Annotated in this window: 84 protein-coding genes, 1 tRNA gene, 2 rRNA genes, 1 pseudogene and 3 riboswitches (1 of these 91 running past the window's edge); of the genes and pseudogenes, 27 read left to right on the plus strand and 61 right to left on the minus strand. The window is 37.7% G+C overall.

Annotated features, from left to right (window positions below):
* On the plus strand, nt 1-207 hold the end of the coding sequence (locus AC0KUU_RS26595; RefSeq protein ID WP_013081655.1) for an NAD(P)-dependent oxidoreductase. 414 nt of this gene lie to the left of the window's left edge; only the last 207 of its 621 coding nucleotides appear in the window; its start codon lies beyond the left edge, outside the window; it ends in the stop codon at nt 205-207.
* A 38-nt stretch (nt 208-245) separates the two neighbouring features.
* Here AC0KUU_RS26595 and AC0KUU_RS26600 read toward each other — a convergent pair whose 3' ends face one another.
* A complete protein-coding gene (locus AC0KUU_RS26600) occupies nt 246-443 on the minus strand; it encodes a hypothetical protein (RefSeq protein WP_016762958.1) in 198 nt (65 codons plus the stop codon).
* A gap of 180 nt (nt 444-623) precedes the next feature.
* Between AC0KUU_RS26600 and gpmA the strand changes: the two genes are divergently transcribed.
* Nucleotides 624-1,349 (plus strand): 2,3-diphosphoglycerate-dependent phosphoglycerate mutase, encoded by a 726-nt coding sequence (gene gpmA / locus AC0KUU_RS26605; protein WP_013081653.1) that lies wholly within the window; start codon nt 624-626, stop codon nt 1,347-1,349.
* A 30-nt stretch (nt 1,350-1,379) separates the two neighbouring features.
* Here gpmA and thiD read toward each other — a convergent pair whose 3' ends face one another.
* The 9 genes from thiD to AC0KUU_RS26650 all read right to left on the minus strand — a co-directional run bounded on the left by thiD (nt 1,380) and on the right by AC0KUU_RS26650 (nt 7,373).
* Nucleotides 1,380-2,189 (minus strand): bifunctional hydroxymethylpyrimidine kinase/phosphomethylpyrimidine kinase, encoded by an 810-nt coding sequence (thiD, locus tag AC0KUU_RS26610; RefSeq protein ID WP_043981702.1) that lies wholly within the window; start codon nt 2,187-2,189, stop codon nt 1,380-1,382.
* A gap of 22 nt (nt 2,190-2,211) precedes the next feature.
* Nucleotides 2,212-3,231, minus strand: a complete 1,020-nt coding sequence (locus AC0KUU_RS26615) for a thiazole biosynthesis adenylyltransferase ThiF (RefSeq protein WP_043981701.1) — start codon at nt 3,229-3,231, stop codon at nt 2,212-2,214.
* Entirely contained in the window at nt 3,228-3,995 is a 768-nt protein-coding gene (locus AC0KUU_RS26620) for a thiazole synthase (protein ID WP_013055283.1), read from the minus strand. Before AC0KUU_RS26620 ends, AC0KUU_RS26615 begins: the two co-directional genes overlap by 4 nt.
* A gap of 5 nt (nt 3,996-4,000) precedes the next feature.
* A complete protein-coding gene (thiS, locus tag AC0KUU_RS26625; protein WP_013055282.1) occupies nt 4,001-4,204 on the minus strand; it encodes a sulfur carrier protein ThiS in 204 nt (67 codons plus the stop codon).
* The gene (gene thiO / locus AC0KUU_RS26630; protein ID WP_043981700.1) at nt 4,201-5,328 is read right to left on the minus strand and encodes a glycine oxidase ThiO; all 1,128 of its coding nucleotides are present in this window, start codon (nt 5,326-5,328) and stop codon (nt 4,201-4,203) included. The genes thiS and thiO overlap by 4 nt, the downstream gene beginning before the upstream one ends.
* Complete coding sequence (locus tag AC0KUU_RS26635; RefSeq protein ID WP_043981731.1) at nt 5,312-5,935, minus strand: thiamine phosphate synthase; 624 nt, start codon at nt 5,933-5,935, stop codon at nt 5,312-5,314. Before AC0KUU_RS26635 ends, thiO begins: the two co-directional genes overlap by 17 nt.
* Nucleotides 5,936-6,057: 122 nt before the next feature.
* A riboswitch (TPP riboswitch) is annotated at nt 6,058-6,159 on the minus strand.
* 162 nt (nt 6,160-6,321) lie between these two features.
* Entirely contained in the window at nt 6,322-6,537 is a 216-nt protein-coding gene (locus AC0KUU_RS26640; RefSeq protein ID WP_013055279.1) for a hypothetical protein, read from the minus strand.
* Between the two features lie 47 nt (nt 6,538-6,584).
* Nucleotides 6,585-6,974, minus strand: a complete 390-nt coding sequence (gene crcB, locus AC0KUU_RS26645; RefSeq protein ID WP_043981699.1) for a fluoride efflux transporter CrcB — start codon at nt 6,972-6,974, stop codon at nt 6,585-6,587.
* The gene (locus tag AC0KUU_RS26650; protein WP_322552484.1) at nt 6,975-7,373 is read right to left on the minus strand and encodes a fluoride efflux transporter FluC; all 399 of its coding nucleotides are present in this window, start codon (nt 7,371-7,373) and stop codon (nt 6,975-6,977) included.
* 341 nt (nt 7,374-7,714) lie between these two features.
* Between AC0KUU_RS26650 and AC0KUU_RS26655 the strand changes: the two genes are divergently transcribed.
* From AC0KUU_RS26655 to AC0KUU_RS26665, 3 genes are read left to right on the plus strand one after another with little or no spacing between them, the layout of a single operon-like run.
* Nucleotides 7,715-8,536, plus strand: a complete 822-nt coding sequence (locus tag AC0KUU_RS26655; RefSeq protein ID WP_013081647.1) for an amino acid ABC transporter substrate-binding protein — start codon at nt 7,715-7,717, stop codon at nt 8,534-8,536.
* Nucleotides 8,520-9,224 (plus strand): amino acid ABC transporter permease, encoded by a 705-nt coding sequence (locus tag AC0KUU_RS26660; protein WP_043981697.1) that lies wholly within the window; start codon nt 8,520-8,522, stop codon nt 9,222-9,224. Before AC0KUU_RS26655 ends, AC0KUU_RS26660 begins: the two co-directional genes overlap by 17 nt.
* Before the next feature lie 30 nt (nt 9,225-9,254).
* Nucleotides 9,255-9,989 (plus strand): amino acid ABC transporter ATP-binding protein, encoded by a 735-nt coding sequence (locus tag AC0KUU_RS26665; RefSeq protein ID WP_043981696.1) that lies wholly within the window; start codon nt 9,255-9,257, stop codon nt 9,987-9,989.
* Nucleotides 9,990-10,023: 34 nt separating this feature from the next.
* Here AC0KUU_RS26665 and AC0KUU_RS26670 read toward each other — a convergent pair whose 3' ends face one another.
* Nucleotides 10,024-10,968: a nucleoside hydrolase gene (locus AC0KUU_RS26670; protein ID WP_043981695.1), complete on the minus strand. Its 945-nt coding sequence runs from the start codon at nt 10,966-10,968 to the stop codon at nt 10,024-10,026.
* 179 nt (nt 10,969-11,147) lie between these two features.
* On the opposite strand from AC0KUU_RS26670, the gene AC0KUU_RS26675 reads away from it, so the two are divergent.
* On the plus strand, nt 11,148-12,143 hold the full coding sequence (locus tag AC0KUU_RS26675) for an NADPH:quinone oxidoreductase family protein (protein WP_043981694.1): 996 nt from the start codon (nt 11,148-11,150) through the stop codon (nt 12,141-12,143).
* Between the two features lie 52 nt (nt 12,144-12,195).
* On the opposite strand, the gene AC0KUU_RS26680 is transcribed toward AC0KUU_RS26675, so the two are convergent.
* The 3 genes from AC0KUU_RS26680 to AC0KUU_RS26690 all read right to left on the minus strand — a co-directional run bounded on the left by AC0KUU_RS26680 (nt 12,196) and on the right by AC0KUU_RS26690 (nt 14,556).
* Nucleotides 12,196-12,627 carry an Rrf2 family transcriptional regulator gene (locus AC0KUU_RS26680; protein WP_043981693.1) on the minus strand — a complete coding sequence of 144 codons (432 nt, stop codon included), beginning with the start codon at nt 12,625-12,627 and terminating at the stop codon, nt 12,196-12,198.
* A gap of 66 nt (nt 12,628-12,693) precedes the next feature.
* Entirely contained in the window at nt 12,694-13,023 is a 330-nt protein-coding gene (locus AC0KUU_RS26685; RefSeq protein WP_043981692.1) for an antibiotic biosynthesis monooxygenase family protein, read from the minus strand.
* Nucleotides 13,024-13,146: 123 nt separating this feature from the next.
* Nucleotides 13,147-14,556: a SpoVR family protein gene (locus AC0KUU_RS26690; RefSeq protein WP_013055269.1), complete on the minus strand. Its 1,410-nt coding sequence runs from the start codon at nt 14,554-14,556 to the stop codon at nt 13,147-13,149.
* Between the two features lie 321 nt (nt 14,557-14,877).
* Here AC0KUU_RS26690 and AC0KUU_RS26695 point away from each other — a divergent pair, with 321 nt between their 5' ends.
* Together AC0KUU_RS26695 and AC0KUU_RS26700 are read left to right on the plus strand one after the other, a co-directional pair.
* Nucleotides 14,878-15,129, plus strand: a complete 252-nt coding sequence (locus AC0KUU_RS26695; RefSeq protein WP_013055267.1) for a YhdB family protein — start codon at nt 14,878-14,880, stop codon at nt 15,127-15,129.
* 210 nt (nt 15,130-15,339) lie between these two features.
* Complete coding sequence (locus AC0KUU_RS26700) at nt 15,340-15,951, plus strand: biotin transporter BioY (protein ID WP_028410248.1); 612 nt, start codon at nt 15,340-15,342, stop codon at nt 15,949-15,951.
* 34 nt (nt 15,952-15,985) lie between these two features.
* On the opposite strand, the gene AC0KUU_RS26705 is transcribed toward AC0KUU_RS26700, so the two are convergent.
* The 10 genes from AC0KUU_RS26705 to AC0KUU_RS26750 form a co-directional block, all read right to left on the minus strand.
* Nucleotides 15,986-17,740 carry a phospho-sugar mutase gene (locus AC0KUU_RS26705; protein WP_047931542.1) on the minus strand — a complete coding sequence of 585 codons (1,755 nt, stop codon included), beginning with the start codon at nt 17,738-17,740 and terminating at the stop codon, nt 15,986-15,988.
* A 165-nt stretch (nt 17,741-17,905) separates the two neighbouring features.
* Nucleotides 17,906-19,585, minus strand: coding sequence for a glycerol-3-phosphate dehydrogenase/oxidase (locus AC0KUU_RS26710; protein ID WP_043981690.1), 1,680 nt, complete (start codon nt 19,583-19,585; stop codon nt 17,906-17,908).
* Between the two features lie 187 nt (nt 19,586-19,772).
* Nucleotides 19,773-21,263, minus strand: a complete 1,491-nt coding sequence (glpK, locus tag AC0KUU_RS26715; RefSeq protein ID WP_043981689.1) for a glycerol kinase GlpK — start codon at nt 21,261-21,263, stop codon at nt 19,773-19,775.
* Between the two features lie 67 nt (nt 21,264-21,330).
* Complete coding sequence (locus AC0KUU_RS26720; protein WP_025752994.1) at nt 21,331-22,158, minus strand: MIP/aquaporin family protein; 828 nt, start codon at nt 22,156-22,158, stop codon at nt 21,331-21,333.
* A 178-nt stretch (nt 22,159-22,336) separates the two neighbouring features.
* Nucleotides 22,337-22,891 carry a glycerol-3-phosphate responsive antiterminator gene (locus AC0KUU_RS26725; RefSeq protein WP_043981688.1) on the minus strand — a complete coding sequence of 185 codons (555 nt, stop codon included), beginning with the start codon at nt 22,889-22,891 and terminating at the stop codon, nt 22,337-22,339.
* A gap of 113 nt (nt 22,892-23,004) precedes the next feature.
* Nucleotides 23,005-24,543, minus strand: coding sequence for a carbon-nitrogen hydrolase family protein (locus AC0KUU_RS26730; RefSeq protein ID WP_013055260.1), 1,539 nt, complete (start codon nt 24,541-24,543; stop codon nt 23,005-23,007).
* A 316-nt stretch (nt 24,544-24,859) separates the two neighbouring features.
* Entirely contained in the window at nt 24,860-25,630 is a 771-nt protein-coding gene (locus tag AC0KUU_RS26735) for a L,D-transpeptidase (RefSeq protein ID WP_043981687.1), read from the minus strand.
* Between the two features lie 190 nt (nt 25,631-25,820).
* On the minus strand, nt 25,821-26,615 hold the full coding sequence (locus AC0KUU_RS26740; protein ID WP_034654560.1) for a SurA N-terminal domain-containing protein: 795 nt from the start codon (nt 26,613-26,615) through the stop codon (nt 25,821-25,823).
* 259 nt (nt 26,616-26,874) lie between these two features.
* Nucleotides 26,875-27,867: a Gfo/Idh/MocA family protein gene (locus AC0KUU_RS26745; protein WP_165575590.1), complete on the minus strand. Its 993-nt coding sequence runs from the start codon at nt 27,865-27,867 to the stop codon at nt 26,875-26,877.
* Nucleotides 27,868-28,100: 233 nt separating this feature from the next.
* Nucleotides 28,101-28,493, minus strand: a complete 393-nt coding sequence (locus tag AC0KUU_RS26750; protein ID WP_013081630.1) for a YhcU family protein — start codon at nt 28,491-28,493, stop codon at nt 28,101-28,103.
* A gap of 154 nt (nt 28,494-28,647) precedes the next feature.
* Here AC0KUU_RS26750 and AC0KUU_RS26755 point away from each other — a divergent pair, with 154 nt between their 5' ends.
* Nucleotides 28,648-29,559 (plus strand): RluA family pseudouridine synthase, encoded by a 912-nt coding sequence (locus tag AC0KUU_RS26755; protein ID WP_043981685.1) that lies wholly within the window; start codon nt 28,648-28,650, stop codon nt 29,557-29,559.
* Between the two features lie 202 nt (nt 29,560-29,761).
* Here AC0KUU_RS26755 and AC0KUU_RS26760 read toward each other — a convergent pair whose 3' ends face one another.
* Nucleotides 29,762-31,780 (minus strand): methyl-accepting chemotaxis protein, encoded by a 2,019-nt coding sequence (locus tag AC0KUU_RS26760; RefSeq protein WP_162215215.1) that lies wholly within the window; start codon nt 31,778-31,780, stop codon nt 29,762-29,764.
* Nucleotides 31,781-31,920: 140 nt separating this feature from the next.
* Nucleotides 31,921-32,796 (minus strand): cation diffusion facilitator family transporter, encoded by an 876-nt coding sequence (locus tag AC0KUU_RS26765; RefSeq protein WP_043981683.1) that lies wholly within the window; start codon nt 32,794-32,796, stop codon nt 31,921-31,923.
* A gap of 332 nt (nt 32,797-33,128) precedes the next feature.
* On the opposite strand from AC0KUU_RS26765, the gene AC0KUU_RS26770 reads away from it, so the two are divergent.
* Together AC0KUU_RS26770 and AC0KUU_RS26775 are read left to right on the plus strand one after the other, a co-directional pair.
* Nucleotides 33,129-34,085, plus strand: a complete 957-nt coding sequence (locus AC0KUU_RS26770) for an L-lactate dehydrogenase (RefSeq protein WP_013081626.1) — start codon at nt 33,129-33,131, stop codon at nt 34,083-34,085.
* Nucleotides 34,086-34,147: 62 nt separating this feature from the next.
* Entirely contained in the window at nt 34,148-35,728 is a 1,581-nt protein-coding gene (locus AC0KUU_RS26775) for a lactate permease LctP family transporter (RefSeq protein WP_043981682.1), read from the plus strand.
* A 95-nt stretch (nt 35,729-35,823) separates the two neighbouring features.
* On the opposite strand, the gene AC0KUU_RS26780 is transcribed toward AC0KUU_RS26775, so the two are convergent.
* A complete protein-coding gene (locus tag AC0KUU_RS26780) occupies nt 35,824-36,816 on the minus strand; it encodes a zinc-binding dehydrogenase (RefSeq protein ID WP_322552483.1) in 993 nt (330 codons plus the stop codon).
* 413 nt (nt 36,817-37,229) lie between these two features.
* On the opposite strand from AC0KUU_RS26780, the gene AC0KUU_RS26785 reads away from it, so the two are divergent.
* The gene (locus AC0KUU_RS26785; protein ID WP_322551709.1) at nt 37,230-37,760 is read left to right on the plus strand and encodes an IseA DL-endopeptidase inhibitor family protein; all 531 of its coding nucleotides are present in this window, start codon (nt 37,230-37,232) and stop codon (nt 37,758-37,760) included.
* 248 nt (nt 37,761-38,008) lie between these two features.
* Here the strand turns inward: AC0KUU_RS26785 and AC0KUU_RS26790 are convergent, their stop codons facing one another.
* Complete coding sequence (locus AC0KUU_RS26790; RefSeq protein WP_014461729.1) at nt 38,009-38,278, minus strand: hypothetical protein; 270 nt, start codon at nt 38,276-38,278, stop codon at nt 38,009-38,011.
* A gap of 127 nt (nt 38,279-38,405) precedes the next feature.
* Between AC0KUU_RS26790 and AC0KUU_RS26795 the strand changes: the two genes are divergently transcribed.
* Nucleotides 38,406-39,548, plus strand: coding sequence for an AI-2E family transporter (locus tag AC0KUU_RS26795; RefSeq protein WP_013081622.1), 1,143 nt, complete (start codon nt 38,406-38,408; stop codon nt 39,546-39,548).
* A 35-nt stretch (nt 39,549-39,583) separates the two neighbouring features.
* Here the strand turns inward: AC0KUU_RS26795 and AC0KUU_RS26800 are convergent, their stop codons facing one another.
* Complete coding sequence (locus AC0KUU_RS26800) at nt 39,584-39,979, minus strand: SET domain-containing protein (protein ID WP_025753011.1); 396 nt, start codon at nt 39,977-39,979, stop codon at nt 39,584-39,586.
* Between the two features lie 335 nt (nt 39,980-40,314).
* Here AC0KUU_RS26800 and rarD point away from each other — a divergent pair, with 335 nt between their 5' ends.
* Both rarD and AC0KUU_RS26810 read left to right on the plus strand, forming a co-directional pair.
* On the plus strand, nt 40,315-41,235 hold the full coding sequence (rarD, locus tag AC0KUU_RS26805; protein ID WP_043981678.1) for an EamA family transporter RarD: 921 nt from the start codon (nt 40,315-40,317) through the stop codon (nt 41,233-41,235).
* 66 nt (nt 41,236-41,301) lie between these two features.
* A complete protein-coding gene (locus AC0KUU_RS26810) occupies nt 41,302-42,072 on the plus strand; it encodes a TatD family hydrolase (protein WP_043981677.1) in 771 nt (256 codons plus the stop codon).
* A 32-nt stretch (nt 42,073-42,104) separates the two neighbouring features.
* On the opposite strand, the gene AC0KUU_RS26815 is transcribed toward AC0KUU_RS26810, so the two are convergent.
* Nucleotides 42,105-42,242 carry a lmo0937 family membrane protein gene (locus AC0KUU_RS26815; protein WP_013055244.1) on the minus strand — a complete coding sequence of 46 codons (138 nt, stop codon included), beginning with the start codon at nt 42,240-42,242 and terminating at the stop codon, nt 42,105-42,107.
* A gap of 194 nt (nt 42,243-42,436) precedes the next feature.
* Between AC0KUU_RS26815 and AC0KUU_RS26820 the strand changes: the two genes are divergently transcribed.
* Complete coding sequence (locus AC0KUU_RS26820) at nt 42,437-42,880, plus strand: YfmQ family protein (protein WP_043981676.1); 444 nt, start codon at nt 42,437-42,439, stop codon at nt 42,878-42,880.
* A 143-nt stretch (nt 42,881-43,023) separates the two neighbouring features.
* Entirely contained in the window at nt 43,024-44,325 is a 1,302-nt protein-coding gene (locus AC0KUU_RS26825) for a CitMHS family transporter (protein ID WP_043981675.1), read from the plus strand.
* Between the two features lie 311 nt (nt 44,326-44,636).
* Here AC0KUU_RS26825 and AC0KUU_RS26830 read toward each other — a convergent pair whose 3' ends face one another.
* The 5 genes from AC0KUU_RS26830 to AC0KUU_RS26850 form a co-directional block, all read right to left on the minus strand.
* Nucleotides 44,637-45,164, minus strand: coding sequence for a GNAT family N-acetyltransferase (locus AC0KUU_RS26830; protein ID WP_322551708.1), 528 nt, complete (start codon nt 45,162-45,164; stop codon nt 44,637-44,639).
* 71 nt (nt 45,165-45,235) lie between these two features.
* Entirely contained in the window at nt 45,236-46,777 is a 1,542-nt protein-coding gene (gene nikA / locus AC0KUU_RS26835) for a nickel ABC transporter substrate-binding protein (protein ID WP_230184809.1), read from the minus strand.
* A 144-nt stretch (nt 46,778-46,921) separates the two neighbouring features.
* Nucleotides 46,922-47,111: riboswitch (cobalamin riboswitch) on the minus strand.
* A 2-nt stretch (nt 47,112-47,113) separates the two neighbouring features.
* Nucleotides 47,114-48,118 carry a cell division protein FtsZ gene (gene ftsZ, locus AC0KUU_RS26840; RefSeq protein WP_013055240.1) on the minus strand — a complete coding sequence of 335 codons (1,005 nt, stop codon included), beginning with the start codon at nt 48,116-48,118 and terminating at the stop codon, nt 47,114-47,116.
* Nucleotides 48,119-48,477: 359 nt separating this feature from the next.
* Nucleotides 48,478-48,867: a tautomerase family protein gene (locus AC0KUU_RS26845; RefSeq protein ID WP_013055239.1), complete on the minus strand. Its 390-nt coding sequence runs from the start codon at nt 48,865-48,867 to the stop codon at nt 48,478-48,480.
* Nucleotides 48,868-49,034: 167 nt separating this feature from the next.
* A complete protein-coding gene (locus AC0KUU_RS26850) occupies nt 49,035-49,193 on the minus strand; it encodes a hypothetical protein (RefSeq protein WP_013055238.1) in 159 nt (52 codons plus the stop codon).
* 260 nt (nt 49,194-49,453) lie between these two features.
* Between AC0KUU_RS26850 and AC0KUU_RS26855 the strand changes: the two genes are divergently transcribed.
* Nucleotides 49,454-50,407: a TRM11 family SAM-dependent methyltransferase gene (locus tag AC0KUU_RS26855; protein WP_057240565.1), complete on the plus strand. Its 954-nt coding sequence runs from the start codon at nt 49,454-49,456 to the stop codon at nt 50,405-50,407.
* 36 nt (nt 50,408-50,443) lie between these two features.
* On the opposite strand, the gene rluF is transcribed toward AC0KUU_RS26855, so the two are convergent.
* Nucleotides 50,444-51,151: a 23S rRNA pseudouridine(2604) synthase RluF gene (rluF, locus tag AC0KUU_RS26860; protein WP_025601719.1), complete on the minus strand. Its 708-nt coding sequence runs from the start codon at nt 51,149-51,151 to the stop codon at nt 50,444-50,446.
* Between the two features lie 339 nt (nt 51,152-51,490).
* Between rluF and AC0KUU_RS26865 the strand changes: the two genes are divergently transcribed.
* Both AC0KUU_RS26865 and AC0KUU_RS26870 read left to right on the plus strand, forming a co-directional pair.
* Nucleotides 51,491-52,066, plus strand: coding sequence for a TetR/AcrR family transcriptional regulator (locus AC0KUU_RS26865; protein ID WP_043981672.1), 576 nt, complete (start codon nt 51,491-51,493; stop codon nt 52,064-52,066).
* A 21-nt stretch (nt 52,067-52,087) separates the two neighbouring features.
* Nucleotides 52,088-53,524 (plus strand): DHA2 family efflux MFS transporter permease subunit, encoded by a 1,437-nt coding sequence (locus AC0KUU_RS26870; RefSeq protein ID WP_043981671.1) that lies wholly within the window; start codon nt 52,088-52,090, stop codon nt 53,522-53,524.
* Nucleotides 53,525-53,580: 56 nt separating this feature from the next.
* Here the strand turns inward: AC0KUU_RS26870 and AC0KUU_RS26875 are convergent, their stop codons facing one another.
* The 3 genes from AC0KUU_RS26875 to AC0KUU_RS26885 all read right to left on the minus strand — a co-directional run bounded on the left by AC0KUU_RS26875 (nt 53,581) and on the right by AC0KUU_RS26885 (nt 55,365).
* Nucleotides 53,581-53,928, minus strand: coding sequence for a hypothetical protein (locus AC0KUU_RS26875; protein ID WP_162215209.1), 348 nt, complete (start codon nt 53,926-53,928; stop codon nt 53,581-53,583).
* A gap of 64 nt (nt 53,929-53,992) precedes the next feature.
* Nucleotides 53,993-54,442 carry a hypothetical protein gene (locus AC0KUU_RS26880; protein ID WP_322551707.1) on the minus strand — a complete coding sequence of 150 codons (450 nt, stop codon included), beginning with the start codon at nt 54,440-54,442 and terminating at the stop codon, nt 53,993-53,995.
* Nucleotides 54,443-54,876: 434 nt separating this feature from the next.
* Entirely contained in the window at nt 54,877-55,365 is a 489-nt protein-coding gene (locus AC0KUU_RS26885; protein WP_013081607.1) for a QueT transporter family protein, read from the minus strand.
* 9 nt (nt 55,366-55,374) lie between these two features.
* Nucleotides 55,375-55,419: riboswitch (PreQ1 riboswitch) on the minus strand.
* A gap of 196 nt (nt 55,420-55,615) precedes the next feature.
* Between AC0KUU_RS26885 and AC0KUU_RS26890 the strand changes: the two genes are divergently transcribed.
* The 3 genes from AC0KUU_RS26890 to AC0KUU_RS26900 all read left to right on the plus strand — a co-directional run bounded on the left by AC0KUU_RS26890 (nt 55,616) and on the right by AC0KUU_RS26900 (nt 57,842).
* Entirely contained in the window at nt 55,616-56,026 is a 411-nt protein-coding gene (locus AC0KUU_RS26890; RefSeq protein WP_097824974.1) for an Lrp/AsnC family transcriptional regulator, read from the plus strand.
* A gap of 382 nt (nt 56,027-56,408) precedes the next feature.
* Nucleotides 56,409-57,275, plus strand: coding sequence for a YitT family protein (locus AC0KUU_RS26895; protein WP_013055229.1), 867 nt, complete (start codon nt 56,409-56,411; stop codon nt 57,273-57,275).
* Between the two features lie 348 nt (nt 57,276-57,623).
* Nucleotides 57,624-57,842: a hypothetical protein gene (locus tag AC0KUU_RS26900; RefSeq protein ID WP_013055227.1), complete on the plus strand. Its 219-nt coding sequence runs from the start codon at nt 57,624-57,626 to the stop codon at nt 57,840-57,842.
* Between the two features lie 255 nt (nt 57,843-58,097).
* Here AC0KUU_RS26900 and AC0KUU_RS26905 read toward each other — a convergent pair whose 3' ends face one another.
* The 7 genes from AC0KUU_RS26905 to iolG all read right to left on the minus strand — a co-directional run bounded on the left by AC0KUU_RS26905 (nt 58,098) and on the right by iolG (nt 66,771).
* Complete coding sequence (locus AC0KUU_RS26905) at nt 58,098-58,886, minus strand: 5-deoxy-glucuronate isomerase (protein WP_322551706.1); 789 nt, start codon at nt 58,884-58,886, stop codon at nt 58,098-58,100.
* A gap of 133 nt (nt 58,887-59,019) precedes the next feature.
* Nucleotides 59,020-60,045, minus strand: a complete 1,026-nt coding sequence (locus AC0KUU_RS26910) for a LacI family DNA-binding transcriptional regulator (protein ID WP_322551705.1) — start codon at nt 60,043-60,045, stop codon at nt 59,020-59,022.
* Nucleotides 60,046-60,105: 60 nt separating this feature from the next.
* Entirely contained in the window at nt 60,106-61,002 is an 897-nt protein-coding gene (gene iolE, locus AC0KUU_RS26915) for a myo-inosose-2 dehydratase (protein ID WP_097824972.1), read from the minus strand.
* 84 nt (nt 61,003-61,086) lie between these two features.
* Nucleotides 61,087-63,021: a 3D-(3,5/4)-trihydroxycyclohexane-1,2-dione acylhydrolase (decyclizing) gene (gene iolD, locus AC0KUU_RS26920; RefSeq protein ID WP_097824971.1), complete on the minus strand. Its 1,935-nt coding sequence runs from the start codon at nt 63,019-63,021 to the stop codon at nt 61,087-61,089.
* 112 nt (nt 63,022-63,133) lie between these two features.
* On the minus strand, nt 63,134-64,591 hold the full coding sequence (locus tag AC0KUU_RS26925; protein ID WP_043982695.1) for a CoA-acylating methylmalonate-semialdehyde dehydrogenase: 1,458 nt from the start codon (nt 64,589-64,591) through the stop codon (nt 63,134-63,136).
* Nucleotides 64,592-64,664: 73 nt separating this feature from the next.
* Nucleotides 64,665-65,672: a 5-dehydro-2-deoxygluconokinase gene (gene iolC / locus AC0KUU_RS26930; RefSeq protein ID WP_043982693.1), complete on the minus strand. Its 1,008-nt coding sequence runs from the start codon at nt 65,670-65,672 to the stop codon at nt 64,665-64,667.
* Between the two features lie 76 nt (nt 65,673-65,748).
* Entirely contained in the window at nt 65,749-66,771 is a 1,023-nt protein-coding gene (gene iolG, locus AC0KUU_RS26935; RefSeq protein WP_237075271.1) for an inositol 2-dehydrogenase, read from the minus strand.
* A gap of 427 nt (nt 66,772-67,198) precedes the next feature.
* Between iolG and AC0KUU_RS26940 the strand changes: the two genes are divergently transcribed.
* Nucleotides 67,199-68,479 carry an MFS transporter gene (locus AC0KUU_RS26940; protein WP_013055219.1) on the plus strand — a complete coding sequence of 427 codons (1,281 nt, stop codon included), beginning with the start codon at nt 67,199-67,201 and terminating at the stop codon, nt 68,477-68,479.
* A gap of 63 nt (nt 68,480-68,542) precedes the next feature.
* On the opposite strand, the gene AC0KUU_RS26945 is transcribed toward AC0KUU_RS26940, so the two are convergent.
* Nucleotides 68,543-69,541 (minus strand): LacI family DNA-binding transcriptional regulator, encoded by a 999-nt coding sequence (locus AC0KUU_RS26945; protein ID WP_013055218.1) that lies wholly within the window; start codon nt 69,539-69,541, stop codon nt 68,543-68,545.
* A gap of 137 nt (nt 69,542-69,678) precedes the next feature.
* A pseudogene (locus tag AC0KUU_RS26950) lies at nt 69,679-71,010 on the minus strand (prolyl oligopeptidase family serine peptidase).
* A 270-nt stretch (nt 71,011-71,280) separates the two neighbouring features.
* Between AC0KUU_RS26950 and AC0KUU_RS26955 the strand changes: the two are divergent.
* A complete protein-coding gene (locus AC0KUU_RS26955) occupies nt 71,281-71,490 on the plus strand; it encodes an alpha/beta-type small acid-soluble spore protein (RefSeq protein WP_016762907.1) in 210 nt (69 codons plus the stop codon).
* Between the two features lie 227 nt (nt 71,491-71,717).
* Here the strand turns inward: AC0KUU_RS26955 and AC0KUU_RS26960 are convergent, their stop codons facing one another.
* The 4 genes from AC0KUU_RS26960 to AC0KUU_RS26975 form a co-directional block, all read right to left on the minus strand.
* Entirely contained in the window at nt 71,718-71,945 is a 228-nt protein-coding gene (locus AC0KUU_RS26960) for a hypothetical protein (protein WP_028410211.1), read from the minus strand.
* Nucleotides 71,946-72,020: 75 nt separating this feature from the next.
* Complete coding sequence (locus AC0KUU_RS26965) at nt 72,021-72,512, minus strand: YflT domain-containing protein (RefSeq protein WP_043982688.1); 492 nt, start codon at nt 72,510-72,512, stop codon at nt 72,021-72,023.
* A 174-nt stretch (nt 72,513-72,686) separates the two neighbouring features.
* The gene (cls, locus tag AC0KUU_RS26970; RefSeq protein WP_043982686.1) at nt 72,687-74,138 is read right to left on the minus strand and encodes a cardiolipin synthase; all 1,452 of its coding nucleotides are present in this window, start codon (nt 74,136-74,138) and stop codon (nt 72,687-72,689) included.
* Between the two features lie 468 nt (nt 74,139-74,606).
* Nucleotides 74,607-75,437: a GNAT family N-acetyltransferase gene (locus AC0KUU_RS26975; protein WP_237075273.1), complete on the minus strand. Its 831-nt coding sequence runs from the start codon at nt 75,435-75,437 to the stop codon at nt 74,607-74,609.
* Between the two features lie 148 nt (nt 75,438-75,585).
* Between AC0KUU_RS26975 and AC0KUU_RS26980 the strand changes: the two genes are divergently transcribed.
* Nucleotides 75,586-75,759, plus strand: coding sequence for a hypothetical protein (locus AC0KUU_RS26980; protein WP_165575601.1), 174 nt, complete (start codon nt 75,586-75,588; stop codon nt 75,757-75,759).
* Between the two features lie 160 nt (nt 75,760-75,919).
* Entirely contained in the window at nt 75,920-76,456 is a 537-nt protein-coding gene (locus AC0KUU_RS26985) for an SH3 domain-containing protein (RefSeq protein WP_237075274.1), read from the plus strand.
* A gap of 53 nt (nt 76,457-76,509) precedes the next feature.
* Here the strand turns inward: AC0KUU_RS26985 and AC0KUU_RS26990 are convergent, their stop codons facing one another.
* From AC0KUU_RS26990 to AC0KUU_RS27030, 9 genes are all read right to left on the minus strand, one after another.
* Nucleotides 76,510-76,632, minus strand: coding sequence for a YjcZ family sporulation protein (locus AC0KUU_RS26990; protein ID WP_080781703.1), 123 nt, complete (start codon nt 76,630-76,632; stop codon nt 76,510-76,512).
* A 229-nt stretch (nt 76,633-76,861) separates the two neighbouring features.
* Nucleotides 76,862-77,623 (minus strand): M15 family metallopeptidase, encoded by a 762-nt coding sequence (locus AC0KUU_RS26995; RefSeq protein WP_237075275.1) that lies wholly within the window; start codon nt 77,621-77,623, stop codon nt 76,862-76,864.
* A 208-nt stretch (nt 77,624-77,831) separates the two neighbouring features.
* Nucleotides 77,832-79,070 (minus strand): LysM peptidoglycan-binding and 3D domain-containing protein, encoded by a 1,239-nt coding sequence (locus AC0KUU_RS27000; protein WP_322551704.1) that lies wholly within the window; start codon nt 79,068-79,070, stop codon nt 77,832-77,834.
* Nucleotides 79,071-79,349: 279 nt separating this feature from the next.
* The gene (locus AC0KUU_RS27005; protein ID WP_322551703.1) at nt 79,350-81,122 is read right to left on the minus strand and encodes an extracellular catalytic domain type 1 short-chain-length polyhydroxyalkanoate depolymerase; all 1,773 of its coding nucleotides are present in this window, start codon (nt 81,120-81,122) and stop codon (nt 79,350-79,352) included.
* Nucleotides 81,123-81,371: 249 nt separating this feature from the next.
* Nucleotides 81,372-81,869, minus strand: a complete 498-nt coding sequence (locus tag AC0KUU_RS27010) for a GNAT family N-acetyltransferase (protein WP_013081583.1) — start codon at nt 81,867-81,869, stop codon at nt 81,372-81,374.
* 346 nt (nt 81,870-82,215) lie between these two features.
* Nucleotides 82,216-82,821 (minus strand): hypothetical protein, encoded by a 606-nt coding sequence (locus tag AC0KUU_RS27015; RefSeq protein WP_043982677.1) that lies wholly within the window; start codon nt 82,819-82,821, stop codon nt 82,216-82,218.
* 139 nt (nt 82,822-82,960) lie between these two features.
* Nucleotides 82,961-83,037: transfer RNA gene (locus tag AC0KUU_RS27020), tRNA-Met, on the minus strand.
* 11 nt (nt 83,038-83,048) lie between these two features.
* A 5S ribosomal RNA gene (gene rrf / locus AC0KUU_RS27025) occupies nt 83,049-83,164 on the minus strand.
* Nucleotides 83,165-83,226: 62 nt separating this feature from the next.
* A 23S ribosomal RNA gene (locus tag AC0KUU_RS27030) occupies nt 83,227-83,455 on the minus strand; the annotation flags it as partial.

Consider the following 83,455-nt stretch of genomic DNA (forward strand, 5'->3'; position numbering starts at 1 on the left):
TTACACTTGAAGGAAAGTGATCTAAACTGGACGGTTATATGCCCAACATACTTGCCTGAGGGTGAAATAACAGGCACGTATCGAGTGGAAAAAGATATTTTACCAGCTGATGCCGTTAAAATCTCAACGGGAGATACCGCTCACTTTACCTACCATGAGATATGGGCTCAAAAATTTTCCAAATGCCGCGTTGGGATTGCTTATTGAAAAATCAGGAGAACTTTTCGTTTTCAAAACGAGAAGTTCTACATCCAGAAAATACCGATTATAGCTAATCCACCTAGAACAAAACCTCCTATTTGACCAACGAGAGCCGGTGTCAAAACAGGCTTTCCTTTTTCTTTCTCTAATGTGCTAATATCAAGCTTCATCTGATACATTTCTTCTTTTAAATCTTCAATCTGGCCGTGCAGCGCTTGAATCTGACGTTCTTGGTCACTCATCCACTATCTTCCCTTCCCTTTTTTATTTTTATCATATGCGTAAAAAAGTTAAAGCTTTACTTTTCGGCATCACTTTTTCTAAATGATAAAAACTCCTTTCCCCGGCTTTAGGATAAAAAACTCTTTCCTTCTCATAATAAAAAGAATAGAGTCCTTAGTCACTGTTGAAAGGAGAACACGATGATAAAACTTGTGTTGATTCGGCACGGACAAAGCGTGTGGAATCTTGAAAATAAATTTACAGGCTGGACGGATGTAGATCTTTCTAAAAATGGATTGCAAGAAGCGCGAGAAGCTGGAAAAGTACTAAAGAAAAACGAATATACTTTTGATATTGCCTATACTTCTGTTTTAAAACGATCCATTCGCACTCTATGGATTGTCTTACATCAAATGGACTTCATGTGGATTCCCGTATATAAATCTTGGAGGCTGAATGAACGGCACTACGGGGCTCTTCAAGGTTTGAACAAAGAAGAAACCGCAAAAAAATTTGGAGAAGAGCAAGTGCATTTGTGGAGAAGGTCGATGAACGAACGCCCTCCTGCTTTAGAGACAACAGATATTCGTTATGAAGCTTCTAACCCTAAGTATAAGGAATTAGCTAAGGGACAATTTCCTGTAACGGAAAACTTAGCCGATACAGAAAAGCGGGTTCTAGAATACTGGGACGAAACTATTGCTCCTTCTATTAAAGCTGGAAAAAAGGTTATTATTTCCGCTCACGGTAATACGATTAGGGCTCTAATGCAGTACTTGGATAACATTTCGCCTGATGGCATTGCGAACTTGAATATTCCTACAAGCGTGCCGCTTGTTTATGAGCTTGATGATAATTTAAAGCCCCTTAGACATTATTATTTAGGCATCGATGGAGAGATTCCTACCCATATTCCTTCTTCATAAAAAACGTGCCTAGATTGTAGGCACGTTTTTTTATATGTTTGAACGAAAGTATTTTCCATACGCCCAGTGATTAGTAGGACCGTGTCCGGAACCAATTTCAAGCGTGTGCTTAATCGCATAGTGAACAAAATCCGAGGCAGTTTGAACTGCTTCAACCACGCTTTTGCCTTTCGCTAGTTCAGCTGTGACGCAAGCAGCAAACGTGCATCCCGTTCCATGTGTATGCTTTGTATTCATCTTTTCATGCGTGATTTCAACGTACTTATGACCATCATACACTATATCAATCATATCTTGATGAGATTGATCATGTCCGCCTTTAATTACCACGTGCTTTACACCTAGCTCATGAATCTGTTTTGCCGCTTCTTTTCGGTCTTCGATCGTGTGAATTTCTTTACCCGTGATGACTTCCGCCTCCGGTATGTTCGGCGTAATGACTTCACAAAGAGGCAACAATTCTTTTAGAGCCTGTACGGCTTCACTTTGAAGAAGAGACTGACCGCCTTTTGCAATCATAACGGGATCAACTACAACATTTTGCAGTCCGTACTGTTTGATTTTACGAGCCACTGCGTAAATAATATCAGCACTGAACAACATACCTGTCTTCACTGCATTAGGAAATAAGTCAGTGGCAATTGAATCTAACTGAGTTTCAACTGCTTCTACTTCTAAAGGATAAACTCCTTGAACGCCAACTGTATTTTGTGCGGTCACAGCTGTAATAACAGACATGCCAAAAACGTCACGCTCTTGAAATGTTTTTAAATCTGCTTGAATGCCTGCTCCTCCACCGCTGTCTGATCCAGCAATGGTTAATGCTTTTGGTACTGTCATGCTTGAAACCTCCATCTCTTTCTTACCCAATATACCGATGATAAAGTGACTTTGCTTCTACTATATCGTTTGTTCCATGGACAAAGACGCGCCCATCTTGAAACATAACTAAACGGTAATCATCTACATAAAAAGAAAGCAGATACGGATTCTGTTCAATTTTATATCCTTTTTCTTTTAATCGTTCACCTAAAGACTGCAGCGGCTGCTTGGCTGATTTGCCCGGACGGATTTGTACCGTGTTTCTTCCGCATAGCACAGCTGTTTTCGTTTGATTTTCATATTGTAAAAAGGGATACGTTTGTTCACTGCCGCATGAGCGGCAAGCAGATTTGCGAAACACGTTCACATTGATGCTCGTATACTCATTTTTCCATACGTCAAACGAAACAAGTTCCCTCCTGAGCGCATTCCAGTCTCCAACTAATATTTTTAACACTTCTGTTACTTGATGAGCGACTACCATTTGAACAGCAGGACTAATAATCCCCACTGTATCACATGTTAACCCTCCAAGCGGTACAGATTCAAGCAAACAGGATAAACACGGTGTTTCACTTGGTATAATAGTATAACTAATTCCATAACTTCCTACACATGCTCCGTAAATCCAAGGAATATCATATTTTTGTGATAAATCATTCATTACAAGGCGTGTGTCAAAATTATCGGTTGCATCAATCATAACATCTACCCCCTCAACAAGCTGTTCTAAAACTTGAGGGGTACCGTCTGCTACGTGCGCTTCTACTTTTACATCGTGATTAATATCGTGAAGCCGTTTTTTAGCGGCAATTGCTTTTGGAATTCTTTTATCAGCATCTTTTTCACTATACAATTGCTGCCGCTGAAGGTTGCTCCATTCTACATAGTCCCGGTCAATGAGCGTTATTTTCTTTATCCCCGCTCGCGCAAGGGCCTCCGCGTTCCCTGTTCCAAGAGCACCTGCTCCTACAATCAGAACATGCTTTTCTTGAATTTGCTGCTGTCCGCCTTTTCCAATAGGTTGAAACAATTCTTGGCGGGAATAACGATTAATCAACCGATACTCATCCCTTCTGTTGGACTGCTTGCCGTTGCATATTGTTTCTTTTCAATACGTCCTGCTTCAAATGCTGCTCGTCCTGCTTCAATCGCTAACTTCATAGCACGAGCCATTTTCACAGGATCTTTTGCTCCTGAAACAGCTGTATTTAATAACACACCATCTGCTCCTAACTCCATAGCTTGAGCTGCGTCTGAAGCCGTTCCAATACCTGCATCTACAATTACTGGAACAGTTGATTGTTCAATGATAAAACGCATGTTCAACGGATTAATAATACCTTGACCTGAACCGATAGGCGAAGCTCCTGGCATAATGGCATGTACGCCTAACTCCTCTAAACGACGCGCAAGTAAAACATCATCTGATGTGTAAGGTAAAACGGTAAAGCCCTCTTTTAACAGTTCTTCACTGGCTTTTAATGTTTCAACTGGATCAGGAAGCAGCGTTTTATCACATCCAATTACTTCTACTTTCACCATGTCACAAAGTCCAGAAGCCTTTGCTAATTTAGCAATACGTACGGCCTCTTCTGCATTTTTTGCTCCAGCAGTGTTAGGCAAAAGAGTGAAACGCTTCACATCAAGCGCTTCTAATAAATTAGGCTGATTTTGATCAAAAATATCCATTCGTCTCACAGCAAATGTTAAAATTTCTGTTTCTGACTCTTCTACCGCTTGACGCTGAGTCGTAAAGTCCGGAAATTTCCCTGTCCCTAATAATAAACGTGAATTAAATGTATATTGTCCAATTTTTAACATACTCTTCATCCTCCTCCGACAAATGAAACAACTTCTAATATATCGCCATCTTTTAAGCATGCATCGCTATGTTCTTCTTTTTGCAAAATGTTCTTGTTTAGCTCAACAATTACCACTCGTTCATGCAGGTTCTGAGCCTGCAACAAGTGCTCGACCGTTTCAATTTCATCTCCAAAAGTAACGGTCTTACCATTAATGATTAGATTCAATGAACTCCCTCCATTACTCTTGTTAGCTGAAATGATGTAAAAAATGAATGATTCAGCTTTTTCCCTAACAAAGCATCAGCCATAATTTTTCCAGTTGCAGCACTTAATAAAATACCGTTTCGGTAGTGGCCAAACGCCATGTGTAGATTCGCTATTTCAGGATGCTCTCCTAAATAAGGCCAGCCATCATTTGTTTGTGGACGAAGACCAGCCCATGCTTTTTCAAATGTGGCTTCTTTAATAGCTGGCAGAAGCGCCGAAGCTTTATTCAGCAAAAATTGAATACCTTGTGCAGAAACCGTCTTGGTAAAGTCATGCTGTAGCTTAGTTGCCCCGATTACGATTCTTCCACCAGTCTTAGGCACTAAGTAAAAACCCTCATCTAAAAAAATCGTTTTAGAAAGCAGCGGCTTATGACTTCGAAGAGCAATACACTCCCCTTTTACGGGAAACACGCGACCTAAATGTTCAGAAGAAATAAAGCGTTTAGCCCATGAGCCTGCTGCAATAACTACTTTTTCTCCGTAAAAAGAGCCTTTGGACGTCTGTACACCTTTTACTGTTTCATTTTCCATAATAAGAGAATGAACATCACAGTATTCGAATATATCTGCTCCGTGATACAAGGCTCCATGAGCAAGGGCTTGCGTTAACTTAGCCGGAGCTAGCTGGCCGTCCCCCGGTATTGTAATGGCTCCGTATATGTCTGGAGAGAGCCCGGGTTCTAACAAACGCGCTTCTTTTACATCGATCCATCTTACATGTTCATCCCATCGGTGGTGCTGAGCAGCTTTTTTCTTTAATACGTGTGCATCTTCTTCTGTTACAGCGACTTTTAATAAGCCTTTTTGAATGAGCTCTACGTCGATGGCCGTTTTTTCTTTTAGTTCCTTCACCAGCTCAGGAAACATGCTTCTGCTCTTAATAGCAAGGTCTAAAAGAGGACCTTCTTCATCAATTTCAGCTTGAGCACCTAAAATACCAGCTGCTGCACTTGAAGCTTCACAACCAATTTGATTTCGTTCAAGAATGGCCACTGATGCTCCTTGTTTTGACAAATGATAAGCGATAGAAGAGCTGATTATGCCTCCTCCGACTAACAGTACATCATAATGCTGCTTCATTTTCTCCACCTCCAGATGTCCATATATGAGAATATTGTTTAATCGCTTTAAGGGGATTTTGCGCAAGCATGACACCAGACATCACAGCTATACCGTGTGCTCCTGTTTGAAGCACCTCTTTGGCATTTACAGGTGTAATTCCTCCAATGGCAATAACCGGTATCTGTACAGCATCTACTACTTCTTTTAGTGCTGCTACCCCTCGACTTTTTAATCCTTTTTTTGAATGTGTTGAATAAATATGTCCGTATAGAATGTAGTGAGCACCATCTTTTTCAGCTTCTAAAGCCTCTTCCACAGAGTGAACTGATTTTCCGACAATAAGAGAAGGAAATACGTCTCTAACACACGAAACATCTAAACTATGATAGGCAAGCTGTACGCCTTTTGCTTTTAAAGCATGCGCTACATCAACTCGGTCATTTACAATAATTTTAGAGAGACAAAATGGCAGGCTTTCTAGCAAACATTGAATCTGCTTTGCCGTTTTCTTTTTTTCTCTAATATGAATGGCACCCGCAAAAGGCTCAATAGCCGTTAAAATGTCCCGAACCTCTTCAATTGGCTGCTTATCTGTTGTAACGACATGAAATTTAGGAATATCCATATGATCGAAACCTTTCCGTTCAGAATAAAAAGAAATTTCAACCACTTCATCTTGTGTAGAGGGCTTTATTACATACAAAAAAACCACTCTACAACGTAGAGTGGTTAGCATGCATCGTTATGTAAACATGATCGCCACTTCCCTACGCTGGTACAAACCAGATCAGGTTCAAAGGGTCCGAAATACATTCGTCTCAGCTTCAAAAAGCTCCCCTAGTGATTGCTATTTATTGATTTTGTTTTCGCACTTAAAATTATAACACAACTAGATGTAAATACAATATCTCTTTATGCTCTTACGGCTCTCTTCCTTTTATAGATGTATCTTTTAAGCTTCTTTACTAAGTAAGAGGTCCGGCGCACCGCATCATTCTGCTTTTTATATGATTAGTAATCGGTATAGTCGTCAAATTCTTCCTTGTCTTTTTCCTTTTTCCGATCCCATATAAACAGCAGGAGTAACATAATAAAAGTTAGAATATAAAAACCGTAAAAAATAAATGCCGCCACAACATTTATAAATAAAAATAAAAAACCGATGATCTGACCTGCAACAGCTACAATCAACAAAATGTATTTCCAAACTTCTGCTTTTCTATCCATTCTCTACTTCTCCGTCTTTTTGTTTTTCCCTACTAGAAACGTTCTCTTTACTTAAATAAAAACGTTCCTGCCAGTAAACCGACTGTAAATAAACCAACTGTTCCCAATGCTGAAATCCCCACGTACGCCAGCATTTTCCGATAAGATTTTTCTCGAATTAACTGTACGGTTTCCACACTGAACGTTGAAAAAGTGGTAAAGGCACCAAAAAAACCAATGCCAATCATTAAAAATATTGAATCATCATAAGCATGACTCGGAACCTTTCCATAATAACTACCGTAAAAAAGACCAAGCCCAAACGCACCAAGCAAGTTTACAAACAGCATTGATACTGGAAAAGGAGGGTTTGAAACTGTTTTTGTAACTTTTAAACCCAAAAGATAACGGCATATTCCTCCAGCTGCCCCGCCAAGTGCCAAGCTCACTATGCTCATTTACTTCACCTCATGTACTTTCACTAAATTTTTCCCTGCCGCTTCACCGCATAGATAGCCTGCTAAAGCAAGAAGGATTCCACCTACAAAAGAGACCATTACATAAATGGCTCCCCAAAATAAATGGTGCTGAGTGAGAGAAATGACGTCTCCTGCAAACGTTGAATACGTTGTAAAACCGCCGCATACGCCAACTCCTAGTCCAAGCTTTATCCATTCTTTTGGCTTTTTCCACACAAAAAATCCTGTTAATAGGCCTAGTATGAAGCTTCCTAATAGGTTTTCAATTACCGTTCCTATTGGATAGCCCGTATATAATAAGGAAAGATTCAGCAAATAACGTGCATATGTACCAGCGATAGCACCAAAGGCAATTGAGATTAAGTTTATGGCTTTCATCATATCGCTCCGTTTCATAAATTCTTCTTTAAGTGTACCATAAGGAATTTATTTCTACCTTAACATTTAACTATATGTTTATTGCACCAAAAGTCATGAAAAAATGAAAGAGAAAATCGTCGCATGAAACTTCCTTTTTACTCCTCAAATCTCCCTTAAAAATCCACTTAATCCAAATTTTAAAACCTTTCTGTATCCTTATGACAAACCGTGTATAGAAGGTATATTTCCCTTATTTTAAGTCACATTAATCGTATAAGTTTTTTTTGTTGACTTTTGCTGTGTTCTTGTTTAGTATCACAGAGTATCATTTCCTATCAGAATACTAGGGGGTTTAGAAAATGAAGAAATTTGCTGCACTTTTGTCGCTACTATTAGCTTTCACAGTTGTGCTTGCCGCATGCGGTTCTAGCTCAAAAAATGAAGCAAACAATGGAGACAATAAATCTTCACAAGAGGATTTATATAATAAAGTGAAAAAAGATGGCGTATTAACAATTGGAACTGAAGGTACATACCCTCCGTTCACTTTTCATGATGACAAACAAAAGCTAACTGGGTTTGATGTAGAATTGGCTCAAGAAGTAGCTAAACGTCTTGGCGTAAAAGCTGAGTTCAAAGAAACACAGTGGGATGGCATGTTTGCCGGATTAGATGCTAAACGCTTTGACATGATTGCTAACGAAGTGGGTATTCGTGAAGATCGTCAAAAGAAATACGATTTCTCTGATCCATACATCCAGTCAGGCGCTGTATTAATTGTTCGTAAAGACGAAAAAGATATCAAATCATTTAAAGATTTAAAAGGAAAAAAATCAGCGCAGTCATTAACAAGTAACTATAAAGACATGGCTCAATCTTATGGTGCAAACATTACGAGTGCTGAAGGTTTTGCTCAAGCAGTAGAACTAATGAGCGCAAACCGTGTTGATGCTACAATCAACGATAAATTATCGTTCCTTGACTATAAGAAAAAACACCCTAACGCACCTATCAAAATCGCGGATGAAAAATCCGATGGTGCTGCAAGCGGCTTTATGTTTAGAAAAGACAGCGGTAAGTTAGTGGATGAAGTAAACAAAGCATTGAAAGATATGAAAAAAGACGGAACATACGCAAAAATTTCTAAGAAATGGTTTGGCGAAGATGTTTCTCCTAAATAATATTTTTCCTGATGGAGAGCGATTGAATCAATTGATTTCAATCGCTCAATCATCTCTCTTACCAATGCTAAAGGGAGCTATTCAATATTCTATTCCACTAACATTAATAAGCTTTGCCATAGGCATTGTGTTAGCTGTTTTAACAGCACTTGCTCGCTTGTCGTCAAGTAAGGTATTAAACATGATTGCACGTGTATATGTCTCAATTATTCGTGGAACGCCTTTGCTTGTGCAATTATTTATCATTTTCTACGGATTACCTAACTTAGATATAACAATTGATCCATTTATCTCTGCTGTTATTGGATTTTCATTAAGTGTAGGTGCTTATGCATCTGAAATTATCCGAGCAGCAATTCAATCTATTCCTAAAGGACAGTGGGAAGCTGGCTACTCACTTGGTATGACCTATTCCCAAGCGTTAAGACGGATTATCTTACCGCAAGCAGCACGTGTATCGATTCCGCCATTATCTAACTCTTTTATTAGTCTTATTAAAGACACGTCACTTGCATCGCTTATTCTTGTTTCTGAAATGTTCCGTCAAGCTCAAGAAATTGCTTCAACTAACTATGAGTTTTTACTTCTTTATAGTGAAGCAGCGCTCTTGTACTGGATTATGTGCACAATCTTATCCATTATCCAAGGACGCATTGAAATAAGACTAGATCGTTACGTATCTAAATAACCGTTTCAAGTAGCTAAAGGAGTTTTTTATATGATTAATATCAAAAATTTGCATAAATCATTCGGTGATTTGCAAGTATTAAAAGGGATTGATTTGGAAGTTGAACAGGGCAAGGTAATTGTATTAATTGGCCCTTCTGGATCCGGTAAAACAACTTTTTTACGTTGCTTAAATCTGTTAGAAATCCCAACAGACGGTACGATTGAACTTGATAAAAAAAGCATGAATTTTACCAAGCCTGTTCGTAAAAAAGACATTACTTCATTTCGAAGCCTAACAGGTATGGTCTTTCAAAACTATAACTTATTTCCTCATAAAACTGCACTTGAAAATGTTATGGAAGGTCCTGTAATTGTAAAAGGTGTTTCCACTCAAGAAGCAGAAAAAAGAGGGAAAGAATTATTAACACGAGTTGGCTTAGGAGACAAGCTCGACTTTTATCCTTTCCAGCTGTCTGGCGGACAACAACAGCGCGTTGGCATCGCCAGAGCAATGGCGATGGACCCAAAAGTTATGCTGTTTGATGAGCCTACTTCAGCTCTTGATCCTGAGCTTGTAGGAGACGTTCTTCAAGCCATGAAAGACTTGGCAAAAGAAGGAATGACGATGGTGGTGGTAACTCACGAAATGCGCTTTGCCCGTGAAGTAGCGGATGAAGTTATTTTTATGGATCAAGGCGTCATTATGGAAAGAGGGACACCAGATAAAATATTTTCAAATCCTCAACAAGAGCGGACACGTCAATTCTTGAATATGATTCATTAAAAAGGTTGCACACTTTCATGTGCAACCTTTTTCTTTATTTAGCTACTGCTTTTTTCATCAAATCTGTAATGTACGTAAAGAATGCTTCAGCTGTGACATCATATACGACATCTACAGGTCGTCCCTCTTCGGAAATTTCTGTTCTTCCTTGGCTCGGTGTTTCTGTATGCACAATACTCGAAACGGTTTTTACCTTCACAAGTGTTGAATTCCCTGTAAATGCTGTTGTGAGTACATCCCACAAATAATATGTTGAATTGGTTTCAACGTGTACAAGCGGCGGGCAAGCCGCGTAGCACTGCCCTACAAAGTCTACTCCTTCATATCTTCGAAGTGAAGCCCACATTTGACGAATAGCGGGCGTTAAGGGAACTTGATTCGTGCTTTCTAAAGCAACCATCTCAATTTTAATTTTGCTTTTCCATACTTTCGCTACTGCTTCTGGATCCCAAAAAGCATTCCACTCCGCCGTTCCATCATGTTCGGGCTCTTGCACGTTTCCTACTTCTTGAAATGTACCGCCCATCCATACTAACTTGTCAATTTTCTTTTCTATTTCCGGCGCTTTTTCCAATGCTCTTGCTAAATCTGTTAACGGTCCTGTAAACAATAAAGTTGTTTTCCCGGCTGTGTGCTGCAATGTCTCGATTAAATGATCATGAGCAGGGAGCTGACTTATTTTTGTTTGTACTTCCCCTTTTTCATTTAAAATCGGCAGTGCATCTACATAAAACGTATGCATGCGCCACTCCTTTGGAAATGGATTCATACCGCGTGAAGTAGATTTAGCGACCTCAATATCATAACTTCCAAAACGATCAATAATCTTTTGGCTTGCGCTGATACCTGGCTCTAGATATCCGTCAGCGGGAATAACAGATACCCCTGTTACCTTTACATCATCCATTTTCAGCAGTAAAAAAAGCGATACTAAATCATCAATGCCTGCATCATGGTTAAAATATATGTTTGTGCTCATTTCTCTTCTCCTCTTTTCTATGTATTGCTAACTAATAGCTATACCGCTATTTTATAATGAAATAATCTCTTTCGTAATCAAAGTATTAGGAACTTCTTTTACTATTTTCTATAATGGGTATAGAAATAAGGTAGTCTATGTATAGATATATACATCTCATTATAGAAAGGAGAAATAAAATGGAGCAATCATTTTCAGCATTAATCGTAGATAAAAAAAGTGAAGAGCAAGTGGAGGCGTCCGTCCAAGAACTGACGCTAAACGATTTGCCAGAAGGCGATGTACTTATTCGCGTTCATTATTCAGGGGTGAATTATAAAGATAGCTTAGCCAGCATCGCAAACGGAAATATTGTGACAAGCTACCCATTTGTTCCAGGAATCGACCTAGCAGGAGTTGTTTTATCTTCTGACAGCCCTGATTTTAAAGAAGGTGATCATGTCATTGCAACAAGCTATGACATTGGCGTATCACACTTTGGAGGCTATAGTGAGTATGCGCGCATACGCAGCGAATGGATTGTCCCTCTCCCTGAAAATTTAACGTTAAAAGAAGCAATGATTATCGGAACAGCTGGCTTTACAGCTGCTTTATCTGTGCATCGCTTAGAGGAAAACCATACTAGTCCATCTAATGGCTCTGTGCTTGTAACAGGCGCTACGGGAGGTGTAGGAAGCTTTGCGGTTGCCATTCTTTCAAAATTAGGCTACACAGTGGAAGCAAGTACGGGAAAAAGCTCGGAAGCAGCTTATTTGAAAGAGCTTGGCGCTTCCTCTATTGTAGCGCGTGAAGATGTTTATAACGGCAAATTAAAAGCATTAGGCAAGGAAAAATGGGCCGCTGCGGTGGATCCTGTGGGCGGAGAGCCTCTAGCTTCTGTTCTCAGTCAAATTCAGTACGGAGGCTCTGTAGCGGTCAGCGGGCTAACGGCTGGAGGCAAAGTGCCAACAACAGTCTTTCCCTTCATTTTAAGAGGGATTAATTTATTAGGTATCGATTCTGTTTACTGTCCAATGCCTACTCGAAAAGAGATTTGGAATAGACTTGCTAATGACTTTAAGCCTGAAAGCTTCGAACCTTTCATTCAGCAAGAAATTTCACTACAACAGCTCCCTGAGGTACTTCCGACTTTATTAAAAGGACAAGCTCGAGGACGAACAATTGTGAAGCTATAAAAAAATGGAGAAACCTAGGTTTCTCCGTTTTTTTACGAACAGAAGCATGTTATTATGCATCTATTTTTGCTATTAAATCCGTCACTAATTCTTTCATGGTCACATTGGCTAAGACTTGTTCCATGGCATCTTGAGAACGTTTTAAAATCAATTCAAGAACACTTTGAATATTGGCTCCTACAGGACACTCCACATTCGGATTTTCATGCATTTGAAACAATTCTCCTTCTTCCACTGCCGCCACCGCTCGATAAACGTCTAGCAACGTTATCTCTTCTAGATCTTTCAATAGATAAGCTCCGCCAGCTCCGGCTTTTACACCTACGAGTCCAGCTTTCTTTAACATCCCAATTACTCGTCTTATAACAACAGGATTTGTATTTACACTGCTAGCAATCCACTCTGAAGTACTAGGATGACTGCTATCTACTTTAATTAAAGATAGTATGTGAACGGCCACGGTGAATCGACTGCTAATTTTCATTGCTCTCACTCCTATTTTGTTGTAATCATTATAGTTACAACATTTATGAAAGTCAAGCATGCTTTTTTAGGAAAGAATGTCCTCTTCTACCGCCTCATAAAAACGCAGCGTTTTCTTGATTTCCATAGCTTCAGAAAATGCTTTCGTTTTCTTTTTATTCGCTTCTTTATGTTCGTTCACATGTTCCTCTCTTGAGATCCACGCTTGAAAGAACTGCTTGTCTTCCCACTTCGATACAAAGACATATTCAACTTTATCTGCAGAATCTTTTTTCCAGCATTCGAACGATAAATTTCCTTTGGCTGCCTCAATTTCTGTTTTGTTTTTCTTAGCTTTTTGCGTGAGCTGTTCTTCAAATTTCTTTTCTGTTTCAAAACTTGCGTTTACAACAAACATCTTATCTTCCTTTCTAAATGAAAGTAATTCTCATTCGATTATTGCATAGTAATTTTATTTTTTCAATTTATATGGATAAGTTACAGAAGCCCAAAAAGACCGCTGTTTAAGCGGTCTTCTTTTTTACAAATGTTTTCTATGCACTGTTTTTCCATCATACGTAAAGGCGATTGGCTTGCCTTCCATTACCGTTTCTAAATGAACGGGGCGGCCCCAAAGCTGATGAACGTACGGTACCACTTTTTCTAAGTATTTGACATCTAATTCAATTCCTTCATACCAATGTTTTAAATAGAGCTCTCCATTTTTTAGATAGTCTCCATTGGTTACTGTGATATAAGGAAATCCGCCGTTTACGCGCATATTAACAAGCTGATCTCTAACTTCTGTCCACTCTTTGTCAACGATTTTATAGTCTTTTCCTTGTTTTTGGAATAAGTACATATCCTCTCGCATGACTAAATCTTTTGTTAAGTAATTGCGAATAAAGGAAATATCTGATTCAACCTCACGTACCTCAAACATCTTCTCTCTTCCTGATCCCGGCTCCACGCCCCGGCGAATCATATCTTCTGTTGGATTATTGTAGCGTTCTTCAATGTCTTCAAAGATTTTTAAACCTAAATAATATGGATTGATTCCCGTCTTAGAGGGCTGCACAACTCCTGCATTTAGCTTGGCGAATTCTATCGCTTCATCACTCGTTAAGTCCATTTCTCGAATAATGCGCTGATGCCAGAAAGAAGCCCAGCCTTCATTCATAATTTTTGTTTCAAGCTGCGGCCAGAAATAAAGCATTTCTTCTCGCATCATCGTTAAAATATCCCGCTGCCAGTCCTCTAAATAAGGACTGTATTCTTCGATAAATAATAAGATGTCTTTTTCAGGCTGAGGCGGAAATTTTTTAAAAGATTTTGGAGGTTTTGGTTTTTTCTTTTCTTTATAATCCAAATTCCATAAATCATCGTAAGGAGAAATGATTTCTTCTTCCGATGATTCTACATCATCTATGCTCCAAGAAAGCTTGGCACGCATAAGAGACGGATCAATATGTTCCTGAATCGATAGGACAGCATCCAAAAACTTTTCTACTTCACGCTTACCGTGCTTTACTTCGTATTCTTTAATTCGATCAGCGGTCGCTGCCATACTTTCTACCATATCCCGTTTAGTGTTGGCAAAACGGCTGTTATTTTTAAAGAAGTCACAGTGGGCTAACACGTGAGCTACAATTAATTTATTCTGAATAAGCGCATTGGAATCCAATAAAAATGCATAACAAGGATCTGAATTGATAACTAATTCATAAATTTTACTCAATCCAAGATCGTAGTGTAATTTCATTTTGTAAAATTGTTTTCCAAAGCTCCAATGTGAAAAACGAGTTGGCATCCCATATGCACCAAACGTATAAATAATATCTGCCGGGCAAATTTCATAGCGCATCGGATAAAAATCTAAGCCGAAACCGCTAGCTATTTCCGTAATTTCATCAATCGCACGGTATAATTGCTTATAATCTGCTTCTTTCACGACAGCTCCCCCTTTCACTCCTTACTTCAATCTATGTACAAACATGCCAATTCATGTGTTTTCATCAAAAAGAAGCTTTATTTTTTCAAGAAAAGGGGATTTTTATTTAGTTGTCTTAAATAATGGATGTAATATAACTGTTATGCTGCATCATTCTTTGCCTTTCTTATCATTTATAGGGTCCTGTACGTTTATTCTTCTTGCATAATGACTACAACCTCTTTTAATTATGCACTGGTCTTTTGCCCAACATTTACAGCGTAAGAATTCCCGCAAATATCATACACTAATTTCAACTCCTCAAAAGGAGGAACGTTATTAATGGATGTAATTGATTATGATCGAGCTTTATATTACACACACCGTTCACAATGGGATAACTTATTAATTTTAATGGTTCGAACAGACGACGATTTTCTTTCAAAAAAGATTGAACATTTTTTGCACGCCTACAATTTTGAACGAAACTACCGCATCATTCAAGAAGAGCTTTATTCTTTACTACGCTACATTGATCATGCAACGGAATATTCGGAGCACAACCCGGAGCTTCTGGAAGAATCATTGTACTAGTATTTTTGATACACACACTTGGACAAAGAAGGGATGAATTCCCTTCTTTATTTTTTTATGTTGCACTAAAAATATGCATACTTTATTTCAAAAAACATCAAATAATATATGTAAACACATTTATTTTTATCGTTGACATAAAAGTGGATTCGACGTACAATCTTCAGTACATACGCTAAGATATTTCAGTACATACTGGGAGGAACATATATGAGTACTAATAAAAGGTTTCGCACATTAGATTTAACGCTAGCTGGTATGTTTGCGGCTCTTATGGCTATTGGTGCAAACATTACTTCTTGGGCACCTTTTTTACAAGTAGGCGGCGTGCCTCTTTCACTTCAGCCTTTTTTTGTTATATTAGCAGGACTTTTACTTGGGAGCAGAATGGGTTCTATTTCAATGATTGTATACGTATTAATTGGCATTGCCGGCGCCCCAGTATTTGCTCAATTTAAAGCAGGAATTGGTATTTTATTTGGAAGCACTGGCGGCTTTTTGCTTTCTTATATCGTAGCAGCATTTATCACAGGAAAAATTATGGAGATGCGCGGCAAGCCAACTTTTTCTATCTTTTTAATTTCATCACTAGTTGGTATTGCCGTTATTTATTTAATAGGTACGACGTATATGTATGCAGCGGTTAATTACTGGCTTGAAGCTCCTGCAATGACATATGCAGCCGCTTGGAAGATTATGTCGTGGTTTGCGGTAAAGGATCTTATTTTTACTGTTCTTGGGGCTATGCTTGCTCCGAAAATTTATAAAGCCCTACGATCTTCTTCGTATTTGTCAAATACGCAATCAAATAAAGTATCATAAAAGAAGCCTGCTCAAGTTTGAGCAGGCTTTACTTTTATACCGTTTTCACTTTATCTAATACACGTTCTACTTCACCCATTACAGCTGTTTGTACAGCTTCTAAATGAGCAATGCTCGTTGCTTCATCTTCTGACACGACGCCAAAATAGAACTTCACCTTTGGCTCTGTACCAGATGGACGAAGGCAGAACCAAGAACCGTCTTCTAAGATATATTTTAATACATTTGATTTTGGCAATGTAATTTCTTCTACTTTCCCTGCTTTAATATGCTGACGCTCACTTAATGTATAATCCTCTACAACCGAAACATTTAATCCTGCAATGTCAGTAGGAGGTTCATTTCTAAATGTAGCCAAAATATGCTGAATTTGCTCAGATCCTTCTTTTCCTTTAAGCGTTAAAGATTTCAGACCTTCACGATAGAAACCATATTTAGTAAACACTTGCTGAAGCGCTTCATATAGCGTCATGCCCTGCTTTTTATAATAAGCACAAGCTTCTACTGCTAGAATGGCTGCTTGTACAGCGTCTTTGTCACGAGCAAAGTCACCAATTAAATAGCCGTAGCTTTCTTCATAACCGAATTGGAATGTATACTCGCCTGTTTGCTCATATTGCTTAATTTTTTCACCGATAAATTTAAAACCTGTTAGAGTGTCAACAACTTGCAGTCCAAATGAACGAGCAATTTGTGCGCCGATTTCTGACGTTACAATCGTTTTTAACACAACGCCATTAGCAGGCAGCACGCCTTTTTCTTTCTTTTGAGAAAGCAAATAGTGAAGCAATAAAGCACCCGTTTGGTTTCCTGTTAATAACGCATATTCGCCGCTTGGATCTTTGACAGCAATTCCTAAACGGTCTGCATCTGGATCCGTTGCGATTAAGATATCTGCATCAATTTCTTTTCCTTTACGAACAGCATATTCAAACGCAGCTGGTTCTTCAGGATTCGGAGATTTAACCGTCGAGAAATTTGGATCAGGAAGTTCTTGTTCTTCAATAACCGTGACATTTTCGTAACCGATGGATTGAAGCGCGTTGCGAACTGGCTTATTAGCTGTACCATGTAGAGGTGTAAAAACCACTTTTAAATCTTTACCTGTTTCAGAAGCTAGCTCTGGATTAATTAAAATCGTTTTTAGTTTCTCATTGTATGCTTCGTCAATCGCTGAACCAATCATTTCAATAAGACCTTTTTCTTTTAGCTCCGCTTCAGATTGAACAGCTAATGTAAGTTCATTTTCCACAGCATTTACAAAGCCAACTAGTTCATCAGCTTCTTTTGGCGGCAGCTGACCACCGTCTGGACCATATACTTTGTATCCGTTATATTCAGGAGGATTGTGGCTCGCTGTAATAACAATACCTCCAAATGCGTTTAACTCACGCACTGCAAATGAAAGTTCAGGTGTTGGTCTTAGCTCTTCAAATACATACGTTTTAATTCCGTGACTTGCTAATGTTTTTGCTGCTTCCATTGCAAATTCAGGGGATTTGTGGCGAGAATCATACGCAATGACTACTCCTTGGTTAATAGCTTCTTCGCCAGCTTGTTTAATGTACTCAGCAAAGCCTTCGGAAGCTTTTCGGATTGTATACGTATTCATACGGTTTGTACCGGCTCCAATTTCCCCACGCATTCCGCCTGTTCCAAATTCCAATGTTTTGTAAAAACTATCTTCTAATTGTTTTTCATCACCTTTGATTGCGTCTAAATTTTGACGTAATTCAGGATCTAAATTTGGATAATTAATCCAAGATGTATACGTTTCTTTCCAACTCATAAAAAAAAGCCCCCTTATATAGATGTAAATATGTATGAAAAGAGAAAAACGAGTAACCGTCTTTCTCTTTTTTTAACAGTCATATTATATTTCTTCGTCAAAATTTGACTTCCTGCTATTATATTATGGCTGTATTGACAAATTTTGAGGTACTTTTTTATTTTATCATGAAATACCTGTCATACGGTTAACTTTTTCATCTACTGGTACAACTGCGTCATGAAGGTGCTGTTCTAATTCATCCGTATAAGCTTTTGTTTGCTCAGGCGTCCACTTTAACTCTTCGGCCATATGAGCAATCACTTGTTTTTTCCAGCTTCTTACCCAGTTGATATCAAAGAATAAAGCGCCCGTACGTCTAATGAAGAAGTCCACTGGTTTTGAAACCATTTCTTCTTCTATGCCATATTGAATTTGCAGAAATACACTAGCTGGAAGGTCGCTGTTTTTTAGCTGATCAGGACGTTCAATCATGTAGCGGTATACTTTATCTACGTTTGAGCCATAGCGTTTTACAAGCTTTTCAGCAGCGTCACGTGATAACCCTAGTTTGATGCCTTCTTTGACTTTTTGCTCTACAAACGTTGGGAACCCACCTGAACCGCCTACATTACCTCCAGAAATCGGTAAATGTTTAGTTTGACAGCTTTCAAATTCGCGTCCTTCTGCTTTAAAATCTTCAGCTACGCGATTTACGACAATTTCAGCCATTTTACGGTACCCAGTTAATTTCCCTCCAGCGATTGTAATTAAACCTGATTCTGATGTCCAGATTTCATCTTTACGCGAGATTTCAGAAGGATCTTTTCCTTGTTCGTGAATAAGTGGACGAACACCCGCCCAGCTTGATTCTACGTCGTCTACCGTAAGATCAACCGTTGGGAACATATAGTTAATCGCATCAATAACATATTGACGGTCTTTTACAGTCATACGCGGATGTCTAGCGTCTTCTTTATAGACCGTGTCTGTTGTGCCTACGTATGTTTTTCCATCACGCGGAATCGCAAATACCATACGTCCATCAGGTGTATCAAAATAAATGGCTTGTTTTAACGGAAAGCGTTCTTGGTCAATAACTAAGTGAATTCCTTTTGTTAATTGAAGCTGCTTGCCTTTTTTTGAATTATCTTTTTCACGCAGCGTGTCCACCCATGGACCTGCAGCGTTGACGATTTTTTTCGCATAGATATTATATTCTTTATTCGTAAGCTGATCACGAACAACCGCCCCTACTACTTTTCCTTTATCGTAGATGAAGTTTTCCACTTTTGTGTAATTGACTAAGTCTGCCCCTCTTGCTGCAGCTTCTTTAGCTACTTCAATCGTTAAACGTGCATCATCTGTTTTATATTCAACGTAGTAACCGCCGCCTTTTAAATCTTTAGATTTCACCAATGGCTCGCGGCTAAGCGTTTCTTCTGCGCTAAACATTTTGCGGCGCTCTGAGCGTTTTACACCAGCTAAAAAATCATATACGCGCAGTCCAATTGAAGTTGAGAATTTACCGAATGTTCCACCTGTATGGAAAGGTAACAGCATCCACTCCGGAGTCGTTACATGAGGGCCATTTTCATATACGATGGCACGTTCTTTACCAACTTCGGCTACCATTTTAACTTCAAACTGTTTTAAATAGCGTAGACCGCCGTGAACAAGCTTTGTTGAACGACTAGATGTTCCTGCTGCGAAATCCTGCATTTCAACTAATGCCGTTTTCATGCCTCGATGAGTCGCATCAAGTGCAATACCTGACCCAGTAATTCCCCCACCAATTACTAGTAAATCGTATTGATTTTGTGTCATGTCTACCAATTTATTCGAACGTGTTTGACTTGAAAACATACGTCATTCCCCTTTCATTTTTCAAAGATATAAAATTTTTCCAATATACAAAAAAGAGAGACCACAAATCACATATATAGTATGCCTACATATGGATCTGTGGTCTCTCCGATTCTCCAACCAATTTATTAACTTGAGTAAATTATATCATACATGCGCTTTTAATTAAAGGATTTTCATCAAATAATTACTTAAAAGCCATTGTTGCATGTACGGCTTTTTTCCAGCCGCTATATAATTCTTCACGCTTTTCTTCTTCCATACTTGGTTCGAAAGATTTTTCCATATTCCACTGCTGCGCAATTTCATCGCAATCTTTCCAGTAGCCGACCGCTAGACCCGCTAAATATGCTGCCCCAAGAGCCGTTGTTTCATTCACTTGAGGACGTTCAACCGGAACGTCTAACACATCACTTTGGAACTGCATTAAGAAATTATTCTTAACTGCTCCTCCGTCTACACGCAATGTTTTTAATGTAATTCCAGAGTCCGCTTCCATTGCACTTAATACATCTCTTGTTTGATAAGCTAGTGATTCAAGCGTTGCACGGATAAAGTGTTCTTTTTTTGTACCCCGAGTCAATCCAAACATCGCCCCCCGTACATCACTATCCCAATAAGGTGTTCCAAGTCCTACGAAAGCTGGCACAATATATACGCCGTCTGTAGACTCTACTCGCGTTGCATAGTTTTCAGTTTCAGCCGCATTTTTAAACATTCTTAAACCGTCGCGAAGCCACTGAATAGCAGATCCTGCTACAAAAATACTGCCTTCAAGCGCATATTCTACTTTGCCGTTAATCCCCCATGCTAATGTAGTTAACAAACCGTGATCGGACTTAACTGCTTTTTCACCCGTATTCATGAGCATAAAGCAGCCTGTTCCATAGGTGTTTTTCGCCATTCCTTTTTCATAGCACGCTTGACCAAATAAAGCGGCTTGCTGATCCCCGGCTGCTCCAGCAATTGGAATGTTTTTACCAAAGAAATGATAGTCTACTGTATGAGCGTATACTTCAGAAGAAGGCTTCACTTCTGGAAGCATTGATTTCGGTACCCCTAAGATGTCTAGCAGTTCATCATCCCATTTTAAATCGTAGATATTGAACATAAGCGTGCGGGATGCGTTTGAGTAATCCGTTACATGCGCCTTTCCGCCTGATAGCTTCCAAATTAACCATGTATCAATTGTTCCGAATAACAATTCACCGTTTTCTGCTTTTTCACGTGCACCTTCTACGTTATCTAAAATCCACTTCACCTTTGTTCCAGAGAAGTATGCATCAATTAATAATCCCGTTTTGTCGCGGAACGTATCGTTTAATCCTTTTGCTTTTAATTCTTCACAAATACCAGACGTTTGTCGAGATTGCCATACAATTGCATTGTACACCGGTTTCCCTGTTGCTTTTTCCCATACTACTGCTGTTTCACGCTGATTGGTAATCCCAATTCCTTCGATTTGATCCGCATGAACACCTGACTCAGATAAACAAGATGCGATAACTGCTAGGATAGATCCCCAAATTTCACTTGCATTATGCTCTACCCAACCTGGTTTTGGAAAGTACTGTGTAAACTCTTTTTGAGCTACATGTACAACTTCACCTTTTTTATTAAATAACATTGCTCGTGAGCTTGTTGTTCCTTGGTCTAAAGATAAAATAAATTTTTCCATATCAATATCCCCTATTCTCTGTATAGTGTCGTTTCTTTATTGTACATAGTTAGATGGTAAAGCGCATTCATTTTTTCGGTACTACTGCTGATTGAATCTGTGCTGCCTTTTGTTTAGAAACAGCGTAGATAACTGCTAAAACAATCAGCGCTAGACTTAAAACAACCCATAAACTGCTTGACATTTTATTTAAAAATGCCGCTTGGTAAAATACTGCCCCGATTGATCCGCCTACTAAAGGACCCACTACTGGCACCCAAGCATATTTCCAGTTCGAGCTGCCTTTGCCAGGTATGGGCAAGATAGCATGAGCAATACGAGGTCCTAAATCACGAGCAGGGTTGATGGCATAGCCTGTTGTTCCTCCTAATGATAAACCAATACTTACGATTAAAAATCCTACTACTAAAGGATTTAATCCATCTGTAAATTTATTTGCTCCAATTGCTAAGATTCCTACTACTAATACAAACGTTCCAATTGCCTCACTTAAAACGTTTGCAAATGGGTTAGCAATTGCTGGCCCCGTCGCGAATACGCCTAATTTTGTACCAGCATCTTTTGTTTCTTTCCAGTGTGGAAGATAGTGTAAATAAACAACTGTTGCGCCAAGAATGGCTCCAATAAACTGAGCTAAAATGTACACCGGTACTTGTGACCACGGAAAATCACCTGTAATAGCAAGCGCTACGGTTAACGCTGGATTTAAGTGTGCCCCACTCATATTACCAACCGCATATGCTGCCATCGCTACTGCCATTCCCCATCCCATTGTGATAACGATCCATCCTGAATTAGCAGCAAACGATTTTTTTAAATTGACGCCCGCACATACACCAGCGCCAAGGATAATTAAAATCATTGTTCCAATTATTTCTCCTAAGAATGCTTGCATATAAATAACCTCCCCTTTGTATGAAAACGATTAAAATAACAAGAAAATAAGAAAATCCACAATACATCCCCCTAATAAAATCATTAAAAGGCTATACTGTGGATCTCCTATTCTCCCTCACATCTATTAACTTATCTAGAAGTTTACTAGATGGTGAAAGCGTTGTCAAACAGTTTTTTTAAGTTGAAATACTCCACAGTTCTCTATTTGATGTTGTAACAGCAGAAGCCCCGGCTCCTAAAGCATTCAGCACTTCTTTTTCGGTTCGTATTAAACCTCCAGCTAACACTGGAATGCCTGTTTCAGCTTTGACTTCTTGGATTAAAGTGGGCACAATTCCAGGAAGAAGCTCAATATAATCGGGTTTTACTTTCTTCATTAACTCGTAGCTTTTCTTCAAAGCCGTGCTGTCTAATAAAAAGACCCGTTGAATGGCATAAATCCCTCTTTGTTTAGCTTTTAAAATGACGTTTGTTCTTGTCGAAATAATCCCCGCAGGCTTAAACTCCTGACACAAAAAATCAACCGCATATTCATCGTGCTTTAAGCCATGAATTAAATCTAAATGAATGATTAGTTTCTTTTCATGCTTATGGACCTCTTTCATAATTCCTTTTAGCATGCCCACTTGATTGTCTAAAAGAACTCCGTACTCATAATTACTTACTAAAAATTTTTCCAATTGCTTCATATCTCGAACAGCGGGTAATACCGATTGTCCATGAAAACTCATGTTTTCCCCTCTTTTCCATGGTTAGTCCACAAAATTCATTGTAATAGTTTTTATTATGGCAAAAGTTGAAATAAAAAACACCATGCATTTGCATGATGTTTTTAGAAACTTCGTTATTTTTTATATTTAATATTGTAAACGTCGTGGCGTCGGTCTTTTAATTGACGAACCGTTCCCGATTGACGCTGGCGGCGAAGAATTTCTAAATCTACGTCTCCAATAACTACCATTTCAATATTAGGATTACATTCTCCTACAATGCCGTCTCGTGCAAATTCAAAGTCAGACGGTGCAAAAATAGCGGACTGAGCATACTGAATATCCATGTTTTCTGTTTCAGGCAGGTTTCCAACTGTACCTGCGATAACCGTATAAATTTGGTTTTCGATCGCGCGCGCCTGAGAGCAGTATCTTACGCGCAAATAGCCTTGACGGTCTTCCGTACAGAATGGTGTAAAAATAATATTTGCACCTTTATCGGTAGCAATACGAGCAAGCTCCGGAAATTCGATGTCATAGCAAATTTGGATCGCAATTTTACCGCAATCTGTATCAAACACTTCAACTTTGTCTCCTGGGCTAATTCCCCACCATTTTCTTTCATTAGGTGTAATATGCACTTTGTACTGCTTTTCAATTGTTCCATCTCGGCGGAATAGATAGGCAATATTAAAAATATCTCCATTATCTTCTTCAACGAAGTGGGATCCTCCAATAATATTTACGTTATATTTAACCGCTAAATTAGTGAATAGTTCAATGTACTCTTCCGTATATTCTGCTACGCGCTGAACCGCTTTGCTTGGAATCTTTTCATTCAAGAAAGACATTAGCTGAGTTGTGAAAATTTCCGGGAATACGCAGAAGTCGGCTTTTGCGTCATAAGCAACATCTGTATAATATTCTACCTGTGTTGCAAACTCTTCAAATGAATTGATCTGTTTCATCATATACTGAACAACACAAATACGCACTGGGAATGACGTTTTAAAATGGCGTTTTGAACGGCGAACATAATCTACGTTGTTCCATTCCATCAGCGTTGCATACTTATTAGAAGCTAGATCATCAGGAAGATAACCAGGGTTTATACGCATAAGCGTAAATCCGTTCATTAGCTGAAAAGATAGGACTGGATCATAAATTTTATGATGAATAACTTGCTCTACATATTCTCTAGGCGACATTTCAGCTGAATGCTTATGGTAATTAGGAATTCTTCCTCCGATAATGATACTTTTCAGGTTCAATTCACGTGCTAAATCTTTACGCGCTTCATACAAGCGGCGGCCTATTTTCATGCCGCGATACTTTGGATGAACCATTACTTCAATTCCATACAGATTGTAGCCTTCGGGGTTATGATTTGTAATGTATCCTTCGTCTGTAATATCGTCCCACGTATGCTGATCATCGTACTCATCAAAGTTCACAATCAAGCTTGAACAAGATCCGATAATTTCCCCGTCGTACTCTGCACATATTTGTCCTTCTGGAAAAATGGCCAGGTGACTTTCAAGCTGTTCTTTTTTCCACGGATCCATTCCCGGGAATGATAGCTTTTGAAGTGCTAAAATTTCATCTATATCGTCCGGTTTGATGTTACGAATAATCATTTTTTTCTCGAATTTTGATAAATCTATTGTAGACATACGTTAAAACAACCCTTTCTCTCTCTTCATTAGGCAATTAGTTTCCCTGTTTTTTATTATAATAAACATTATTAAAAATTCAAAAAATGAGGTTGAGACATAACGAAATAAATCCAATCTAAAGACGAACAAATTGATGCATTAGCTCGTATAAATAGCTTGTGACACCGCTATTGATTTCCGTGCAACTGCTAGAAGGAACAGAACAGATGAAACCTACGTTCACCATAATAAAAAAACGAACCATGAATCAAAATATTTGATTCATGGTTCGTTTTTTACTTAGGCTAAAATACTTTTGTCCCAGCCTCATTTTCTATTTGCAAATATCTAATTTTATGGATGTTTTTTTAGTAGGATAATTTTCAATAAACCCTGGTCCTAAAGAAACTTTAATACCATCTATTTTATATACATTATAGCGTTCACCGCGATTTAACGTACGAATCTTTACCCATTTTCCTTTTTCTTCTTTTAACAAAACCATCGGTGATTCAATCGTTACAAAACCAATTTGGCCTTTTGAAAGCTTTTTCGTTTTACAAAGGTTCTGGGCGACTGGAGCACTGCTTACTTTGTATTTGTTTTTAACAGCGATTGAATCAAAACCTTGAGAATGAAATTGACCAATAACCACTTTTGTACCGGTTTGAACGCGGTCAAACAGCCAGCGTACCTCTTCATCATACATACGAATGCACCCTGAACTTGCGTAAGTTCCGATAGAACTTGGATTATTATTTCCATGAATAGCATACGTTGTTCCATATGTTCCGCGCGCATTTAATCCTAGCCAGCGATCACCTAGCGGATTCCTAGGATCTCCTCCCCGAATGTTGTCTTTATAATAAGGCCGATTTTTAATTTTATTCACAATGCTGAAGGTACCCTCTGGTGTATAACTCATCTGCCTGCCTGTCGCAACTTTGAACGTCTTTACTAATTTTCCTCCATCATAAAAAGCAAGGGTGTTAGTAGATTTATTAATAATAATAAGTTGATTTGACGCCGCAGACGCATTGCCTGTCAGGCCCATCCCCGCGAGTAAAAAAACAAGCCCAACAAAAAAAACAGCCACCTTTTTCATTTATCGACTCCCCCAATTTCTCTTATATCTATATAAGAAAAGTATAGGATGAAAGTCAAACCATCAGAACACTTTTTATCTTATAAGTCAAAATACAATAAAATCTTTCACGCACCCCTTTTTACTGACAAGAAGCAATAAATGTACATAACAAAAAAACGGCCCTTTAAAGGGACGTTTTTTTTTGTATTTAAAGCTTCACTTCAACTTTTGCATTTTTCTTAAGTTCTTCAACTTTTTTCTCTAATGCTTCTTGTTTCTTTTGTTGTTCAAGCTGCTGCTTAATTTGTGGCTTTACGTCTTCAAGCTTTGGCATTTGAGATTGTTCTTTACCGCCGCTTGCTTGACTTTGGCTTTGTTTTGCAAATTGATCGTAATAATCTTGAATTTCTTTATCTGTTACTTCTGGTGTTTGGATGTCTTTATCTACGTACTGCTGATATTTAATGCTGTCAGCCAGCTCAGACTTTAATTGTGATTGAGTTAGTCCTGCATCTTTTAAAGCCGCTTTAAACTGTTTATCTGTTTTGAACTGCTTTTTCGTTTCTTTTAACTTTTTATTTACTTCTTCATCAGTTGCTTTATAGCCTTTGTTTTCAGCTTCTTGCAATAGCAGCGTTTGACCTACTAAATTGTCAATTGTTTGCTGCTTTACTTGTTTAGCTGCTTCTTTAGATGTTGGGTCTTGTCCCATTTGTTGATATTGGGCTTGTGATGAAGATAATGCCGCATTATATTCTTCACCAGAAACTTTTTTACCGTTTACAACCGCTACGGTTTTCTTCTCATCTACTTTTTGTTTATCTAATTTCTTCTGCATTTCTTTTGCTTGCTTTTCCTGCTTTTCCTGAGCCTCTTTTTGCTTCTCAGTTTGTGCAGTTTTCTGATCATCACTTTTTGATTGCTTTGCATCATCGTTTGAACCGCATGCTGTTAAAGCTGCAGCAATTACCCCAATGAGCAATGTATACATCAGTTTTTTCATGATTAATCTCCTTTCATAATCCCAAACGATTATTAGCTATTCGAAAAAATCATCTAGGGGGCATTGTATATGATATAGGCGTAAAAAGAAACCATTTAGTCTAATTTTAAACATATGTAATAAGATTGAAACGTTCTGTAATCTTATGAAAGGTAAACAATTTCGTTTATACGACTTGTCTAATCATAACATTATTTAGTATGTTTTACATAATTTGCAGAAATTTATTCATCGTACATTCTTTTCTTTAAAGCTTTCTTTACATTAAAGATGACAGTATTTGATCACATAATTTCATGGTTTTTACATTGTCACTTCCACTGGAAAGAAGTTCTTTATTACTTGTACAACACTCAATGAAATGAGCCATCTCTCCAACAAATCCACGAAGGTAAAGATCTCGATATGCTCCTGACATTGGAGAAGCAGAAGGTGTAAACACACGGTCGCTTTCTTTTAATGACTTCCATGGTAAATCATCAAAAGTCTGAGATTCGTGAATAGTCAATGCGTTTACTTCATCAGCAAAAGCAAAGCCATTGTCAAATGTCACTAATAAGTTTTCGCTTTCGCGAGACCACGCTGTCATGCCAGTAAAATACAGGCTCCCTACAGTGCCATTTTCAAACTTCAGCGAAATACTATTTGAAATATACTCACCATGATTATTTCTGAACCCTGCCACGTGAACGACTTCGCCGAACAAGTGACGGACAAGATCAACAATATGTATGGCAGCAAGCTTCATAAACTGCTCTTCATCTTTACAAAAAGGGGTACTGTCTACAGCAAACCTCGCTTGAAATGAACGGACGTTTCCAAGTTTTCCTTCTTCAATGAGCTCTTTTAGTTTTATATAGCAAGGTGCATAGCGCTTCATAAAACCTACCATTACTTTTACGCCAGCTTCCCTAGCAGCATCTGAAATCTCTTTTGCTTCCCTTTCATTCAGCCCCAAAGGCTTTTCCACATAAACATTTTTTCCCGCTCGAATGCAATCAAGCACCAAAGCAGGATGATCTTCAGGCTGTGCCACAACTACTACTCCGTCGCACTTTTCCTGCTTCAGCATTTCCTTATAATCATCGTATGGCGTACCGCTGCTACCAAATCGCTGAAGAGCAGCTTTTGATCTTTCCATACTGCGTGTGGAAATTGCTTTAATTTCTGCTCCCGCTTCAATAACGGACGGATAAATGTTCGTTGATGCGTGAAAGCCTGCACCGATAAAACATAATTTTGCTTTTGTCATGTTTTCGCTCCTATTTGTTTTTTGTGATGGATTTATACAAGTTTGACCATATCACAAGCTCTTTTTGAATGTCCAATTGAAATCTGAAATATACCAATAAAAAGAAATAAGTTGAGACACAACTAAATGAATCCTACGTTTACCATAACAAAAAAACGAACCACTAATCAAAAATCTCGATCAATGGTTCGTTCTTCACTTCGTCTAAAATGCTTTTGTCCCAGCCTCTTTCTTTAATTTATGTATGAATTATAAAACGATTCATACGAATACGTAATCAAATTGTTTTCTTTTGCAAAACACTCAATGGAAACAGGAAATAAGAACCCGTATTTTTTTAAAATTGCAATATTTTTTTCGAATTGCTCGCAGTCGCTTTCTTCAATCGGCCGGTGTTGAATCGCTTCAATCACGGCAATTATTGTCTGAAGGCTACTAATGACTTGCAATGCTTCATCGAGTAAGCCATTATATAAATGGTCTGTACAATAATCTGGGTTTAATAATTCATCAGGATTAAGCTTATCTACAGATACATACCGAGGTAACAAGTCATAGCGAAGCTGTTCAGTCAACTCTTCTATGTAATTCTCCATTTCTGGCGGAGCTGCTTGGGCAATTTTCATGGTTACCCCCCCTTTTTCTCTTAACTTATGTCTCTTTATTTAGCATAACATAAACATAAAACGAGAACTTCAGGTAGTTATTTCCTCCTAATTATTTACAAGTTCTTTTAAAAGATTAAAGGATATTTACTAGTATGTAAGGAAGGGATTAAATATGAGTATACACGGCCAATGGCTAGAAGATAAAATCGCAAAAAATGATGCAGGGCAAACAATTGAAGAGTATTTAAAAACGAAATGGCGGATTCCTAAAAAAACGCTGCATCAGTTTCGGATGAAGAAAAATGTGCTTATAAACGGTGAGCCTTTACCATGGAGAAACACTCTTAAGGAACATGATAAAATGTCACTTCCTTTTTTTGAAGCAGAGCCTAATGAAATAACACCTTACAATGTTGATATAGAGATTTTGTTTGAAGATGAGCACGTACTAATCGTAAACAAACCCATAAACCTAGATACTCATCCTTCATCAGAACAAGACCAAAAAACTCTTTTAAACGCTGTAGCTGCTTATTTTCAAAAAATAGGCCTCAAAACAAAGCCTAGACACGTTCACCGTTTGGACAGCGATACATCAGGTGCTATCTTATTCACGAAGCATTTTGTAGCAAGCTCCGTGTTTGATCAGCTGCTGGCTGAACGTAAAATTAATCGGACTTATATTGCCCTCGTCCAAGGAATCATAAAAAAAGAGGACGGAATCATCAATGAACCCATTGGACGTGATCGTCATCACGCTACAAGAAGACGAGTATCTAGAACGGGACAAGCTGCCAAAACACGTTATCGGGTGTTAAAACGCAATACGGCAAAAAACGAAACGCTTATTGAACTTTCGCTCGAAACTGGACGCACTCACCAAATTCGTGTTCATATGAGTCACATCAACTATCCATTACTTGGTGATACTCTTTATGGAGGAAAGAGATTAAAAGAGCAGCAGCAAGCTTTACATGCCATTAAGCTTTCTTTTATACATCCGTTTACACATCAGCGCGTCTCAGCTGTTGCACCTCTAACTCAGCAAGTCTTTTTGCCTTACAGCAAGTTGCTTTCCTATTAAATATAAAAGAGAGGTTAAGACACAACCAGCTAAGGGCAAACAAATAGAAGAAGTGCGCTGAACCGCTTGAGATACCTACATGAAACCTGCGTTCACCATATCAATAAAAAAATCCGAACGAGTTGAATTCTTTATCAAGAATCTCAATTCATCGTTCGGATTTTCCTTTAACTAAAATACTTTTGTCCTAGCCTCTTTTTTTCTATTGAATTTTAAATTGACGAATCAAGTTCGCCAATTCTTCACTAATCTCTTGCAGATGTTCCGCTGATTGAGAAACAGTAGAAATAGCTCTAATTTGTTCTTCTGTGGAAGCGGTAATCTCTTCAGTTCCTGCTGCTGATTGCTGTGCAATGGCTGCTATGCTTTGAATTGCCGCTACCACGTCTTCCTTATGCTCATCGATACTGTCCATGCTGCTTGTCACATGTTCGACAGCCGCCGCCACTTGTTCAATCGTAGTTGCAATTTCATGAAAAGCTCGTTCTGTATCTCCTACCACAAAGTCTTGAGACTTTGAAAGCTCTTCTGTACGGTTGCATTCTTCACGCGCAGCAGCGACTTCACCTTGAATCGCTGCAATCGTATGGCGAACTTGTTCAGTGGCCTGAGAGGACTGTTCAGCAAGTTTTCGCACTTCTTCAGCTACTACCGCAAATCCTTTGCCATGTTCTCCTGCACGAGCTGCTTCAATACTAGCATTTAATGCAAGTAAATTTGTCTGATCTGAAATACTATTAATCGTGAAAATAATAGATTCAATTTTTTTCATCTTATTTGTTAACTCTTCCATTACAGCTTGAACAGCGTGAATCGTTTGAGACGATTCAGTGGTTTGGTTGCGAAGGAGCTGCATCTGTTTTAAACCTTTTTCATTGATGCTTACAGCTTCAATCGTCATTTTATTAATCTGTGCATTTTGTTCAATGACTTCTTCAATTTGCGAAGATAAACTCATCGTTTTATGATTAGTAGAGTCAGCGTCAGAAGCTTGCTGCGTGGCACCGCTGGCAATCTCATGGATAGCCCGGCCGATTTCCTCACTGGATGCAGTTGCTTCTTCAGATACGGCACTCAAGTCTTCAACAGACGTTTTTACTGTCTCAACAGACGTCTGAACCGTGCCAATCAATGTTTTCATTTTGACTACCATATCATTAAATAAATGAGTAAGCTCACCAATTTCATCTTTTGACTTCGTCTTCACCTGAACCGTTAAATCGCCAGCTGTTACTTTGGCTACTTCATTTTTCAAGCGGCGAATTGGATTAGTAATAATTCTTGAGAAAAAGATGGTTAACACCACTGATAATAAGATTCCAATTAACGCAATCCAGACAATAACAGTCAGTAAATGATGAGCGCTTGAGAGCATTTCATTATAAATAAAGGCATTTCCTATCTTCCAATTCGTCCCTTCGAGAGTATCATATGCCATGACTCTCTCTTCACCTTGAAAGGTATACTTCATGAAATCTCTATTCCGGTCTGCTTCGTACATTTTTTTCATAAATGGCTGATTCATCAAATTTTTCCCAGCTTCTGTTGGATGAACGAGCGCTGTGCCATTTTGATCAAATAAAAATGCATACCCACCGTGATTTACTTCTGCTTTACCTACAATGTTTTTTAATGCATCTAAGTCTAAATCAGTAGCTATAACGCCCAGTACATTTTTAGTATCTGGATCTAAAATAGCCTTTGCAATTGTCACGACCGTCTTTTTTGTTGCTGCATCTTCATATGGATCCGTATAAACAACATCATTAGGTGATTCTACTGCTTGTTTGTACCATACCCTTGAAGTCGGATCATAGTTTGAACCAAACTCTTGTTTGGGAACAGAATACATTCCTTTATTTTGAGTGCCTATGTATTCAAGTGCTAGGTTTGGATACTTTTCTTTAAACTGCGTAAACTCTTTTTGAACTGTGTTCCATGTAAAATACGGATTTTTCTCTTGGTTTGTTTGATCTCCTTCCTGCTTAACAAAATTAACAATTACATCGTTTTCACTATACGTCAGCAAAGAACGACTATACATGTCTAAGTATGTATGAATGGTTTCTTTTAACTCTTTCACTTGACTTTGAGACTGAACTTCTACATCTTTTTCTATTTGCGTTTTGGTAAATTGATAAACAGCCCCTGAAACAACTAATAATAAAATAGCTATAAAAATACTAAAAAATACTACGAGCTTTGCACTTAACCTCTTCATTCCCTCACCCTTCTACAAAAATCTTTATATTACTAATAACGGCTTTTCATTTTCATTTTTGAAGAAGTTTTTGTGATTTATTTCAAATTCCCGCAAAATAAAACCAGCGCATCCTTTCATAACGAAAGAACGTGCTGGTCTTATTTTTGCTTTTCGTATGCATCAGGTTCAATATGAACAAGCGTATCTTTAATTTGATGCTCATCGTTCATCATATGTTCAATTTGATCGGCAATTTCATGGCTTTTGATAACATTTAAATGGGGATCTACTTTAACAGTTACATCAATCACGACTTGATTACCAAGCTTGCGCGCTTTCACATCTTCTACTTCTTTTACACCTTCTACAAGCTCGATGCTTTCTTTGTAGTGCCCTAACTTTTCTTCATCAAATCCGTCCGTTAAGGAATGAGCCGCTTCTTTAAAAATCTCAATGGCTGTTTTACAAATAATAATTCCCACAGCAAAAGCAGCTACCACATCCAGCCATGGCAAGCCGAATTGTGAGCCGAAAATTCCCACAACAGCCCCTATACTCACAAGTGCATCAGACAAATTATCTTTAGCAACCGCATATAAAGACTGGCTATCAAGTTTTTTAGCAAGCTTAATATTATATCGGTAAACACCACCCATAATAGCAGCCGCTCCAAGACCTACCCAAGCAGCCAGTAAATTAGGAGCTTCAGATTTGTCCATAAATAATGACTGACCCGCATCAACCAATACTTCTAGTCCGATGACCATCATGATAAAAGAAGCAATAAGTGAAGAAATATGTTCCGCTCTGGAATGTCCATAGGGATGATCATTATCACGAGGTTTTTTAGAGATTTTTAAGCCGACCAAGACGGCAATCGATGCAATAATATCTGTAACATTATTAAGACCGTCGGCTTTTAATGCAGAGGAAGCGGTGACACCCGCAATGATAAGTTTACATGTTGATAAAAAGATATATGATAAGATACTAACCCAAGCGCCTTTTTGGGCTTGCTCATAGTAGTTCTCCATCCCTTCCACTCCTTTATTCAAAATAAGCAAACTTAGTGTAACAAATGGATTTCGTGTGGGTCTATAGAAACATTATTGGCTGCTAACATACAAATAGAGAATGTTAAACTCTTTAGCTTTCTGCAAAACAAGTTGCCTTTACTCAACACTTTAAACGTTTAAGATCTTTCTAAATGTGGCACTTCATGTAGAAGGACATTTTTTAAAATCGCCCTGTAAAATTGTTTACTATTTTTTAAAGGGTGTGATTTTTATCACAGCTGAAGCAATTTATTCTTGTTACACTAACATTGTGAAAAACATCACAAAATAAAATTCAAAGGATGATACAAATGAAAACACAATTCACACCAAAAACACGAAAAGTTGCTGTTATCGGAACTGGTTTTGTTGGCTCAAGCTACGCTTTTTCAATGGTGAATCAAGGTATTGCCAATGAATTAGTGTTAATCGATATGAACAAAGAAAAAGCAGAAGGTGAAGCACGTGATATCAATCATGGAATGCCATTTGCCACACCGATGAAAATCTGGGCTGGAGATTATAAAGACTGTGCTGACGCTGATTTAGTAGTTATTACAGCGGGCGCTAATCAAGCTCCAGGGGAAACACGCTTAGATCTAGTTGAAAAAAACGTTAAAATTTTTGAATGCATTGTAAAAGATATTATGAACAGCGGATTTGACGGCATCATTTTAGTGGCAACAAATCCAGTTGATATTCTCGCACATGTTACACAAAAAGTATCAGGATTACCAAACGAACGGGTAATTGGTTCAGGAACGATTCTTGACACAGCTCGCTTCCGCTACTTGTTAAGCGACTATTTCGAAGTAGATTCTCGCAACGTCCACGCTTATATTATGGGGGAACATGGAGATACGGAATTTCCTGTTTGGAGCCACGCGCAAATTGGCGGTGTGAAGCTCGAACATTTTATCAATACTGCCGCTATTGAAAAAGAACCGGATATGCAGCATCTATTCGAACAAACCCGCGATGCGGCTTACCATATTATTAATCGAAAAGGAGCGACTTATTACGGAATTGCAATGGGGCTTGTACGCATTACCAAGGCTATTTTAGATGATGAAAATTCTATTTTAACAGTATCTGCTTTATTAGAAGGACAATATGGTATTTCTGATGTGTATATCGGCGTACCAGCTATCATTAATAAAAACGGCGTGCGTCAAATTATTGAATTGAATTTAACCCCTCACGAACAGCAGCAGCTCGAGCACTCTGCTAGCATACTTAAGCAAACTCGCGACAGAGCTTTTGTGTAACATCTAAAGATTTTTGCGGGGGACTCCCCCGCTCCCTTGTTTTAAATATGTAGTAGAGGTGTATGAATATGACGTGGACTCAGGTATATAATCCGTTAGATAATATTTGGCTTTCTGCACTAATTGCACTCATCCCCATTATCTTTTTCTTTATTGCTTTAACTCTTTTGAAATTAAAAGGACATATTGCTGCTGGTATTACGGTGCTTCTTTCTATGATTATTGCTATTTATTTTTATGATATGCCTGCCTCAATGATCTTAGGAGCCACAGGCTATGGGTTTCTGTATGCACTTTGGCCCATCAGCTATATTATTATCGGAGCGGTGTTCTTATACAAGCTAACTGTCAAAAGCGGACAGTTTACTACCATCAGACAATCTATTATTTCAATAACGGATGACCCCCGCTTGCAAATGCTGCTTGTTGCTTTTTCCTTTAATGCTTTTTTAGAAGGGGCAGCGGGATTTGGAGCTCCAATCGCCATTACAGCAGCGCTTCTAGTTGGACTTGGGTTCAAACCATTAAAAGCAGCGGCGCTATGTTTAATTGCTAATACAGCTTCAGGAGCGTTTGGCGCCATGGGGATTCCTGTTATTGTCGCAGGACAAGTATCTGGCATAGATCCAAAAGAAATTGCTCATTTTCTTGGCACGCAGCTTCCGATTATTTCTTTTCTTATCCCTTTTTTACTTGTCTTTATTATGGATGGGATAAAAGGATTAAAAGACGTATGGAAAGCAACGAGCATCACAGCCGTTTCCTATGCACTGACACAGTATTTAACTGTTACATACATCGGCCCTGAACTTCCAAATATCACATCTTCTATTGTGAGTTTACTTGCTCTTGCTTTTTATATTAAACGAACAAGCCCGGCAGCAGCTAAAAGCTTCAGCCTGTCACCAAAACAGATTTTAAAGGCTTGGTCTCCTTTTATTCTATTAACGATACTCGTTACGGCTTGGAGCATTTCTTTTGTCAAAAAAATGCTTGAACATATGAACCTGCTTATTAACGTCCCATTTTTACACAATCACGTAATTAAAGCAGCGCCTTTAGTAAAAGATCCTACGCCTTACGCTGCTATCTTAAAAATAGACGTATTTGCAGCAACAGGTACAGCAATTCTTATTGCTTGTATCCTTTCAGTTTTCTTACTTAACGTATCGCCAAAAGTGGCATGGACCACTCTTTTAGAAACCGTAAAAGAATTATCAAGACCTATTATTACTATTATGATGGTCATTGCTTTTGCTTTTATTTCAAATTATTCAGGACAGTCTTCTACACTTGGATTGGCGCTCGCTACATCAGCCGCTTATTTTCCATTTTTATCTCCATTTCTTGGCTGGATCGGCGTATTTCTAACGGGGTCTGTCGTATCAAATAATGCGCTGTTCGGCAACTTGCAGCTAACTACAGCTCAGCAAATTAATGTCTTGCCAGTTATTCTCGTAGCGGCCAATACTGCCGGCGGCGTGATGGCTAAAATGCTTTCTCCTCAATCAATTGCCGTCGCTGCCGGAGCAGTGGGACTGGCTGGAAAAGAAGGTGAACTGTTTAAATACACGCTCAAATACAGCATGGGATTTTTGATACTAGGAGGGTTGGTTACTTTTTTATTGGCTTGGTGGTTATGATAAAAAGCGCTAAAAAGCTGTTATTACCGTGTTTCTTTCATTTAAACAAACGTTTGATTATATAAAAAAGTCCCCAGTTAGCGCTGGGGGTTTTTTTATTCCGAAATAAGTAAACCTATGTTGCCAAATTGTTTCCCTTTATCTAATCGTTCGCAGGCTGCAACTGCCTCTGACAGCGGATAGAATTGATCGACGATTGGTTTAATTTGATGTTTCTCTATAAAATCCATCATGTCCACGAATTCTTCCTGACTTCCCATAGACGTACCAAGTATGTTGAATTGAGGATAAAAAATGGTTCTTAGAGGTAGTTCAACTTCATTTCCAGAACTTGCACCAAAATTAACAATTCTTCCATTTGGCTTTAATATTTCAAAATAAGCAGGAAATAAAGCTGCCCCCACACTATCAAGTATGATATCTACTTTTCTATTGTTGGTTTCTTCTTTTAGGTTGCTTCCGCTATCTAATGCATAATTCGCTCCATGCTTTAGAGCTTGCTTTCTTTTTTCACCACTTCTAGAAGTGACTGTTACGTTAGCTCCGATAGCTTTTGCGAATAACAATCCATAGGTCGCGACTCCGCTTCCTATACCGGGAATAAGGAGGTGCTCTCCTTTTTTTAATTGGCCTTTTGTAAATAGAGCTCTATAAGCAGTTAAAGCGGATAATGAAAGAACTCCCGCCTGTTTCCAAGATAGATAAGATGGCTTTTGTACAACGTTATTCGCTTGTATGATTACATACTCTGCAAATGTTCCATGTGATGGACCGCCTAAAATTTTAGGTGTAAGTGGAACGTGTTCTACACAATCCCACTCTAGACTTGGATTAATAATTACTTCCATTCCTTTTTTTAAACCTTTTACGCCTTCTCCCAATTCTTCTATAATGCCTGCACCGTCTGAACCGGGGATAAACGGCTTATCTCCTTTGCCTCGATTATTCATAACGAATAAATCTCTCCGGTTTAAACCTGCTGTTTTTAGTCTTACTTTTACTTCTCCTCTTTCAGGGAGCATCTCCTGAAGATTTCTGTACTTCATGCCTGCTATTCCACTTTTTTCACTATGTATAATACCTTTCATCATTTCGCCTCCTTTTAATCTACTCTACTAAAAACCTCAAAACCCAAAAAGAAATATGCCTAAAAAAGGAAAACAAACTTTTAGAATCGATCTTTCACTGTTTTATCTTTATTTTTCTGTATCGTAAAGGTATTAAGCTTCTTTTATTACATTTTTGTTACAAACAATCTTTTTTTGAAAAAAAGATTAAAAAGTAGAAAGAAACGCCTGAAAACGTTGATAAATCAACCTTTAACTGGTAATTCCCTTACTATAACTAGTTTAGAAACTAGTAAAAAACTAAAAAAATTTAAGAAAAAAAGACAAAACACTTTCTTTTATTACAAATTTATTGTAATATAAATGTAACAAAAGAAATATAAAAAACATAATTGTTACATAAATAAGGTTAATTAATTAGGAGTGAGTTAGAAATGAAAAAAATTGGACTAGTTTTATCATCAATCGCTATTTTCTTTACACTAAGCACTGGAGTTACAGCACAAACAACATCTACAACACTAACGGATGCAAATGCTGTCAAAATTGCAGCTAGTGCCAGCAATCATTTCTGGAGTGCTCTGCACGGTTATAAAAACAAACCATGTACAGAACGTACATTTGTATATAAAGGAACTGAGTACGTGTATCTTTGCCCTGAATTTGATACAAAAGCTGAGCTATCAAGCTACTTATCTGAGACATTTACAAACAGTGCAGTAGAAAAAGGATTAACAAATTACGGCTATATGACATATAACGGCAAACTTGCACATCCAATCGGCGACGGATTCAGCATGTTAGAGTGGTCAAAAGCAAAAACAAAGCTTGTGTATCAAACAGCAACGGTTCGCTCTTATGAATTCACAGTTCCAACTGTAGATGGCGGCAGCGTAAAACGAACTGTCACATTCTATAAATCTAATTCTCAGTGGAAAGTAAATAAATTTGACGCTGTTCAATAATAAAAAAAGCAGGCCTGCTTGAGCAGACCTGCTTTTTTCTTTTTGATCGATAACATAAATAAAACTTCTACTTACAGCGCTCTAATAGCTGTAAATAGAAGTTGAGATCACAAGTTTAAGTAAATCAAATTTTGTCGAATCCTGTAGAAACAGTGATAAGTTACGTTTTATATTACAGGCTAAATTGCTTATTGTCAACATAATTCAGCAAAAAGATAGGGCAATATATTCAGAGCATAATAAAGACATTAACTTGGATTTTGTTCATGTTCCTCTGGGTTATCATGTACAGGATGAGCGCCTGGAAATAATCTTTGCGCTTTTTCATGAAGATTTTTGTTTTCATAATTAAATGCGCTATACGTTCGCTGCCCTTCTTCCCATGAAGTAGATTTCCCCAGTTTTTGATTAACAGGAGAGCCGAAAGGACCGTCTGGAAATTCTTCAGCGGTTATATACTCATGGCTTTTTTCTACTGTAGAGAAATCATCATACGATGGTTGCTTGTCTTCTTTCAATGATTTTACCCCTTCTTTCTAGAAGATTTTCTACTAGTATGCACACTTCTTTGTAAAAAACCCTCTTAAATTAGTCTAAATCAGGGTATGATAACTATACATTTATTTTTAAAAGGAGTTGAACAGCTTGGAACCTAGACCTCAGAAAGGAACTTTTTTCCGAGAGAAAATCTTAAATAATAAATTTGTTGTATATACAATTATTATTTTTATTCTCAGCATGACTATTTTTTCGTTATCAAAAATCGGATTTATTTTAATTCCTATCTCTATTTTTATTAAAACAATCGCACTGCCGATTATCTTAGCAGGAATTTGCTTTTATTTATTTAATCCGCTTGTTGACTTTTTAGAACGAAAAGGTGTAAAACGAATTATTTCCATTCTTGTTTTATACATAGTGATTATCGGCGCGTTAGCCATTATTATTTCATCGGTTATTCCACCTCTAAAAAATCAAGTTGACCGTCTTATTGATAATATCCCAGAGCTGACGCATGACGTTCAGCATGCGGTGACGAACCTTTCGAATAACCGATATGTCGAACAAGGTCTTCAGTCGGCTAACACGGACCTAGATAAGATTTCAAAAGATGCATCAAAACACTTGAGTAAATATGTTTCTGGATTTTCAAGCGGTATTGTGAACTTTGTCGGCACCATTACAGAAATTATATTATCGGTTGCCGTTTTACCCTTTATTCTTTTTTACTTGTTAAAAGATGGGAAAAATTTACCTAATTACATTGTAAAACTGCTTCCAAACCGCTCTCGTTCTGAAGCTAAATTCATTTTAGCCGACATGAACCACGCATTAAGCGCATATATTCGCGGGCAAATTTTTGTTGCGATTTGTATAGGTGTACTGCTTTTCATTGGCTATCTGATTATTGGGTTAGATTATGCATTACTTCTAGCGATTATCGCCATGGTAACCAACGTTGTGCCTTACCTTGGTCCTATTATCGCCATTATTCCAGCCATTATTATTGCGTTTATTACCTCTCCTTTCATGCTTGTAAAACTAGCCATTGTCTGGGCAGTTGTTCAATTGCTTGAAGGTAAAGTAATATCTCCGCAAATTATGGGAAGAAGCCTAGACATTCACCCGATTACCGTCATTTTTGTCATTCTAACCGCCGGAAACTTATTCGGAATCATCGGTATCATTTTAGCCGTCCCTGGATATGCCGTTTTAAAAGTTATTATTACGCATATTTACCAATTCATCCGTTTGAATTCTACTATGTATCCAGATAAAAAAGCATAATAAAAAGCCCATCGATTTTCGATGGGCTTAACTTTTTACTTTTGTTCTTCTTCATCTTCACGATCAAACCAAAGGAGCTCTTGATCATCTTCATCTCCATTATAGTTGATGAGAATTTCTTCTCCTGCTTGGATATCCGTATATGCATAAAAATCAAAGGTATGATTGTCAAAATTAATTTCATACGTAGCATTGGGTGTATACGAGTGATTAAACAGCATACCGTATCCCAAAAGAATAGCCGTATGATTCACTCCATATTCAAAAGCATAATCCGCTAGTGTTGTTTTCTCAATAAAATCATGCTCTTTATTAGGATAAGCGATAACAGGAGCTTCGTGAATAAGCGTTCCTTTTTTAATATCTTGCTTAGCAAATACACCTCTGTTAAATTCTCCGTCGCTTATCGCAGACGCTTTTATTTCGATCATATTCGTCACCTATATATTCTTTCCTCTAAGATTTTTTTCTTCCTTAAGCTTGACAGTTTCTAATGGGGAAATCAACTGTTTTTCATAACCACTTGAATATAAGCTGAAAGAGCGCTTATCATGCACACTTGTGTAAGCACTTACCTTGTTAGAAACTCGCAATTTGATTTTATTTTAGACATGGAAAAGCAATGACCTTGCGCATAGCGCTTTTTTGAGCCATTCAACATGTGAAGAATCGTTTTTCTCTGTGATATAATCGTTTATGCTGCTTTTTTATGTTAATCTATCACTCTTATTACCAAATTTATCTCATGTTAGAAAGAAGGTTTTAAATGAACTTAAATCATGACAAAGAGGGTGTAACGTATGCAGTCCTTTCTTATCTTATGTGGGGGCTCACGCCAATTTATTGGAAGTTGGTCCACCACGTAGCACCGGGGGAGATTTTAGCTCAGCGCGTTTTTTGGTCTTTTATTTTTATGCTTATTCTTTTATTGATAACAAAGAAATGGCGTACATACATTACGTTTGTAAAAGAAATAATGAAAAAACCATCCTTATTCTGGGCCCTTTTTACTGCGTCTGTACTTATTAGTGCAAATTGGGGCATTTTTATGTGGGCTGTCATTGATGGAAAAATAGTAGAAGCGAGCCTTGGACAATATATTAATCCCCTAACAAGTGTTTTATTAGGTGTTATTGTCTTAAAAGAGAGATTAAGCGGGGCTCAAATTTTTTCATTTATACTAGCAGCGATCGGGGTATTAACACTCAGTCTTCATTATGGTGTGGTTCCTTGGATTTCGCTTAGTTTAGCTCTTACTTTCGGATTATATGGTTTGGCAAAGAAAAAGATTAAAGCTGATTCAACAATCGGATTAACTCTTGAAACGATGGTCATCTCCCCTATTGCATTAGCATACATAGGCTACCTCACGTTTCAATCACACTTGCAGTTTTTTGATTCTTTTTCAACAAGTCTCTTGTTAATCGGAAGTGGAATGGTCACAGCTCTACCACTCTTATTATTCACAAAAAGTGCTAAAAAAGTATCATTATCAATGCTTGGTATTCTTCAATATATTTCACCAACCTTATCTCTGCTAGCAGGAGTAATTCTGTACCATGAATCGCTAACAAAAGCTCATGTTATTGCTTTTAGTTTGATTTGGTTAGCTCTTATTGTTTATACGTTTTCATCTATTGCTAAATGGGGGAACAAAAAATACATAAAAAATAAAATGGAAGCCTAACAGAAGCATACATTTTCTTACGTATTATTTCTAAACAAATTGGGCTGAAAGGAGCGAGCGATATTTATGAAACAAATCATTGACGCTCATATTCATCTCGATCAATATGAACCGAAAAGCTGGAAAGACATAATAGAGAAGGATCCTTCGTTACAAGCGCTTATTTCTGTATCTTCCACATTACAGTCTTGCCAACTTAATCAAAAAATCAGCCAATTGTATTCCTGTGTGAAACCTGCCTACGGATTTCATCCTGAACAAATGCTGCCTTCTTCAAATGAATTAGCGGAGCTGTTTGCCTGGATTGATCAAAACAATGAAGAAATGATAGCTGTTGGGGAGGTAGGTCTACCTTATTACTTAAGTCAGACCTATACTCTTTCTCTAGAGCCCTATTTGGAGCTGCTTGAAGCTTTTATTATTCATTCAAAAAAATGGGGAAAACCATTAATTCTTCACGCTGTATATGAAGACGCTGAAATTGTGTGTGACTTACTGGAAAAACATTCCGTGTCTAAAGCTCACTTCCACTGGTTCAAAGGAGCTAAAAAAACCGTTGAACGAATGAAAAACAACGGTTACTATATTTCAGTTACACCTGATATTGTATATAAGCCTAAAATCCAAGCGCTTGCCATGGAATACCCTCTTGACTACTTGATGGTCGAAACAGATGGTCCGTGGCCATTTGAAGGACCTTTTCAAAACCAGATAACGGTTCCATCAATGATACATCAGTCCGTTGAGGAAATAGCACGTCTCAAAGGAGTTTCTGAAACGGAAGCATATGATTTTTTATATCAAAATACGTCTTGTTTTTATAATATCTCCATATAAAAGGCCTTTCCCTAAGGAAAGGCCTTTTATATCTAAATTCGTTTCACAAGTTTTACGATTAGCACAATCACTGCAATGACAAGAAGAATGTGAATGATGCCGCCGCCAATATGAAAAACTAATCCTAATAACCAAAAAATAAATAAAAGTCCAATAATCGTCCACAACATAATTTTTTCTCCTTTTTTTATATGTAGTATTTGTTATAATTTTATATTTCCCTAAATGTGCATAAATAAACGTATTTCATATACATCTTTTCACTGAGGAAGGTTCACATAATGTACAAAAAGCAATCATGTTCTCTGTGGTAAAATAAGTATGTAATCTTATTTCATTTAAACTATAGCGGAGATGATTAACTATGACGTGGATTGTATTACTTTCCATCATTCTTGTAAGTGCACTCAAAATATTAATAACGTGTCTTCCAACTCCAGTGGTCAAATGGCTTATGACTAAATTTCAATTACACCCAACACTTGATGACCAAAGCGTTACTGTCACAGTTGATGGGAAACATTTAGAAGGCAAAGACAAAATGCAAGTGATTGATTATTTTAATAAAGCAACATTTTTAAAACAATATTATGTCCATGACGGAAATAAGGACTATTATAAACACCTAGAAGACAGTGAAACTCCACTGGTTATCGATACGAAAAAAGGAAAAAAAGATGTTCGATTATGCGTATACAGTTATGATGATCATGTGGATGTCGTAAAACAGTATAAAAAGAAAATTATTGCTTACAGCCTGCTGTCTGATCACCTTCAAAAGCAGTCCATAACAGCTGACCTAGCTTAAACCAGTCGCCTATAAGGCGGCTTTTTTGGTTTTTAGTTTTAGTTTGAAGCTATCTTATTTAAAAATACCAAACTTTAACAGTAATTCTAATGCTATAATGTAAATTAATATAATTTTCTAACTCTTATAAGAGGTGATGGATAATGCTTTCTTTGTTAGGGTTTGGAATGATTGCGACTTTTCTATTTCTTGTCATCAGTAAACGCTTGTCCGTGGTTGTTGCTTTTATTTTTGTCGCTATCCTCTTTGGTATAATTGGAGGTTTTAGTGCCCATATGGGCGATATGATGATGAATGGTATTTTAAAAGTAGCTCCTACGGCCATTATGATCGTTTTTGCTATTTTATATTTTGGACTAATGATTGACGTCGGTTTATTTGATCCTATGATTTCTCGTGTCCTAAACATTGTGAAAGGCGATCCTTTAAAAGTCGTAATGGCAACTGCCGTTATTACAATGCTTGTTGGCTTGGACGGAGACGGCTCTTCTACATTTTTAATTACAGTTTCCGCCTTGCTTCCTTTGTACACAAAACTGGGAATGAACCGACTAATACTGGCTTGTGTTATTAGTTTAAGCGCAGGTGTTATGAATATGATTCCTTGGGGAGGTCCTCTCGTAAGAGCCGCAGCAAGTTTGCAATTAGAAGTATCAGATCTATTTAACCCTCTTATTCCAGCTATGGCAGCGGGATTGATGTGGACTTTATTTTCAGCATATCTACTCGGAAAGAGAGAGAAAGCGCGCTTAGGAACCATTCATTTAAAAGGTTCATCAATGGCTTTTGCTGAACAGCTTTCAGTTCATGAGACCCCTGGGAAGCCACCTAGACTCTTTTGGTTTAATGCCTTATTGACACTGTGCTTAATGACTCTCTTGGTCGTAGACATACTCCCTATTCCTATTTTATTTGCTATTGCTTTTGCCATTGCTTTATTTGTTAATTTTCCTCATCCAAAAGAACAGCAGGAAAGAATCTTAAGTCATGCAAACAGCTTTGTAATGGTTAGTACGTTGGTTTTTGCAGCCGGAATCTTTACAGGCGTTTTTACAGAAACAAAAATGATGGATGCCATGGCTAATACCATTGTCAGCCTCACTCCTGAATGGCTGGGCTCTCACCTTCCCTTAGTTGTAGCAATAACGAGCCTTCCTCTTAGCTTTGTATTTTCACCTGATGCTTATTATTTTGGCATTTTACCTGTTATTAGCCATACAGCAGCTAATTTTGGTGTAGACCCTGTAGAAATAGGACGAGCAGCTTTATTGGGACATTCCACAACTGGGTTTCCCCTATCTCCTTTAGTACCCGCTACTTTCATTCTGATTGGGTTGGTTGAAGTAGATTTCGGGGAGCATCAAAAGTTTCTTTTCAAGTGGGCCTTTGGAACAACTATTGTGATGACAATTACAGCCATTTTAACGAATGCTATTTCCTTTTAGACTCTACCATAAAAAAGGAAGCCGACTACCATAAGGCAATCGGCTCACACATGTAGGATATTGATTTAACACTAACAAAGTACAACACAACATTAGTAATTATATAATATATTTCATTATTTTGAAAGCGATTTCATAGATATTTTTAAAAATATTTTGTTATTTGTTTTTCGTAGAAAAAAACCACGTTTCAGCCAATTCGAAACGCGGTTCTTTTCTGTAAGGACTTGCCCTACAGGCTATAAATGTAAGTACGCTCATTATAGCATGAGCTCTTATCTAGATTCTATGGTAATTACTGTATAATATCGTTACATTACGACCGGTTGTATTTTTCTGTCCATGTGCAGCGTATTCCATGGCTCATCCTGTTCAGCAAGCCTTTCGATAAAATCTTGTGAAGTCCAGAATGGAATAGCCCCCGGTAAAAAAGGATGAGTATGCAGATACAACGTGTCATAAAAATGACTTTGAGCAAATTGTTCCACTGCCTTTAACAGCTGCTGTCCAATGCCTAGACGCCGGTATGGTGGATCGACATAGCATTTTACAATCTCGGCTGCAGTTTTATATTCATATCGCTTTTTTAATGCATGAAACCTTCCATCGTAAGCGTATAAACCAATTGTTCCAATTACTTGTTGATTTTCCGTGACAGCTGCAAAAAAAGCAGCGCCTTTCGCTTGAACATAATATTCATTAAAATGAAGCAAATCCACAGGAAGCTGATTTTTTTCCATCATAGGAAATAGCTCATTCCGCATATTCATGACAAACTGAATCACTTCAGCATCCTTTTCTTTTACTTCTTTAATTTGATACATTGGTACTTCTTGCACGTTTACTGTCACATCCTTTGATCTATCATTGTATACTTTCTCTTTTTCCTATAGGAACAACACAATATTGACTATGGCGTTACGTCTAAATGCTGAGTCAGCATATAATACTCGCTTGGATTTGTGGTCCAGTTTTTCACCTTTTGATTATAAGCAACAACAATGTTTGGATGTACAATCGATGACGTCAGCATTTCTGCATTAATCAAAGCGGTTGCTTGCTTAGCTAACTGATCTCGCTTTGCGTCATCTACGGTTAAATTTAACTGCTGAATCATTTTTGTTAGCTTATCATCATCAATCCGGCTGGCATTTAAACCACCGCCCGGCAAATAGTTCGTACTTAAATAATAGCTTGCATCTCCTCTAGGTGCAGTGATAAGACTGTACAGTGCTAAATCCCAATCGTCTTTTGCCATTACATATTCATCGCTGTCCTCAACGAGATGAATCTTAATAGTAATTCCTAACTCTTTCGCATTAGACTGTATAAGCTGAGCAATCAAAGGAAGTTCTGGCAGAGAGCTGTATGTGACAAGAGAGAGCGATAATGGCTTTCCATTTTTGATTGTTTTGCCATTTTTAATTTGATAGCCTGCTTTCTCTAAATATTCTTTAGCAGATGGCATACCTCTTTGCTCATTAGCATTATTATCAGCAAAAGGAAATTGGGGTAAAAATGGACCTCGAGCTGCTGCCGCTTGATTGTTCATGATGCTGCTGACAATTTCTTTTCGGTTCAGTAAGGTATCGATAGCTTTTCTTACATTTTCGTCTTTTAATGCGTCATTGGTTTGATTATAAAGTAATAAATGTGTACGCACACTGGGTACTCCACTTACCTTAAAAGACGGATCTGTTTGTAAAGTGCCCAAACTTTCTAAAGGCGGGCGATAAATAATATCGGCTGTTCCGGACTGAAGAGCCGCAACTCGCGCATTAGCATCTTCGTTAAATGCAAAGATCGCATTTTTCAATTTTACTTTCCCATTCCAATAATGTTCATATCTTTCTAACTTCACTTGATTTCCTTGATCGAAAGTCAAAACTTGAAATGGACCTGTGCCAATAGGCTTCTTAGCTATATTAGAAACATCAACATCTATAATAGCTGTGTTTGGATGCACTAACTCAGAAGGAAATTTAGGCATTGGTTCTTTTAATGTAATTGTCAGCGCATGACCGTTCGCTTTCATTTCTTTAATATTTAAAGCGTTTTTCATCGCATAACTTTGATCTATCGTTCTTTGAAGAGAAGACTTAACGGCATTTGCATCTAGCGCTTTACCATTTTGAAACGTAATATTCTTTCTTATCGTAAATGTCCACGTAAGACCGTTATCTTCCGTTTTCCACTTTTCAGCAAGCCAGGGCTTTATTTTTAAATCATTGCTGATTTTAACAAGCGTCTCCCCTACTCCCGCACGAACTGCTGTATAATTATCATCCGTATGAGGATCAAGCGTTGCAGATGTAAAATTAAATAAAAACGTCACACTTTTATCCGTTTTCTTTCTTTCTTTTATACTTATGCTCTCTTCATTAGGAGCGCAAGCAGTGAGGCAAAGTAACACAAGAAATATCATAGATACGAGTTTTTTATTATTTATCATTGATCTTTCCACCTTCTATTTTAATACACAAAAAAAGCACTTCTAAAAAGAAGTGCTTGTCTTCAAAACAAATTCAGATAAACGTATCCCTTGTTTATCTTATTTTTGATTCTGCCAAAACACCTCCCTATCCTCGTAGGTTATTGTGTGCTGCGATTTATGGCAGGTCTCCTGGCTTCAAGTCATTGCCTTATACCGCCTTCCCGTCTCTAAATAGACAGTGGCTTTTTGACATAAGGCTCCTTGTTACAGTGGCGGGACCGCTCCGGATTTGCACCGGATTCCCTTTTAAGGCAATTGAAAAACAATTGCCACCATAAAAACTGGTTATTTAATTTAGTAGCGTGCTCTTGAAACTCTAGAAGTAGAAGCTGATGGTGAAACATCTTCATCATCAAATCCAGTGGCAATAACGGTTACCATCATTTCGTCCTTTAAATCTTCATTAATCACGGACCCAAAAATCATATTTAAGTCCTGATCAGAAGCAGACGTGACAATATCTGCTGCTTCCTGTACTTCGTAAAGACTCAGGCTGCTGCCGCTCGTAATGTTCAACAGCACGCCTCTTGCTCCATCAATCGATGCATCTAGCAGCGGACTAGAAATCGCTTTTTTCGCTGCTTCAATTGCCCGGTCTGATCCAGAAGCTCGTCCGATACCCATAAGCGCAAATCCTTGATTAGACATGATTGTTTTTACATCAGCAAAGTCAAGGTTAATCAGCCCCGGAACAGCGATTAAATCTGAAATACCTTGAATACCTTGGCGAAGAACATTATCTGCTTCACGGAATGCTTCAAGCATAGGCGTCTTTTTATCGACAATTTCAAGCAAGCGGTCGTTTGGAATCACAATAAGGGTATCTACCGATTCATTCATCGCAGTAATACCGCCTACTGCTTGCTTCGTACGTTTATTTCCTTCAAACTTGAACGGGCGAGTGACTACTCCAATTGTTAAAGCATTTAATTCACGGGCAATTTGGGCAATAACCGGAGCTGCTCCAGTACCGGTTCCTCCGCCCATGCCAGCTGTTACGAATACCATATCTGCGCCTTGCAGTACTTCTTGAATTTGTTCTCTGCTTTCTTCGGCTGCTTCTCTTCCCACTTCTGGATTAGCTCCTGCACCTAATCCTCGCGTTAAGGCCGCACCAATCTGCATTTTCACATCTGCTTTAGATAAGTTAAGCGCCTGAGCATCCGTATTAACGGCGATAAATTCTACTCCTTGTACACCGTGTTCAATCATACGGTTAACGGTGTTATTTCCTCCACCGCCGACCCCAATTACTTTAATTCGCACTAATGGCGATACATCTGCATCAAATCCAAACATTCTAAGTTCCTCCTCAATGATCAAAATTACTTTCTCTTATTATCCGAAAAAACACGTGAAGAACCTTTTACTCCTATGTTTAACGCGTAACTGTTCTTTTGTTTTACAGATTTTATACACTTCTCTTTTAACCTTTAAATCTTTACATCTTTATGTAAATTTATTGTTGTTCTAAAATTAGTACGCCGAACTCTTTTATGGTTTTTCCACTCAAAATGGCATATAAGCTTATTGTATCATTCATTTGACAGATGTCTGTATTTAATTTTGAGTAAGATGTGACTAAGAGAATAATATTTTTATAGACAAAATGAGAAAAAGCCCTTAGAAATAAGGGCTTCTCTAGATAATAAACCGTTTTATAATTTCCCAGTTAAGAATTGAGCCTCTCCCATGCCAAAGCTCCAGTCAGCATTACCGTTTTCAACAATCGAAATCATAATGTCGTTTGGCTGAATACCGCAACTCTCTCCAAGCTCTTTTACAATTAATCTGTAAAGTGCTTGCTTTTGCTCTTCTGTTCGCTGTTTACTCGTTACACTTATAATAACCAAATCCTTGCTTCTCTCAAAGCCAAGACCTGTATCTTCAATAATCATTTCATGAGCAGGATGCTGATGTACAATTTGATAACGGTCGCGCTCCGGGACGCCAAAGGCTTCTAGCATCGCTCGGTGAGCAGCGTCTAGTAATGTTTTTAACTCTTTTTCATCTCTTCCTTCTATTACATCAAATCTAAGTAATGGCATACTAAGTAACCTCCAGCTTTTTGTCTAATATATTATTGCCTCATCATATCACAACTATCATTTGTAAAAAAAAGATATGCTATTCACAATGTGCTCTCTAGTGAAAGAGACCTCAAATGCTTCAATAAAAGCTCAACTTAACAAAAAGAAATGAGCAGTATAACGGCTCATTTCATTAGTACAAAAACATTTATAATAAGAGCTAAAATACATACAGATACAATGGCAATGAGTACGTTCATCACAAGGTTTTGCGAGGATGTTTTGGCTTGTTTTTTCATATCAGCCCGACTCATCTGTTGCTTTTCATGATCACTTTTAGACATCACGTAGCCTCTCCTATTCATCAAAATGTCAGCAGTGTGTAAATGATTTTTGAGAAACCTTGATCCAGTTCTTTTGTATAGACAGCAGCACATGCAGGTTATCACCAGTTATTTTAGCATGTTTTGTCAAATAAGTGGACTATGTAGCGCTTCAATTTATTATTCACAGCCAAATATATTTAAATTCGTTGCTTTTCTCTTCTTTTCTCGCTATTGTTTGAGAAGAAGGATAATTAGATACGATAAAGGATGATACGATATTGAATAACCATACGCAGCTGCCTCAGTATATCTACACATACGCATGCAGCGAAGAGGAACTCTCACTATGTCAATTAGAGAGACGCTCTCTTTTTGAAATTGAAACTGAGAAACCTATCATAAAAAGTGCCGTTAAACTTGATCCAAGCAGAAGCCCTTTTATCAAAGAGCGATTAGATATTATGTATGAATCAGATGACCTTGCAGATATTTGTAAGCAAGTAGAAGATATTGACCTCGGAGACAAAACATTTAAACTCATTTTTATGAAAATTAATGACTTGGAAAAAGATCAAAAAATAAGTTATAAAGGTCAGCGTGCTATTGAACGTGATGTGGGTTGGCATTTTGTAGCAGAAGCAGACTTGCATAACCCTGACCATTTGTTTGGCATTGTTCCATTTGAAGGACGCTGGTATTTTGGGAAATATCAAAAAAGCGAAGCAGTATGGCTGCATCATTTGAAAAAACCGCGTGAATACTCTACAGCACTCAGTACCCGCCTTGCAAGAGCTGTAGCTAACATTGCCGTTCCAAACCCCGAAGGAATCAAAGCGATTGATCCATGCTGCGGTATCGGTACAGTCCTTGTAGAAGCCCTTTCAATGGGCATTGATATTGTAGGACGCGATATCAATCCACTTGTGACTGACGGATCTCGTGAAAATATTGCGCATTTCGGCTTAAGCGGTGATGTCAAAACTGGACCGATTTCAGATGTTACAACTCACTATGATGTAGCTATCATCGACATGCCTTACAATCTCTACACCCATGCGACGCCTGAAGATCAGCTTTCTATTTTAAAACACGCGCGCCGCTTTGCGGATAAAGTAGTCGTGATTACAGTAGATACGATTGACCATATGATTCATGAAGCGGGCTTTTCTATTTCAGATCGCTGCGTAGCGCGCAAAAGCGTATTTTCTAGACAAGTAGTTGTATGCGAATAAAAAAGACACCAGTCTAACAGGCTGGTGTCTTTTGATTTACCACTCTTTAGGTTCATAGTCTAATTCTTTGAATAGCTGCGTACGCTCTTTTTTCGTTAAATCTCTCCATTGCCCAACAGGTAAGTTATTTAAATGGATATTCATAATACGAGTGCGCTGAAGGCGGTACACTTCATATCCGAGCACTTCACACATACGGCGAATTTGACGATTTAAACCCTGTGTTAAAATAATTTGAAACTCATACTTAGACAGCTGTGTCACTTCACAAGGAAGCGTTTTTGTGCCTAAAATTTTTACTCCCTCAGACATGTTTTTGATAAACTCTGGTGTAATTGGCTTATCTACTGCAACAATATATTCTTTTTCATGCTTGTTTTCTGCACGTAAAATTTCATTAATAATATCGCCGTCATTTGTAAGTAAAATTAAGCCGTCTGAATCCTTATCAAGTCGTCCAACGTGGTGAATACGCAAAGGGTGATTGACTAAATCAATGATGTTTCCCTTTACTTTTTTTTCACTCGTACTTGTAATGCCGACTGGTTTATTAAGCGCAATATATACATTATTTCGAGCAATCCGAAGCTGTTGTCCGCTTACTCGAATATCATCGCCAGGCTTAACTTGATCTCCGACTTTTGCAACCTTTCCATTAACGGTTACTCTTCCTTCACTAATTAACTTATCTGCCCCGCGTCTTGACGCCTTTCCAGATTCGCTAATAAATTTATTCAGTCTCAGGTGAATCACAACCTTACATTTAAAAATTTTAAAATTTGTCTCTTCTATTAGAAACAGACATATGCCAATTTCTATACCGTCCCTATCGTAACATGCTATACGCTTCTCGTCTTCTTTTAATTTCATTACTTAATCATATTTTTTTAACAGTAATAGAAGTATAGGTCCAAAATACTTTGTAACCTTATTCTTAACATTTCAATCAATGCTTACACCTGTGAAACTTGCATCAATCTTTACTTATATACAAGACCTAGACGTCTGGATTGACTGATCAGTATAGAGTTGCTACCATTATACTGACCGATCAACTAGTAATTATATCAGGGAGCTGTTTTCATGGAACCAACCAATTCAAAAGAAAAAATTTTAAGCGCAGCTGCTAAACTTTTTCGCAAAAAAGGCTATCACGCCACCAGTCTAAGTCAAATTACAAAAGAAAGCAGCGCTCCGAGAGGATCTATTTATTATTATTTTCCGGATGGAAAACAACAGTTAGCAAAAGAAGCTATTCAAAAAACGGGGGAAAGAGTCAAAGCTTATATCGAAAAATCCCTCGCTTCTCATGAAGATGCCGCGTCAGCTATTCAATATCATATAAAACTGATGGCTGATCGAATGTTTGAACAAGTGGAAAATGAAGCGGATATCTCTCTCGCTGCTATGTCGAGTGAAGTATGGTCATCAAACGAAACGCTTCGCATGACCTGTGAAGCCGTGTATAACGAGTGGGAGCAAGTTTATGCAGATAAGTTAGTTTGTTCAGGTTATGAACAAGAGGAAGCAAGACAGCTAGGTTCAGCTATACAGTCTTGGATTGAAGGGGCTTATACTCTTTCATTAACTAAAAATAGTACAGTCCCTATGCAAATTGCAGCTGACCAAATTGGCAAGCTGTTTGCAAACAAAAATTAATTTAGTAAAAAGAGGTCACTTATGACACAAACAGAAGAAAAAATGAGTACACAAAGTAAGCTTATCCTTTTCATTTTGATTCTAGGGAATTTTTTATGCTTAATTAGTGAAACGGTAATGAACGTGGCCTTGCCAAGTATCATTTCAGATTTTCACATTAGAACGAGCTCAGCTCAGTGGTTAACTACCGGATATATGCTTGTAATCGGCATCTCTGTTCCGGTGTCTGCTTTCTTAATTCAACGATTCACATTAAGACAGCTGTTTGTGACGGCTATGAGCTTTTACTTAATTGGGTCCTTCATTGGATTTACTACTCCCTGGTTTTCTCTGCTTTTTGTGGGCCGTATGATTCAAGCGTTAGGGACAGGCATTATTTTACCTCTTGTGATGAGCACAATGTTAACACTCGTGCCTGTTAGCAAACGCGGCACCGTAATGGGAATTTTTAGCGTAGCTATTTTATTTGCACCGGCAATAGGACCTGTTCTTTCAGGATTAATTATTCAATATTATTCGTGGCAAATTATATTTCTAGGTCTTTTAATTGCAGCAGCGCTTATTTTCCTATTTGCTCTTTTCAAGCTCAGTAACGTTTCTGAAACATCTAGACCAACAATTCATATCCCATCTGTGATTCTTTCTACAATTGGGTTTGGAGGAGTTGTTTATGGATTTAGCGCAGCTGGTGAAGAGACGGGATGGAGTAATCCTATCGTATGGCTTACGCTCATAATTGGCGTCATAGCTCTTGCTTTATTTGTCAGACAGCAAAGCAAGCTGAATTCTCCTATGATTAATATGAAGCCTTTTAGATCGTCTGTGTTTTCAAAATCGATTTTCTTAATGTTTCTTATTATGATGATTCAGTTTTCAATGATGTTAATTTTGCCGCTATACTTCCAAACGGCTGCGGGACTGTCTCCTTTGCAAACAGGGTTTCTTATGCTTCCAGGCGGCGTAACGCTGGCTCTAACAGCTATGGTGGGAGGACGTTTGTTTGACAAAATCGGATTTAAACCGCTGCTTTTAACGGGCTTAGTCCTTTTAACAATTATCTTAAGTTTGTTCACTACTATTTCAAGCGGAACAAGCACGACGACTGCAGCCATCTTATACGCAGCCTTTACAATTGGCGTAGGTTTAAGCATCGGTCCCGTGATGACGCTTGCTTTAAATCAAGTGCCAAAACCGCTTCATGCCCACGGTTCAGCTATTTCAAATACGATTAACCAAGTTTCAGGTGCGATTGGACCCGCTTTGTATACAAGTATTATGACCATGGCTTCTCAGCACTTTATTCAACAATCAAACGAAACGAATAAAACGCTGTTACAAATAAAAAGTATGACAAGCGGGGTCCATACCGTCTATTATGTAGCCATCGCTTTCGCCGTCGTTTCGTTCCTGCTCGCTCTTACGTTAAAGAAAAAAGACCAGCAGCTCGAAACGCAATAAATAAGAAACTGATAAGAGCTGCTCATAATTTGAGCAGCTCTTGTTACATGCAGAATTTATATTACAAATGTAAAAGCAATCATAGATACTATTAAAACAAGGATAACAACACTTTTCTTTCTTTCCGTTTTCCATGCTTCAACAGCGCCCACGATACCGCCAATAGCTAAAATAAAAGTACCTATAACGTGGAGAGGGAGCAGAGATAATACTCTACCTAAACTCGCCATCACTCCTCCAATCAATATAAATCCTGTTGTTGCAATAGATTTTAAAGATATTAAGTCTCGTATCGCTTCTTTTTTTTCAGTTTTACTCAGTTTACAGTACTCTACTATACTAAAAACAGCGGGTGTTCCCCATAAAATAAAGAAGCTAATCAATCTATCCGTGTCTACACTCACTGTTCATTCACCGCCTTTATCAATCCCTTACGCTCAGTTCCACCATTTAACAAATAGTTATATATTATTCTTGCTTCAAGGATCCTCCAAAAGAAAATTGATGGTAATCATCAAGCTTATTCCAATACCCTATGCACTTTACGTCAGGCTCATCAGTAGCTAACGCTTCTTTATTAGTTCCTTTATAAGGAAGAAATGCCGTTAACTTCACCTTTTGTTTTGGCTTGATATTTAATTTATTTCCTTCTGCTAACACCTTAAATTTATTATCAGAATAACCGTTTTTCATTTTTAAGGGATAGGATAAAAATACATTATTTTGTTTGATGGTCAAATCGCTCTTGTTTACTAATTCCATTTCATATGAAATTCGTTGCTTCATTTTTTGTTCTTTGATTACGTTAATACTTATCTTTTCTAGTTCTCTTAAAGGAACGTTGTCTTCTTCTATTGAACACCCGACAAATAAGATGGCTAAAGCTAATAAAACAAGAATTCCTAACTTTCTATTCAAAAAACAATCCCCTCTCTAGTAACAAAGATTATTTTACAATTATAACTCAAAAAAGTTATTTAATGGAAAAATACAATTAAAAAAGCAAACCGTCATTGGTCTGCTTTTTTAATTGCTACGCATAGGTAATGTGTTGTTGTGCGAAAAACTTTTCGATAAGGAGTTTGCCAACTATATGTATATCGTAACAAAAGAAAAAAGAATGCGCTGTGAGATTTGTCACTCCTTCTTTCAAAATAATCTAACCGGATACTTCCTATTGCCTTACGCAAAAAGAGCAGACCGCAAACGCGACCTGCTCTTTTCACATGCTAGATATGGGTAATTTGTCCATGCGTGAAAAGCTCTTCAATAATAAGGGGTTTATCACTACACTTATAGAATAACAAAGAAAAAAAGACGGGGCTGTGAGATTTATCACAGCCCCATCTTTTTTATCCAACTAGCTTATTAAATTGTACACGTTTATTAATTGCAGCCATAATTGGTGCTCCAACAAGCATAACAATGAACTCACCAACAGCCGTTGTTAACCATGTAAAGAAAAATGGTAAATCAAATGCTAAGTGCAGTTCAAACGCAATAATAAACATCGTGAACGTAAATACAAGTGTATTAACAAGCATACGAGCCCACATATTTTTAATGTAGCGCATAGAAAAAATGGTAATGAGTAATGATAGCACGGATTGTCCTACCCCAAACACCAGATCATAAGCGACCATTGGTGAAAAAAACAAATTCGTCAGAAATACTCCTAGCACAATGCCGTACACGTACTTTTTATTAAACACAATTAAGTGATTGAACATTTCCGATATACGAAATTGGATATTGGTGAAGCCAAACGGCTGGATTAACATGCTGACAGCAATATACATAGCAGCTAAAAGACCGTTGACGCAAAGTGTTCTTATATTCATCTTACTATTCTCTCCTTAGTTTTTTAACGTGGGATGGTTACGAACCACGTAAACACTCAAAGAATCATACAGCAAACTTAAGCTTTCGTCAATCTAGCTGTTTACAAACTACTGCTGCTTTCTATATCTTGCATATTGACTGCTCTTTTTTCTTACTTTCCTTTAGTATAAAATAGAAGACGTATCAGTATACATAGGTGACATCAAGTAGTTAAGCCTTTTGATTTGAAATACGAAAGGATTTGTAGCGATGTTAGATAATACAGATAAGCGCATACTAGAAGAACTATCAAAAAATGGACGTATGAAGATGAAAGAATTAGGAGAAAAAGTGCATTTAACCGGACAAGCCGCTTCTGCTAGAGTATTAAAGTTAGAAGATGAAGGCATTATCAAAGGCTATACAATTAACATTGATGAACGAAAACTCGGCTATATCATCCATGCATTTTTAAATATCTATACGCAGAGCATTCATCACCACCCCTACCTTACATTTTTAGAAAGTCAGCAGGAGCACGTTATCAACAACTTTAAAATCAGCGGCGATGGCTGCTACTTATTAGAATGCAAATTTCATTCAAATGAAGAACTAAATGATTTTTTGACAGAGCTAAATCAGCATGTGAATTACAAACTTTCAATCGTCATTAACAAATAAATTTTTTTGAAAAATTAAGGTATATTAATTTATGAAAATGGTAATCCTAATAACGTATTCCCCCTATTCCAATAAATTTGAAAATCCTTTGCATCGTCGCAAAGGATTCTTTTTTTATGTAGGAAACCGCCTTCTATTTTTTGAAAAGTTGAACATCTCTCATAGCGTTGACATAGCGGTCAGAGGTTTATATAATCGGTGACATCGAAGCATAGAAAAGCCGGATCAAGACCTATACACGTATCGTAATTCTTCGTCTTAGAAGTTGATCAGTTTTATAACTAGACAATTTCTAAGACGTTTTTTATTTTATCATTTGTGAAACACTAGTAAAAACAAGATTACACATGAAAATATCCTAATAATCAAGGAGGTTTGCATATTGAAAACAATCTATAAAGACATCATCTTAATTATTGTTGGAGCACTTTTAGTTGCTGCATCCATTGATTTTTTCGTCATTCCAAATAAATTAGGTGACGGAAGTACAGTTGGTATTGCTCTTGTTTTATATTATTTATTTCATATCCCTACAAGTATCAGCACATTTCTTGTAAACCTTATATTTATTGCCTTAGCCTATAAATTTCTAACCAAAAAAACGATTCTTTATACGATTCTAGGAGCCGTCATGACGTCCGTTTTCCTCGGTCTAGTCAGCTATATTCCTTTTCACGTTCACGACATGATTTTAGGAATTGTATTCGGGGCTTTACTAATGGGAACAGGACTTGCTCTCATTTTTATCGCAGATGGATCTACCGGTGGAACAACGCTTTTAGCTTATTTATTAAACTATACAAAAGGCTATAATATTTCTAAAAGCATGTTCTATATGGACAGCGTCATTATTTTAGCATCGGTTTTTGCTATTGGCGTCAACAACACACTCTATACTTTTATATTCGTCTATCTTTGTGCCAAAATCGTAGATGTCGTTATCGAAGGTTTCCACAACAAAAAAGCAATGACGATTATGTCCGATCAATACAAAGACATAGCACAAGTTATTACCAGTGAATTTGGAAATGCAGCCACCATCTTTTACGGATACGGATACTACGCCAACAAAGATAAACGCATTATCTACGTTGTTATTAAAAAGAACGAGTTATTAAAAATTAAAAAGAAAATCCAGCAAATTGACCCGAATTCTTTTATTGTCATCCACGAAGTAAAAGAAGTTGTCGGCGGAAAATTTGGATTTATCGGCAATTCGCCTCATGAAACAAAAGCCGCTGCTAAATAAAAAATCCACCTCTTGGTGGATTTTTTTATGAAAAAACCGTTAAAAAAAACGAAAAGATACCTGCTAAAAAGTAAACCGACCCTAAGGCAATTGCTCCTGTAACGACCGTAAATACACTTAATCCGATAGCCACCTTCATTTTCATCCACATCCCTTTTTAGATTAGTAGTATAAGTATGTCCAAGGATAGGAGATTTATAACTATGCCCTCCTATTTATTTCATATATCGATGTAACAATTGTCTATTCAATGTGTTCTAAAACCACCCCTAACCACATAATGTATAGGAAGGATTTCATATACACATCTTTGTATCACACATATCATATGAAATTAGGTGAGATAAAATGGTGGCTGTCCACTTTTTTGAAAACAGAAAGCTTCTATTAAGCCAGCTGAGGGAAAACATTCCTTCTACAGGTGATGATTTAAAGATTAAAGGACGAAAAGGAACCGTCGTGCTTGTGAATGACATCGATGAAAAAAATGTTCACGTAGAAGTTGCTTTAGAAAAAGTAGTGAAAAAGAACTTAGCATTAGATAACGCTAAAAAGAAAAGGAGATAAGCGTAAGCCGCTTATCTCCTTTTCTTTTTAATTTATATACGAATCGTCTGTATCTGTTGCTTCCGTTTCCAAAAAAAAGAGACTCCTAAAAAGGAATCTGCAGCAAAGAGCGATATCATCGCCTGAATATTAATACAAGCTATATTTTAACATATAAAAACATATTTTACAAAAATAAACTATTATTTTACGCATAATTATTTTTTATTCGAGGTTTTTCAACATTTGAAACCCATTTCTTATATAGAGCTTTATTTATTTTTCAGGCCAAATTTTTGCATCCGCCTCTAATAACCACTTATGCTCTTCTTCCATAATACGGTCTGTCCACGGATTATTGTCGAGATGGCGAATCATCCAGCAGAAGTACATCGCATAGCCAGGAGCCGTTGCTTGAGGATGATCCAATTCACCAGGAATTGTAATAAAACTATTATCAACTACACGGTACGCATCTTCTCCAACCATTGCGCAGCCAAATCCTTGTGGCTTGTCAAAACGATAGTAATACACTTCGGGCTGGCCATGATGATGAGGCGGATAACTCGACCATCTTCCTGGATAAGAAATAACTTCTCCAATAACAAGGTTAGAGTAAGGAGCGTTATTGTAGTCAAAAATTGTTCGGATTACACGCTGAGCAGTACCTTCCCATACTCCTTCACCAGCCACTGTGTTTTGACAATCTTCGGGCGTATATAATTTTGATGAAAACTCTTTTTCATTATCCGTTTTTTGAACTAGTACTTCACTATCGGCAAGTCCGGTAATTTTGACCTCCACATTTTTTGAAACGTGCAAACACCAAGGCTCTTCTTCAAATAGGGACTGGCGCTGAATTTCTTTCGAATGGCCTTCCCACTCTAGCTTTATCTTTCCTTCTAGTAAAAGAATAGCGGTTTCACTGCTGCTGTCTAGTAAAGTTTCCTCTTTTCCTTGGGCCATTTTATAAATCCCAATATCCATCAGCATATCTTTGTGCTGACCGGTCATTTCTGTAAGTACGTTGTATCCGTTATTTAATTCACCTAATTTACCTAGCATGCTTGAATTCCTCCTTTATGTAGTAGCGCGATAAGAATTTACTAATTACTCATTTTTCTTCATAGACTCTCTAAATTATTTTAAATATGTGACTATGAGGATTTTTTATTAACGGCAATATTCTTGATTGTGTTCAATTATTTGTAGATGCTGTGGCTTCCCTTCGTAACGGAGCCGTTGATTTCCGAACAATCAATTTTGGCTCAAGAAGCAAATGTTCTTTATGCATCGCTGGATATTTCATTTCTCTAACCAGCAAATCCACTACGTTTACAGCCATTTCTTTTGTCGGCTGTGCTACTGTCGTCAACATGGGCGTAATGGTAGTAGAAAGAACCGTATTATCAAAGCCAATCACTGATAAGTCTTGCGGTACATCAATTTTGAATTCTTTTGCAGCTTGGATAACTCCGATAGCCAGTAAATCGTTACAAGCAAAAATAGCCGTCACTTTCTCCTTCATTGAAAAAATTTGCTTAGCACTTTCATATCCTTTTTGAATACTTGCTTCGGTCGTAATAACGTGCTGAGGCGGCACGATGATTCCATTTTCTTGCATAACGTCTCGAAAAGCATCTAAACGGGCGTGATTGCTTTTTGCATTTTCTGTAATAATCGCAATTTTTTTATGATGCAAAGACAGCAAATAATCAGTCGCTAAATAGCTCCCTTTGTAGTCATCCACTGTCACTGTATTAACGGATATGTGAGGAATTTCTGAAGCAATAACGCTAATCGGTATATCTTGCTTAAACATATTTTTTAAAAGATTAGCATTGCGAAAAGCAGAAGCTACAATTAAACCGTCGATTCTCTGACGTATTAACAGCGATAGATACTTTTTCTCTTTTTCCGCATCGTTATCGGTATTGCACATTACAACATGGAAACCTCGCTCATGACTTCGGTCTTCTATGCTTCTTGCCAAATCGGCAAAAAAAGGGTTGGAGATGTCAGGTACGAGAAGCCCAATCGTTTTAGTGGGTTTTCCTGTTAAAGCAGATGCTACGACGCTTGGATGATAATTCAACTGCGCCATAACCTCAATTACTTTTTGTCTTGTTCTTTCACTAATATGACCGGTTTGATTGATGACTTTTGATACCGTAGAAATTGATACACCTGCTTCTTCAGCCACACTATAAATGGTTGGCTTCATTTCCTCTCCTCCTTTCCTTTCATAAACACATAAAAGGCGTAAAATCTTTTACAATGGAAATTAAAGACCGCTTTTTTCTTTAATAAAGTTTCTTGCTTTTAACGCATATTCAAAAGGATTAGCAAGGGCTGGATCCTGTTCTGCTTCTACGACAAACCATCCGTTGTAATCCGAAGTGGCAAGCGTAGTAAATACTTCATCAAATTCAATAGCTCCGTCACCTGGAACAGTAAAGGCTCCTTCTTTTACCGCTTGCAAGAAACTTAGGTCTTGTTCTTTGACTCGATCAACTACTTCTTGACGAATATCCTTTAAATGAACATGCTTAATACGGTGCAGATATTTTTTTAAGATATAAAGAGGTTCTGCTCCTGAAAAGACAAGATGACCGGTATCAAATAGCAGCGAAACAAGCTCCGGATTGGTAAGCTCCATTAGCTGCTCAATTTCTTCTGTTGTTTGTACACCTGTTCCCATATGATGATGATAGACAATATGCATATCTTTTTCTCGTGCCAGTTTCCCAAGATGGTGCAGGCCTTCTGCAAGTCTGCTCCACTCTGTTGGCGTGAACACAGGCTTTTCTTTAAATAAAGGAACATCCATCAACCCTTGAATGCTGTGCCCTTGTTCAGACACAACAATTACTTTTGCTCCCATTTCGTATAAAAAATCGCGATGTTCAATGAATGGCGTTACCGTTTCTTCCAGCGGCTTTGTTGTTAAAAATGTACTAAACCATGCACTTGCAATTTCCAAATTCCGAAGCGATAATGCCTTTTTTAAGATTGAAACATTTCGCGGATATTTGTTTCCGACCTCACTTCCTTTAAAACCGGTTAAAGCCATCTCACTGATACACTGTTCGAATGTATTTTCAGCTCCCAGTTCAGGCATATCATCATTTGTCCAAGCAATTGGAGCAATCCCCAGTTTGACTGTATTTTCCTTGAACATCTCTTCCTCTCCCTTATATGAAATTAAAACCTCTTTTGTATTTATCGAATGTTTCTCTTCAACAACCTCATTTTCTCCTGCTCCTTAATAAACTCTTGCCATTTCAAGGTTTTTCACCTTATCTTCATAAGCTTCCTGTACATGCTGATTTTTAGATACCTCTGCTACTCCTACATGCCACCATGATTCATAACCGTTCGTCATAGTTTTTGGCAGTACTTTAATATCAATTAGCGTAGAAACCTCTTGTTTTTGTGCATCTTCTATCGCCGTTTTTAATTCTTCAAGAGAACTTACGCGATACGTTTTTACACCGTAGCCTGCGGCGCTGGCTGCAAAATCAATTTTCATCACGTTTCCGTTTAGTTTTCCTGTTTCATCGTTTCGATAACGAAACTCTGTGCCAAAGCTCCCCATACCGTTTGACATTTGAAGGTTATTAATGCACCCGAAACCTGAGTTATCAAACAGTAAAATGTTTATCTTTTTTCTTTCTTGAAGGCTTGTAATAAGCTCTGAATGAAGCATTTGATAGCTTCCATCTCCAACCATCGCATACACTTCCTTAGCTGGTTCTGCCAGCTTAACTCCAAGTGCGCCTGATACTTCATATCCCATACATGAATATCCATATTCCATATGATAGGTATTAGGTTTAGTAGACTTCCACATTCTCTGTAAGTCGCCTGGAAGACTTCCTGCTGCACCAACAATGACGGAGTTGTCATCAAGGAGCTTATTCACCTCTCCAATTACTTCGGTTTGCGTTAATTGAGTACCAAGTGATTCTACATATTCAGCTAAGCTTTCATCTAAATGACCTTGTATTTCCGGAACAAAATCTGCACCAGTAAAACGTATGCTATGCAGACGCTCTAATTCTGTTTCCCATGCGTCTTTAGCATTTGCAATTTCTGTTGTATAACCAGACTGATAGCCAATTGATTTTAGCTCTTTCATAAGAGCAAGCAATCCTTCTTTTGCATCAGCTACAAGTTTCACAGCATCAAGTTTATTTGCATGAAATTCAGACGTGTTAATGGTAAGAAATTGCACGTTGGGATTTTGAAAAAGCTGTTTAGATGCTGTTGTAAAATCAGTAAATCGAGTGCCTACTCCAATTACTAAATCTGCTTCTTTAGCGATTGTATTAGCAGCTGAGTTCCCTGTTACACCTATTCCGCCCAGATTATAGCGATAGTCACTTTCAACGGCACTTTTCCCTGCTTGAGTTTCTCCAAATGGAATATGGAACTCACTAGCAAATTGTTTTAACTCTTTTACAGCTTCTGAATACCGAACGCCTCCTCCACAAATGATGATTGGCTTTTTCTTTGTTTTCATTAATTGAATTGCATCTGCTAGACTGTCCCTAGTCGGAAGGCGGCGCTCAATGCGGTGAACGCGCTTTTGGAAGAAATAAGCTGGAAAATCCCATGCTTCCCCCTGCACATCTTGAGGCAAACAAATAGTTACAGCTCCCGTATCTGCTGGATTCGTTAATACACGCATCGCATTAATCATAGCTGTCATCAATTGTTCAGGGCGGCTTACGCGATCCCAGTACTTACTCACTGGTCGAAAAGCATCGTTTGTAGAAATAGATAAATCATATGACTGTTCAATTTGCTGCAAAACGGGATCCGGCTGTCTAGTTGCAAATACATCACCAGGAAGCAGCAAAATTGGAATATTATTAGCTGAAGCAGTGGCTGCCGTTGTAACCATATTTGCTGAACCTGGCCCCACTGAAGATGTGCAAGCCATAATTTGCTTTCGATGTTTTTGTTTTGCAAAAGCCATCGCTGCATTGGCCATTCCTTGTTCATTACGTCCTTGATATACATCTAGATTTCCTGGATCTTCTTCCAAAGCTTGCCCAAGACCTACCACATTTCCGTGCCCGAAAATTGTAAAAATCCCTTTAATAAACTGATGCTGCTTTCCATCAAATTCAACATACTGCTGATTTAAAAACTTCACTAATGCTTGTGCCGTCGTCATTCTAACTGTTTCCATGCTTCTTTCTCCCTTCTAGTACTAGATTGCGATTTTAAAAAAGGAAGCATAAGGAATATCTTTAATTCCTGATACTTCCTTTAAAAATGAGATGCGATTTTTAATGAATTACTTACCAGCGCGTTGTTACCATTTTCTTTCTTGTATAAAACTCCACGCCATCCGTACCGTTTGCATGAAGATCACCATAAAAAGAATCTTTCCAGCCAGAGAATGGGAAGAATGCCATAGGTGCCGGTACCCCTACATTTACTCCTAACATACCAGATTCAATATTTTCACGGAACTCACGTACACTTGCGCCGCTATCTGTATAAATACAAGCACCGTTTGCAAATCGAGAGTTATTAGCTACTTCAATAGCTTCTTCTAATGTTTTCACACGTACAATGGACAGCACAGGTGCAAAAATTTCATCTTGCCAAATTTTCATTTCTTGCGTAACATGATCAAAAATCGTTGGTCCGACAAAGTAGCCATTGCCATTTACTGCTGCATCTGTGCGACCGTCACGAATAAGCTTTGCTCCTTCTTGCACGCCTGATTCAATATAGCTGAGCGTACGCTCTTTATGATTTTCACGAATAACTGGTCCTAAGAAGACATTTTCTTCTAAGCCGTCGCCAATTACAATATCATTTGCTTCCTCTACTAATCTTTCAATTAGCTGATCCGCAATTTCTTCTTGTACAGTAACAACAGATGCTGCCATACAACGTTCACCTGCTGAACCAAAAGCGGCTCCGATAATTTGTTTTGTTGCTACGTTCAAATCTGCATCCTTTAATACAATTGAATGGTTTTTAGCACCGGCTAAAGCTTGAACACGCTTTAAGTTTTCCGTACCTTTTTTGTACACGTACTCAGCTACAGGCTGGGAACCTACAAACGAAATAGCTTTCACTAACTTATGTTCAAGAAGACCGTTTACCACATCATGCGCGCCGTTTACAATGTTTAATACACCTTTTGGCAAACCAGCTTCTTCAAATAATTCTACTAATCTTGCAGCTAAAAGCGGTGTACGCTCAGAAGGCTTTAACACAAATGTATTGCCGCAAGCGATCGCAAGCGGGAACATCCAGCAAGGAACCATCATTGGAAAATTAAACGGCGTAATTCCCCCAATGACACCAATTGGGTAGCGGTACATGCCAGACTCAATGTCTGTTGCAATATCAGGAAGCTGTTTCCCCATCATTAACGTAGGAGCACCCGCCGCAAATTCTACACATTCAATACCACGCTGCACTTCGCCTCGCGCTTCGTTAAAGCTTTTTCCGTTTTCAACCGTCACTAACTTTGCTAATTCATCCCAGTTATCTACTAATAGCTGCTGATACTTGAATAAAATTCGTGCACGTTTAGGCACGGCTGTTTTTGCCCACCCTTTGAACGCTTCATTTGCTGCTTGCACCGCTTGATCTACGTCTTCTTTTGTAGAAAGAGGTACCTGTGCGATTAATTCACCTGTCGCTGGGTTATACACAGGTTCCGTTTTTGATGTAGCTGATTCAATCCATTGTCCACCAATATAGTTTTTTACTGTTTTTACTGCTGTCTGTGTCATAGAATATCTCTCCCTTTATCTCATTTTAATAAGTTGCTATTCCTTTAATCTCTCAAGATTTTCCCTTTGTTTATTAAACTTCCTGCAAAACTTCCGTTGCTGTCTCCATAAAGTTGAAGAGCTCAACGCTTGTCGGCATAGCATCTGAACAGCTGTGTTTTGAAATTACAATCGAAGCAGAGGCACCCCCCAATCGCATTGCCTGTGGAATTTCCAGCCCTTGCATCAATCCGTAAATAAAGGCTGAAGCATATGAATCACCAGCGCCAAACGTTTTCAGAACTTTTGTTTTAAATATTCCTCCGCGGTGAGATTTACCATCTCTTGTATAGGCAATAGACCCTTCTCCACCGTGCTTAATCACGACGATTTGAGCATGGTGAGAAAACCAGCGCTCTGCTGTTACTTGATCATTAGATTCTTTATAATTTAAAAGTTTTTCCATCATGTCAAACTCTTCTCGCGTACCAATAATTACATCTGATTTTTCAGCGGCTAAATTAAAATAGACTGCCGTTTCAGCTTCCGATTCCCATGTATATGGACGATAGTCGATATCAAAAAACACTACAACTTCATGCTTGCGTGCGTGTTCTAGTGCTAAAAACACTGCTTCACGAGAAGGACTTTGCGCAAGAGCTGTTCCAGATATTAAAAGTGCCTTTGACTGTTTGATATATTCTTCGGATACTTCTGTAGGACTTAGCTTTAAATCCGCTACGTTATCACGATACATTAAGATGCTGCAATCTGTAGGGCTCTTGATTTCCGTAAAAGCAAGCCCCGTTACGGCCCCCGTTTTATCAACAACAATGCTATCTGTATTAATCTTATTTTTTTGCAGATAATCCATAATGAAGCGTCCCATTTGATCATCTGATACTTTTCCGATAAAACCGGTTTTTAAGCCTAGCCTTGCTGCTCCAATCGCAATATTAGCCGGAGAGCCTCCGACATATTTAGTAAATGTTTTAGTCTCTTCCATTGGACGCTGTGTTTCATTTGCATTTAAATCAATACATAAACGGCCAACAGCGATGAAATCTAACCCACGATTTTCTTTAAAAACAAGCGGATTCATCTTTATTCCTCCTTAGTTAAGCGCTTTCCTAAAAGGGTAGAAAGACCAATTTCTTTCATCCCCACGTTTACTGTCATTAATTCACTGCGTATTTTTTATGTTCAATCTTCACTGGCTGCCCGGATAGTAAAGATTCTTTTGCTGCTTTAGCAATCCGTTCTGCTTGTAACCCATCGTTCCCTGTACAAATAACGCTTTGCTTTTCCATAATTGCTCTTGCAAACTGTGTCACTTCCGCTATGTACGCTTGTGTATAGCGCTCAAGAAAGAAATACAGCGGCTTCTCTTTGACTACGCTTTCGCCTGTTGATATTTCTACTGTAGTAGGACGGCAATTGTCAGCGGCAGCTGCACCTTTTTCACCAAAAACTTCAAGGCGCTGATCGTAACCGTAGACAGCTTGACGACTGTTATCGATTACACCTAAAGCTCCATTTGCAAATTTTAATGACACAATTGCTGTATCTATATCCCCTGCTTCTTCAATAGCAGGATCGATGAGCGTAGTGCCGTAAGCCGATACTTCAATTACTTCACTGTCCATTACATAACGAGCCATATCAAAATCATGAATCATCATATCCATGAACAATCCTCCTGAAGCGCGAACGTATTCCGGACTCGGAGGCCGAGGATCTCTGGAGGTGATTTTTAAAATGTGCGGCTGTCCTACTTCTCCTTGCTGTACAAGATCATGCACTTTTTTAAAGTTGGGATCAAAGCGTCGGTTAAAGCCAACTTGAAGCTGCACGCCATGTTCTTTTACTACTTCTAACGCTTGGATTGTTTCTTCTACTGAAAAACTAACGGGCTTTTCACAGAAAATATGCTTTTTCGCTCGAGCTGCTTCTTTAATAATCGATGCGTGCGTATTCGTTGGCGAACAAATGAAAACGGCATCAATTTCTGGATCAGCTAATAAATCTTGATAATTTGTTGTTAACGTCGAAATTTCTTTACTTGCAGCCCATTCATGTAAATGGTCTACTACCACATCTGAAACCGCTTTAATTTTTATTTGCGGCATTAATTTTAAATTATCAACGTGTAATTTCCCTATGCGTCCAGCACCAATTATTCCAATTGTAAGAATCCCCATCTTATTTTCCCCTTTAATTAAAAGTTAAGAAAACATTCGCTCAAACCTTTATAAAGGTTAAGCGCTTTCCTGATTCCAATTATACATAACGTTTTCTGAAATGCAAACAGTTTTTATAGATTATTTAGAATATTTGTTTTTTAGCATTCTAAATAATCTATAAAAAACTATTTTTATTTTTTATCTATTTATCGATGAAACATAAAGAAATTCTCTATATTTAAGTATTTTTATCATGAATTCAGTGATTATTGACTTACATACTAATATTTTTATGATCGAAATCATTTAATTGAAAATTATATATATTTGAAATTTTAATTGACGTTCAAAAAATGTAAGCGTATACTTTTTATCAAATAGATTAAGCGCTTAACCAAATTAGTTTGATGTTTTACACAAAATAATCGATCTGGTGGTGTGGAAAATGAATGAATTTATTTCCAGAAAAACGGCTTTAGACAGGATTGGGATCCCTTCTCATTTAACGTGGGGATACATAGGTATTATTGTTTTTATGATTGGCGATGGTTTAGAACAAGGATGGTTATCTCCTTATCTTGTAGAACGAGGTTTAACCATTGAACATGCTGCTTTACTGTTTACTGTTTACGGCATTACGGTCTCTGTTTCTTCCTGGTTCTCCGGCGTACTGGTTCAACTGTGGGGTCCTAGAAAAGCAATGGCATTCGGCTTGATATCCTTTATTATTGGTTCAATTGGATTTATAGGTTTAGGACTTCATATTATGAATTACACAATTATACTAATTTGTTATGCTCTTAGAGGATTTGGTTATCCTTTATTTGCTTACTCATTCTTGGTCTGGGTGTCTTACCGCACGCCCCAGGAAATGCTTTCAAAAGCAGTAGGCTGGTTTTGGTTTGTCTTCCAGCTCGGATTAAGCGTAATCGGAGCCTTTTACTCAAGTTATATGGTTCCAAAAATTGGAGAAATCGCTACCTTATGGAGTGGTTTACTTTTTGTTTTGATCGGTGGAATCTTTTCGATTATTATGAATAAAGACAAGTTTACCGTACAAAAAGTAAACGATAATAAAACAAAAGAATTAATGAAAGGGATTACAATTGCATTTGAGAACCCTAAAGTAGGAATCGGCGGTATCGTAAAGATTATTAACTCTGCTGCTCAATTTGGATTTGTTGTTTTCTTGCCAACATATATGATGAAACATGATTTTACGATGAGTGAATGGTTGCAAATTTGGGGTACATTGTTTTTTGTGAATATGGCTTTTAATATTATTTTTGGTATTGTTGGAGATAAGTTTGGCTGGGTAAATACAATCAAATGGTTTGGCGGAGTTGGATGCGGAATTGTAACACTTGCTCTCTACTATGTACCGCAATTCGTCGGACATAATTATTGGGTAATGATGATTGTCGCATGCTGTTACGGTGCAACGCTAGCAGGTTATGTCCCTCTTACAGCGTTAGTGCCTTCTTTAGCTCCGGAGAATAAAGGAGCTGCAATGTCTGTGTTGAACTTAGGATCTGGACTTTCTGCTTTTGTAGGTCCTTTAATTGTGACCGTTTTTATTGGTCTTTTGGGCACGGGCGGCGTAATTTGGATCTTTGCTTGCTTATACTTCTTTGGTGCTTTTCTAACTGGTTTCCTTACGATTCCAACAGAGACAACTATTAAAGGCGAAACAATAAACGAAGTCAAAAGTCCGGTCTCTCTATAAATATGCTTAAGAAGAAAAAGCTGCAGGTGTTGAGACACCTGCAGCTTTTTTACTTTCTCTATTTTATAACTTTTTTACCGACGCACGTTCTACTAGTTCGGGAATAATCGTTACTCGCTGTTTCGCATGCTCTTCTTTTTTCATAGACTTTAACAGCTGTTCAAACGTACTAGTAGCCATCTGAGAAATGGGTTGTTCAATCGTTGTCAAACCCGGCTCAGCAATATCAGCATAAATCGTATTATCGAATCCAATTACCGACAGATCTCCCGGGATCGAAAGCCCCTGCTTTCTTGCCTCGTTTATGAGCGATACCCCAATTAGATCTGTACATGCAAAGACTGCTGTTGGCCTATTAGGCAAGGAAAGCAGCTGTTTACTTGCTCTCCTGCTATCTTCTACTGTTGAATAACAGCTGATAATGGATTGATTTTCTAGTGATAAATTTGCTTCTGTGAGCGCTTGTTTAAATCCCGCTAATCGTCCCTCACTGCTTTTTCTATCTTTTTCAGTCATAATCGTTACCGATTGATGACCTTTTTCTATTAAATACGTACCTGCGATATATCCTCCGCGAACGTTATCAATTGTCACTACATGCGTTGAAATAGAAGGATGGTCAACTGAAAACAATACAAGCGGTACATCATGCTTCACGATCTTCTTTACGAGCTTCGTATCATTTAGTTCGGTTGCGATAATGATTCCATCTACTTGTTTTTTAAATAAAAGATCTATATATTCATGTTCGCGCGCAGTTTGATGATCTGTACTGCATAAAAAAAGCGTGTATCCCGCTGCTCTAGCACTATTTTCAAAAGCTCTTGCTACCTCTGCAAAAAAAGGATTCGAGATATCAGGAACTAGAACACCGATCGTGTACGTCTTTTTTCCTGTTAACGCCGCTGCAACACTGCTAGGCTGATAATCTAATTCCATCATTACTTCATTCACTTTTTTTATCGTTTTTTCACTAATACGGCCTGTTTGATTGATTACTTTGGATACAGTGGCTATTGATACCCCTGCTTTTTTCGCAACATCGTAAATGGTTGGTTTCACTTTCACTGTTCCTTTCTTCGTGATTTCTTTCCTTATTTTATCACGAAAGTATTCAATCGTTTATTTTAGATACAATCTTTCGTTTTAAAAGAGAAATAAAAAAGCTGTTCAATGTGCAACAGCTTTTTTTAAAATGATTAATTTTTCAACGATTGTTTGCTCATCCATTCCATTATGCTTGTTGTGCTTCCGTTTATTTTAGCGTTGGGCTCATTATTATACAGATATATCCAAGATGAATGTCCATTATACTGATAGGGCGAACCATCGTTATTTTTATACAAGCCTGTGGTGTCATGGACATCCTCAAATAGTGATAAATAAACATTATTTGCATGGCTTTTCACCAAACGTTCATAAGTTGGAAGAGTGTTAATTGTTGGCGGAAGGACCGTATCATTCTTGGCGGCTACGAACCAAATAGGTGTTTCTTTCATCTTTTCAATATCTTGATTCGTAATTAATCTATCATTTAGTCCTTCACATACTGGAAATGCTGCTGCAAAGTATTTTGGATAATCACGAATCATAAGCATAGTCATATATCCGCCATTAGATGCTCCTCCGATATAGATTCTATTGGGATCAATATCAGGGTTTTTAGAAACATATTCTTCAATTAAGGCCATCAGTGATTCTTTATAAATAGAAGTTCCATCCGCTTTACTCGTATAACCATCCATCCATTTTGTTGGCGCTTGCGGTACTAAAACGTAGGCACCTTCAAAATAAGCCTGAGTTTCTTTTGTGATAAAACTAACAGCTTTATTGGCAGATAAGGGAATTGTTGCATCTGTTCCTCCCTCTCCTCCACCATGTAGCCAAATGATTAATGGATTCTTTTTCTTATCCTTTGCCGGTGCATGACTTGCGTATGCTAATTCTATATTTTGATATATACCTTTTTTAATTGTAAAATCATCTACGAGTTCTTTTTTCTCTCCCGCAAACTGTTTCACTACAAGCCCTGACAACTTTCCTTTATTTGTTATCATGTCTTTTTGCTGAGTAATGGTATATTGACTGTCTATCCATGCATTTAACCCTGTACCCTATTCATCGTAATTTAGTGGTGCTCCTAATGAAACAGCTGGTCCAACTTCCATTTCTAAAACTGCATATTTTCCAGTATGTACGGCTGGTTGTCCATCTTTATCGGATACATAGGCTTTTTTTACTGTACGACCTCCTTGTTCCAATAAAGACGGTTCTAATCGACTATCACTTCGAGCCACATGCACCTTAAACGTTTCTTTTGTAAGTGAATTGGTTGGAACAGGTTCACCTAAGTCAATAATAATTTTTGTGATCGCCGCTCCCCAGTCATAAATCTCTGTCACTGTACGATAGGATGTAGATTTTTCGTGCGTCTGCTTCGCCAGCGCTGCTTTCTCATAAGAGAGTACAATGCCAATTGCTAAACTCAATGTAATAGCCAATAGTACAGACTTTTTTAACCTTTGATACATAGCAAATCTCCTCCTTTTAAATAGAATAGGAATATTAAAATTCTCCTTCTATCTTAATCGTTTTGTAACCGCTTACTTACTTGTGTTCTATTTTACTTGCCCTCTCTCTCTTTCTACACATAATTATTTTCCGTTACCTAGCGGAAACTTTTGGTTCTTTATTCCAATAAGCATATTCTATAAGTCCCTGAAAAAATTTTTTTATTTTATGTATAAAAACTATCTATTAATCAAATCATAATCTTAACCTTATAAAAGGAGTTGATTATGATGGCAAACAGCAGAAATAAGAGCAGCAACGAATTAGCAGTACACGGTGCTCAACAAGCAATCGATCAAATGAAATATGAGATCGCTAGTGAATTTGGCGTAACTCTTGGTCCTGACACAACTGCACGCGCAAACGGCTCAGTAGGCGGCGAAATCACAAAACGTCTTGTGCAAATGGCTGAACAGCAACTTGGCGGCGGACGTTTCTAAATCACTATCATAAGCAATACGGCTGGAGGAAGAGCGAATAACCGTTCTTCCTTTTCCCATTTTTACATAATCTCTTATCGCATTTCTTCTCCTCTATATGTATCTAAAACAAAACCTCCCCATAACGTTTACGTTCCGTTATATAAGGTTCTCTTTCTCTCACAATAGATTGTTTATGATAAAACATAAAAAGAAGTTCCTTTTATAGGAACTTCTTTCATCTCACTCTATAAATGTGCAAGCTCTTTAGATATCTTTTCGGTCTTTGCTTTTAGCTGCTCTTGCTGACCTTCTAAGTCAGCAAGAACAGCTAATACTTCCGTATTCTCTGGTTCTTCTTCATACTGTTTTAACGTAGCAACAAGAGACTGTGAAACTTTGATGAGCTTCTGATTAACTTCTTGCTGCTGTTTTAAATAGTCAAGTTCGTATTCTGTTTTTTCTAGATTTCTCATCGGTCCCCTTCCTTTCGTTAACTAGCTTTTATTTAAGAACGCAGTCTTTTATTATCGCATTTGGTTACTTCAACATTACCTTATTTTATTTTCGTGATTGCCGTATAACATTTTTTCATTCATTGGGTCAGCTGATTTTTCAGCAGGTGTCACTGTTTGTCCTAGAGCTGAATTGTGTTTATCATGCTCAACTGCGTCTACCATCAGCAAAACTTTTCCTTTTTTAAGATCAGATACATATGAGGAAGCTTCTGCAGCAGGTACACCATATTCGGTTAATTGATTTTCGATTCGATTAACATCTTGATCCATTTTTTCTTCAGACGGCGTAAAAGCATTTTTTATTTTCTCCATAAAGGATTGATGGTGCTTTGAGTGTTGATCTGTATCAACTGTTTGCACACCAATTCCTGCAGAATGCTCAATCGCTTCTGTATTTTCATGACGCAGACCACTGTTTGTCAAGACAGAAAGTGCACTATCCGGATATCCCTGTGTTTTTAAATTTCGAATCGCTGTAATAACCGCTGCCTCTGAATCATACGTACCTACTACATTTTTTGTCATTTTCTCTTCCTCCTAGGTATTATCATTTTTTAGCTTGTTATAGTATTAATACCCTTGGATTTTTTGGTAAAACTTTTTAATTTTATCTCTAACTCTCCTTACAAGGAGAAACCAATAAAATAACAGACCTGAATCTAAAAATTCAAGTCTGCTTCATGGTATCAATGATTTGTATTATAAAATTGGTGACAGTAAGCGAGATACCGCTTCTTTAAATTTTATAAGAAGAGAGCGCTCTTTATATCGTTCAAACGTTAATTTTGAACTGCATTGCACATCTTCAAGAAACAGGTTCTGCAACTTTTTGGCAATAGGCTGGTCATATACAACTGCATTCACTTCAAAATTAAGGCTGAAACTTCGTGGATCAATATTCGTCGTGCCTACAGAAGACACTTCATTATCTACTACAATCGTTTTAGCATGCAAAAAGCCTTTTTCATAGAGATAAATATGTGCACCATACGTCAGCAGTTCGCCTACGTGAGACCACGTAGCCCAATAAACAAAAGGATGATCGGGTTTGTTTGGAATCATAATATGAATCTCTACTCCAGATAATAAAGCAATTTTACAAGCATCCATAAAGCTTGCGTCTGGAATAAAGTAAGGCGTTTGAAGGTACACACTTTCTTTGGCCGACATAATCAATGAGATATACATGTTTTTCAGATGCTGAGTAGTCGAGTTTGGCCCGCTTGCTACAATTTGTACAGGAACCGTTCCAGAATGAGTTTCTGTACGATGCAAAAATTGTTCCAGTTCAATTGGCTGCTTTGTTGCTTGATGCCAATCTAAAATGAATCTCCCTTGAATATCGTTCACTGACTCTCCTTTAATACGAAAATGAGTGTCTCTCCAATAACCCATTTTTGGATCTAACCCTAAATATTCATCTCCTACGTTAAATCCTCCTATGTATGCTACTTCACCATCAATAATACAAAGCTTTCGATGATTTCGATTGTTAATCCGAAAATTAATTAAGCGAAGAATTGAAGGGAAAAACGCCTGTGCTTCGCCGCCATATGAAATAAGCTCCTTAAAAAATGATGGCGTCATTTTTCTAGATCCTACTTCATCATAAAGAACGCGAACCTTTATGCCTTCTTTTGCTTTTTTTGTTAGCTCATCTCTTAATTTTTTCCCAAGATTATCTCGTTGAATAATATAATATTGAATATTAATTTCTTTTTTAGCATTTCGAATGTCCTCAAACAATGCATCAAATTTCTGATTACCATCACTAAAGATATCAATTTCATTGTCCGTGCGCACGAGTGACTTAGAAGAATTTAAATTAGTGAACAGCAGTTTATTATGTTGAATCAATAAATCATTTCGATACTCATGGGTAGCTTTAAGTTCTTTTAATTGTTCATCTACTGAAGATCTTAAATATTCCCGCTCATCAGATGATAACTTATAAAAGTTCTTCTGTTTTAGCTGTCTTCCAAAGAATAGATATACAATAAAGCCGACAATCGGTATAAAAAATAAAATAAGAAGCCACGCCCATGTAGATCCTATATCTCTTCGTTCGATGAAAATAAGAATACCGGCTAATAAAACATTAATAGCTGTTACAACAGATACACTTAGTGTAAAGATATGGGCAAATTCCATCCTATTACTCCTTTCTTTCTACTGCATTGCTTTATTAACTCATTTCCGTTTTTAACGCTTTCATTCACTTTACTATACATAACACAGATCGCTTCCTTTTTCACCTTTAGGATCCAAATTTTTTCTTTTTTGCTACACTAAAAATGTGAAATATTTCTTTTATGGTGTATTAAAAACAAGGGGGGAGATAATTTGTTTTTTTCGTTTATTTTTCTTAGCCTCATCAATGTATTTGTCAGTATTAGCCTGGGGTATACGGCTTATCAATTATTTAGAAAAGCATTTATTGGAGGTATTCTTACGTGTATCCTTGCTTGCAGCGCCCCTATCATGTTTGTATGGCCTTCCCTGTTTCTATCAACGGGCATATCACTTTTTCTCTACTTTCTCATTATTTACTCAAAAAAGCACATATCATCTAATATATAAATAAAAAACACGAAAATCTAAGATTTCCGTGTTTTTTATCTACAAGCTGTATACGTAATAATCTTGCACGTGATATGAATTGAAACCGCATGTTTCGTAGAGTTGCAAAGCGCGTTTGTTTTTCGCTTCAACCTCAAGAAATATATCATATCCTAGCCGAAACTGCTTTAAAACAACTTGTTTTAAAGCAGCTTTTCCTATTCCTGATTTTTGGTAAGAAGGTAAAATACCAAATCCATAAATCCATGCTTCGCTTTTATCATACGATACCCTTAACTTTCCAACCGCTTGACTATTGTACTCTACGATAAAATGAATTTGCTGTTCTTCCGTTTTCGTTTGTTCATAATAAGCAGCTGCTTCTGTTAAAGACATACCAAAGCATTCCACATCGACTTGCATTTCCATTTTCATATCTGTATCTGATTGGGAAGAGCGAAGTGTAACAAAGGGATTATCATCTTCCAATTCTTTTTCTGCCCACTTCATTTGATATTCTGAAAAAGTAAATGAACATGGAATTTGCTTTAAGAACTCCCTGCCTGAAACCGAATCGCCAGGAGCATTTAATAAAATCTCTGTATACCCACGCTTCTTACATATATGTAAAGCTTGAGAAAACAGCTTTGAAAAAATCATTTTTCGGCGATAGCTAGGAGCGACCATTCCGCATATTTCTACTGTATTCCCAAACCCATAAAGACCAATAAACCCAACAAGCTGATTATCTTCATAATGAAAAAAATCGTTAACTTCATTTTGTTTTCGACTTCGTAACATATCAAAATTCAGCTTCAGCTCTATGTGCTCTTCTTGTTCGCAAATAGACTGTAGCTTTTGTATATCTTCTAACACATGTTGTTCTAACATAAAACGCCCCCTGCATTCTTCTTTTTATTATAAGTTCGGCTTTATTTAACTTTTTCCTTTCATCTTTAGCGCAATAGTCGAATAATTATAGGGTAAAAGCAAGATCAAAAAGCATATAGAGTAATCAAACTAAATAGGCGGGGTGCTTATGAAAAAGACCATTTTAATAAGTTTTATGGCACTAGTTGCTTTAACCATTATTTATTGCCTGCAGAAAGAATTCATTTTCGCTTTAGCTTTGTGGAGCATTTATGGAACAGTATTATCTGTTTTTGTATATTTTTCTTTTTACAAATCAACGGAAGATCGCGAGGAGGAGTAACAATAAAGCTATTAAAAGGTCGGTGAAATAAACTTTTTTACAGACCTTTTATAAATTTACAACTGGGATATATGTTGGTAACAACTTAGAAACAAGTAACCCTTATTCTTAGTGTTATAGAAAAGTTATTACCTATTTCACTAAGGAGTTGGATATTTGTATGAAGACAATTACAAAATCTATATCGGTTTTAGCATTAGCAGCGGGCTTTACTTTTTCATCTCTATCTGGAACACTGCCATTCACTCACGAGCAAACAGCAAGTGCAGCAGAAAAAATAAACGCACCGTTCAGCGTATATGAAGTGACCGCAAACGTACTCAATATACGTGCAAAACCTAGCACTCAGGGAAAGATTCTTGATACATTAAGAAAAAAAGATCAAATCGAAGTAGTCAAGTTTGTAAATGCAGACTGGGCCGCCATTAAAATAATTGGCGGCACCGGATATATCAGTACTTCCTATTTAATGAAAGTCCCTACCACTGTTCATACAGCTGCTAACCTTAATTTACGCCCAGGGCCTAGCACAAGCAACAAAGTTGTAACAACTATTCCTAAAGGAAAAAGCGTCAGCTTCTTAGCTTGGGGCTACTCAAAAGATAACAAGCTTTCATTTGATTGGGCTTTTGTAGAATACAACGGCTTTAAAGGATATGTAAGCACTGCGTACTTACAGTTACCTACTTATAGATAAAAATAGATAACTCCCTTGAATTATTTCAAGGGAGTTTATTTATGGACAACTGATTAATAGTGCCCTGCCCATGAAGCACCGATGATAATTAGTAAAATAAATAGCACAACGATTAGCGCAAAGCTACTTCCGTGACTTGATCCGTACCCATAACCATAACCTCCGTAAAAACTCATTTTCTTTCACCTCCCTTTTTTGTAGAATATGTGAAGGGAAATGAAAACGAACATGAGTATTCTTTATCACAAAATTCATTATAATTTATAAACGTTAACTCTTTTACTAGTAAGGCATAGGATATATCATCCCGTGCTTCATCTCTACATCTTTCCCTCGTTCCCCTTTTTAAAGTAAGGGTATATTCCAGCAATACAAAAAAAGAAGAGTTTATATAACTCTTCTTTTTTATTGAACCAGATTATCAACTTGCATGTAGTCATTATAATATTCTTCTAACGTAATTCCTTTCTTAGACACCTTAGAGGCGAGTTCTTTTCCGACAAATCGTATATGCCACGGCTCATATTTATAACCTGTAATCTGCTGCTTTCCTTCTGGATAGCGAACAATATATCCGTATTTATATGAATTTGCTTCAATCCATTTGGCTTCAGGAGTATCTTTAAAACAATCTTGAGCTGCACACTTACCGGTGCTGCTTGATACATCTATACTTAAACCAGTTTGATGTTCACTGCTGCCTGGATGAGCACTGTAATGATTAGCTGCCGCTTCTCCATCTTGTTTTATATACGCTTGATAAAGAGATTCTTGACGACTTTGAGAACGATAGGCAGAAACACCGGCTAGGTAAATTCCTTCTCGTTCAGCAGCTGAAAACATCCTTTCTAATGCTTTTGCTGCTTCTGTACGCATTTGGCGCTTTTCGATTTTTTCTTTAAATACAAACCGAACGTCTGGGTATACAAGGTCAGTGGGTTCATAGTGATCAGGAAGAAGATTTTGCTTGTTTACTAACACAGCAATGGATTCTGGGTTCCCTACAATTTCTATACTATTCTGCTTCTGTTTAGAAGAAGATAAAGGATTATGATCAGACGTATTCAAATGATCATCGTGCTGAAATAATCCCTGATAGCCTAGATACGAGAATCCTGCGATAACACCCAGCACTATTAGTAAAGCTATTTTTTTACAAAGTTTCATATTTCTATACTCCTGACATATTTTCAGCTTTTTAGGACACTCAAACATTGTATACAAATCAAGAAATAATTACTAATATAACAAACTAATTCCTACTATAAATTTTAGTATGCCCGGACCTAATTTTTTCAAACGTTCATTTTAAGCATAAAAAAAGAGATGTCTCCTAAAAGACATCTCTCTTTACTTCTATTCTATAAGACTAGTATTAGTCGATAACTGTAATTTTAACTGATCTTCTGCCCCAGTCTTGTGCAGCACTATCTGAAGAAACGAATACATCAATTCGATTTCCTTTAATTGCGCCACCTGTATCTGCTGCTACAGCTTGACCATAACCTTCAACGTATACTTTTGAACCTAATGGAATAACGCTAGGATCAACCGCAATTACTCGTTGATTTGGATTTGATTTTAAATTTACTCCAGTAGCTGTTGTACCACTGCATCCAGCACAGTTAGCTGTATAAGCTGTTGCTTCAACAGTCATAGACTTGCCGCTAGCTTGCTGTTGAGACTGCTGTTGCTGCTGTTGAGCTGCTTGTTGCTGTTGCTGAGCTGCTTGTTCTTTTTGTGCTTGCTCTTGTGCTGCTGCTTGAGCTTGCTCTTGTTCTTTTTGTGCTTGCTCTTGTGCTGCCTGTGCTTGTGCTGCTGCTTGAGCTTGCTCTTGTTCTTTTTGTGCCTGCTCTTGTGCTGCCTGTGCTTGTGCTGCTACTTGAGCTTGCTCTTGTTCTTTTTGTGCCTGCTCTTGTGCTGCCTGTGCTTGTGCTGCTTGAGCTTGCTCTTGTTCTTTTTGTGCTTGCTCTTGTGCTGCCTGTGCTTGTGCTGCTTGAGCTTGCTCTTGTTCTTTTTGTGCTTGTTCTTGTGCTGCCTGTGCTTGTGCTGCTTGAGCTTGCTCTTGTTCTTTTTGTGCTTGCTCTTGTGCTACCTGTGCTTGTGCTGCTTGAGCTTGCTCTTGTTCTTTTTGCGTTTGTTCTTGTGCTGCTTGTTCTTGCTGAGCTTGTGCCGTTTGAGACTGCTGCGCTTGTGGAGCTGCCTTTGCTACTGGCGCACTAGCTGTTTGAGATTGAGCTGCTTGTGCCGTTTTAATTTTAAATTGTTCTCCAGGGAAAACTAAGTCTGATGTTAAACCGTTCCATTCTTTAATTTCTTCTACTGTTACGCCATAATGTTGACCGATTGACCACAAAGTGTCACCACGTTTTACAGTATGTACGATTTCTTTTATGCTAGATAAGTTTAGTGTCTGATTTGGATAAATTAGTGTTGATGTTAATTTATTAGCATCTTTTAGCTCGTCTACGCTCACATTATGATTTTGAGCGATTTTCCATAAAGTGTCACCTTTTTGTACTTCATACGTTCCGCTTGTAGAGGCAGATGCTGCACCTACAAATCCTGCTGAAAGAATTGCCGTTGTCCCTAGAGTAAATACAAATTTCTTCATTTTCCGAATACCTCCTTATTTACTCAATGACTGAATGATACCACCTGTTCATTTCACTTCCATTACAGGAATATTTTACTTTTATTACGGATTTAATTAATTTTAAACATTTTCTTGTAATATTTCTGACAATTCATTTTTGAATAATGATTAAATTTCATCAAAATCATGTCAAAATTTGAAGAAAACTCTATAAAAAGTTGGAGTTGTATTCGGTGATAAAAGTAACTTATCAGCAAAAAAAACCTTCTAAAAGCAGTTAGCTTTTAGAAGGTTTTTTTACTGATATGAAACAGTTAAAGTTGGAGCATATGCAGGATTGTCGCCCCCATAAATTTCAACTACGTCACTTAAAAAGTCCGCTGGACCTGAGCTTGACAAGCGAAACTGAGTTTTGCCGGTCCTATTCATATATCCCCAAAGCGAGGAAGGAAGTTGAATAGTTGTATATCCATTATTGAGTGAAGGCACTGATATTTGGAAGCCTCCTGAAATAGATGGTGAAGCCTGATAATCTATTTGTTCTAAAGCACTGCTAGTTCCAAATACACCGCTTTTAATATCGCCTTTCAAAGATGAAATATTACCAGTTGAAGATTTGCGATAAATTTTTAAAGATACATCCGTAATGATTGCATCATCAGGTAAAGAACCTGTGTCAAAAGATAAAATGGTTCGGTATGTGTCGGTATTGTACATTCCTTTATCCCCAATTTTATGAATAGAACTACTCATACCGTCAGCTGATAAGTTTCCGATAAATCCATCTTCAGCAGCAAGTGAAGAAAATACTGAAGATTTCTCTGAAGTTCCAGAAATTTGATAAACTTCCGTCTTTACTTCCTCTTGGTTACCCGCTGCGTCTACACTAAAAAACTTTACTGTTTTGCTAGAGTTGATGGTAATAGGCTCAGAGTACTTTAGAGAATTAACAGTTGGTATGCTTCCATCTAATGTATAGTAAGTGGTGGCAGGTTCATTGGTTGATAATGTAACAGAAACAGAACTTCCATACGTTCCTCCCGCTGGTGAAGCAGCTGTAACCGGTGGGGATATATCTCCTGGATTAGGAGCATCACCATTTTTCGGATGGCTTTTAAAAAAGTTCCAGCTTAATTTAGTTGCATTTGGTCCTTTAGGATCTGTATAAGAACCGGATGTACTTCCCCCTGACCAAGCATGTCCCATTCCTTCTATCATGTACTTTTCCATTACTGTTTTTCCTGCTGTATCTTTGTAAATATATTGCGTATAGCTTCTTCCACCAGATACTGTACCTGTTGCAGTTTGATCTGCCGTATCATCAATATCGTTATTATCCAGCCCATCAGACGCTCTATCATTTGTTTGAGCCCATTGCGATAATATTTGATGCGCATTTATAGGCGCAACAGTGTAGTCAGCTGTCCCATGAAACAAAATAACTGGAACCACTCGTTTATGATCTCCCATGGCTGAATAGGCTAAATCTCCTTGTTGGATAGGATTAGGACCTCCACTGCTCATTGCTGTATAAGCACCTGTCACATTAGTCGCTGCTTTATATTCTAAGCCAGCCCCAACGCTGATAGCCGCAAATATGTCTGGATAAGTAGCTCCCATAATAACACTCATAGCTGCTCCAGCAGATAGCCCTCCAACAAAGACTTGGTCGGCATCTATTGAATAACTGCTTTTTATTTGATTGACCATTCCAGCAATTAACGCTGGTTCACCGCTTCCCCTTGATTGATGAGCAGTATCAAACCAGTTCCAACACTTATTTGAATTAGCAGAAGAGGGTTGTTCTGGATAAAGAACAAGAAACTTCTCTGTCTCCGCCAGTTCATTCATTTGTGTTCCTGCTGCAAATTGATCAGGGTCTTGAGTACAGCCATGTAGCATAACTACTAGAGGTAAGGCAGCACCTCCCTGATAACTGCTAGGTACGTACAGTTTGTATGTCCTTCCGTTATATGTTTTAGAGGTAAAACCTCCTGCGGCTGAAGAAGATACAGCACCTAAAGATAAAAAAAGTATAAAAATCATCCCTGCTATAAATAATCGTTTCATCTTCCTGCTTCCTCCTTATATTGATATGGTTATACTTAGCAGCAAACGTACATATCGGTATGGTATGGAAATGAATAAGAGTTACTAGTAAGATGATAGCAAGGTTTTGTGTAATAAAATTTATATTAACTGCACGATTTGCCTACGGTTATGAGGACGAATAAAATCATTCATCTCCCAAAAAAGGAAAACGCTTACATAAAATTGTAAACGATTGTGCCGATAAATACTATAAAAAAGACATACCTTTTAAAAATAGGCCGGTATGTCTTCTATGGATTGCTTACTTAAGTATTCATATTGTGACTCGCTGCAATTTACCATAGCAATGGATTGAGGATAACGTTGTAAATGAGAAGGGAGCTCCTTAAACCCAAACTGATGATAATATTCAGGAAGAATATCGCTATACAGCATAAAAATAGCGCTGCGCTTCTCTATCTTCATCTTTTTAAAAAAGTCTTCAAGCATATCACGGCCATACCCCATTCGTTGATAAAGCTGGTGTACAACAACAGATCCAATACCGTGCAAAGCAAACTTTAATCGAGGAGTTTGTAAAAGAAGCAAAATAAATGAACCAATAATTTGATCCTCTTCATTTACGTATACATACCGAATTCCATATGTTTCTTCTTTTTGATTATCTCTCACATACTCTTTGTACGTCCTGCCTTTAGGCCATGCGGCATATCCCATTTGATAGACTTCTGCCAATTCTTCAGACTTTATTTTTCTTAATAACATGAACATCCCCTCTTTATTTATAATCCCATACGTCAGCAGACATTTTTTATAAAGTTAAAAATAGTTCCTGTATGTATATATTATACTTCATCCTACGGAAGCTTTCTTGCTCTGAGTCCTATTAACAGCTAATATGTGAGCTACTTTCTCAAAAAACTAGAAAAAATTCTTGATAGTTGTTCCTCACCCATAGCAGTCATATAGGTAAAGATACTCTTTATCATTCCATAAAAACATAGAGATGTAAATGTATTTCCAGCTTCATTTAGCATTCATTACGTATTACTCATCAAAAAAAGCATAGAAACTACGCTCTATGCTTTACAGTGAAAGTAATCATCATTTCTTAAGCTTTTTCGTTCTCTACATACTCCACTAGATGAAAGAAAAAACGATATGTAAGAATAAGAACTTCACCTATCGACATTTTTTCATTAAACTCTTTTATAGCATCTAACTCAATATTCACATCCCATAATCCATCTTTATCATTAAATAAAAGCTGGACGCTTGTTGGACTTTCATTAAGTTCTTTAGCAAAAAATTGTTTTAGTAAAGAACCGAATTTTTTTTGCATATGTAGCCCGGTTAATACTTTATATGTGCCAAACACATCATCCACTTCAAAAGAACATCCATCAAGCTTAATAAATTCGAACCATTTTGATTCTACATATAGAAATTCACTTCTGTGTTCTTTCAAGTAAGAAATGGGCGTATCTAAAAACGAAAGAGGAGATTCTTCTGCGATCAGCTCGTCCGTTTCTTTATCTACTCTTTCGATATAAGAATCTTTAAAACGTAAAGATTCCTCTTTTTCTTCTATCATCAGGTTTTGCGGTACCAACTTTTTTTGCAACGCATATTCCTTTTCTTCCTGGTATAGAGATAAAGATTGACCTTGAACGTTCATTTCTTTTTCAATATAAGTTTGAATATTACTTTGTAACATGAAAAAACCTCCTGATTAATCTGCATCACTATCTTATATCATAACCTAAACAAGTGTTTATAAATATAGCCAAACAAAAAATCCTTAGGCTATGCCTAAGGATAATAATGATATATTCAAGTATGTATAAAAGATAATTTGGTTGCGGGGACAGGATTTGAACCTGCGACCTTCGGGTTATGAGCCCGACGAGCTACCGAACTGCTCCACCCCGCGATAATAAAAATGCCTGGCAACGTCCTACTCTCACAGGGACAAAGTCCCAACTACCATTGGCGCTAAAGAGCTTAACTTCCGTGTTCGGTATGGGAACGGGTGTGACCTCTTCGCTATCGCCACCAGACAAGAGATTGCTCTCTCAAAACTAGATAACAGTTCGCTGAGTAAAGCTTACGCTTTTAAAGTTTGGTTAAGTCCTCGATCGATTAGTATCAGTCAGCTACACATGTCGCCACGCTTCCACCTCTGACCTATCAACCTGATCATCTTTCAGGGATCTTACTAGCTTACGCTATGGGAAATCTCATCTTGAGGGGGGCTTCATGCTTAGATGCTTTCAGCACTTATCCCGTCCACACATAGCTACCCAGCGATGCCTTTGGCAAGACAACTGGTACACCAGCGGTGTGTCCAT

Source organism: Priestia sp. ST2 (assembly GCF_055810735.1).

Bases quoted from the DNA above. Each gene is read 5' to 3' on its own strand.
- AC0KUU_RS26940 (WP_013055219.1), top strand. From the start codon at position 67,199: ATGAATGAATTTATTTCCAGAAAAACGGCTTTAGACAGGATTGGGATC.
- iolE (WP_097824972.1), bottom strand. From the start codon at position 61,002: ATGTTCAAGGAAAATACAGTCAAACTGGGGATTGCTCCAATTGCTTGG.
- ftsZ (WP_013055240.1), bottom strand. From the start codon at position 48,118: ATGTTTGGATTTGATGCAGATGTATCGCCATTAGTGCGAATTAAAGTA.
- AC0KUU_RS26770 (WP_013081626.1), top strand. From the start codon at position 33,129: ATGAAAACACAATTCACACCAAAAACACGAAAAGTTGCTGTTATCGGA.
- AC0KUU_RS27010 (WP_013081583.1), bottom strand. From the start codon at position 81,869: ATGTTATTAAGAAAAATAAAGTCTGAAGAATTGGCAGAAGTCTATCAA.
- AC0KUU_RS26700 (WP_028410248.1), top strand. From the start codon at position 15,340: ATGAGTACTAATAAAAGGTTTCGCACATTAGATTTAACGCTAGCTGGT.
- AC0KUU_RS26670 (WP_043981695.1), bottom strand. From the start codon at position 10,968: ATGAGCACAAACATATATTTTAACCATGATGCAGGCATTGATGATTTA.
- AC0KUU_RS26825 (WP_043981675.1), top strand. From the start codon at position 43,024: ATGCTTTCTTTGTTAGGGTTTGGAATGATTGCGACTTTTCTATTTCTT.
- AC0KUU_RS26655 (WP_013081647.1), top strand. From the start codon at position 7,715: ATGAAGAAATTTGCTGCACTTTTGTCGCTACTATTAGCTTTCACAGTT.
- AC0KUU_RS26995 (WP_237075275.1), bottom strand. From the start codon at position 77,623: ATGAAACTTTGTAAAAAAATAGCTTTACTAATAGTGCTGGGTGTTATC.
- AC0KUU_RS26660 (WP_043981697.1), top strand. From the start codon at position 8,520: ATGTTTCTCCTAAATAATATTTTTCCTGATGGAGAGCGATTGAATCAA.
- rarD (WP_043981678.1), top strand. From the start codon at position 40,315: ATGAACTTAAATCATGACAAAGAGGGTGTAACGTATGCAGTCCTTTCT.
- AC0KUU_RS26785 (WP_322551709.1), top strand. From the start codon at position 37,230: ATGAAAAAAATTGGACTAGTTTTATCATCAATCGCTATTTTCTTTACA.
- crcB (WP_043981699.1), bottom strand. From the start codon at position 6,974: ATGAGCATAGTGAGCTTGGCACTTGGCGGGGCAGCTGGAGGAATATGC.
- AC0KUU_RS26990 (WP_080781703.1), bottom strand. From the start codon at position 76,632: ATGAGTTTTTACGGAGGTTATGGTTATGGGTACGGATCAAGTCACGGA.
- AC0KUU_RS26850 (WP_013055238.1), bottom strand. From the start codon at position 49,193: ATGTCTAAAAGTGATCATGAAAAGCAACAGATGAGTCGGGCTGATATG.
- AC0KUU_RS26765 (WP_043981683.1), bottom strand. From the start codon at position 32,796: ATGGAGAACTACTATGAGCAAGCCCAAAAAGGCGCTTGGGTTAGTATC.
- AC0KUU_RS27000 (WP_322551704.1), bottom strand. From the start codon at position 79,070: ATGAAGAAATTTGTATTTACTCTAGGGACAACGGCAATTCTTTCAGCA.
- AC0KUU_RS26800 (WP_025753011.1), bottom strand. From the start codon at position 39,979: ATGATCGAAATAAAAGCGTCTGCGATAAGCGACGGAGAATTTAACAGA.
- AC0KUU_RS26815 (WP_013055244.1), bottom strand. From the start codon at position 42,242: ATGTTGTGGACGATTATTGGACTTTTATTTATTTTTTGGTTATTAGGA.
- AC0KUU_RS26925 (WP_043982695.1), bottom strand. From the start codon at position 64,591: ATGACACAGACAGCAGTAAAAACAGTAAAAAACTATATTGGTGGACAA.
- AC0KUU_RS26905 (WP_322551706.1), bottom strand. From the start codon at position 58,886: ATGCTAGGTAAATTAGGTGAATTAAATAACGGATACAACGTACTTACA.
- AC0KUU_RS26975 (WP_237075273.1), bottom strand. From the start codon at position 75,437: ATGTTAGAACAACATGTGTTAGAAGATATACAAAAGCTACAGTCTATT.
- AC0KUU_RS26675 (WP_043981694.1), top strand. From the start codon at position 11,148: ATGGAGCAATCATTTTCAGCATTAATCGTAGATAAAAAAAGTGAAGAG.
- AC0KUU_RS26730 (WP_013055260.1), bottom strand. From the start codon at position 24,543: ATGTCTACAATAGATTTATCAAAATTCGAGAAAAAAATGATTATTCGT.
- AC0KUU_RS26705 (WP_047931542.1), bottom strand. From the start codon at position 17,740: ATGAGTTGGAAAGAAACGTATACATCTTGGATTAATTATCCAAATTTA.
- AC0KUU_RS26960 (WP_028410211.1), bottom strand. From the start codon at position 71,945: ATGAGAAATCTAGAAAAAACAGAATACGAACTTGACTATTTAAAACAG.
- AC0KUU_RS26775 (WP_043981682.1), top strand. From the start codon at position 34,148: ATGAATATGACGTGGACTCAGGTATATAATCCGTTAGATAATATTTGG.
- iolC (WP_043982693.1), bottom strand. From the start codon at position 65,672: ATGAATCCGCTTGTTTTTAAAGAAAATCGTGGGTTAGATTTCATCGCT.
- AC0KUU_RS26635 (WP_043981731.1), bottom strand. From the start codon at position 5,935: ATGGATATTCCTAAATTTCATGTCGTTACAACAGATAAGCAGCCAATT.
- AC0KUU_RS26680 (WP_043981693.1), bottom strand. From the start codon at position 12,627: ATGAAAATTAGCAGTCGATTCACCGTGGCCGTTCACATACTATCTTTA.
- AC0KUU_RS26965 (WP_043982688.1), bottom strand. From the start codon at position 72,512: ATGACAAAAAATGTAGTAGGTACGTATGATTCAGAGGCAGCGGTTATT.
- AC0KUU_RS26810 (WP_043981677.1), top strand. From the start codon at position 41,302: ATGAAACAAATCATTGACGCTCATATTCATCTCGATCAATATGAACCG.
- AC0KUU_RS26740 (WP_034654560.1), bottom strand. From the start codon at position 26,615: ATGAAAAAACTGATGTATACATTGCTCATTGGGGTAATTGCTGCAGCT.
- AC0KUU_RS26665 (WP_043981696.1), top strand. From the start codon at position 9,255: ATGATTAATATCAAAAATTTGCATAAATCATTCGGTGATTTGCAAGTA.
- AC0KUU_RS26650 (WP_322552484.1), bottom strand. From the start codon at position 7,373: ATGAAAGCCATAAACTTAATCTCAATTGCCTTTGGTGCTATCGCTGGT.
- AC0KUU_RS26780 (WP_322552483.1), bottom strand. From the start codon at position 36,816: ATGAAAGGTATTATACATAGTGAAAAAAGTGGAATAGCAGGCATGAAG.
- AC0KUU_RS26985 (WP_237075274.1), top strand. From the start codon at position 75,920: ATGAAGACAATTACAAAATCTATATCGGTTTTAGCATTAGCAGCGGGC.
- AC0KUU_RS26885 (WP_013081607.1), bottom strand. From the start codon at position 55,365: ATGAATATAAGAACACTTTGCGTCAACGGTCTTTTAGCTGCTATGTAT.
- iolG (WP_237075271.1), bottom strand. From the start codon at position 66,771: ATGGGGATTCTTACAATTGGAATAATTGGTGCTGGACGCATAGGGAAA.
- nikA (WP_230184809.1), bottom strand. From the start codon at position 46,777: ATGATAAATAATAAAAAACTCGTATCTATGATATTTCTTGTGTTACTT.
- AC0KUU_RS26735 (WP_043981687.1), bottom strand. From the start codon at position 25,630: ATGAAAAAGGTGGCTGTTTTTTTTGTTGGGCTTGTTTTTTTACTCGCG.
- thiO (WP_043981700.1), bottom strand. From the start codon at position 5,328: ATGAAGCAGCATTATGATGTACTGTTAGTCGGAGGAGGCATAATCAGC.
- thiD (WP_043981702.1), bottom strand. From the start codon at position 2,189: ATGACAGTACCAAAAGCATTAACCATTGCTGGATCAGACAGCGGTGGA.
- AC0KUU_RS26685 (WP_043981692.1), bottom strand. From the start codon at position 13,023: ATGTTTGTTGTAAACGCAAGTTTTGAAACAGAAAAGAAATTTGAAGAA.
- AC0KUU_RS26870 (WP_043981671.1), top strand. From the start codon at position 52,088: ATGACACAAACAGAAGAAAAAATGAGTACACAAAGTAAGCTTATCCTT.
- AC0KUU_RS26600 (WP_016762958.1), bottom strand. From the start codon at position 443: ATGAGTGACCAAGAACGTCAGATTCAAGCGCTGCACGGCCAGATTGAA.
- AC0KUU_RS27015 (WP_043982677.1), bottom strand. From the start codon at position 82,821: ATGTTACAAAGTAATATTCAAACTTATATTGAAAAAGAAATGAACGTT.
- AC0KUU_RS26720 (WP_025752994.1), bottom strand. From the start codon at position 22,158: ATGCAAGCATTCTTAGGAGAAATAATTGGAACAATGATTTTAATTATC.
- AC0KUU_RS27005 (WP_322551703.1), bottom strand. From the start codon at position 81,122: ATGAAACGATTATTTATAGCAGGGATGATTTTTATACTTTTTTTATCT.
- AC0KUU_RS26980 (WP_165575601.1), top strand. From the start codon at position 75,586: ATGAAAAAGACCATTTTAATAAGTTTTATGGCACTAGTTGCTTTAACC.
- AC0KUU_RS26820 (WP_043981676.1), top strand. From the start codon at position 42,437: ATGACGTGGATTGTATTACTTTCCATCATTCTTGTAAGTGCACTCAAA.
- AC0KUU_RS26725 (WP_043981688.1), bottom strand. From the start codon at position 22,891: ATGAGTTTTCATGGACAATCGGTATTACCCGCTGTTCGAGATATGAAG.
- AC0KUU_RS26890 (WP_097824974.1), top strand. From the start codon at position 55,616: ATGTTAGATAATACAGATAAGCGCATACTAGAAGAACTATCAAAAAAT.
- iolD (WP_097824971.1), bottom strand. From the start codon at position 63,021: ATGGAAACAGTTAGAATGACGACGGCACAAGCATTAGTGAAGTTTTTA.
- glpK (WP_043981689.1), bottom strand. From the start codon at position 21,263: ATGGAAAAATTTATTTTATCTTTAGACCAAGGAACAACAAGCTCACGA.
- AC0KUU_RS26710 (WP_043981690.1), bottom strand. From the start codon at position 19,585: ATGTTTTCAAGTCAAACACGTTCGAATAAATTGGTAGACATGACACAA.
- gpmA (WP_013081653.1), top strand. From the start codon at position 624: ATGATAAAACTTGTGTTGATTCGGCACGGACAAAGCGTGTGGAATCTT.
- AC0KUU_RS26620 (WP_013055283.1), bottom strand. From the start codon at position 3,995: ATGTTAAAAATTGGACAATATACATTTAATTCACGTTTATTATTAGGG.
- AC0KUU_RS26865 (WP_043981672.1), top strand. From the start codon at position 51,491: ATGGAACCAACCAATTCAAAAGAAAAAATTTTAAGCGCAGCTGCTAAA.
- AC0KUU_RS26755 (WP_043981685.1), top strand. From the start codon at position 28,648: ATGAGTATACACGGCCAATGGCTAGAAGATAAAATCGCAAAAAATGAT.
- AC0KUU_RS26750 (WP_013081630.1), bottom strand. From the start codon at position 28,493: ATGAAAATTGCCCAAGCAGCTCCGCCAGAAATGGAGAATTACATAGAA.
- AC0KUU_RS26640 (WP_013055279.1), bottom strand. From the start codon at position 6,537: ATGGATAGAAAAGCAGAAGTTTGGAAATACATTTTGTTGATTGTAGCT.
- cls (WP_043982686.1), bottom strand. From the start codon at position 74,138: ATGGAATTTGCCCATATCTTTACACTAAGTGTATCTGTTGTAACAGCT.
- AC0KUU_RS26760 (WP_162215215.1), bottom strand. From the start codon at position 31,780: ATGAAGAGGTTAAGTGCAAAGCTCGTAGTATTTTTTAGTATTTTTATA.
- AC0KUU_RS26745 (WP_165575590.1), bottom strand. From the start codon at position 27,867: ATGACAAAAGCAAAATTATGTTTTATCGGTGCAGGCTTTCACGCATCA.
- AC0KUU_RS26900 (WP_013055227.1), top strand. From the start codon at position 57,624: ATGGTGGCTGTCCACTTTTTTGAAAACAGAAAGCTTCTATTAAGCCAG.
- AC0KUU_RS26955 (WP_016762907.1), top strand. From the start codon at position 71,281: ATGGCAAACAGCAGAAATAAGAGCAGCAACGAATTAGCAGTACACGGT.
- AC0KUU_RS26695 (WP_013055267.1), top strand. From the start codon at position 14,878: ATGGATGTAATTGATTATGATCGAGCTTTATATTACACACACCGTTCA.
- AC0KUU_RS26910 (WP_322551705.1), bottom strand. From the start codon at position 60,045: ATGAAGCCAACCATTTATAGTGTGGCTGAAGAAGCAGGTGTATCAATT.
- AC0KUU_RS26845 (WP_013055239.1), bottom strand. From the start codon at position 48,867: ATGCCATTACTTAGATTTGATGTAATAGAAGGAAGAGATGAAAAAGAG.